The organism is Clostridium carboxidivorans P7 (assembly GCF_001038625.1).
Taxonomy (GTDB): domain Bacteria; phylum Bacillota; class Clostridia; order Clostridiales; family Clostridiaceae; genus Clostridium_AM; species Clostridium_AM carboxidivorans.
On sequence record NZ_CP011803.1, the window covers coordinates 2,595,219 to 2,710,561 of the forward strand.

General features: G+C 30.3%; 102 protein-coding genes, 2 pseudogenes and 8 riboswitches (2 of these 112 cut by a window edge). Of the genes and pseudogenes, 25 read left to right on the plus strand and 79 right to left on the minus strand.

Annotated features, from left to right (window positions below):
- Positions 1 to 838, plus strand: partial view of an ABC transporter ATP-binding protein gene (locus tag Ccar_RS11370; RefSeq protein WP_007061107.1) — the end only. It extends 890 nt beyond the left edge of the window; 838 of the gene's 1,728 nt are visible here — the last part of the coding sequence; its start codon lies beyond the left edge, outside the window; it ends in the stop codon at positions 836 to 838.
- Positions 838 to 2,664 (plus strand): ABC transporter ATP-binding protein, encoded by a 1,827-nt coding sequence (locus tag Ccar_RS11375; protein ID WP_007061106.1) that lies wholly within the window; start codon positions 838 to 840, stop codon positions 2,662 to 2,664. Before Ccar_RS11370 ends, Ccar_RS11375 begins: the two co-directional genes overlap by 1 nt.
- A 360-nt stretch (positions 2,665 to 3,024) precedes the next feature.
- Here Ccar_RS11375 and Ccar_RS11380 read toward each other — a convergent pair whose 3' ends face one another.
- Together Ccar_RS11380 and Ccar_RS11385 are read right to left on the minus strand one after the other, a co-directional pair.
- Entirely contained in the window at positions 3,025 to 4,353 is a 1,329-nt protein-coding gene (locus Ccar_RS11380; protein WP_007065015.1) for a sensor histidine kinase, read from the minus strand.
- Positions 4,346 to 5,035, minus strand: coding sequence for a response regulator transcription factor (locus Ccar_RS11385; protein WP_007061103.1), 690 nt, complete (start codon positions 5,033 to 5,035; stop codon positions 4,346 to 4,348). The genes Ccar_RS11380 and Ccar_RS11385 overlap by 8 nt, the downstream gene beginning before the upstream one ends.
- Before the next feature lie 161 nt (positions 5,036 to 5,196).
- On the opposite strand from Ccar_RS11385, the gene Ccar_RS11390 reads away from it, so the two are divergent.
- Together Ccar_RS11390 and pssA are read left to right on the plus strand one after the other, a co-directional pair.
- Positions 5,197 to 5,901 (plus strand): TVP38/TMEM64 family protein, encoded by a 705-nt coding sequence (locus tag Ccar_RS11390; RefSeq protein ID WP_007061102.1) that lies wholly within the window; start codon positions 5,197 to 5,199, stop codon positions 5,899 to 5,901.
- A gap of 11 nt (positions 5,902 to 5,912) precedes the next feature.
- Complete coding sequence (gene pssA / locus Ccar_RS11395) at positions 5,913 to 6,434, plus strand: CDP-diacylglycerol--serine O-phosphatidyltransferase (RefSeq protein ID WP_007065014.1); 522 nt, start codon at positions 5,913 to 5,915, stop codon at positions 6,432 to 6,434.
- Between the two features lie 211 nt (positions 6,435 to 6,645).
- On the opposite strand, the gene Ccar_RS11400 is transcribed toward pssA, so the two are convergent.
- From Ccar_RS11400 to Ccar_RS27720, 7 genes are all read right to left on the minus strand, one after another.
- Positions 6,646 to 7,443: a DUF5714 domain-containing protein gene (locus tag Ccar_RS11400; protein ID WP_416101072.1), complete on the minus strand. Its 798-nt coding sequence runs from the start codon at positions 7,441 to 7,443 to the stop codon at positions 6,646 to 6,648.
- 471 nt (positions 7,444 to 7,914) lie between these two features.
- Positions 7,915 to 9,057, minus strand: coding sequence for an acyl-CoA dehydrogenase (locus Ccar_RS11405; protein WP_007061099.1), 1,143 nt, complete (start codon positions 9,055 to 9,057; stop codon positions 7,915 to 7,917).
- A 97-nt stretch (positions 9,058 to 9,154) separates the two neighbouring features.
- Entirely contained in the window at positions 9,155 to 10,582 is a 1,428-nt protein-coding gene (locus Ccar_RS11410) for an FAD-binding oxidoreductase (protein WP_007061098.1), read from the minus strand.
- Positions 10,583 to 10,627: 45 nt separating this feature from the next.
- The gene (locus tag Ccar_RS11415) at positions 10,628 to 12,214 is read right to left on the minus strand and encodes an L-lactate permease (RefSeq protein ID WP_007061097.1); all 1,587 of its coding nucleotides are present in this window, start codon (positions 12,212 to 12,214) and stop codon (positions 10,628 to 10,630) included.
- Between the two features lie 160 nt (positions 12,215 to 12,374).
- Positions 12,375 to 13,319, minus strand: coding sequence for an electron transfer flavoprotein subunit alpha/FixB family protein (locus tag Ccar_RS11420; protein WP_007061096.1), 945 nt, complete (start codon positions 13,317 to 13,319; stop codon positions 12,375 to 12,377).
- Between the two features lie 21 nt (positions 13,320 to 13,340).
- Entirely contained in the window at positions 13,341 to 14,126 is a 786-nt protein-coding gene (locus tag Ccar_RS11425; protein WP_007065012.1) for an electron transfer flavoprotein subunit beta/FixA family protein, read from the minus strand.
- A 289-nt stretch (positions 14,127 to 14,415) separates the two neighbouring features.
- Complete coding sequence (locus tag Ccar_RS27720) at positions 14,416 to 14,463, minus strand: hypothetical protein (RefSeq protein WP_237737364.1); 48 nt, start codon at positions 14,461 to 14,463, stop codon at positions 14,416 to 14,418.
- A gap of 630 nt (positions 14,464 to 15,093) precedes the next feature.
- On the opposite strand from Ccar_RS27720, the gene Ccar_RS11430 reads away from it, so the two are divergent.
- Together Ccar_RS11430 and Ccar_RS11435 are read left to right on the plus strand one after the other, a co-directional pair.
- A complete protein-coding gene (locus Ccar_RS11430; protein WP_007061093.1) occupies positions 15,094 to 15,339 on the plus strand; it encodes a hypothetical protein in 246 nt (81 codons plus the stop codon).
- Between the two features lie 21 nt (positions 15,340 to 15,360).
- Positions 15,361 to 15,861 (plus strand): nitroreductase family protein, encoded by a 501-nt coding sequence (locus tag Ccar_RS11435; protein WP_007061092.1) that lies wholly within the window; start codon positions 15,361 to 15,363, stop codon positions 15,859 to 15,861.
- 336 nt (positions 15,862 to 16,197) lie between these two features.
- Here the strand turns inward: Ccar_RS11435 and Ccar_RS11440 are convergent, their stop codons facing one another.
- Positions 16,198 to 16,734, minus strand: a complete 537-nt coding sequence (locus Ccar_RS11440; protein WP_007061091.1) for a cysteine hydrolase family protein — start codon at positions 16,732 to 16,734, stop codon at positions 16,198 to 16,200.
- A gap of 180 nt (positions 16,735 to 16,914) precedes the next feature.
- Here Ccar_RS11440 and Ccar_RS11445 point away from each other — a divergent pair, with 180 nt between their 5' ends.
- Positions 16,915 to 17,835 (plus strand): tetratricopeptide repeat protein, encoded by a 921-nt coding sequence (locus Ccar_RS11445; protein ID WP_007061090.1) that lies wholly within the window; start codon positions 16,915 to 16,917, stop codon positions 17,833 to 17,835.
- Between the two features lie 53 nt (positions 17,836 to 17,888).
- Here Ccar_RS11445 and Ccar_RS11450 read toward each other — a convergent pair whose 3' ends face one another.
- Complete coding sequence (locus Ccar_RS11450; protein ID WP_007061089.1) at positions 17,889 to 18,578, minus strand: hypothetical protein; 690 nt, start codon at positions 18,576 to 18,578, stop codon at positions 17,889 to 17,891.
- Between the two features lie 123 nt (positions 18,579 to 18,701).
- A complete protein-coding gene (locus Ccar_RS11455; protein WP_007061088.1) occupies positions 18,702 to 20,150 on the minus strand; it encodes an MFS transporter in 1,449 nt (482 codons plus the stop codon).
- 219 nt (positions 20,151 to 20,369) lie between these two features.
- Here Ccar_RS11455 and Ccar_RS11460 point away from each other — a divergent pair, with 219 nt between their 5' ends.
- Both Ccar_RS11460 and Ccar_RS11465 read left to right on the plus strand, forming a co-directional pair.
- Positions 20,370 to 22,379, plus strand: coding sequence for a methyl-accepting chemotaxis protein (locus tag Ccar_RS11460; protein ID WP_007061087.1), 2,010 nt, complete (start codon positions 20,370 to 20,372; stop codon positions 22,377 to 22,379).
- A gap of 257 nt (positions 22,380 to 22,636) precedes the next feature.
- Positions 22,637 to 23,701, plus strand: coding sequence for an HD-GYP domain-containing protein (locus Ccar_RS11465; protein ID WP_007061086.1), 1,065 nt, complete (start codon positions 22,637 to 22,639; stop codon positions 23,699 to 23,701).
- 160 nt (positions 23,702 to 23,861) lie between these two features.
- Here the strand turns inward: Ccar_RS11465 and Ccar_RS11470 are convergent, their stop codons facing one another.
- Positions 23,862 to 24,275 (minus strand): CGGC domain-containing protein, encoded by a 414-nt coding sequence (locus Ccar_RS11470; RefSeq protein WP_007061085.1) that lies wholly within the window; start codon positions 24,273 to 24,275, stop codon positions 23,862 to 23,864.
- A 102-nt stretch (positions 24,276 to 24,377) separates the two neighbouring features.
- Between Ccar_RS11470 and pdxR (Ccar_RS11475) the strand changes: the two genes are divergently transcribed.
- Entirely contained in the window at positions 24,378 to 25,784 is a 1,407-nt protein-coding gene (gene pdxR, locus Ccar_RS11475) for a MocR-like pyridoxine biosynthesis transcription factor PdxR (RefSeq protein ID WP_007061084.1), read from the plus strand.
- 367 nt (positions 25,785 to 26,151) lie between these two features.
- Here pdxR (Ccar_RS11475) and Ccar_RS11480 read toward each other — a convergent pair whose 3' ends face one another.
- The 9 genes and pseudogenes from Ccar_RS11480 to Ccar_RS11515 all read right to left on the minus strand — a co-directional run bounded on the left by Ccar_RS11480 (position 26,152) and on the right by Ccar_RS11515 (position 34,018).
- Positions 26,152 to 27,498: a B12-binding domain-containing radical SAM protein gene (locus tag Ccar_RS11480; protein ID WP_007061083.1), complete on the minus strand. Its 1,347-nt coding sequence runs from the start codon at positions 27,496 to 27,498 to the stop codon at positions 26,152 to 26,154.
- 32 nt (positions 27,499 to 27,530) lie between these two features.
- Positions 27,531 to 27,986 (minus strand): DUF2975 domain-containing protein, encoded by a 456-nt coding sequence (locus Ccar_RS11485; RefSeq protein ID WP_007061082.1) that lies wholly within the window; start codon positions 27,984 to 27,986, stop codon positions 27,531 to 27,533.
- Between the two features lie 49 nt (positions 27,987 to 28,035).
- A complete protein-coding gene (locus Ccar_RS11490; RefSeq protein WP_007061081.1) occupies positions 28,036 to 28,245 on the minus strand; it encodes a helix-turn-helix domain-containing protein in 210 nt (69 codons plus the stop codon).
- A gap of 9 nt (positions 28,246 to 28,254) precedes the next feature.
- The gene (locus tag Ccar_RS11495; protein ID WP_007061080.1) at positions 28,255 to 28,707 is read right to left on the minus strand and encodes a DUF2975 domain-containing protein; all 453 of its coding nucleotides are present in this window, start codon (positions 28,705 to 28,707) and stop codon (positions 28,255 to 28,257) included.
- Between the two features lie 292 nt (positions 28,708 to 28,999).
- A pseudogene (locus tag Ccar_RS26355) lies at positions 29,000 to 29,173 on the minus strand (HTH domain-containing protein); the annotation flags it as partial.
- Positions 29,174 to 29,222: 49 nt separating this feature from the next.
- Positions 29,223 to 29,808 (minus strand): annotated as a pseudogene (locus tag Ccar_RS11500) (2-keto-3-deoxygluconate permease); the annotation flags it as partial.
- Positions 29,809 to 30,318: 510 nt separating this feature from the next.
- On the minus strand, positions 30,319 to 30,810 hold the full coding sequence (locus tag Ccar_RS11505) for a MarR family winged helix-turn-helix transcriptional regulator (RefSeq protein ID WP_007061077.1): 492 nt from the start codon (positions 30,808 to 30,810) through the stop codon (positions 30,319 to 30,321).
- Positions 30,811 to 30,964: 154 nt separating this feature from the next.
- Positions 30,965 to 32,557 (minus strand): MFS transporter, encoded by a 1,593-nt coding sequence (locus tag Ccar_RS11510; protein WP_007061076.1) that lies wholly within the window; start codon positions 32,555 to 32,557, stop codon positions 30,965 to 30,967.
- Positions 32,558 to 32,674: 117 nt separating this feature from the next.
- Positions 32,675 to 34,018: an FAD-dependent oxidoreductase gene (locus Ccar_RS11515; protein WP_007061075.1), complete on the minus strand. Its 1,344-nt coding sequence runs from the start codon at positions 34,016 to 34,018 to the stop codon at positions 32,675 to 32,677.
- Between the two features lie 349 nt (positions 34,019 to 34,367).
- Between Ccar_RS11515 and Ccar_RS11520 the strand changes: the two genes are divergently transcribed.
- Positions 34,368 to 34,718 carry a hypothetical protein gene (locus tag Ccar_RS11520; RefSeq protein WP_007064067.1) on the plus strand — a complete coding sequence of 117 codons (351 nt, stop codon included), beginning with the start codon at positions 34,368 to 34,370 and terminating at the stop codon, positions 34,716 to 34,718.
- A 35-nt stretch (positions 34,719 to 34,753) separates the two neighbouring features.
- Positions 34,754 to 35,572 (plus strand): diguanylate cyclase, encoded by an 819-nt coding sequence (locus tag Ccar_RS11525; RefSeq protein WP_237737359.1) that lies wholly within the window; start codon positions 34,754 to 34,756, stop codon positions 35,570 to 35,572.
- Positions 35,573 to 35,661: riboswitch (cyclic di-GMP riboswitch) on the plus strand.
- 151 nt (positions 35,662 to 35,812) lie between these two features.
- Here Ccar_RS11525 and Ccar_RS11530 read toward each other — a convergent pair.
- The 12 genes from Ccar_RS11530 to Ccar_RS11585 form a co-directional block, all read right to left on the minus strand.
- Entirely contained in the window at positions 35,813 to 36,880 is a 1,068-nt protein-coding gene (locus Ccar_RS11530; RefSeq protein WP_007064065.1) for a DMT family transporter, read from the minus strand.
- 342 nt (positions 36,881 to 37,222) lie between these two features.
- Positions 37,223 to 37,573: an energy-coupling factor ABC transporter substrate-binding protein gene (locus Ccar_RS11535; protein ID WP_007064064.1), complete on the minus strand. Its 351-nt coding sequence runs from the start codon at positions 37,571 to 37,573 to the stop codon at positions 37,223 to 37,225.
- Complete coding sequence (locus Ccar_RS11540) at positions 37,573 to 38,325, minus strand: energy-coupling factor ABC transporter permease (RefSeq protein WP_007064063.1); 753 nt, start codon at positions 38,323 to 38,325, stop codon at positions 37,573 to 37,575. Before Ccar_RS11540 ends, Ccar_RS11535 begins: the two co-directional genes overlap by 1 nt.
- Before the next feature lie 41 nt (positions 38,326 to 38,366).
- A complete protein-coding gene (locus tag Ccar_RS11545) occupies positions 38,367 to 39,221 on the minus strand; it encodes an energy-coupling factor ABC transporter ATP-binding protein (protein ID WP_007064062.1) in 855 nt (284 codons plus the stop codon).
- A gap of 12 nt (positions 39,222 to 39,233) precedes the next feature.
- Entirely contained in the window at positions 39,234 to 40,082 is an 849-nt protein-coding gene (gene cbiQ / locus Ccar_RS11550; protein ID WP_007064061.1) for a cobalt ECF transporter T component CbiQ, read from the minus strand.
- Between the two features lie 54 nt (positions 40,083 to 40,136).
- A complete protein-coding gene (gene cobK / locus Ccar_RS11555) occupies positions 40,137 to 40,916 on the minus strand; it encodes a precorrin-6A reductase (protein ID WP_007064060.1) in 780 nt (259 codons plus the stop codon).
- Positions 40,917 to 41,038: 122 nt separating this feature from the next.
- Positions 41,039 to 41,235, minus strand: a riboswitch (cobalamin riboswitch).
- A 559-nt stretch (positions 41,236 to 41,794) separates the two neighbouring features.
- Positions 41,795 to 42,868 (minus strand): hypothetical protein, encoded by a 1,074-nt coding sequence (locus tag Ccar_RS27225; RefSeq protein ID WP_007060306.1) that lies wholly within the window; start codon positions 42,866 to 42,868, stop codon positions 41,795 to 41,797.
- On the minus strand, positions 42,868 to 44,046 hold the full coding sequence (locus Ccar_RS27230) for a hypothetical protein (RefSeq protein ID WP_007060305.1): 1,179 nt from the start codon (positions 44,044 to 44,046) through the stop codon (positions 42,868 to 42,870). Before Ccar_RS27230 ends, Ccar_RS27225 begins: the two co-directional genes overlap by 1 nt.
- A gap of 11 nt (positions 44,047 to 44,057) precedes the next feature.
- Positions 44,058 to 44,813: a CRISPR-associated endoribonuclease Cas6 gene (gene cas6, locus Ccar_RS11570; RefSeq protein ID WP_007060304.1), complete on the minus strand. Its 756-nt coding sequence runs from the start codon at positions 44,811 to 44,813 to the stop codon at positions 44,058 to 44,060.
- Complete coding sequence (cas5, locus tag Ccar_RS11575; protein ID WP_007060303.1) at positions 44,788 to 45,450, minus strand: CRISPR-associated protein Cas5; 663 nt, start codon at positions 45,448 to 45,450, stop codon at positions 44,788 to 44,790. Before cas5 ends, cas6 begins: the two co-directional genes overlap by 26 nt.
- Positions 45,451 to 45,485: 35 nt before the next feature.
- Positions 45,486 to 47,147: an acetolactate synthase large subunit gene (locus Ccar_RS11580; protein WP_007060302.1), complete on the minus strand. Its 1,662-nt coding sequence runs from the start codon at positions 47,145 to 47,147 to the stop codon at positions 45,486 to 45,488.
- A gap of 176 nt (positions 47,148 to 47,323) precedes the next feature.
- Positions 47,324 to 47,522, minus strand: a riboswitch (cobalamin riboswitch).
- Between the two features lie 21 nt (positions 47,523 to 47,543).
- The gene (locus tag Ccar_RS11585) at positions 47,544 to 48,539 is read right to left on the minus strand and encodes a TIM barrel protein (protein WP_007060301.1); all 996 of its coding nucleotides are present in this window, start codon (positions 48,537 to 48,539) and stop codon (positions 47,544 to 47,546) included.
- A gap of 617 nt (positions 48,540 to 49,156) precedes the next feature.
- Positions 49,157 to 49,343, minus strand: a riboswitch (cobalamin riboswitch).
- Between the two features lie 141 nt (positions 49,344 to 49,484).
- Here Ccar_RS11585 and Ccar_RS11590 point away from each other — a divergent pair.
- On the plus strand, positions 49,485 to 50,057 hold the full coding sequence (locus Ccar_RS11590) for a Uma2 family endonuclease (protein WP_007060300.1): 573 nt from the start codon (positions 49,485 to 49,487) through the stop codon (positions 50,055 to 50,057).
- A 58-nt stretch (positions 50,058 to 50,115) separates the two neighbouring features.
- Here the strand turns inward: Ccar_RS11590 and Ccar_RS11595 are convergent, their stop codons facing one another.
- The 26 genes from Ccar_RS11595 to Ccar_RS11720 all read right to left on the minus strand — a co-directional run bounded on the left by Ccar_RS11595 (position 50,116) and on the right by Ccar_RS11720 (position 84,377).
- A complete protein-coding gene (locus Ccar_RS11595; protein ID WP_007060299.1) occupies positions 50,116 to 53,556 on the minus strand; it encodes an Ig-like domain-containing protein in 3,441 nt (1,146 codons plus the stop codon).
- Between the two features lie 28 nt (positions 53,557 to 53,584).
- Complete coding sequence (locus tag Ccar_RS11600) at positions 53,585 to 55,504, minus strand: hypothetical protein (RefSeq protein ID WP_007065006.1); 1,920 nt, start codon at positions 55,502 to 55,504, stop codon at positions 53,585 to 53,587.
- A gap of 208 nt (positions 55,505 to 55,712) precedes the next feature.
- On the minus strand, positions 55,713 to 56,555 hold the full coding sequence (locus Ccar_RS11605; protein WP_007060296.1) for a hypothetical protein: 843 nt from the start codon (positions 56,553 to 56,555) through the stop codon (positions 55,713 to 55,715).
- Between the two features lie 336 nt (positions 56,556 to 56,891).
- A riboswitch (cobalamin riboswitch) is annotated at positions 56,892 to 57,078 on the minus strand.
- 110 nt (positions 57,079 to 57,188) lie between these two features.
- On the minus strand, positions 57,189 to 57,941 hold the full coding sequence (locus Ccar_RS11610) for a DUF4430 domain-containing protein (RefSeq protein ID WP_007060295.1): 753 nt from the start codon (positions 57,939 to 57,941) through the stop codon (positions 57,189 to 57,191).
- A gap of 38 nt (positions 57,942 to 57,979) precedes the next feature.
- On the minus strand, positions 57,980 to 58,666 hold the full coding sequence (locus tag Ccar_RS11615) for an ECF transporter S component (protein WP_007060294.1): 687 nt from the start codon (positions 58,664 to 58,666) through the stop codon (positions 57,980 to 57,982).
- 43 nt (positions 58,667 to 58,709) lie between these two features.
- A complete protein-coding gene (locus Ccar_RS11620) occupies positions 58,710 to 59,939 on the minus strand; it encodes a prenyltransferase/squalene oxidase repeat-containing protein (protein WP_007060293.1) in 1,230 nt (409 codons plus the stop codon).
- A 30-nt stretch (positions 59,940 to 59,969) separates the two neighbouring features.
- The gene (locus tag Ccar_RS11625) at positions 59,970 to 60,719 is read right to left on the minus strand and encodes a DUF4430 domain-containing protein (protein ID WP_007060292.1); all 750 of its coding nucleotides are present in this window, start codon (positions 60,717 to 60,719) and stop codon (positions 59,970 to 59,972) included.
- Positions 60,712 to 61,431, minus strand: coding sequence for an ECF transporter S component (locus Ccar_RS11630; RefSeq protein ID WP_007060291.1), 720 nt, complete (start codon positions 61,429 to 61,431; stop codon positions 60,712 to 60,714). Before Ccar_RS11630 ends, Ccar_RS11625 begins: the two co-directional genes overlap by 8 nt.
- Positions 61,428 to 63,053, minus strand: coding sequence for an ABC transporter ATP-binding protein (locus tag Ccar_RS11635; RefSeq protein WP_007060290.1), 1,626 nt, complete (start codon positions 63,051 to 63,053; stop codon positions 61,428 to 61,430). The genes Ccar_RS11630 and Ccar_RS11635 overlap by 4 nt, the downstream gene beginning before the upstream one ends.
- Positions 63,034 to 63,948, minus strand: coding sequence for an energy-coupling factor transporter transmembrane component T (locus Ccar_RS11640; protein WP_007060289.1), 915 nt, complete (start codon positions 63,946 to 63,948; stop codon positions 63,034 to 63,036). Before Ccar_RS11640 ends, Ccar_RS11635 begins: the two co-directional genes overlap by 20 nt.
- A gap of 104 nt (positions 63,949 to 64,052) precedes the next feature.
- Positions 64,053 to 67,688 carry a cell wall-binding repeat-containing protein gene (locus tag Ccar_RS11645; RefSeq protein WP_007060288.1) on the minus strand — a complete coding sequence of 1,212 codons (3,636 nt, stop codon included), beginning with the start codon at positions 67,686 to 67,688 and terminating at the stop codon, positions 64,053 to 64,055.
- A gap of 228 nt (positions 67,689 to 67,916) precedes the next feature.
- A riboswitch (cobalamin riboswitch) is annotated at positions 67,917 to 68,106 on the minus strand.
- Positions 68,107 to 68,509: 403 nt separating this feature from the next.
- The gene (locus tag Ccar_RS11650) at positions 68,510 to 72,025 is read right to left on the minus strand and encodes a cell wall-binding repeat-containing protein (protein ID WP_007060287.1); all 3,516 of its coding nucleotides are present in this window, start codon (positions 72,023 to 72,025) and stop codon (positions 68,510 to 68,512) included.
- Positions 72,026 to 72,289: 264 nt separating this feature from the next.
- A riboswitch (cobalamin riboswitch) is annotated at positions 72,290 to 72,466 on the minus strand.
- Between the two features lie 73 nt (positions 72,467 to 72,539).
- Complete coding sequence (locus Ccar_RS11655) at positions 72,540 to 72,950, minus strand: response regulator (RefSeq protein WP_007060286.1); 411 nt, start codon at positions 72,948 to 72,950, stop codon at positions 72,540 to 72,542.
- A 117-nt stretch (positions 72,951 to 73,067) separates the two neighbouring features.
- Positions 73,068 to 73,547: a hypothetical protein gene (locus Ccar_RS11660; RefSeq protein ID WP_007060285.1), complete on the minus strand. Its 480-nt coding sequence runs from the start codon at positions 73,545 to 73,547 to the stop codon at positions 73,068 to 73,070.
- A gap of 138 nt (positions 73,548 to 73,685) precedes the next feature.
- A riboswitch (cobalamin riboswitch) is annotated at positions 73,686 to 73,868 on the minus strand.
- 73 nt (positions 73,869 to 73,941) lie between these two features.
- On the minus strand, positions 73,942 to 74,760 hold the full coding sequence (locus Ccar_RS11665) for a class I SAM-dependent methyltransferase (protein WP_007060284.1): 819 nt from the start codon (positions 74,758 to 74,760) through the stop codon (positions 73,942 to 73,944).
- Between the two features lie 20 nt (positions 74,761 to 74,780).
- The gene (locus tag Ccar_RS11670; RefSeq protein WP_007060283.1) at positions 74,781 to 75,164 is read right to left on the minus strand and encodes a 4Fe-4S dicluster domain-containing protein; all 384 of its coding nucleotides are present in this window, start codon (positions 75,162 to 75,164) and stop codon (positions 74,781 to 74,783) included.
- Positions 75,165 to 75,233: 69 nt separating this feature from the next.
- A complete protein-coding gene (locus Ccar_RS11675; protein ID WP_007060282.1) occupies positions 75,234 to 76,037 on the minus strand; it encodes an ABC transporter ATP-binding protein in 804 nt (267 codons plus the stop codon).
- On the minus strand, positions 76,031 to 76,834 hold the full coding sequence (locus Ccar_RS11680) for an ABC transporter ATP-binding protein (protein WP_007060281.1): 804 nt from the start codon (positions 76,832 to 76,834) through the stop codon (positions 76,031 to 76,033). Before Ccar_RS11680 ends, Ccar_RS11675 begins: the two co-directional genes overlap by 7 nt.
- A gap of 79 nt (positions 76,835 to 76,913) precedes the next feature.
- The gene (locus Ccar_RS11685; protein ID WP_007060280.1) at positions 76,914 to 77,447 is read right to left on the minus strand and encodes an ECF transporter S component; all 534 of its coding nucleotides are present in this window, start codon (positions 77,445 to 77,447) and stop codon (positions 76,914 to 76,916) included.
- Between the two features lie 88 nt (positions 77,448 to 77,535).
- Positions 77,536 to 78,294 (minus strand): class I SAM-dependent methyltransferase, encoded by a 759-nt coding sequence (locus Ccar_RS11690; RefSeq protein ID WP_007060279.1) that lies wholly within the window; start codon positions 78,292 to 78,294, stop codon positions 77,536 to 77,538.
- Positions 78,295 to 78,340: 46 nt separating this feature from the next.
- Positions 78,341 to 79,921 (minus strand): ABC transporter substrate-binding protein, encoded by a 1,581-nt coding sequence (locus Ccar_RS11695; protein ID WP_007060278.1) that lies wholly within the window; start codon positions 79,919 to 79,921, stop codon positions 78,341 to 78,343.
- 42 nt (positions 79,922 to 79,963) lie between these two features.
- Complete coding sequence (locus tag Ccar_RS11700; RefSeq protein WP_007060277.1) at positions 79,964 to 80,764, minus strand: ABC transporter permease; 801 nt, start codon at positions 80,762 to 80,764, stop codon at positions 79,964 to 79,966.
- Positions 80,764 to 81,729, minus strand: coding sequence for an ABC transporter permease (locus Ccar_RS11705; protein ID WP_007060276.1), 966 nt, complete (start codon positions 81,727 to 81,729; stop codon positions 80,764 to 80,766). The genes Ccar_RS11700 and Ccar_RS11705 overlap by 1 nt, the downstream gene beginning before the upstream one ends.
- A complete protein-coding gene (locus Ccar_RS11710) occupies positions 81,726 to 83,321 on the minus strand; it encodes an ABC transporter substrate-binding protein (RefSeq protein WP_007060275.1) in 1,596 nt (531 codons plus the stop codon). The genes Ccar_RS11705 and Ccar_RS11710 overlap by 4 nt, the downstream gene beginning before the upstream one ends.
- A gap of 493 nt (positions 83,322 to 83,814) precedes the next feature.
- Complete coding sequence (locus tag Ccar_RS11715) at positions 83,815 to 84,015, minus strand: hypothetical protein (RefSeq protein WP_007060274.1); 201 nt, start codon at positions 84,013 to 84,015, stop codon at positions 83,815 to 83,817.
- A 17-nt stretch (positions 84,016 to 84,032) separates the two neighbouring features.
- Positions 84,033 to 84,377 (minus strand): DUF8180 domain-containing protein, encoded by a 345-nt coding sequence (locus tag Ccar_RS11720; protein ID WP_007065000.1) that lies wholly within the window; start codon positions 84,375 to 84,377, stop codon positions 84,033 to 84,035.
- Positions 84,378 to 84,716: 339 nt separating this feature from the next.
- Here Ccar_RS11720 and Ccar_RS11725 point away from each other — a divergent pair, with 339 nt between their 5' ends.
- On the plus strand, positions 84,717 to 84,992 hold the full coding sequence (locus Ccar_RS11725; RefSeq protein WP_007060273.1) for a metal-sensing transcriptional repressor: 276 nt from the start codon (positions 84,717 to 84,719) through the stop codon (positions 84,990 to 84,992).
- 8 nt (positions 84,993 to 85,000) lie between these two features.
- Complete coding sequence (locus Ccar_RS11730; protein WP_007060272.1) at positions 85,001 to 86,866, plus strand: heavy metal translocating P-type ATPase; 1,866 nt, start codon at positions 85,001 to 85,003, stop codon at positions 86,864 to 86,866.
- Between the two features lie 129 nt (positions 86,867 to 86,995).
- Here the strand turns inward: Ccar_RS11730 and Ccar_RS11735 are convergent, their stop codons facing one another.
- The 12 genes from Ccar_RS11735 to Ccar_RS11790 all read right to left on the minus strand — a co-directional run bounded on the left by Ccar_RS11735 (position 86,996) and on the right by Ccar_RS11790 (position 99,500).
- Entirely contained in the window at positions 86,996 to 87,361 is a 366-nt protein-coding gene (locus Ccar_RS11735; RefSeq protein ID WP_007060271.1) for an ArsR/SmtB family transcription factor, read from the minus strand.
- Between the two features lie 179 nt (positions 87,362 to 87,540).
- Positions 87,541 to 89,406 carry a heavy metal translocating P-type ATPase gene (locus tag Ccar_RS11740; RefSeq protein WP_007064998.1) on the minus strand — a complete coding sequence of 622 codons (1,866 nt, stop codon included), beginning with the start codon at positions 89,404 to 89,406 and terminating at the stop codon, positions 87,541 to 87,543.
- A gap of 22 nt (positions 89,407 to 89,428) precedes the next feature.
- Positions 89,429 to 89,650 (minus strand): hypothetical protein, encoded by a 222-nt coding sequence (locus tag Ccar_RS11745; RefSeq protein WP_007060268.1) that lies wholly within the window; start codon positions 89,648 to 89,650, stop codon positions 89,429 to 89,431.
- A 649-nt stretch (positions 89,651 to 90,299) separates the two neighbouring features.
- Complete coding sequence (locus Ccar_RS11750) at positions 90,300 to 91,640, minus strand: MATE family efflux transporter (protein WP_007060267.1); 1,341 nt, start codon at positions 91,638 to 91,640, stop codon at positions 90,300 to 90,302.
- A complete protein-coding gene (locus tag Ccar_RS11755; protein ID WP_007060266.1) occupies positions 91,637 to 92,596 on the minus strand; it encodes a M14 family metallopeptidase in 960 nt (319 codons plus the stop codon). Before Ccar_RS11755 ends, Ccar_RS11750 begins: the two co-directional genes overlap by 4 nt.
- A 168-nt stretch (positions 92,597 to 92,764) precedes the next feature.
- Positions 92,765 to 93,736 carry an ABC transporter ATP-binding protein gene (locus Ccar_RS11760; protein WP_007060265.1) on the minus strand — a complete coding sequence of 324 codons (972 nt, stop codon included), beginning with the start codon at positions 93,734 to 93,736 and terminating at the stop codon, positions 92,765 to 92,767.
- Complete coding sequence (locus Ccar_RS11765; RefSeq protein WP_007060264.1) at positions 93,681 to 94,529, minus strand: ABC transporter ATP-binding protein; 849 nt, start codon at positions 94,527 to 94,529, stop codon at positions 93,681 to 93,683. Before Ccar_RS11765 ends, Ccar_RS11760 begins: the two co-directional genes overlap by 56 nt.
- Before the next feature lie 116 nt (positions 94,530 to 94,645).
- Positions 94,646 to 96,202 carry an ABC transporter substrate-binding protein gene (locus tag Ccar_RS11770; protein WP_007064996.1) on the minus strand — a complete coding sequence of 519 codons (1,557 nt, stop codon included), beginning with the start codon at positions 96,200 to 96,202 and terminating at the stop codon, positions 94,646 to 94,648.
- Between the two features lie 14 nt (positions 96,203 to 96,216).
- The gene (gene nikC / locus Ccar_RS11775) at positions 96,217 to 97,047 is read right to left on the minus strand and encodes a nickel transporter permease (protein ID WP_007060262.1); all 831 of its coding nucleotides are present in this window, start codon (positions 97,045 to 97,047) and stop codon (positions 96,217 to 96,219) included.
- Position 97,048: 1 nt separating this feature from the next.
- Positions 97,049 to 97,987, minus strand: coding sequence for a nickel ABC transporter permease (gene nikB, locus Ccar_RS11780; protein WP_007060261.1), 939 nt, complete (start codon positions 97,985 to 97,987; stop codon positions 97,049 to 97,051).
- A 220-nt stretch (positions 97,988 to 98,207) separates the two neighbouring features.
- Positions 98,208 to 98,966: a class I SAM-dependent methyltransferase gene (locus Ccar_RS11785; RefSeq protein ID WP_007060260.1), complete on the minus strand. Its 759-nt coding sequence runs from the start codon at positions 98,964 to 98,966 to the stop codon at positions 98,208 to 98,210.
- Positions 98,967 to 99,284: 318 nt separating this feature from the next.
- Positions 99,285 to 99,500 carry a hypothetical protein gene (locus Ccar_RS11790; RefSeq protein WP_007060259.1) on the minus strand — a complete coding sequence of 72 codons (216 nt, stop codon included), beginning with the start codon at positions 99,498 to 99,500 and terminating at the stop codon, positions 99,285 to 99,287.
- Positions 99,501 to 99,634: 134 nt separating this feature from the next.
- On the opposite strand from Ccar_RS11790, the gene Ccar_RS11795 reads away from it, so the two are divergent.
- Positions 99,635 to 100,561, plus strand: coding sequence for a TraB/GumN family protein (locus tag Ccar_RS11795; RefSeq protein ID WP_007060258.1), 927 nt, complete (start codon positions 99,635 to 99,637; stop codon positions 100,559 to 100,561).
- Positions 100,562 to 100,633: 72 nt separating this feature from the next.
- Here Ccar_RS11795 and pdxR (Ccar_RS11800) read toward each other — a convergent pair whose 3' ends face one another.
- A complete protein-coding gene (gene pdxR, locus Ccar_RS11800; RefSeq protein ID WP_007060257.1) occupies positions 100,634 to 102,061 on the minus strand; it encodes a MocR-like pyridoxine biosynthesis transcription factor PdxR in 1,428 nt (475 codons plus the stop codon).
- Between the two features lie 146 nt (positions 102,062 to 102,207).
- On the opposite strand from pdxR (Ccar_RS11800), the gene Ccar_RS11805 reads away from it, so the two are divergent.
- Entirely contained in the window at positions 102,208 to 102,813 is a 606-nt protein-coding gene (locus tag Ccar_RS11805; protein WP_007060256.1) for a DUF1847 domain-containing protein, read from the plus strand.
- A gap of 30 nt (positions 102,814 to 102,843) precedes the next feature.
- Here the strand turns inward: Ccar_RS11805 and Ccar_RS11810 are convergent, their stop codons facing one another.
- Positions 102,844 to 103,797 carry a S8/S53 family peptidase gene (locus Ccar_RS11810; protein ID WP_007060255.1) on the minus strand — a complete coding sequence of 318 codons (954 nt, stop codon included), beginning with the start codon at positions 103,795 to 103,797 and terminating at the stop codon, positions 102,844 to 102,846.
- A 293-nt stretch (positions 103,798 to 104,090) separates the two neighbouring features.
- On the opposite strand from Ccar_RS11810, the gene Ccar_RS11815 reads away from it, so the two are divergent.
- Positions 104,091 to 104,348 carry a hypothetical protein gene (locus Ccar_RS11815; protein WP_007064995.1) on the plus strand — a complete coding sequence of 86 codons (258 nt, stop codon included), beginning with the start codon at positions 104,091 to 104,093 and terminating at the stop codon, positions 104,346 to 104,348.
- A 108-nt stretch (positions 104,349 to 104,456) separates the two neighbouring features.
- Here the strand turns inward: Ccar_RS11815 and Ccar_RS11820 are convergent, their stop codons facing one another.
- Positions 104,457 to 105,023, minus strand: a complete 567-nt coding sequence (locus tag Ccar_RS11820) for a hypothetical protein (RefSeq protein ID WP_007060253.1) — start codon at positions 105,021 to 105,023, stop codon at positions 104,457 to 104,459.
- A 766-nt stretch (positions 105,024 to 105,789) separates the two neighbouring features.
- On the opposite strand from Ccar_RS11820, the gene Ccar_RS11825 reads away from it, so the two are divergent.
- The 6 genes from Ccar_RS11825 to Ccar_RS27035 all read left to right on the plus strand — a co-directional run bounded on the left by Ccar_RS11825 (position 105,790) and on the right by Ccar_RS27035 (position 110,619).
- Positions 105,790 to 106,224, plus strand: a complete 435-nt coding sequence (locus tag Ccar_RS11825) for a hypothetical protein (protein WP_007060252.1) — start codon at positions 105,790 to 105,792, stop codon at positions 106,222 to 106,224.
- 93 nt (positions 106,225 to 106,317) lie between these two features.
- Positions 106,318 to 107,910 carry a hypothetical protein gene (locus tag Ccar_RS11830; protein ID WP_007064994.1) on the plus strand — a complete coding sequence of 531 codons (1,593 nt, stop codon included), beginning with the start codon at positions 106,318 to 106,320 and terminating at the stop codon, positions 107,908 to 107,910.
- Positions 107,911 to 107,915: 5 nt separating this feature from the next.
- A complete protein-coding gene (locus Ccar_RS11835) occupies positions 107,916 to 108,806 on the plus strand; it encodes an ABC transporter ATP-binding protein (protein WP_007064993.1) in 891 nt (296 codons plus the stop codon).
- Positions 108,799 to 109,515 carry a hypothetical protein gene (locus Ccar_RS11840; protein ID WP_007060249.1) on the plus strand — a complete coding sequence of 239 codons (717 nt, stop codon included), beginning with the start codon at positions 108,799 to 108,801 and terminating at the stop codon, positions 109,513 to 109,515. The genes Ccar_RS11835 and Ccar_RS11840 overlap by 8 nt, the downstream gene beginning before the upstream one ends.
- Positions 109,516 to 109,912: 397 nt before the next feature.
- Positions 109,913 to 110,485 (plus strand): accessory gene regulator ArgB-like protein, encoded by a 573-nt coding sequence (locus Ccar_RS11845; RefSeq protein ID WP_007064992.1) that lies wholly within the window; start codon positions 109,913 to 109,915, stop codon positions 110,483 to 110,485.
- The gene (locus tag Ccar_RS27035; RefSeq protein ID WP_007064260.1) at positions 110,482 to 110,619 is read left to right on the plus strand and encodes a hypothetical protein; all 138 of its coding nucleotides are present in this window, start codon (positions 110,482 to 110,484) and stop codon (positions 110,617 to 110,619) included. Before Ccar_RS11845 ends, Ccar_RS27035 begins: the two co-directional genes overlap by 4 nt.
- Here the strand turns inward: Ccar_RS27035 and Ccar_RS11850 are convergent.
- The 4 genes from Ccar_RS11850 to Ccar_RS26085 form a co-directional block, all read right to left on the minus strand.
- Positions 110,611 to 111,885: a sensor histidine kinase gene (locus Ccar_RS11850; protein WP_007064259.1), complete on the minus strand. Its 1,275-nt coding sequence runs from the start codon at positions 111,883 to 111,885 to the stop codon at positions 110,611 to 110,613. The genes Ccar_RS27035 and Ccar_RS11850 overlap by 9 nt on opposite strands.
- Positions 111,886 to 111,894: 9 nt before the next feature.
- On the minus strand, positions 111,895 to 112,629 hold the full coding sequence (locus tag Ccar_RS11855) for a LytR/AlgR family response regulator transcription factor (RefSeq protein WP_007064258.1): 735 nt from the start codon (positions 112,627 to 112,629) through the stop codon (positions 111,895 to 111,897).
- A 254-nt stretch (positions 112,630 to 112,883) separates the two neighbouring features.
- Positions 112,884 to 114,263 carry an MATE family efflux transporter gene (locus Ccar_RS11860; RefSeq protein WP_007064991.1) on the minus strand — a complete coding sequence of 460 codons (1,380 nt, stop codon included), beginning with the start codon at positions 114,261 to 114,263 and terminating at the stop codon, positions 112,884 to 112,886.
- 186 nt (positions 114,264 to 114,449) lie between these two features.
- On the minus strand, positions 114,450 to 115,049 hold the full coding sequence (locus tag Ccar_RS26085) for a TetR/AcrR family transcriptional regulator (RefSeq protein ID WP_007063732.1): 600 nt from the start codon (positions 115,047 to 115,049) through the stop codon (positions 114,450 to 114,452).
- 238 nt (positions 115,050 to 115,287) lie between these two features.
- Between Ccar_RS26085 and Ccar_RS11870 the strand changes: the two genes are divergently transcribed.
- Positions 115,288 to 115,343 carry the 5' portion of a putative ABC transporter permease gene (locus Ccar_RS11870; RefSeq protein WP_007063731.1) on the plus strand. Its footprint extends 667 nt past the window's final position, so the window shows 56 of its 723 coding nt (coding positions 1-56); the start codon lies at positions 115,288 to 115,290; its stop codon lies off the right edge, out of view.

Consider the following 115,343-nt stretch of genomic DNA (forward strand, 5'->3'; position numbering starts at 1 on the left):
ACGTGCCAGTGCCTGCTCAAGACGTATATTAGAAGTATTAGAATATGAGCCTGAAATAGTAGATGAAAAAATAACTGAATTTATTTCAAGTGGTAAAAAAACTTTAGAATTTAGAAATGTTACCTTTTCCTATAGAGATGCTGAAAAACCTGTTTTAAAAGATCTTAATTTTATATGTGAAAGTGGTAAAACTACTGCCATCATAGGAGCTACTGGTTCGGGAAAAAGCACCATTGGTAAGTTAATACCAAGACTACATGAAATACAAGGCGGCGAAATTTTAATTAATGGTGTTAACATAAAGGATTTTTCTCAAAAAAATTTGAGAGATATAGTAAGTTTTTCACCTCAGAAGGCATTCCTCTTTAGCGGAACCATATCTGATAACATAAGGCATGGTAAAAAGGATGCCACTATAGATGAGATAAAAAGTGCTTCTAAAGCTGCTCAAGCAGATGAATTTATTTCAGAACTAAATCACGGCTATGATTCCTTGGTATCGCAAGGAGGCAGTAATTTCTCAGGTGGTCAAAGACAAAGGTTATGTATAGCAAGAACTTTAGTTAAAAAAAGTGATATATATGTATTTGATGACAGTTTTTCTGCTTTAGACTATAAAACAGATGCAAAGCTTAGAAAAGCTATAAAACCAAGATTAAAAGATGCAATTGTTATAACCATTGCTCAAAGAATAAGTACAATTATGGAAGCAGAGCAAATTATAGTCTTAGAAGAAGGAAAAATAGCAGGAATAGGAACCCATGAAGAGCTTCTTAAAAATTGCCCTATTTACATGCAAATAGCTGAGTCACAACTAAGTAAGGAGGAATTAGCATAATGTATGAAGAAAATACAAGCGACTCTATCTCTTTTGATACTGAAATGTCCATAGAAAAAGCAAAAGATACAAAGAAAACTGTGAAAAGATTAATAAAATTACTCCTTAATCAAAAATGGAAAATAATTATTGTAATATTCTTTGCTATTATCAGTTTAACCTTTACAATGGCTGCTCCATTGATTTTTAGTAAAGCTATTAATACTATTTATGAAGGAATAAAAAATATGTCTTCTACTGGTTCTTTCAATATAGATTTTCATATTATAAAAAAGCTTTCATTATTGCTGCTCTTCATTTATTTACTATCTTCATTAGCTAATTATATACAGCAGAATATAATGGCTGCAGTATCTCAAACACTAGTATTATCCATAAGGAAAGAGATAAGTGAAAAACTTTCAAAAATTCCTTTAAAATATTACGATACACACAATAAAGGTGAAATTTTAAGCAGAATATCAAATGACTTAGAAAAAGTATCTGATACCCTGCAGTCAGGAATGATGCAGTTTATTACAGCAGTACTTACAATCATAGGAGCTGTTATTCTCATGCTTTCAATAAATTGGATATTAACGCTAATTGCTATTTTTACTATTGCTATGGGAATTATTGCTACTTCTATAATTGGAAAGAAGAGCATAAATTATTTTGCAAACAGACAGGAATCTCTAGGTAAATTTAATGGACAAATAGAAGAGTATTTTACTGGTCAAATGGTGGTAAAGTCCTTTAACATGGAAGATGAAATAATAAGTAAAGTCCAAATATCCAATAATAAATTATATCTTGATGAAAAAAAAGCTCAATTTATTACCTATGCTATAAATCCTTTAATTCGTTTGATGAATCAAATAGGATATGTACTAATTGCATCTCTTGGTGCTATATTTGTCATTCAAGGAAGATTGTCAATAGGACTAATCCAAGCCTTCTTTCAATATGTAGATCAAGCATCAGAACCGTTAACTGAAGCTGCTTATATTTTGAATTCAATGCAGGCAGCTATTGCTTCGCTGGAGCGTGTTTTTGAGATTTTAGATGAAGAAGAGGAACAGGCAGATACTATAAATTATAAAACAATATCAAATACAAAAGGTAATATAATCTTTGAAGATGTAAAGTTTGGATACGGAAAAGACCTTATAATCACAGGAATAGACTTAGATATAAAATCAGGTGAAAAAGTTGCTATAGTTGGTCCAACTGGTGCAGGAAAGACTACCTTGATAAACCTGCTTATGAGGTTTTATGAATTAAATGATGGAAAAATTAAAATTGATGGCATAGATATAACTAAACTCAAAAGAAGTCATTTACGTTCTTTATTTGGAATGGTACTGCAGGATTCCTGGTTATTTGATGGAAGTATAAAAGAGAATATCTCATACAGCAGAGATATTGCAACAATTTCAGAAGTTAAAGAGGCTGCAAAGCTTGCCAGGGCTGATTATTTTATAAGAACTCTTCCTCATGGTTATAATACAGTTTTGAATGACGAAAACTCCTCAATATCACAAGGACAAAAGCAGCTTTTATGCATTGCCCGTGCTATTTTGGCAAATCCTTATATTTTAATACTTGATGAAGCAACTTCAAGTGTAGATACGCGTACAGAATTAGAAATACAAAATGCCATGGACAACCTGATGAAAGGAAGAACAAGCTTTATAATAGCACATAGATTATCTACAATTAAAAATGCAGATAAGATACTGGTTATGGACAAAGGAACTATTGTTGAACAAGGAAATCACGAGGAATTATTAGCTAAAGGAGGCTTGTATAGTGATATATACAATAGCCAATTTACTATCAAGTGATTCTTAGACTCAGGTGGAGTTTGCTTGTGAAGAATACCTCTTACCTGAGCAAAAGCTCGTAAAATGTCATTTAGACATTTTACCCATCTGAGTCTTAGAAGAACTTATCCAGGCGCGTAGCAGTGCTTGTCCCCCAGTTAAGTAGAGAGCCAAAATCTATGATTTTGTGCGAATCACTTACTCCTTCGACAATAGGAGAAGGAGTTTCATATAAAGAAATCAGGGGTATTAGCAATGGTAGCGATCGGATAAAAGCTTTTTAAAATGGATTGCCGCACTAAAGAATTTACATGCAATACATTGTACATAAATTCTTTAGTGCGGCAACTTAATTTTGATTAAACTTATAGATAAAACCAATCAGCTATTACTTAGTTTTATAGGTAGTTCAATTTGAATAAAAAAGGTATTCTTCTGTTTTCCAGTTTCAATTTTCCCATTGTGTCCTTCTATAATTTTTTTACATGTTCTTAGACCTATTCCTGTGCTATTTACTGTTTTTAAGTTATTATTTATCTCATTTTCAATATAAATAAATAATAACTTTTTTTGAATATAATACTTAACTTTAATTGACTTTGATTTATCCGCGTACTTAATAATATTAGAAAAGATATTATCAAAAACTCTACGTATGGAAATTAAACTTACCTCTATAAAAAAAGGTGTATTACAGGAATCAATTTCAAAATCAAATTCATTGTCTTCCAATATAAAACTTTGCTCTCCTAATAATTGTTCTAAAAGTTCATTTCCATCAAAAGTTTCCAATTCTAAATCATCATCATTAGTATTAAACACTATAAAATATTCAAATAATTTATCAGAAAGATATTTAATCTGATATGCTTTTTCTCTGCTGCTATGAATATATTGTTTCAAATTTTCATCTGTCTTATACTTTTTGTACTCAATTATATCTAAATATCCTACTAATGCTGTAAGGGGTGTTCTCAAATCATGTGACATTGCTGTAATCAGTTCGCTGTTAGCTAAATGAGCTTTATCCTCACTTTCCAATCTTTCAATAAATGACTTTCTCATCTCATTAATACCTTGCGCTAAAGAAGAAAGTTCATCGTTTCCTTTAATAGTAATTTCATGATTTAAATTACCACCTTCTAGTATCTTTATCTCATTTTCAAGTGTTCCTATGTATACTGTCTTTCTTTTTATTAAAATCAGCATAATTACTATAAAGCACAAAAATGCAACTGCAGCATCAAAAAAAACTATAATATAATAATATTTGTACTCAAAAAAACATTCCATATAGATTTTTGCATTTACATCATTAAATTTAATATCACTAAGCGCTTCATTTGAAAAAATTATTGGGCTTTCTTGTGATATATTGGAACCAGTATCAGGATTATTAATATTATAACTATAAATTAATCTATTTTCTTTATATACATAAATGTTTATGTACTTCTCTTTACGAACCCATTGTGTTATTTTATCATGGTCATTTATTGTCAAATTGTTATCTGATATATATTTTTTAAAATCGGATATAGCCTGTCTTTTTTGATTACTTACAAAAGAAATTTTATTAAAATAATTATCTAATATATTTTCACCTATTTGGGATAATAAAAAGAAGATACCAACAGCAATAACAAATGAAAGTATTAAGCATAGAATTAATTTAATTTCTAATTTTGTACATAAAAATCTCTTATTCAATCCTATACCCCTTTCCCCATACTGTTTTTATATATTTAGGATTTTGTGGTTCTCTTTCTAGCTTTCTTCTTAAATTTCTTATATGTACCATAATAGTATTATTACAAGAATAAAAATAAGGTTCTTTCCAAACACTTTCATACAAATTTTGTGCTGAAAATACCTTTTTTCGATTTTGTGCCATCAGCAATAATATTCTATATTCAGTTTCTGTAAGTATAATCTCTTTATTATCAATAAATACTTCATTTGAACTTATATTTATTGTTAATCCATCTATATTAATATCTTCATTCGAATTAACTTTCTCTTTTCCTTTATATACATAATACCTTCTAAGCAGTGCTTTAACTCTTGAAACAAGTTCTGTATATGAAAATGGTTTTGATAGATAATCATCACATCCAGAAGAAAATCCCATACATTTATCTGAATCCTGTGTTTTAGCAGTTAAAAATAAAATAGGAGCACTTGTCTTTTCACGAATCTCTACACATGCTTTAAATCCAGATTTTATAGGCATCATTATGTCAAGTATGATCAAATCTATATTCTTATCAACTTTAATTACAGCATCTTCACCATTTACAGCTTCCATCACATTGTAGCCTTCACTTTCTAATAAAACACGAACTATTTCTCTTATTTCTTCATTATCATCTGCAATCAAAATATTTTTCATATTATTCACCTTCCATTTAATTATTAGTATATAATGCATTCCACTTAAAATCTATATTATTTAGATGACTTAAGAATTATTAAGATTTACCATACAACAATCTTAAGATATTTCTAATAAAATATTAATTGTTATAGCATATAAGAAAGGATGAAACAATCATGAATAAATCTAAAAGAATTTTTAAAATGTTGATGTATCTATTAGGCGTTTGTACAGCTGTATTGGTATTAAAATATCTACCAAATATTCTTGAATTGACTATGTCTCTTGATAAATTTAGAAATTATATAGTTTCTTTAGGGAAGTTAGGAACTATTGTATTTATCTTTTTCCAGGTACTACAAACAGTAATTGCTCCAATTCCCGGAGAAGTAATTCAAGTTGCTGGTGGATATATTTATGGTGTATCTTTAGGCATAACTTACACAACAGTAGGTATGCTCTTAGGAGCTATTATAGCCTTTTATTTTACCAGATTCATAGGTGCTTCCTTTGTGGAAAAGCTAATGAATAAAAAAAATTCTAAATGGTTAAATAATGTTATGAATAATAAAAAATTTTCTATTATTTTATTCATTATTTTCTTTGTTCCTGGATTACCAAAAGATTTTTTAATATATGTTGCAGGATTAACTCCTATAAAACCTTTAAAATTTTTTGGTATCTTACTTGTTAGTAGATTTCCATGGCTTTTGGCATCTGTAAGTATTGGATCCAATCTTCATTATAGAAATTATATATCCACAGTAATAATATCTTCACTTGCTTTAATAGCCTTTATTTTGGGAATAATCTACAAAGACAAAATTATAAACAAGCTTTCATGTCACAAAAATTATAAAGAATCTTATAAAACTAGCTAAGGGGTGGTTATATGTTAAAAAATTCTATACCTAATTTACTTACACTTACTAATTTATCACTAGGTGTTATCTCAATAGTTGAAACTTTTAATAACAATTACTTTTATGCTGCTATATTAATAGTTCTGGCAGCTATTATAGATAGATATGATGGTAGAATTGCTAGGTTTTTAAATGTATCCAATAACCTTGGAAAAGAATTAGATTCCTTAGCAGATTTGGTTTCATTTGGAGTTGCACCAGCCCTTTTAATATTTGTTAAATATTACTTTTTCCACTTGGAGTATATGGGAATAGTTGGAATTGTAATTCCGCTATTATATACTATAAGCGGTTGCTATCGATTGGCAAAATACAATTTAAGTGAATTTGATGGTGTTTTTACTGGTATACCTATAACAATTTCAGGTGTAATTATTTCATTATTTACATTAATTGCACCTAATAATGACATTTTTATAACTTTATCACTTATGTTATTATCACTTTTTACTTTTCTTATGATATCAAAACTTAAAATAAAAAAAGTATAATAGCAAACACTAGTAATTTTAATATTTACAAAATCAAAGGTTATATAATGATAAAAAAACGAGTAGTGTAAATCCACTTGGGGTCTCACTACTCGTTTTTTTTATTCTGCAAAGTATGTATAAATCCACTGCAGCTTTTCAAATAAGATTATGAAATTTACTTCAATATATTTTGTTAATACCGTTATCCATTACTTTTCATATTAGGATCTTAACGTTTTTTATTGATATTGAAATATTGACATTTAGCTTCCCTGCAGCCATGAGGATGACGGGAACTGTAAGTACAGATAATTGCTTCACTATTTGAAGGCAAAGATACAGTTAGATATTCTTTTGCAGCTTTAATACTCTCATCAATTGCAGTCCTGACAAAGTTCTTACAACAGCAAGGACCAGTTTCATCAGCAATTCTATTAATAATTCTTGCCACTACTTTCATGGTCACAGCTGTTTCTTGATCTTTAGGACAAGCTGCACCTAGAATAACGCTAAAGCATGCACCAATTGCTGGTGCAATTCCACATACACCTGTTAGCCCACAATATCCTCCTACTGCTTGTCTCTTAGTCCTTCTTAAGGCTTCAACAATCTGTTCATCCGTAACTTTAACACTTCCATTGTTCTTTAGTGCTGCCATCAAAGCACCTGCTGCTATCCACGCATTTTCACATCCCAGCATTGGGACATTATCCTTATTCATTAGATATTCAGCAATTTCAAATGGATTCACTGCCTTACTTTTTAAAACATAGTCTTTTATACTATCAAAAAGGTCTTTACCATGACATTCATCGCAAACATAGTGTCCACTTTGGCAGGCAATGTTGCCAATCTCTTTTTTACCACATAGAACACAAGTTAATTCTCTTCCAGAACTGAAGTACTCTAATTGTCCTCCACAAATTTTACAATTTTCAGTGTTGGAGTTAGTGTGCTCACTAGCACCAGTATTATCTCCTCAACAACTAGACGCAGCTCTATTATTCTTCTTCTGAACTAAATCCACCTCAAAACCTCCTCATTCTTTAATAACTCTTGATAACGTATGCATTTTATATATAAATTTTATCACTAGACCCTTCACCTGTAAATGAATAACTCAACTTTCTCAACTTAACCACTGTGCCACGCACCTTAAACTACACATGAAAATTATTCTGAAAATATTGGAGGAGGCTTGATTATTTTTATGAATATAACAAAAATGGAAAGCACATATAAAAACTTTTTAATTATTCTTAGTTTAATATTTTAGAATAATTACAAATTTTTATATGTGCTGAGATTTGGCAATATGTGTCGGAGTATAAATTAAATATCCGTGGTGGATTGTACCCAAAACATAAAATTAACTCATACTCCTTTTATATAATAATCTAAATATATAGCAATTTAATATATGGTAATCCAATGAATTTTAGATCTACGCCCACTATCGGTGCACAGTCAAATATTCATTCTAAATAATGTTTGTTAACTATCTAACACCCATCCATCCAGAAATTACCATCATTTGAACTTCTGATGTTCCTTCATAAATTTCTGTTATTTTTGCATCACGCATCATTCTTTCAATTGGATAATCACTTGAATATCCATATCCACCGAATAATTGTAAGCAGCGTCTTGTTACATCACTAGCATTTCTAGAAGCAACTAATTTTGCCATAGCAGCTAAATGTGTATATGGTTCATTATTATCCTTTGCACATGCAGCTTGATATACTAAAAGCTTTGCAGCTTCTGTATTTGCACGCATTTGAGCAAGTTCAAATTGTGTATTTTGGAATTTTGAAATAGTACGTCCAAATTGAACACGTTCATTTACATATTTTATAGTTTCTTCTATTGCACCTTCTGCAATACCAAGAGCTTGTGCAGCAATACCAATACGGCCTCCATCAAGAGTTGCCATTGCAATTTTAAATCCTTTACCTTCTTCTCCTAAAAGATTTTCCTTTGGAACTATGCAATTATCAAAGAATAATTCACAAGTAGAAGATGCTCTTATTCCCATCTTTAATTCATGATTTCCAACAGAGAATCCTGGAAAATCTTTTTCAACGATAAATGCTGAAATACCTTTTGTACCCTTGCTCTTATCTGTCATAGCAAGAACAATATATACATCTGCAAATCCTGCATTAGTAATGAAAATTTTGCTACCATTTAATACATAATGGTCTCCTTCAAGTACTGCTGTTGACTTTTGCATAGCTGAATCAGTTCCAGCACAAGGTTCTGTTAATGCAAAGGCACCTAATTTTTCACCAGAAGCAAGTGGTTTTAAATATTTTTCCTTTTGTGCGTCAGTACCATATGCATAAATAGGTCCTGTACCAAGACTTGTATGTGCTGAAATGATGGTACTTGTTGTTGCACAACATTTAGCTAATTCTTCTACACATTGCATATAGCTTAATGTGTCCATGCCTGCTCCACCATATTCTTCAGGATATGGAATTCCAAGCAATCCCATTTCAGCCATTTTTGCTACATTTTCTTTTGGGAATCTCATAGTTTCATCTATTTCTTTTGCAATTGGTTTTACCTCTTTTTGTGCAAAATCGCGGTACATTTGTTGTAATTGTTCATGATTTTCATCTTGTTTAAAATTCATATTAATTTCCTACCTTTCTTTCCATATGTGCATATAATTTTGCTTTATTAATTATTATTAATTATTATTATTTATTATTATTTATTATTAATTACTATTATTTATCTAATGAATAGCATACCTTACCTGGATTCATAATATAGTTCGGATCAAAAGCTTTTTTAATACCTTTCATTAAATCCATATTTATGTTTCCAACACTATCTGCTAAATAGCTAATTTTTCCACTACCAATTCCATGTTCTCCTGAAACAAGACCACCACAGTCTGTTGCTTCTTTATAGATGATCTTAAAGAATTTATCAACTCTTGTTTTAAATTCTGACTCTTCTAAGTCATTACTGCATTGGTATATATGAAGATTTCCATCTCCTGCATGTCCAAAACTCTTAATAGTTAATCCACATTCTTCACCAGTTTTATTTACAAAAGTAAGATAAGAAGCAATCTTATTTACTGGAACTACAACGTCACATTCATCTAATAATTTTGTTTCTGCCATAATTGCATCTAAGAAGCTAGAACGTGCAGCCCATGCATCCTTCATTTTTGCAGGTGTATCTGCTACAAGAACATCAATTGCTCCTGCTTCTAAAACTATTTCACTTGCTTGTTCAATAAGATTATTTAATTCATCTTCACTACTTGCATCTAAAGTAACAAGTAAGTATGCATTTGCAGTTACTCCATCAACTACTTGTGGGAATACACTCTTTCCAACATATCTTTCACTAGCTAATACAATTTCTCTTTCCATAAATTCTAATGCCTGTGGATTCATGTGCTCCATTTTAAATTTAGGAACAGTAGCAATACAATCATCTAAATTTTCAAAAGGAATAATTAAACTTGCAGCTACCTTTGGTGCTGGCATAGTTTTCAAAGTAATCTCTGTAATGATTCCAAGAGTACCTTCTGAACCAATCATTAAATTCAAAAGACTGTAACCTGAACTTGTTTTTGATACTGAAGCTCCAAAGTTAGTAATTTCTCCTGATGGAAGTACAACTGTCATTGCACGTACATAATCACGAGTTGCACCGTATTTAACAGCTCTCATTCCACCAGCATTTGTTGAAACATTTCCGCCTAAACAAGCAGATTTTTCACCAGGATCTGGAGCATATAATAGTCCATGTTTTGCACAGTCCTCTGCAAGATCCTTTAATAAAACACCAGCTTGAACACGAACAACAAAGTTCTCCATGTCATAAGAAAGTATTTTATTCATCTTTGAAATATCAATCAGAACTCCTCCTAAAAGTGGAACTGCTCCTCCTGCAAGTCCTGTTCCTGCTCCTCTTGGAGTTACTGGTATTTTGTTTTCATTACATATTTTTACTACTGCAGCAACTTCTTCTGTAGAGTGTGCAACTAATACAACTTGTGGATCTTTTTTTCCATAAATAGGCATTTCATCATGACAATAATCTTTATTTATATCATCACCTAACAAAATATGTCCTGGAGCTGCCTCCTTAAGTTTTGAAATTAATTCTTCTGTCAATTCATTGTAATTAGCCATAGTAATCCTTCCCTTCTAATTTTTTCTTACCATATTATTAAAAGTTTATATTAATGTTCCTACAAAACATACGATGCCGGCAATAACTACATAGATCATAAAATATTTAAACACACTTCCTAAAACTTTACTTTCTGAACCAGATTTGTTAATTGCAGTTACACCAATTGCAATACTTTGAGGACAAATCATCTTTCCTATACCTGCTCCAAGAACATTGCCTGCTGCCATCCATGATGCAGAAAGTCCAAGACTTGTAGCTGTTTTTGCTTGTAATCCTCCGAATAAAACGCAAGTTGATGTACCTGAGCCTGTAACAAATGCTCCAATAGCTCCAATTAATGGGGAAATCAATGGATATGCTCTTCCTGTAACTACAACTAAAAGACCTGCAATATCTGCAATCATTCCACTATAGCCCATTACCTTTGCTACTGCCATAACTGCGCAAATTGTAGCCATCGCTTTCCAGTTTGCTTTTAATGTAGCAATCAATACGTCGAACATGGTTGATACTTTCGCACCTTGAATAATACCACCAATAATTGCAGCAATAAAGATGATAACACCTGGTGTATTGATCCAACTAAAAGTTAATTTACCTCCGCCTTTACCAGCATATACAACCGCAACGGTTTTGTATTTTGCAATTAAATGATTGATTGCTGGACATAAAGTTGATGTAATTATTAACATTACAAATATTAAAATAAACGGACTCCATGCTTGTAATGCTTTACCAAATGTTATAGTTTCTCCTTTATCTTGAGCTACTGCTGAAGCTGTTTCTTCTTTAGTTACTGAAGAAGCTGTTTCTTCCTTAGTTTCAATGCTGTACTCATCTTCAGGTTTTTTATTAAAGACTTTTGCTGCAATAACTGTACATGCCATGCAGCAAATAGAACCTACTATATTTGGTAATTCAGCTCCAACTGCTGTTGCTGTTATATACCAAGGTAGTACAAATGCTAATGCTGAAATTAACGTAATAAGAAATGCTCCTCTTAATGCCTTTATTCCACCACCTACAATACATACCATAATAAATGGACTAATAAAAGCAAGAATTACTTCAATCATTGCTGTATTTGCTGCTAATGTGTGAGATGCAATTCCTGTTACTGATGAGAGTGTTACTAGTGGTATTCCAACTGATCCAAATGCAGTTGGTGTACTATTAGCAACTAAACAAGCTACAACTGATGCAAATGGATTTAATCCAACACCAGCGAGCATAGATGCTGGAATAGCAACGGCTGTGCCAAACCCTGCCATACCTTCCATGAAATTACCGAATCCCCATCCAATAATTAACACTAAAACTCTCTTGTCAATAGAAACTCCAGCCAACATTTTCTTTATGGAATCCATTGCGCCTGTACGTAAAGTCAAATTATACGTAAACAAAGCTGCAACAATAACCAAACAAATTGGCCACAAAGCATTGAGTAATCCTTCTAATACTGCTGTTGCAGTATAAACAACATTTAATTTCCAAAAACCAATAGCTAAAATCACTGTAAGAACAAGTGCAATAGAGCAAGCTTTATGACCTGGCATTTTTAATTTACTTAATGCCACTATAAGCCAAAGAATTGGTAACATAGCTAATAAAAATTTAAAAAATAACATCGCTTTTTTCCCCTTATTCAAACTTTTATGGTACTACTTTCTTATTAATTAGTACTACCATCTATATTTTGATCATATAACGTTTCCCTTGATTATTTAACATTATTTCCCATAGATTGTATTTTTAATAATTCTTTTCTAGCCTAAGGAACATAAAATTTTATTTTGCTTCTTCTTTTACTTTCTTCATTTCTTCAATCATAACTGGAATAACTTCATTTACATTTCCAACAATACTTACATCTGCAATTTCAAAAATTGGAGCTTCTTCATCTTTATTAATTGCCACAATATAATTAGAACCTGACATACCAGATGTATGTTGAGTTGCTCCAGAAATTCCACATGCGATATAAAGCTTTGGTGATACAATCTTTCCTGATTGTCCAACTTGATGTGAACGACAAATCCATCCATCTTCAATTGGTGGTCTTGTGGCACCTACCACACCGCCAAGTACATTTGCTAATTCTTCAACAAGTTTGAAGTTTTCTGCATTTCCCATTCCACGACCGCCAGCAACAATAATTTCTGCTTCTTCCAAGTTAACAGCTTCGCAAATGTCCTTTACCTTATCAACAATTTTTACCTTAATAGCACCTGCTGGAATTTCCACTTTTTTCTCTGTAACGGCTGCCTTAGAACCTTCTTCAGATTTTGGAAAACTTCCGCTTCTAACTGTAACTACTGCTGTGCCTTCTACTTCAATATGTTCTAAAACTGTACCACCATAAGCTGGTCTAGTGTATATAACTTTACCATCATCTTTACTCATTCCTATTACATCACTTACACAGCCTAAACCCATACGTGCTGTAATACGTGGTGCAACATCCTTAGCCATTGATGTATTTGACAATAAAACAATATCTGGATTTTCTTTCTTAACCATTTGTGATAATACTTCTGTCAAAGTATCACAATCTGCAGCAGCATCTATAAAAATAACTGGAGTTCCCAAATTAGCTACTGTATCAGCTGCTACTCTGCTGCCTACTATAAGGGCTGTTCCCTCTGCATCTAATGCCTTTGCTGCACTAATTAATTCAAGGCTTCCACCTAAAACTTTTTCACCATCTGTTTCCATAAACAATAATGCTTTCATATCTTTATTTTCCCCCCTTAATTAGATTGCCTTATCCTTTTTCATTTGCTCTAAAGCAGTACTTACTGCTAGTGTTGCATCTTTTTCTTGAATTTTGATACCAGCTGCTCTCTTAGGAGGTTCAACATATTCAATACAACGTGCTTTTGCTTGTTTTACCTCTCCAATTTCTGCAGATGAATAAGTTGGAATAACTGCCTTACGACTTTTCATCTTAGTTTTAATGGTAGGATAACGCGGATCATAATTTGGTTTGCTTATTGTTATTACCGCTGGAGAGTCTAAAGAAACTACATTATATCCTTCTTCAGTTTCTTGATGAACGCTCATAGCATTCTCTTCTAAATTTATTTCAACTGCACTGCTGACAAAGCTTGTTCCCAATTCTTCAGCAAGCATTGCTCCTACTTGACCAGTAATTTCATCTGTAGATTCCTTTCCACAAAGAATCAAATCAAATTTTATATCTTTATCTTTTTCAATCTTATGAACAGCATCTGCCAAAACATGAGCTGTGCCAAGAGCATCTAAATCTGCATATAAGTCATCTTTTATAAAAAATGCTTCCTGTGCTCCTACTGCAAGACAATTTTTTAACGTATTCAAAGAATCCTCTGCTCCAACAGTTAATACACTAACATTTCCTCCATGCGCTTCCATAAAACGAACCGCTAATTCTAATGCATATGTGTCAAATGCATTGGCTACCGGAGTAACCCCATTTAAATTAGGTTTTTTTACCTTATTATCCAAATGAATTTCAACAGAATCATCTGGAACTTGTTTTACGCATACTAGAATCTGCATAACCTTCATCCCCTTTACCTTTTAGTATATACTTGCCATAAATATAAAAAAATTTATTACATAAAACTCATTTTATCTTTTAACTATTTTTTTCTATAAATGCTGTCATATTTTTCTTTTCATCATCATCAGCATCTAATTCTCTTAAAGTTCCTGAATTTAGTGCATTTAAGGCTTTAGTTCTTATTGCTCCTCACTAACCTGGTTTTTCATTTTTTACAAGAGTTATGTTTTTTAATTTCATATTCATCCCTCCTCTAAATATAAATGATTTGTTAGCAAAATCCCTTTAATTTAATATGCTTTTAGGATCAAATGCTAACTTAATATTTTTCATTAATTCTACATAGTCTTTTCCATATGTTTTTATATTAGCGTAGTGGTAATATAGTATTATGGTCCTACCACTAAGTTAGTATTTTTGAAAAATCCAATATAGTCAAAACTACAAAATATATAATTGCTTGTAAAAAACGTTTACAGTAACTATAAAGGACTTTATCAACATGTAATTAGCCTTATCCTTGCCAATTCAAAAACTTCAATGCTTCAATGCTTCAATTAAAAATTTGAAGCAAATTATTATAAGTAAAGCAGCAAACATACATCCATTTTTTTGAAAGTGGACGTATGGTATGACCACTTAACACTTTTAATGTTAGCACAATATTCACATAATTACCATAATAGTTATTTTTTTAACAATATCAGATGAGTTATGTAAATTCATGAAAACATTGTATGAATAACCTTTTAATTCCATTATTTCCTCTAATAAAAAAAATATTTTTTCTTATCAGATACTTCTGAAAAATTAATCGTTGTTATTTTTTTAACATTCTCATTTGATTGCCACACATAGTAAATATATTACCTATGTCATATATTTTTTCATAACTTAAGTAACTATTTTAGTTTATTATATATTAAAATTTATTCACAAGAAAAAGTTTAGAAGGTGAAGTATATGTCCAACTTACAATCAGTAAATTTGTTTGAAATATTGATAACTATTTTTCTTGCTTTAACAGGAATAGTATCTGGCATGGTAACAAAGGTATTTACTAGAGAATATGGGGTATTATATCAAAAGGTGGACTACCTGCTGCCATATTTTAAACACTATACTTTTCTATACTACGATACCAAAAAGTGCCTGCTTGATAGTGATAAATCTATTTTGTATAATAATAGAACAATTAAAAAATACTAGTAAATAAGGAGGAGTTATTATATGAATATAATATTAAATAGAAAAAGTATAAGAAAATATAAGGACATAAAAGTAAGTAGCGAAATAGTTGAAGATTTATTAAGAGCAGCTATGGCAGCACCTTCTGCAGGAAACGAACAACCTTGGGATTTCATAATTTTAAGAGATAAGGCAATCATGAAAAAAATCACTGAATTTCATCCTTATTCAAAACCACTATTAAATGCCGATGTTGCCATTGTAGTTTGTGGAGATAAGGCAAAGGAAAAATTTGAAGGATACTGGGTTCAAGATTGCTCAGCAGCTTCTGAAAATATATTATTAGCTGCTGAAGATAAAGGGTTAGGAGCTGTATGGCTAGGTGTCTACCCACTAGAAGATAGAATTATTCCATTAAAAGAGCTTCTCAATCTACCAGAGAGTGTAATTCCTTTATCAATAATTTCCATTGGATATCCTGACGAACAAAGAAAACCAGAAGATAGATTTAATAAGCAAAGAATACATTATGACAGATGGTAATCAGTAAGGCTAGAAGTATAACCATCAATTTATATATAGCTAACAAGCATTTTTTAGAGGACAAAGGACAGTGAAGGTAAGTTTTCCTCCTTACGTCGGAAAACTAGTTTATTTTTAAACTTATTTTGCTAACGCAAAGCAAGCTTCCAATTTATATAAGTCAGCAATGTTTCGCTTTAGGGAAACGAGTCATCAAAAACTTAATTGAAGATTTTTCGTAGCAAAGCGGAGAAAAATCATCCTTCACTGTCCTCTGTCAATTGTCCTCTGCCCTCTGAAAAAGTTGCGTCACATCGTGCTTATTATGTTAATTCAAAACTTGAAATGTGAGAAGGTCTACTTATTTATTAAAACCTTCATTACCTCATCAACTGGAATAACATTGGCAAAACGATTATTCCAAATCTTATAATTATAAAATTCATAAAGCTTCTCACCAGATAGATATTCATTGTCAAGAGTTGAGTTTGTTTCTTCTGGAATAATTATCTTGTATCCACAATCAAAGGCACTTTTACAAGTAGCATCAATACAATATTCTGTTTGAAGTCCCATTAATATAATGGTATCTATCTTCTTGCTCTCTAAATACTTCTTCAATTCAGTTTTATGAAAAGCACTATTATATTGTTTCTCGAAAATTAATTCATCACTGTTAGGTGCTATTTCATCATAAATCTGCCACCCATCTGTCCCCTTTTCAAGTTCAGTGCCCTTTCCATCATCATGACGTACATATATAACTTCTTTTTTATTATCTCTTGCAGTTGAAACAAGTTTTTTAATATTTTCAATTACTCCTTTTTCATTATAAGGATGTTTCTCAATTAATGCATTTTGAACATCTACAACCATCAAAATAATATTACTCATATAACTTCTTCCTTTCAAATATATCTTATTTATTACTCTCTTATTATAAAAAATAATGTATAATTTGTATAATGAATAATTTTGTTTATAGATTTTCGGATTTTCTACTTACGTTAACATGACATAATAAAAATGTTATAATTGAAGAACTAAATTAAAAATAATAGAAAGAGTGTATTTATGAAGGACGATGTACAAATTAATAAATATTTAGAAAAAGCAGAAGAAGCTTTTGAAGAAAACAAATTGATTAAGGCTCTAGATTTATATAATAAAGCTTATGAACTTTCAAATGGTGAAGATGTGGATACAATAATTAATTTAGCTTTAATATATGACTCTTTGGGAAAATCAGAGAAAGCTAAAGATTATTATAAAGAAGCTTTAAACATAGATGATTATGAAGAAAGAGCTTATTATGGTTTAGCTACAATACATGATGAAGAAGAAAATTATGAAGAAGCTATAAAGTTATATAATAAAGCTATTTATATAAATCCAAACTATCATAAGGCTTATTTTTTCTTAGCCAATGTTTATGATGTATCTGGAAAAAAAGATTTGGCAATAGAAACTTATGAAAAATTGTTAAATTTAAATCCTATGGATTTTTGGGCAAATTTAAATCTAGGATGTATTTATGAAGAACGAAATGAAAATGGTGCTGCCTATAAAAAGTTTTCAAAAGCTTTAAAAATAGATTCAAATAATCATTTAGCCTTGTTCAATATGGGGGTAATTTATTATAAGCTTAATATGATAGAAAAGGCAATTAACTTCTACGAAAGAGCAATTGAAAAAGATAAGAATTATGAATACAGTTATTTAAACTTAGCTGTAATCTATAAATATACAGATACAAAAAAAGGTATAGAAGTTTTATCCAGTGGAATTAATAATTGCAGCGAAACACATTTTTTATATTATAACAGGAGTTGTTTTTATGCCTTGATTGGTGAAGAAAATAAGGCTTGTGAAGATATAATTATGGCTTTAAAATTATATCCAAAGTTTTTAAAATATATTTTGGAAGACGAAGAATTGGAAAAGGTAATAAAATTAAGTTCATTTCAAGACTTTGTGGCTAAATACAGTTTATAAATTTAAAAGGCTCATACTTTTAAACAAGTATGAGTCTGCCATATTTAAAAAATCTATTTTATCCCAATTTTTTTCTTTCCATAATCACTAGATTTTTCTATTGCTACTATTGGTTTTAAACTTCTAAATTCATATTCCTCTAATGGCATATCTTTGAGAATATCTATAACTTCCTCAAAATTATCCTCCAAATTTAATTTTTTCTCAGCTAAAAATTCTTCAAGTGAAAAATTCTCCCACTCAATCCACTTAACATAGTTGGTGCGCTCATTTATATAATTTTTAAATTCATCATATTTTTGTACCTTTTTTACTACTTCAGCACAAATAAAAAAGTTGCACACATAGCTTCTATATTTTTCAGGCAGCATACATCCTATTCCTTGATTTACAAATGGACATGCTCTGAAAAAAATAGATTTATCCTTAACAGAAGTATCATATACATGCCTGGTTTTAATATATTTCCTATACCCTATTTCATCAAAATACCCCTTTGCGTGAATATAATAATTATAAACTTTTACTTTTGGAAGATTCACAATACTGTTTAATACTTTTAATCCATCTTTCTCTTTTGCCATTTTATGAATTTCATACAATGTAAATTTAGGAAAATACCAACAGCATCCTCTATTTTTTATAGAACATAAACTCTTTCCAAAAACACTTTGGCAATCACTACAAGAACTACAACTATACTGAGGACTGCCTTGATTAACTTTTAAATCAACTTTAACCATACTAGCCTCCTAATTTAGTCATAAAATAATATTTCTACTTTAAATGTTACCACTTTTTAATTACATAACCAAATTAAGTAACCAAATCAAGATATTTACTCATATCGAAAGTATCTGTATTATTTAATTTACCTTTTTAGTTGTACCTTTTATTAGCGATGTTATAATGGCAGCAAATGCTATTGCAGACCCTACTGTATATGCAAGATGAAGAGCTCCAGTAAAGGCTTGAACCTTTATTTCATTAGAACTTAATCCTTTTGTTGAAAGAGTTCTAAGCAAGTAATTTTGATGGGTACTAAAAATTGCACCAGATATTGCTATTCCCAGTACCATTCCTATATTTCTCATAGTAGCAAGTATACTTGAAGCAATACCTCTTCTATTGTTTGCAACACTACCCATTATAGCACTGTTGTTAGGAGTCTGGAATAAGCCAGTACCTAAGCCTGTAATCATAAGGGACATAGCAATATAGCTATGGGAGGATCCAATTTTTAAATTACTTAAAAGGTAGATACCAAAGGAGGCTATAGCCATACCTAATGCACTGATATATCTACTATCTATTCTATCAGAGACAGCACCACTTATAGGAGCTATAAACATGGTTGTAAGAGGCATAGGTATCATTAAAAATCCTGCCTTTGATGGTGGAAGCCCTCTTAATTGCTGTAGGTAAAAAGGCATAATTAATACTACCGAAAATTGTGCTATAAAACTTAGAAGTGCTGATAAATTACTCATAGAAAAGAGCTTGTTTTTAAACATGGTTAAATCCATCATAGGATATTGAGTTTTCTTTTCTACAAAAATAAAAAGACCAAGCAGCATTACTCCTCCAATAAGTGAGGTTATTATATAAGGATTCTCCCATCCGTAGGTTTCAGTATAGCTTAGAGGAAGAAGTATGGTAATTAATGATGCAAAAATTAGTACAGAGCCTTTTATATCAAAGGGCTGCTTATCAATAATTGTACTTTTAGGAATAACCTTTTCAGCAAAAAAACAACCAAATATTCCAATAGGTATATTAATATAGAAAATACTCTCCCATCCTAAAAGAGAAGTTAAAATACCTCCTATAACCGGACCTGTGGCAAGTGCAATTGAAACAGAAACAGCTATGATACCTAAAGATTTTCCACGTTCTTTTGGCGGTGTAATATTTGTAATAATAGCAGAACTCATGGACATAAGCATTCCTGCTCCTACTGCTTGAATAATACGTGAAATGATTAAAATAATTATATTTGGTGATATTCCACATAAAAAAGATCCTAAAGTAAAAATTATAAATCCTCTAACATAAACTTTTTTATGGCCATACATATCTCCCATTCTTCCATAGGTAATGAGAAGGCTGCTTATTATAAGGAGATAAGACATCACAACCCATTCAATAGTTGAGAGATTTGTATTAAAGTGAGCGCTTATATTAGGTAATGCTATGTTTACTACACTGGAATCTAATGCAGACATAAAAGTACCTAAAGCAACTGCAGCAACGGCAAGTTTTCTTTTAGATTTTGATAATTGAAAAGATGTTTTTTTATCAACAATTTTTCCCATATTGGGCACTTCCTCCTTGACGACTCAAGATTTCCTTTAAAAATTATATCATACCAAATACTTTGAAGATATAGTAAATTGTTAACAAATTGTTAACGTATCTCAAGGGTTGTTACAAAAATGTATCAAATATAGTAATATAATATTAATATTTTCGCAAATAAACCCATTAAAAAATATTAATTTCGTAAAAACATCAAATTTTGGGGGGCATGCTGTATGAATAGTATAAAAAATAGGATAACTTTTTCAATGCTGCTATTAATTGTTTTATTATTATTTTGTTCATCTGCCGGAAGTTATTTCATATCTAGAAACATACTTGTAAATCAATATAGTAATAAAATGAGTATATCATCCGAAAAGTATTCTGAAATTGTAAATGGATGGCTTGATAAGGAAACCATAAAATTTAAAGACATTGTGGATAATATGTATGACAACAACATAATAGGTGACAATAATAAATTAACAGACTATTTTAAGCAAAAGCTTAAAGCAAATCCTAACATTTCAGATTTATATATGGGATTTACAAATAAAACTCATATAGACGGATCAGGATGGATTCCGCCATCAGATTTTGATCCTACAAAAAGAGATTGGTACAAAAATGCCATTTCAAAAAATGGAATAGTCTATGTGCCTTATTATGATCTGGTAACTAAGAAAATGGTTGTATCAATATCTACCACTGTATCAAAAGATGGAGTATTACTAGGTGTAGTTTCTGAAGATATAAAAATGGATTCTATTACAAATGTAATAGAAAAAGCAAAACCAATTGAAAATAGCTATGGTTACTTAATTGATGATAGAAATAATGTATTAGTTCATCCCTATAAAGATTTAAAACCTGAAAAGGACAAGCTTAAAAGTTTATATGACTTTATGGGTGGAAAGTATAAAACTATTACAGAAAAAAATGGACAAATCATAAATATGGATGATTATGATGGAATAAACAAATACTTTTCAGCTTCTAAAGTAAATGCATCTAATTGGACTATTGGATTTGCAGTTCCTAAAAGCGAATTCACAAAAGATCTTCGCTCACTTATAGCATTAAACTTAATTATATTCATTATATGCATAGTTGCAGCTATTATATTTTCAAGATATGTTGCCATCATAATATCAAGACCTATAGATAATATAAGACATGTAATAGCACAAATAGGAAAATTGAATTTCAACTATAATGCAAATAAATTAGATAGTGTAATTAATAATCGAGATGAATTAGCAGATATAGCAGTGGATATACAATCACTTTCCAAAACTTTAACTTCTGTAGTTCAAGATATAAAAAACAGTTCTTATGATGTGCTTGAGTATTCAAATAGTATATTGCATGCATTAAATGAATCCTCAACATCAATAGAAGAAATATCAAAAACAGCCGAAGAAATGGCTAGTGACTCAGTTTTACAAGCAGGTGAAGCAAATAAAGGAAATGAAAAACTAAATGATTTATCTGATAAAATAAATAATATAGCAGGTAAAGCAAATAAATTCAAAGAACATTTTTCAAATGTAAAAAGTATAAACGATAATGGAATATTAGAAATAAAATCACTAAATTTAAAACTAAATGATAATAATAAAACCGTTTGGGAAGCAGCAAGGAATATGAATGATCTTGCTGAAAAATCCAAATCAATAGTTAAAATAGTAGATGAAATAGAGGCAGTATCAGAACAAACTAACTTACTTGCATTAAATGCAGCTATTGAGGCTGCAAGAGCAGGTGAAGCAGGAAAAGGATTTTCAGTAGTAGCAGGAGAGGTTCGATTGCTTTCAGAGGAAACCAAGAAATCTGTAACTAATATTTCCAAAGTAGTAAATGAAATAAGCGAAGAAATAAAAACAGTACTAAAAAATGTTGAAAGTGTAGCCAAAACTAATACCGAAGTCAATGAAAGCATGGAAAAATCCAATGAATCATTTAATACAATGAAAAAATCCATGGATGAAATTATTTTAAACATAGATGGCCTGTTTGAAAAAATTAATCAAGTAGATGCAGACAAGAATTTAGTTGTAAAATCCATAGAAAGTATATCCTCCATTTCAGAAAAATCCTCTGAAGGAAGTCAGGAGTTAGCAGCTTCAGTTGAAGAACAAAACAATTCAATAGAAAGCATAAATATGAGCATGAAAAAACTCAAGGGTATATCTGAAAAACTTGATGATATAGTTGGCAAGTTTAATCTAGAGGACAATTGACAAAGTACGGAGGACAGTGAAGGTTGATTTTTTGCTAACGGAGAAAAATCCTCCTTCACTGTCCTCTGTCCTCTCAAAAAAGTTGCTTTGTAATGATTTCAAAAGCTTTACTTCTTCAAATAACCATATATTGAAAAAATATACATTTAGTACTATAATAAACACTATGTAAGTAATTTTTAACCATATAAGTATAATTATTCAAACTAGGTATATCAAAAAACTTACGGCAAAAATTAAACATAGAGGTTAATGTTATGGAAAAACATAAAAAACTTTTGAATATTAACGACTTGAAAGTTGGAACGATATGTGCAAAAGAGATTAAATCACAAACAAGAATTCTTATAGAAAAAGGTGTACCTATTACTGAGTGTGCAATAAATAAGCTAAGAGATATTTATTTTTGTAATAAAATAGAAGTTTACTGTGAAGATGACAATGATATAGATAATAATTATGATAAAAGAATAAAAACTATAGAAAAAGTAGAAAAAAATTTTAGTAAACTTTCTTTGGATACTCAACAGATTTTTGAAGACATAGATCATTTACAGTCATCAGGTATATCAGAAGTGAGAAAGTTTGCCTCAAAAATTCAAAAAGAATTAGAACATACTAATGCAATTATAAAGGATATTGTGATTTATGGAAGCGGAAGCGATACAATATATAGACACGGTGTTAATGTGGCAGCTTTAAGCACTATTTTAGGAAAATGGATAGGTCTTAGTAAAAATGATTTAAATCTTCTTACCTACTCAGCAATTTTACATGACTTTGGGAAAACAAAAATAGATAAGAACATTCTTGATAAGCCAGGCCCTTTAACCTCAAAAGAATTTAATGTAATAAAGAATCATCCAGCTATCGGTTATAATTATATCAAACAAATTAAGTTTCTTGACAAATCTGTGAGCTTAGGTGTACTGATGCACCATGAAAAATCTGATGGTTCAGGTTATCCTCTTGGTTTAAAGGGAGACAAGATACATAAATTTGCAAAAATTATAGCTATTGCAGATGTGTTTGATGCAGTGAACTCAGACAGAATTTATAAGAAAAGTAAGAAACCTTTTGAGGCTCTGGAGCTGATTCAAAAAGAAAGCCTGGTAAGATTAGATTATGAGTACTGCAATATATTTCTCAATCATGTCATAAATTATTATATGGGTGAAAATGTACTGTTGAACAATGGAGCAGAATGTAAAATAATACAGGTTGATGTTAATAACATAAGAAGACCACTGCTACTTGACGATACTTCCTTTGTTGATTTAAAGAATGAAAAGGATTTATATATTGAAAAATTAATTTTATAATTACTTTGAGGCTATTAAAAAATAAAAAAGCATGGTTCATCGTAATTAATTCTACACTTATATATAGGCAAAAAAAACACAACAATGCTAATAAAGGTATTGTTGTGTTCTTTAATCATATCAAAGATGGAGATTTTTGTGTATAAATTATAAAAATACTCTACTCATAGCAATTGTATATACCTTCTTCTCTTTTCTTTTCGGCATTATTGCTTATATAGGACCCCTCAACTATATTTTTATAACCCTTCTTTATGACTATGTTTTTTATGTAATCTGCATGTGGACATCTATCATAGTGGTAATTCTCCGTTACCATGCAAGATGCCAAATGAACTACTACCTCATCTTTACTAATGTTATTCTTTTTATATGCCTTCTTGGAGAAATGTTCTAATTTGGAGGCAACTCCCTTTCCGCAGCATCCACCACAGGTAAAAGAAATATATCTTGTATCATCATCATAATCCTTAAAAACCTCATCCTTATTATAAAAAGCATTTGTACATGCAAATCCACTGCACCTTTTATGTGCAATATCGCATTGAATAATAACTACATATTTAGTACTCATAAATTACCCCTCCTTTTCTTTAAATTATAATTCCAATATGGTATCATCAAAAGTATCAGTTTTAATATATTTTATAGTATCAGTTATTGGAGGATATAAATAATGGTTGAAATTATGCCTATTTGGGATTACTCAAAAAACACTCCACTTTATGTGCAGTTATATGAATATATCAAACATGAAATACAGATTGGAACAATTAAACCAGAAACAAAATTGCCATCAAAGAGAAAGTTATCAACTTATCTAGGAATTAGCCAGAACACTATTCAAACTGCATATGAACAATTATGTGCAGAAGGATATGTAGAAAGTAGACCTCGTATAGGTATGTTTGTAACAAAAATAGAAGATAACTTATCATGTAATACACCACTTAGTAATAAGCCAGATAAAAGCATTAAATTAAATGAGGAATTTAAATACTTAATTGACTTTAGTTCAGGAAATGTTGATTTGGAGCATTTTCCATACTGTACATGGAGAAAATTAACAACCCAATGCTTATATTCGGATCAAAGCAATCTTTTATTAATAGGTGAATCTCAAGGGGAGGAATGTTTACGTAAAGAAATATCTAAATATCTTTTCCAATCAAGAAGTGTGAGATGCATTCCAGAACAAATTATTATTGGAGCAGGCATGCAATATTTAATGATATTATTATGTATGCTGTTAGGTAAAGACTATACATATGCAATTGAAAATCCTGGTTTTAATAAAGCAAGAAATGTTTTTATAGACCAAGGATTAGATGTCCATCCTATTTCAATAGATGAAGATGGCATTTGTGTAGAAGATTTAAGAAAAAGTTCTGCTAAAGTTGTCTATGTTACACCTTCTCACCAGTTTCCTTGTGGAATGGTTATGCCAGTTTCTCGAAGATTGGAATTGTTGAAATGGTGTGAAGAAAAAAATGGCTATATAATCGAAGACGATTACGACAGCGAATTTAGATATAGAGGTAAGCCAATTCCTTCTTTACAGGGATTAGATAGGAATGGTAAGGTTATTTATATGGGTACATTTTCAAAATCTCTAATTCCTTCAATCAGAATAAGTTATTTAGTTTTGCCTCAAAATTTGATTGAGAAATATCAAAAATATTTGAAAATATATAAACAAACCGTATCTAGACTCCATCAAAATACACTGTATAAATTTATGAAAGAAGGATATTTCTCAAGTCACATAAATAAGATGAGGACATTATATCGTAAAAAACATTCAATATTGCTTTCCTCAATTGATAAACATATGAAAGAAAAAACTGAGGTTATAGGTGCAAATTCTGGACTACACATTTTATTGAAAGTTAAAAATGGAATGACAGAGGAAGAATTAATTCAATGTGCTCATGATGTGAAAATAAAAATCTATCCAACTTCAATTCATTATAATCAGTGTCTAAGCAGTGAATTTCCTATGATTTTACTAGGTTTTGGTGGTTTAACAGAAAAGCAGATTGAAGATGGCATTAAGATATTAAAAAAAGCATGGCTTATTTAGTAAAGTAGTTTTGTATAACTTATTTTACATAAAAATCTACCAAAAAAGCTTCATGCCTTGATATAGATATAAAAGCTCTTGGAATCCTCTAGTTAAAATGTAAGTCAGTATAAAAAATTTTGTATCAAGAGTAAATTTACACTTTATAAATGGTAAATAAAAATCCCACTATCTACTTTATCCGATGGCTACCATCCGTAACACTTCCATCACACTCTGTGAAAGCGACTATCTCCAAATCATAGATTTGGGATATCTGCTTTTCTTAAGGTGGAAGATAACGGCTGACACGCCCCTGGATAAGTTCTTCTAAGACTCATATGTAGAGAGGTATTCCTCATAAGAAAACTCCATCTGAGTCTAAGAATCACTTGATAAAATAAGCCACCCATCTGAAAAATCTTCCTACATTTTTAAAAGAAACTATATTACACAATAATTCTGTCAGCTTACCAAACTTCCTATAAAATAAATTAAATGCTAGAAATGGAATCCACTGCTTTTTAGATTTTGGTAATCTTTTAACTATATTTTTAAAAGTATACATCTCTTTATATATCCATAAATAGCCCTTGTATAATTCTTCTGCTGTCATATTCTTGGGTTTATACACTACATGTGCAGTATTATAATTTGACAAATTAAAATCTACAATTCTATTTTCCTCCATTAATGATGAATACAACTTTGTACCAGGATATGGAGTAAGTATATGTGAAGTGACCGTTTCTATCTTATTTTTAACTATCCATTCTAATGTATTCTTAAATACAGAAACATCATCTTCATCTAATCCAAAAACAAAACTTGCATTTATCATTATTCCTCTTTCATGTATTTCCTCTACGAGCTTCTCATATCTCTTTACACTATTTTGTACCTTGTGAACACTATCTATTGACTTACTATTTATGCTTTCAAAACCTATAAACAGACTTTGACAACCAGCTGCCTTCATTTCATCTAATAATTCAGGCATGTCTACTATATTGGAGGTAACTGCTGCATTCCACTTTAGCTTAAGCGGTTTTATTTCCTTCAATAATTTTTTTGTCCATTTTGGATTTCCAATAAAATTATCATCAATAAACATTATATGGTTTGTTTTTAATGCATTTATATCTTTAATTACATCATCTATGGGTCTATTAATATAAGTTTTAAGTACACTTTTGCAACTATTGTAGCAAAAATCACATTCAAAAGGACATCCCCTGCTTGTACTAATTATATTAGTATATAAATACTTTTTATTATCAATACTGGAATAGTCAGGTGATACTATTTCTTCCCCAGCAATGTTTTCCATATCATAATATATCTTCTTAAGTGAATTATTTTTTTTATCTTCAAGGATTTTTACCCAAACTCTCTCAGCCATTCCTACAGATATTGCATCAAAACTATTGACAGCACTCTCTGGATCTGCTGTAATGTGTATGCCACCTGCAATTACTGTAACATTGCGACTTTGAAACTCCTTTGATATTTCCACCGCCCTATTCATAACATCTACAGTAACAGTTATTGCTACCAAATCTACAGGTTCATCAAAATCTATCTTTTCAACATTTTCATTCTCAATAATAACTTCATGCTCTTTCGGCGTAAGATTTGCTATTGTGAGTAATGCTAATGAAGGGGCCATCCTTGTTTTTAACTTTGTATCCATAGGTCTTGGAAACATTTTCGGTTGGATTAATTTAATCTTCATACCTTCCCTCCTTAAATAACTTTACTCAACATTTAACTGATTTTATTACTATTGCATCTTTTTTCAAAAACATTAGCAAAGACTGCACTTACACTAGTAGATAAAATGACTAATAATGCAAATAGTATGATTCCTGGGGCGTCATCTCCATCCGCCATGAGAAATAAGAGCGGCATAGCTATCACATATAAAACACTGACTGTAATTCCACAATATCTTGCGTTCTTTAAAGCATTTAAAGATTGTTCTGACACAGCATTATTCTTGTTAACATAGCTTAAGAATTTTATAGTCTGATACAGAGCAAATAAGAACGGCATCACCGCTCCATACAAGCCTATAAAACCGATATATTGCAAATAGGCTGACACTGGAATCACATGTGATAGTCCTGTTATTACCATAGGCAACAAAAATATAAACAAAGTAAGAATCGGACTTCCAATAAAAACAGCTACTTTTAAAAAAATTGTTGAACTTCGTTTCATAAAAAAACCTCCTGTATTCCTTATATTGTGCACAAAAGATTACTAATTTTTATATATCATTTCTGTATTCTAAAATATCACCTGGTTGGCATCCCAAAGCTTTACATATTCCTTCTAAAGTTGAAAATCGAATAGCTTTTGCCTTTCCATTCTTTAGTATAGAGAGATTTGCCATAGTTATTCCAACTTTCTCTGAAAGTTCCGTTACACTCATTTTTCTTTTAGCTAACATCACATCTACATTAATTATAATAGCCATTATATCACCTCAGACTGTTAAGTCATTTTCTGATTTTATATTTATGGCTTCTTTTAACAGCTTTTGAAGAACAGCAGCAAAAACTGCAATCACAATGGATGCAAAAGTAAAGATAATTGGAAATGCTACAAGACCTGGTGCATCGTCTGCATCTGCTATGGGAAATAAGAGTGGTATTAGTCCTACATATAAAATACTAATTGTAATTGCGCTGTATTTTATATACTTTAAAGCATTTACAGCTAAATCTGAGAAAGCTTTTTTATTGTCAATATAGCTTAAAAGTTTTAATGCCTGATACAGAGCAAAGAAAAACAATATTGCTGTGGTATACACACCTACTAAAATGGGATAAGACAAATAATTTACAAATCCAGGCAACCAAAATATGCACAAAGCAAGGACTGGACTTCCAATAAAAATAACAGCTATCTTTAATAAAATTGTTGATCCTAGTTTCATAAAAAGCACCTCATTTTTAATTCTTGTGTATAAGATAACATGCTTTTTATTGTTTTTCAATAAAAACTTATTGATTACCACTATGTATTTATTGTTGTATTTGAGATAACTAAACTATACATCAATTATTTTACAAATAAATTAAGAGCACTTCCAATTTATAACTTCTTCCCTTGTATAAATACTTTAAAAAATAAAAATTATTTACTACAAAAAGAACATATCACAATTTATGAATAAATGCTCTTTATAAATTTACATTTATGTATAATAAGACATCATACCCCTACCACTAAATTTTGTGATACTTATGCTGGGGTCTTCCAACTTTACCATACTCAACTAATTTATCTATTTTATTTTCCTTTTCCATATATTCAAGATATCTTCTAACAGTTACCCTTGCTATTCCTAATTTTTCTGCCAATTCCTCCGCTGTAAAATCCTCATAATTCCTTTTTTCTATCTATACCAGGACCTCCTGCTTTTGCAATAGTTGCAAGATTCATTCCTGCACCTAATGCAACAAGTGTAAAGAACGGACCATCTTTTAGAGATAACAAAGCATAAGCACCTACATCAGTTTCATCACCATACTGTGATGCAAGTGATGCATATAATCCACCATTACAATTTGTGAGTGCCGAAAGAATAGCTAATGGTGATAACCCACAATACTCCTGCAGGTCCAAAAACTTTTCCCACAAAATTAATTTCACCAAACACTGGAGCTATAAGTTTTACAGTTTTCACTATATCGTCAATATTCTTTGTATCTACGCATATTGGAAATGCATCAACATTTGCAAATTCTTTAAATAAAATTGCCTTACCTTCCATAACTGGTAGTCCAGCTTTAGGACCTATGTCTCCAAGTCCCAATACTGCTGTTCCATCTGTAACTACTGCAACTAGATTGCCTTTTGAAGTATACTTGTACACGTTTTCTTCATTCTCATGAATCTTTCTACATGGCTCTGCAACTCCAGGAGTATATGCTAAACTTAAATCATCTCTTGTCTCAACCTTAATCTTTGATACTACTTCAATTTTTCCTGTATTTTTTTCATGTAATTTTAAACTTTCTTCAAAATAATTCATTTTTAAATCTTCCCTTCATTTTTTATATCAATTTTTTGTAACCGTTTGCTATGAGTAGATAATATCATCAATATTTACTTATTAAAATATTTTGAACTTTTAAAATATATTTTGGTCATTAAAAATACTTTGTCTAATTTATAACAACTATTTATCCTCTTTAAAAAGTTAAGTTATAAAATATTTGTACATTGAACAAAATAGTAAAGTACTACTATGAGTAAACTTTTATACAAGGAGGGATAAATGATGGGTGAAAAACATTGTTGCTCTTGCACAAGCCAACAAGAAAAAGAAAAGAAAGAAAATAACACTAAAACTAAACATAATAAAAAAACGAATAAGAAGGATTGATAGTGTAAGGTTTATAGGGCTAGATTAAGCTGAACTAGCTCTATTTTATTTATCTAAAAAACAAAACTACTGAATTTACAGTAGTTTATTAATAAAATATGAAATTTGAATCCATATTTGCTTTCAACACAAGATTTTATTAATGAGAAAAAAATTTTAACTTTCCTCTGTATATCTTTTTTTTATTTCATCTTCTGTGTATTTTATAATTTTTGTTCTTATATCTAAATATTTTTCCATATCTTCACTGGTAAAATGTGATAATACACTGCTTTGTACACTAGACATTTCCTCTACTAATTTATTGGCAAGTTCTACACCTTCTGGTGTTAACTTTATATAAATACGCCTTCTATCCACAGGATGAGGCAATCTTTCTACCAGATATTTTTTTTGCAAGCCATCTACCATATTAGTTGTAGTCTGCCTTAAAATAGCTAGCTTATCAGCAATTACTGAAGGTTCAATTCCATTTTGATATTTTCTTAAAAGTCTAATTATACGATATTCAGAATAACTAACTCCATGATATGTCATCATCTCATTAAACCAAAAATTCATCTGAGTGTTGATGGATGATTGATTATCTAAGGTATCCAATACTTTTTTGCGGAATAAGTGCTCTGCTTCTATTTTTGAATCATTCATTGTTATTTTTCTCACTCCTAGTTTATCTAAATATTTAAAGCATGATTGATGCTGCATAACTATATTATATAATTAATTATTCATATGTAAAAGAGTGCAATATTTTTTAACCTTTTGCTATCATAATTAAACCTTATTTAAATTTATATATAAATTATTTTCTAAGTCTTCCTTTATATTCTACTTGATCTAAAGGTATCTCTTTTAAAAGTAGTGCAGAAATAACACCTATACATATGAAACAAGCTGCAGTTATAAATACTGAACGTAAAGAAGCCTGTAAAGTATTTCTTACAACTTGTACAACTGTATTATATTGAGAAGGATCAGTAAAAGTTGCTTGCAATTGCTTTAGTGAACCTTTATTTACCAATACACGTGCTGTAGATACCAGTGATACTTGTTTAGGATTTAAAGAAAGATTGGATATATTACTTACAATAAATTTGGCATAAACACTATTCAGTATAGATCCTAGTAGTGCTGGTGCAAGTGCATTTCCTAAAGCAGTAAAGAAGAATAGCGTACCATTACCAACTCCATAATCTTTAGGTTCAATATACGCCATAGCACTTAAAGTGTTGATAGAAGGCATCCATGAACCTCCTCCTACATTATAAATAGCTCTGGCAGCAATTATTGCAATTAAAGATATTGTTGCAGGCATTATTCCAAAGAACAGCATAATCATAACCGCACATGAAGGAGCCAGTACAAGCATCCATTTATAATGTTTAGTTTTATCCATCATAAATCCTGCAAAAGCACCCATAAAGATACCTATAAAGCTTGCTGGAATTTCAAGTGTTGCATAAATAGTTGCTGACTTTCCCATAACTCCCTGTACATAAAGACTTAAATAAGTAGCTACACAAGTAAGTCCAAATGTCATAGTTACAGATATAAGACAGCATGCTAAAAAGTTTCTGTTTTTCAGTAATTTAGTTGATATTATTGAATATTCTTGGATTCTTTCTTCGTGTTTCAAAAATAAAGCAAAAACTATTATTGACACAATCAGCATTATGATGATTGTTGGAGAATTCCATGCGAATCTGGATCCTCCCCATGACAAAGCTAATAAGAAATTAGAAACAGCAATTGTTAATCCTATAACACCTAAAATATCAATTCTTTTATCAGCATTTTCATTGATAACGTTAGGAACAGTAAACATTACGAATAAAAATGTTATAAGGAAAATTATTGCCGTAAGTACAAATACATATCTCCATGTCCAGTGTTCTGAAATCAGTGCCGCCAATGTAGGTAAAGTCAATTGGACTACACTCATTACTGAAAGTATGCTTCCACCTATTTTTCCACGTTCAGTTGGAGGAAACAGCTGACCTAAAAGTGCCATGTATGTGCCCTGCATAGCTCCAGCGCCGAATCCATTAACTGCATAACCTGCTATAAAAAACCAGATATTTGGAGCTGAAAAACATAGTACCTCCCCAGTTACCATAAGTCCTAATACAATTAATAGTATCTTTTTCTTACCATATATATCCCCCATCTTCCCCCAGAATGGAGCTGCAATAGCACCTGTTAAACTAAATACCATAGGTGCCCATGAATAATATGTAAGACCATTTAGTTCTCCTGAAATCATCGGAAGCAGAGCATTTGCCTTATATCTAGTAGACCAATATGCAAAACCGCAAATTAAAATGGCAATAGCGCAAAGAGTCTTTCTCTTAGATGACATTGTTTCAAGTTCATCAGTTTTTAGACCTCCTGGCATAACATTATCCCCCCATATTCTATTTTCTTTATAAGATAAACAGATTCCATAGTTATATTATCCCCTCAGTAAAATAATAAGCCAACTTTATTATTTTAAAATTCATATAAAGTATCTTTATCTTGGAATATAAACATTTTGATTTTTTAATATTCTTTGTACCTTCTTGATATCCACTTGACGTACATTTGTATTATCTTCTAATGATACTGCTGCTGCTACTCCAGCTGCTTGTCCTAAACTTGCACAGTGAGGAATCAAATTTGACCAATCATTAGCTTCATGAGTTGATGAGAAAGATCGTCCTGCAACTAAAAGGTTTTCAATTTTTTCTGGTACCATAACCCTATAAGGTATTTCTGTAGGTGTCTGACAAACATTAAAGTTGAATGGTGGAACTACTGCTATAATATCTTCATGTTCATAAGTGTTGTCTAAGTCCATTTTCGAAAGTGTGTATAATCCGTGGATCCTCCTGCTGCCGCGGGTGCCTGTTTGAGGTGCAATATCTATTAAATATGCATTTTTAAAACCTGGAACATTTTCCTTTAAATAATCTATTGCTTCAAGCATTGTACGGCGTACACCCATTTGTGTTTCTGTTAAGTCTTTAATATCCAGACAATATCTAGGAAGCCAGTTATTTATCCAACACTGATCATTACGTGGTGTGGCATGAGGAGACATTTTAAAGCCTGTAATTTTACTCATATTAGCCATATGCACACTATACCACTCTTGAAAATTATCTGCCTTCCATTCTGCAAATGTTCTAAAATCTACTCCACCTAAGCGATAAACAGATGCTGTGTTTGCACTTCTAAGTGATTGATTACGATCTTCATCAAAATCACCACCTGCAAATGAACATATATCAGCGTCGCCTGTGCAATCGATTACAACTTTTCCAAGAATCGCCTTACGGCCTTCTTTACTCTCAATAATTACACCTTTTATGGTATCGCCATCCATTATAGCTCCAACACTCCAGCATTCTAAGTAAGGAATAATCTTATTGCCTTCTTCTGTAATCATCTGGTCCAATACAATTTTTAGTTGATTTGGATCTAAATATGCACCATAATTAATACTTCCATTAAGCACAAATCCCCAATAACCAGCCCATTTTTTTAAAAGCATTGGATCTTTACTTCCTGCTTCTTCTTTCTTAGGTCCTAAAACACCATATGGAAGCTTACTCATGCGATCAATCCATTCCTGTTGTAATCCCATGATCATTCTTTTCTCACCAAATGATAAATGAGGAATTAAAATAACAAAACCTCCTGTAGCCATACCACCTAAATGTCCATAACGTTCTACAAGAATTACTTTCTTAGCCCCAGCACGTGCAGCTGCAACAGCTGCTGAATGTCCTGCAGGACCAGAACCAACAACCAGAACATCAGCTTCATCAAATACTGGAACTTCTCGTGATGATTCTACAACAATTTTACTCATATGTTACCTCCTAAAATAAAAAGTATTTTTCTAAATTTATAACAAATATAACAATTTAAATTAGTTGTATTTATTATTATAAAAAAAATTATAATAAAATTTTTTACTATAATTTTTTTTATAATACAATATTAGCATATTGTAAATACGATTGCAATAACATTTTCAGAATATTCAAATTGTAACAATTCATAGCCCGCAATATAATTTTAGTAGGCAAAAATAGTAGTAATTGCTTCTTATAAAAATGAAATTTCCTACTTTAACTTTACACAAACATGAAGCTGCCTATAATAGAAAAATTAGACAAAATATGATAAAATATAAGCTATAGAAAGGAGATGAAATAATGGAAACTAGATTAGAAGAAAAAAGAAGAGCAGAAATAAGTATGCACTTTTCAGAATTTGAAATGCCTCCAATGCAGGATATACTAATAGTTGGCAAAAGAGCACCAATTGGACCCGAAGCTGCTAAAAGAATGGTAGATATACTTTCTCCAGAACAATATGAAATAGTTAGAATTGATCATCCACAGATCGAAGCAATTGTAATAAGAAAGTTTTTACTAAGTATGATACCAAAGGATAAACTGATTTCAATAATACTGGAAGAAGGAGGGAAAGTTGCTAACGAGTCTATGATTATAAGATCACAGATTAACATATCTATTCATGTTAGCAAATCCATTGAGTTATGATACGAAAAGCTTTAAATATACTAGATAAAAATTTTATGAAAGTTAATATTTTAAATGGTGTCAGAAGGGTGCAAAATGCTTTTTATGAAAAAAATATTAATTGTTTTGCTGCCTATGACGATGAAAAGCTGGTTGGTGTAGTTACACAAAAAGAATTAATTGCTGCACATCCTAATAGAATAATTGCTGATGCTATGACAGATAAATATAGATGTATAGATTGTTCAACACCTACCTGGAAAATCAAAGAAATATTTGACTCCAATAAAGATATATGCGTAATATTTGTAGAAGAAAATAATGATCTTAAAGGTTTCTTAACAAGAACAATCTTAAATATAGAGTTAGCAAAACAATTTGATTTACTTACTGGGCTTTATAAAAGTGACTACATATTTTATAATACATATAAATTAATAAATAACGGAAATGAACTATCTTTAATTTTTATTGATTTAAATAATTTCGGAATCATTGATAAAAAATATGGTCATATAAATGGCGATCTAATATTAAAAAATGTAGCAAAAATATTAAAAGAAAATGTTACTAAAGATAGTTATTTATGCAGATACGCAGGAGATGAATTTGCAGTATTAACACCTTTTTGTATAGACAAATGTAAGCTATTCGCCGAAAAGTTGATAAATGCTATAAATTCATATAAATTTCCTAACAATATTCCTGTTTCAGCATCAATAGGCATTACAGGATATAAAAATCATAATAATAAAACAGCTGACACTATAAGTATTATAAATAAACTAATAAATATAGCAAGTTTAGCATCTACAAAGGCAAAAAAGAAGGTTGATACCTCAATTATTATTGAAAATGCACCTATACTTGCATAAAATTGAAAAAGGCAAACCCATTGAAAAGTGGGGACGCAAAGCCATGAGTCTAAAGCAATTTTAACTGCTATGACAGTCAGGTTGCCAATGAATTAAGAAATCACTCATGGCAGGCAACATCTATAGTGCCTGCCACTTTTATAAAATTTAATTCACATCATATGATAAACTTTCAAAATTAAAGTATATATCTTCTTTTCAATTATATCCCAACTTTATCATCATTTTTTGTTTTCAAAATTAATGCTCATGTCTATGATGAATATCTGGCGAATGTGGATGGGTATGTTCTATAGCCTTATGTGTATGCATATGTGAATGATATCCATTTATGATAACCTGATCAGGAGTATGTTCATGATTATGATGACCATCATTATGATCATGCCTATGTTCATGCTGTATAGCCTTATGAATATGAGGGTGATAGTGTTCTTCCTTTAATAAAAGAACTGTTCCTATAATCATAATAGGAAGTGATATAAAAAACATAGCACTTGGAGTGTCTTTCAATAAAATAAAAGATAAAATAACTCCAATAAATGGCGCTGTTCCATATAATGCACTTGTTCTTGTACTTCCTAAATCCCTCATGGCAAATACAAATAATACAATGCTTAGACCATAGCAAAAAAATCCTATAATCATAGCAGATATTGAAATTGTTAAGCTTGGTATTTGATTACCAAGTATCATAGCTAGAATGAATGAAAAAGAACCTGATATAATTCCTTTTATTGTTACAATGGAAAAAGGATTTTTTGCAGAAATATTTCTTGTAAAATTATTATCTATTCCCCAACAAAAACAAGCCAGTACAATTCCAAAAGAACCTATAGAAAATCCCCATTGATTTTTAAAATCCCAGGACAAGATAATACTTGCCATAGTAATTAATACTACAGCACTTAAAATTTGTTTTCCTGCATTTTCTTTAAAAAATACTATTGCAATTATGGTAGTTGCAACTCCTTCAAAATTTAACAACAGTGAAGCAGTTGAGGCAGGAGTTACTTTAAGACAATTTAACAAAATAATAGGCGCTATAATTCCTCCTGCAATACTTGCACCTAAAAGCCAGGGAAAATCCTTTTTCTTTAAAGGTGCTTCATTTAAAGCTTGTTTTTTAACAAGTGAAGTGACAATCTGGAAGATTAACAAGCCAACTCCACTGCCAAGATATAAAAATGCAGCAAGAGGAATAGGATCAATTTTACCTAAAAGCATCTTGGTTATAGGTGCACTGGCTCCAAATAAAATTGCAGATAATAATGCCATCATAATTGGATAAGCTTTTGATTTATTCATTATACTCTCCTCTCCTATATAGTTCATACAAATTTGACTTAATATAAGCATAATGCAAAGCAACTTTTTCAGAGGACAGAGGACAATTGACAGAGGACAGTGGAGGAAAACTCACCTTCATTGTCCTCTGTCCTCTGTCAATTGTCCTCTTTAAAAAGTTATGTAATTTAATTATACCAGTAATTATGAGTATAGTTACATCACCATTAAAAATATCACTATATAATTTTTCTCATAAAATTAAAACAATTTGAAGACAATATAACTTTTCGTTAAATTTTCTTCAAATTGTTTTATTTAATCTTTATGGAACAAGCTTTTTAAATAGTCTTGTATAAATTTCTAGCTAATTACTGATTCTGTATTTTGTTTTTCACTTTTAAGCTTCTCATTTTCTATTTTCTTTCTTTCTACTAATCTTCCCATTAAAAATGCTACAACACCAACTCCAATACCTGTTTGTAAACAGAATAATAAGCTTTCAATTTCACCTGGTAATTCTCCACCAATCCAAGTTTCCATAACAGGTGTAAACCAAGGCTGATACTCTTTACCTGTAATCTGTGAAACTACCTTACTTCCTGCATCATCTGATCCTCCAAATTCAGCACCTCTCAATGTGAATAATGGTATAAGCGCAATCAATGCAGCAATAACTAATAAACTAATAACCTTCTTTTTTGTCTTTGCCATTAATTTTCACCTCTCTTTAAAAATCCAATACCTGTTAATTCAGATTTTGCATATGTTTCAAGACCAATAACAATTACAACAGTAAGAATGCCTTCGATAATTGCAAGTGGAACTTGTGTTGGTGCAAATACTGCAAGAAACTTGGCTGCAGATGCCATAACTCCACCACTTTGAGAAGGGTATGCAAGTGCAAGCTGCATACTAGTTACACAATAAGTAAATAAGTCACCAATTGATGCTGCTATAAAAATACCTACATTTTTATTAACTTTCATATTCTGACATAATTTATAGATTCCATAAGAAACTAATGGACCTGCAATAGCCATAGAAAAAGTGTTAGCACCAAGAGTTGTAAGTCCACCATGAGCAAGTAAAACTGCCTGGAAAATCAAACAAATAATTCCTAGTATACTTACTGCAGATGGTCCAAATAAAATTGCAGCAAGTCCTGTACCTGTCATATGTGAACAGCTTCCTGTTACTGACGGAATTTTTAAAGATGAAAGTACAAAAATAAATGCACCTGACATAGCAAGAATGGTCATAGATTTACGGTTTTCAGATAATGTCTTTTTAATTGATAAATAACCCAATACTAAGAATGGAACACAAATGGCACCCCATGCAATACAAAATTTTGGTGGAAGATATCCTTCCATAATGTGCATTGCATTTGCTACTGGAACTACTCCAAAAGTCAATGCAAATACTGTGACAATAGTTATAATTTTCTTTTCTTTTTGGTTCATTTTATTTTTCCCCCTTGTGTTAATTTAAATTTATATTTAATCTAAGCCAATGCACCTAGAAAAGGTATCTGTTTTTCAAGCATTTTATTAAATTCTTCAGTATTCTTAGGATAAAACTTTGTATCTTCTATCAAGTGATTTTCTACAAGAGATTCATAAACCTCCAACATAGTTGGCTGCTTTAAATTCGCCTGTTTTAAAACTTCGTTGTTTTTGAAAATTTCCAATGGTGTTCCATCCGCTATAATTTTTCCATGGCAGAACACAATGGCTCTTTCGGCCCACCTGTATACAAAATCTACATCATGAGTGGAAATGAGCATTGTCTTCCCCTCTGAAGCAAGCTTCTCTAAAACTTCCTCTAACATCATGGCATTTAAAGGATCTAGTGCTGCTGTAGGTTCGTCAAAAATAACGATTTCTGACTTCATAGCAATAATATCTGCAATAGTAACTCTTTTCTTTTCTCCACCACTCAAATAATGAGGAGGTCGATCTTTGAAGTCAGAAATATTCATATATGCTAGAGCTTCATCAACTCTCTTTTTTACTTCTTCCTTTGGAAGCTTTAAATTCATAGGTCCAAATCCAACTTCTGCCATAACCGTAGATGCAATAATTTGATTATCTGCATCTTGAAATACAATTCCAATGTTCTTTCTAAGTTCCTTTAAGTTCTTCTTATTAACCACTGTATCCCGATAAATGATTTTTCCTTGTTCTGGTGTAAATACACCATTAATATTCAAAAAAAATGTAGATTTTCCAGATCCATTGGAGCCAATAACAGCAATTTTTTCACCTTCATGAATATCCACACTTACACCTTTCAATGCAGCTTTTCCATTTCCATAAACATAATGCAAATCTTCAACCTTTAATATTGTTTTTTCCATAATAGCTCCTCCCTATCTTGTAAAGCTCCATATTACAATTAAAAAAATTATGAATGCTGCTGCTGTAACAATATGTATTGTTTCCACCTTTTTATCTTCCTCATAAAATATGAATTCCCCATCATAACATCTAGCCTCCATAGCATCATAATAGGAGTTTGCTCTTTTCAGTGAAGTAACCAACATATTACTTGCAATGCCTCCAAATGTATAGCAGGAGGTTTTAAAATCACAGTACCCCTCTCGAGACTCTGCAGAATTTTTCATTTTACTATACACATCCATTAAAACAAAAATATAGCGATAAATCATATTCATAAGTTCTATAATAAGCTTTGGCACATGTGCCTTACGAAGTACATAGATAATCTCAGAAGATGGAGTTGATAATGTCATCATCTGCAGTGCACTAATAGCTGCAAAAACCTTTAATATCAAAAATACAGCTTCCTCAAGCTTTAAATTAGAAGTGAATACATAGGCAAAACCAAGATACAGATTATATTGTCCTAAGGGCTGCCTTGAAAAATCAATGGCAATAGTAAAAGTACCCAGTAGAATAAATGTCATGGGAATTGTCATTACTGACAAATATTCACGTAATGGAAGTTCCCCTTTTACAACTGTCACATAGGTCATTGCAATAATCACCATAATGGATACATATGGATTGTTAAGTACAATACAAAGAATCAATACTAAAACAGAAAGTGCTACTTTAAAAATAGGATTCCAGTGCCTTATTTTTGAACTATAAGAATAAAAATCAATAGAAAATCCTTCACCATGTTTATGACCAATTCTATGATGATGTTTCTCATTTTCATGATTATGATTTGACATATTTGCTGTTTTATCCATTTCGCACCTCCTTTCAATTTTTACCCATTCCAAAATAATAATTTTTTAGAATTACTACTTTTTTGTTTTGATACTTATTTCCTTTACAAAATCAATTATTCCTTCAATTGAAGTCGTTTTATTTTCATAATTTTCATCAGATCTTTCAATCATAATTATTTTAATTCCTAATTTTCTAGCTGCACTTATTTTTTCTATAACGCCCCCAGTATTACCACTATCTTTTGTCACTAAAACAGAAGCATTGCAATATTTAAATATTTCCTCATTTAACTTTTCACTGAATGGTCCCTTCATTGCTATTATATTTCTTGAATTGAATCCCAGTTCTTCACATTTCTTTAAGACCATCCAATCTGGAAGCACTCTAAGGTATACTCTGTTTCGATAGTCAGGAATCTTAGTGAAGGTTTCAATTTTTTTACTTCCTACCGTTAGTAAGATATTACCTTCATATTCCAGGATGCGTTCATATGCTTCTTTATAATTTTTTACCTTTATAACGTCATAATCCTCATATACTACCTTTTCTCTTAAAAACCTAATATATGGTACTTCAGTTGGCTCACAAGCACTTATTACATTTCGAGATATGTCTACTGAAAAAGGATTGGAAGCATCAATTATACACTTTGGCTGTACTTTGTCTATCATATCAATAATGCTAAGCTTATTGATCTTTCCTTGATAAATATCAATACTATCATCATGATCAATCAACTCACTACCTAACTTAGTGGTAACCATTACAGTGACCTTTTCACCAATTTTATAAAGCTTGTTTATTATTTGCTTAGCATCCATTGTTCCTGCAATAACTAATACGTCTGACATACTTACCTCCAAAAATATTAAAAATATCATGTATACTAAAAAAACTCATTGTCTCTCAAAAGACAATGAGTTAATACTAAAAATAGGCACACTGTATTAAACCTCCTCTATCTCTCGTAGAGCAACAGGTATTAAAACAGGCAGGTATTCTGGCTCAAGCATCATCATCACCTCTTGCCTTCCCGATCATTCAGTGGCATTCTCAGAGGGACTCCTCTCTTACAGCGGCGGGACCGCGTGGGACTTTCACCCATCTTCCCCTTTTCACCGATTTATAATACTTCTGATTACAATCGACACCTATTAAAATATTATATTGTTTAAAAATATACAAACTCTATTAAAAATCTAATCTTTATCACATTAAATTTTAATATAAAAATTACCATGTTATATGTATATAATATCTGTTAAATATATTTTTGTCAATATTTTATAAAAAATTGTTAATAAATTGGTATTTTTAAATAGAATTCATTGTAATCAACTGTTCCATAACTAATATTTAGTAAGCATTAAACATATCAACACCAAAAATACCTCTTTTTACGCCTTTTCCATTTATAACTAATATAGTAAGCATTAAACTTTTTGCTAATTGAAATTCCTGTCTATCTCTTTCATTTATAACTAATATAGTAAATATTAAACTAATACTTTTATTATTGCTACTCTCTTTGATGTACTATTTATAACTAACATAGTAAACATTAATATCTTTCTCTTTAAACTTAAACAAACCCATCTAAAATTTATAACTAATTATAGTAAATATTAAACTCTATTACCTGATACATAAACCAGGCCGGTTACAGAATTTATAACTAAGATAGTAACGATTAACTTATTGATATTGAATAAGCTGGTAATTTATTCAATCATTTCTCAAAGTCTAAACTATATTTTAAATATTCTAAATATCCATCAAAAGCTTGTTTGACTGTTCCTAAATGTATATACTCCATACCATTAAATTCGTTTTCTAATTTTTCTTTTAAAGTTTTATATTTTTCATTATCAATCCTTCTACTTACTCCAATCCAAATATCACTAATTCTAAATCTATCATTATCTTCCAATGATTCAGCTAAAGCTTGAATATCTACCCCACCTTTTTTAATTATGCCTTGGAAAACATTGTTTCCCCAACTATATTCAGCCAAAATTATAAATTTAGGTGTAGTATCTGTAAGATGATTATTTTGATTTCCTTGAATTGATAAATATTGAAGTCCTCTTAAACATGTTTCTATTCTATCAAGCTTAATTTTATTTGATATTTTTAATTCTTTTTCATTAACTATCTTATTATTAACCTCTGCATCTGAATAGTCTCTAAATTCGGCTTCATTGTTTGAAACAGTAAAATTACTAATATTATTTATATCAAGATTTGATATTCCTTCAAATATTCCTGAATATGTTTCTACACAATATGGCATTGAATCACCGGTTGTTGATGCTATATTCCACTCTAAATTGATCTTGCCATAATCTGTACATACAAGAGGACTCATCATAAATCTTGATTTTCTTTTCTTTGTAATATTTCTAACCCACTTTTTACCATCCTTTTTTAATGTTTTTTTCTCAAGCTCATCTAATTTTTCATACTGTTCTTCTGTTAACTCATCTTTATCTGCTCTCATAAAACCAAATATATCTTCATCAACATATTTATGTGGTAATGCCGATATTGATATTTTTTTGCCATTTTTAATTTTTTTGCTTATTTCAAGGCCATTACTCTCCATAAATCTTTTAATATTAAACTTCTGACAAGGTGCTGAAACTATTCCCCTGCCGCCGCTAATCTTTTTCACATAAGAAACATTATCAAACCCTGTTTTTCTATTGGTTTCTACCTGTTCTGAACTTCCATTTAATCTTCCTTCTATAATTTCAATAAAGTATGCCATATTTAAAAATCTATTTTCATTCAAAATTTTCATTATAACACTCCTTTATTTAATATCAATTCAAACATTATTTTATTTTTAATACTATAATAATTTTTTCTGTCTGTTATGATGTCAAATTCTTCTTGATTTTTTAACAAGCTTTCCTGCTTTTTATCACTATAAGATTCTTGCCAATTTAATATCAATTCAACAAATTTGTTATAGTTAGATACATTCTTTAATTGAATCAGGCAATCTTTGCATCCAATTTTACATATTTTTTTACATATACTCTGTATTATTTCATTCAATGACTTGTTCAATTTATTTAATTTCCCTTCTAACATAATTAATAATTTCTTTGAATACTTAATTTCGCATTTTTCAAAGTCTATAAGCTTATATAAATACGTTCTGTTCAAATTACCCTTTAGCATATTGTAAAATAATCCACTTTGATTAAATTCATAAATTAAACCCTCAGAATAAATTTCATAGAGCAATTGTATATACTCTGCACTTAAAAGTTCTTCATTATAAAATTCACCTTTACCATTATTAACTTTATAAACTTTTAAACTATCTTTTCCTTTTTCTTTAACTATTAAGTCAAGTATTTCATTTTGCAATTCAAGTGTGTTATCACCTTTTACTCCACTGCTGTTAAATTGCTTTTGACAAAATTCATTTTCTCTCCTTTGTGTCAAACCATACATAAAGTCGTTATTCATTGAATTAAATAAAACAATATACCCTGATTTTCTCATGTTGAGAGTTGAAAGCATACCTAACAGTATACATACAGGACAAATGTTAACAGTACTTAAATTATTACTATGATTATAAAAAGTATCAGCTACACAATTTATAATAAAAGCTCTATTAAGTTTTGTTAAAAAATTTTCAGGCTTACTAAATTCTATATTTTTATTGCCACATATGCAGCAATATTCATCTTCACCAACATTGTCCATAATTACACCAAACTGTTCTTGAATTTTTTCTTTTCTATTAGTTCTATATGCTGGTTGATCAAAAGCTGAATTATGAAAGCTCATACTACTTATTTTTTTATACCTGTCAGAAGTTGTGAATTTATATACTTTTTCACCAAACAGTTTAGTATTATTCTTTAAATCATTTATTGTAACATCCTCTACTTTTTTATCTAAAATATTCGCTGCAACAAACAACCCATTGTCTACAAAAACATTATAAGTTCTTTCCATAAACCTTCACCTTACTTACTTGTTAAATTTATCAAAACACCTGCACCCAAGGTGTTATTTTGTCCTATTCCACAATAATAAATTACTTTTTGCATTTTAACACTTGTATAAATCCATATATTGAAATTTCCATATCCCACTAAGTATCCATTATCTTTTATATTGTTTATTTTTTTCTTTTTCACAGTTAAAATATTTTCTATATCAAAAAATAATTCATCATCAAAATCTTCATTATAAATTAACTTGTATTTTCTTCTTAAGTTTTGCGCCAAAGCATTATAAAATTTATTATTATAAATGCTTAAATATTTTATTTTACCATTTTCATATATGCTTTCAATTACCATTGTCAGCACTTTATAAAGAATTGTTTTCTTATAATTAATTTTCTTTTTATCAGTAGAAACACCTTCTATAGTAAAATTACAATTATCAATAATGACCTTATGCATTTTAAGTAACCCTTTTACTATTTCATTGATTACATCTTCTACTCCCGAAAGCATTATTTTAACATTTTCACATTTCTTTAGTTCTATGCCTTCATTCAAAAAATTAGCATCTTCAAACATTAAACAAGTATTTATCAATTTAAACTTTTTATTATCAATGTTGAATCCTTCATCGTGAAAAATTTTAGCATTTGTTTGATTTTGAAATGAATAAGCACTATATAGCACTTGTAACAATTTATATTGATAGTTATAATTTAAAATACAATCTTCTTCACATTCAATATTAATAAATACTCTGTTTAAATTCACTAATTTCACCTCTTTTACTATACTGCCAAAGATAAATCATTTCATCATCATTATATCCTTCATAACTAAATTCATCATTTAATTTTACCAGCTTAGTATATATATCATAGTAACCCTTTTTACCATTATATTTAGTTTCTACTGCAATTCTTTCTGGGAAACCATTTCCTTGTACATTAGGTTCTGTCCACTGACCATAACCAACTCCATATCTTCTGCTTAACTCAACTACCTTATCACTTAATATTCTAGCCAGGCAATCGGTTTTACCTAAATTTAGACATTCATTAATTTTCAATTCATCTTCAATATCTGTATAAATAACCAATTTTGAGTTAACCAAGTAATGTATTTCACATACATCTGATGTCCAAACTCCATTTTTATTGTATCTTTCTCTTTCCTTCCTTGTATTAAAGTTAACTTCCTTATATATTTTCTGAATATCTTTAAAAATTTCATCATACTTAAAAGTAAATCCAAATACAAAATCACTGATGCCTTCATGGAACAAGTTTTGTATTATCCCAATTACAGTTGATATAGGTGGAATGGTATATGTAAACTGCTGTTTTGTTGCAAATGGCTTTTTAAAATGTGCAAAATCTGATACTATTTCTATTTTACGTAATTCCATAACATACCTCTTTACACTAATATTAAATAAATATTTTAAAGATTAGTTTCTTTAAGATGTTGAGTTAACTTTATATTTTCATTGTAATCAACAGAACAATCTATTATAGCTGGAACCTTCTGTTCTAGTGCTTCCTTAAGTATTGGAACTAAATCTTCAGCCTTATTAATTCTATACCCTTTAAGGCCCATAGCTTCAGCATACTTTACAAAATCCGGATTTGTGAAATTTATACAAGTAGATTCTCCAAAGCGCTCTTCCTGTTTCCATTTAATAAGTCCATAACTGCTATCATTAAATATTAAAGTGACAAAAGGAGTTCCTATTCTTACAGCAGTTTCAAGTTCCTGGCTGTTCATCATAAATCCACCATCTCCTGTTACTGCAACAATTTTTTTATCAGGGTTAACTAGTTTTGCAGCTACTGCACCTGGTATTGCTATACCCATAGATGCAAATCCATTGGATATTATGCAGGTGTTTGGCTTTAAGCAGTGATAATGACGAGCAACCCACATTTTATGTGCTCCTACATCTGAAATTACTATATCATCTTCTCCCATAACTTGCCTTAAATCATATAGTATTTTTTGAGGCTTCATAGGAAAACTTTTATCCTCTGCATAGCACTTATATTCCTTCACTAAACTTTGTTTTATTTTTAACGCATAACTTGAATTCTCTTGCCTGCTTGAACGTCTTGTTATTTCATATAATGAATCTGAAATATCTCCAATGACCTCAACTAAAGGAGTATAACACTTATTTATTTCCGCTTTTTCCTCACTGATGTGTACTACTTCAATGGTACTCTTTGGATTCCACTTCTTTGGATCATATTCAATTAAATCATAACCCACTGCAATAACTAAATCCGCTTTTTCAATAATTCTATTAACATAATCTCTTTGAGTAAGTCCTATGCTCCAAATTGAAAGAGAATGAGTATATGGTATTATTCCCTTTCCCATAAAAGTATTTGCAACTGGTATGTTTAATCTTTCCGCCATGTGTATCAATGCCGCACTGGCTTTATCACGAACAGCTCCATTTCCAGCCAATATAATTGGTTTTTTAGCCTTTGAAATAGCCACAGCTGCCTTTTCAATACTGCTATATGAAGCAAAACTTTTTTCTATTTCTCCATGTTTTATTGGTTCGCCTTCTGCGGGCATTGTAGCTATATTTTCAGGTAAATCTATATGAACAGCTCCTGGCTTTTCACTCATGGCCATTTTAAAGGCTTTTCTTACAATTTCAGGTGCTGTATCTGGTCTTACTACCTGCTTGTTCCATTTTGTCACCGGTGCAAACATTGCCACCAAATCCAAATACTGATGGGATTCTATATGCATTCTATCTGTACCAGCCTGCCCAGTGATTGCCACGACAGGTGCTCCATCAAGATTAGCATCAGCTACTCCAGTCATAAGATTAGTTGCCCCTGGCCCCAAGGTTGAAAGACATACACCAGATTTTCCTGTTAATCTTCCATAGACATCTGCCATGAAGGCTGCTCCTTGTTCATGTCGTGTTGTAATAAATTTTATTGAAGAATTCTTTAATACATTCATAAATGCAATGTTTTCTTCTCCTGGTATTCCAAAAATATATTCCACATTTTCATTTTCAAGACATTTAACTATTAATTCAGATGTGCTCTTTTGTTTGTTATTTTCAATAATTGTCTTATCCATTTTAATTCTCCTTCATTTTTAAATGCTAATAATAATTTAAAATAGAATTTTTAAATTGAATATCAAAAAACATGAAAAGAGAACCCTAGAGGTTCTCTTGAAAATAACAAAATAAAATGCTTATACATAACTAAACACCTATAACTTTGCAATTGTATACATCTCCCCCTCCGAAAGAATCAACAAGATACTAGGCAGGTTTCCTGGCTCAGATTCATTTTACTCCCTTGTCTTCCCAGATAAAATTATCCAGTGACTCACTTATGAATAAGGTTTCATCATCCTCACAGTAGCGGCGGGCTGCAGTGGCTTTTCCACTTTCCCTTTTAACTTCCATTTACAATTAATGGCAGCACCTAATACTATCAATATTAAATTTTCATTTTTAGTATATTATTAAATATGTAAAAAGTCAACATCTTTACCACAAGCACTATCTTGAATTTCAATATATTCTTCAAGCTGTTCTATAGAATCAGCAACCAATTCATATATAAGATATTTTGGATTAATAAAATCTATAACTTGCTGTATATTTTTATCCTTAAAAGGTTTGTGGCAATCTATTTTAAAAACATGCATAAATACTTCTTCACTCAATGGATTTAAATCAAATTCTTTATTCTCCTTCTCTTTCTTCCTTATTTGAGACCTTACATATTCTCCTGATAGTGATGAATTAAGATGTATACCTTTTATTAGATTTTTTAAATCTCCAAGTTTCTTTACAGTATTTATTATATATTGAACTGCTTCTTTTTCATCCTTAAGATATAAATTTGTATTCATTAAATGAGATATATCAAGGATAAATCCTTTATTTTTATATTCAACTTCATTGAGCAATCTTAATGCAACTTTTTTATCAAGCATGGTAAATCCAGGCCACCACATATTTTCAAATAAAAGTTCTATATCTGTGTCCACCCCTTCAAATGCCTGATTTATCAAATCAATTGCTGCATCTGCAATATCATTATCAGAATAAGTGAAATTATAATCGTAAGCATGCTCAACCTCCACATGAGCTACATGAAAAACCATGTACTTTACACCTATTTTAGCTGCAGCTTCAATTTCTTTTCTATAATGTTGTATCATAACTTTCCTACTATTACCTGAATAATATTGTTCTATAATATCTTCAGTTTTAAATTGCCTCAAAAGTTCATTTTTATCACTTTTCCAAAAATCCAACCATGTAGGATAATATTTTAAATGTACCCCTTTAACTATTCCTTTAGGAAGAATACTTTCTTCCCACATAATTGGATTTAAAAGTTCAACACCATCCATATTGTGTTTTTCCAAAAATTTTGTTATTTGGTCACTTTGAAAGTTAAATCTTTCAAGATCATAATTGTATGTAGACAAATTCATTAGCTTTAGCATTTACATATCCCCCATTAATTAAATTTTCTTATTAAAATATCAGCTTTAAAAACATATCAAACAATTTTTATATTTAAATAGACTACCTTATAGTATATTGTATTTAAAACATACTATAAGATAGCCCTATGGTAATTTTTTAAAGAGAGAACTTTGTTGCTTATCCATTCTAATCTAGAATAACGGGCTAATCAATTCACTAGCCCATTATTTTATTTTTAAAACTGCAGTTCATAATGTTAAGCTAGGTAAAAATTTTTAATGAAGCAAATGTGCGATTTCATGGTATTTTAAACATTAATATTCATACAAAAACTATAAATAGCTAATGTATAAACTCTACATTACAAATTACAGTTTTTTTAATAAGTATATGATTTTTATTTATATATTTTATGCTTGCCTTTACATATCGTATCTAGGGGGTATTAATGCACCTAATATTTTAAATATAAAGGCAAGTTTGACGGCTTATTGAACATTTTGATAATTTTTTATATAACAACATAAAAAAGACCTTCTTTCGAAGGTCTTTAAATATACGACACGAATACAGCTTTAGCTTAAAAAACTAAAATCATAATATCGCTCGATACTTATCTCTCCCTCCGAGAGCACTATATCCATAGAAACAGGTAGGTCTGCTGACTTAGAATCATCTTACTCCTCACACCTTCCCAAAGACTCATGCCTTCAGTGGTATATCGTGAGTTTCATCATCCTTACAGAAGCGGGGGCTGCAGCGGTTTTTCACCACTTTCCCTATTAATTTCCATTTAGGAAGCCTGCACTAAAATATTAATATTTTTGTAATTGTTTACACAACCATATTATATCTTTTTTCCTTATTTGTCAACAAGTGAAGATTTTATAAATGACTATTACTTATAAAACATGTTATAATAAACTCAAATAAAATTGTAATAAGAAGAAAGGTGGAGTTTAATGAGCGAGCCTATTTCTAATAAATTTTTAACTTATGAACAATTTATAGCAGTAGCAGAAAGTATTAAAGATAATACCGGTCATGTAACAGAATACTCAAAAGGTAAGATATATTATTTTAGTCCTAATGCAAGACATGGTAAAACAATAAGAAATTTATGTAATATTCTAGAATCTAAACTGCCAATGAGCTGCGTAGTTACAAATGAAATGCATATCAAATTTACAGAAAATGAATATAGAATACCTGATATATCAGTTTTCTGTGGTAAAAGCATAAGAGAAAAAGCCGAAAATGATTTATTATACTTAGAAACACCAAAGGTAGTATTTGAGGTATTCAGCGAATCTACAGAGGAAAATGATAGAGGCTATAAGATGAATTTGTATGCAGAAAAAGGAATAGAAGAATACTTAATTATTGATTATAAAAATAAATTAATAGAACAGTATTATTTGTATAACAGCTCTTACAAATTAAATAAGAAATATATGAATGATGATGTATGTATTTTGCTATTATATCCCGATGTTAAGTTTATTACCAGTGAAGTATTTAAGCTTTTTATATAGATGATTACTCAAATGAGCTAAGTATCTTTTCATACTTAGCTCATTTAATTTCTATTACTTATTTAATTGGTATGTCTATAGTATTAGAAATAGCCTTCATATTTTCCAAACTGTCACATGCAAAGGCTTTTAATGTGTACTTTCCTTCTGATGGAAGACTCATTCTTGCATCTAAAACTGAAAAATCTTCTTTTTTAATAGTCGTTTCACCACTTGCACATTTAATTAGATTACCACTTTCATCATACAATGCTACTACTAATACAGCATATTGGTCTTTATCAGAATTATTTACTGCTTTTATTGATACTTTTGCATCATTTCCCAATTTTACTGATGAATCAGGGTTTTCATTAGTTATTCCTATTAATTTAGTATCATCCTTTGGATCTACTGTAACTGTACACTGTGCCTTTATATCTTTGTTATCATCCGATACTGCCGTTATTGTAGCTGTTCCTGCTTTTACTGCTGTTACCTTACCATTTGAATCTACTGTTGCTATTGATGTATCGCTACTTGTCCAAATTAAATTTTTATTTGCTGCATCCGTTGGGGTTATAGTTGCTTTAAGTTCTACTGTCTCTCCTTCTTTCAAGCTTGCACTTGTTTTATCTAACTCCACTTTTGACACATCCACAAAAGATGCTGAATCTTTTACTGTTACAGTACAAAGTCCACTGCAGCTATCATCATCAGTTTTTGCATAAATATACGCAGTTCCCGGCTTAACTCCTGTTACTACACCGTCACTTGAAACTGCAGCCACATCATTATTTGTACTTCCCCATATAACCTTCTTGTCTGATGGAATTTTACTAGTAATGGTTTTAGTTCCACCTGCCTTTATTAATACTTCTTCAGGTGACAGCTGACCATCCTTGCCACAAAGCACAACTGTAGAATCAGGATAACCTACATTTTTGGTGTTATCTTTAGTAAAGATTGTATCTCTTAAATCTAGTATTGAAAGATTGGTGCAGCCTTTAAAGCACCCACTCCCTAAATTTTTTAAGTCTTTTATACTATTAGGAATTTTAACATATGACAGCGATGAACATCCTGAAAAGGCCAGATTTCCTATGCTTAAAATGGTACTTGGAATTTTTACATTAGTTAAGCTTTGGCAATTTGTAAAAGAAGATGACTGAATTTCTGTCATTCCTTCAGGTAAATTTATAGAAATCAAATTTATTTTTTTATTAGGCTTACTAGCAAATGCAAATTGAAGTATTTTAAATATGCTTGAACACCCGCTAAAATCCAAACTTTTTGGTATTGTCCAATCAAAATTTAATCCTTTAACTCCACTATATGTTATACCTTTGTTATTAGACAAATTTATAGCTGATACTCCTTTTAGATTTTTCATTAGTGTCATATCAGGATCTGTAATGTTCGAATTAGACAAATCAATTGTTCCTGTAATAGCTGCCAAATCATCTTCCGTTAAATCTCCTGTATAATCACTGCCTTTTCCTGCTGCTGCTGCAAGCTTGCTTTTTAATGTTGGATTTGTAATATCTAAAGAATTTGCAGCTCTAACAGTAACAGTACAATTAGCTTTTAAAACTTCATTATCCTCTGAAACTACTGTTATATCTGCTGTTCCTGCTTTTACTCCTTTTACCACTCCATCTTTATCTACGGTTGCTACTGTTTCATCACTACTTTTCCATGTTACATTTTTATTGGTTGCATTTTCTGGAACTACAGTTGCTTTAAGTTCTAATACACTTCCTGCCTTTATGCTTTCAATACTTTTATCTAAGCTTATTCCTGTTACAGATACTGTTTGTGGAACATCTTTTGCAGTTACAGTAACCGTACATTTAGCTGTTGCATTCTTATTATCCTCTGACATTACTGTTATATCTGCTGTCCCTGACTTTACTGCTGTTACTTTTCCATTTTCATCTACTGTTGCCATATCTTCATTACTGCTCTTCCATATTACATTTTTATTGGTTGCATTTTCTGGAGCTGCAGTTGCTTTAAGTTCTACCATATCTCCTTCCTTTAGGTCTGCACTAGTTTTATCTAAGCTTATTCCTGTTACAGCTATTGTTTGTGGATTATCCTTGGCAGTTACAGTAACATTACATATTCCACTGTAACTGTTATCCTCAGTTTTTGCATAAACATATGCAGTCCCTGGGTTAATCCCTGTTATCACACCTTCCTTTGAAACTGTAACTACATCAGTATTTGTGCTTCCCCATGTAACATTTTTTTCTGATGGGATTTCAGAAGTAATTGTTTGATTTCCCCCTGTTTTTATTGATGTTTCTTTAAGTGACAGCTTACCATCCTGACCACAAAGTAAAGCTACTGAATCAGAACATCCTACATTTTTAATTTTATCTGCCGTAAAACTTGTATCTCTTAAGTCTAGTACAGCAAGATTAGTGCATCCTGAAAAGCAATTATCTTCTAAGGTTTTTACATTATTAGGAATTCTAACATATGATAGTGATGTACAACCTTGAAAGGCAGTTTTTCTTATAGTTTCAACCGTATTTGGAATTTTTATATTAGTTAAAGCTGTACACTTCAAAAAACAGCCGATAGGAATAGTTTCTATTCCTTCTGGTAAACTTATAGAAGTCAAATTATTGCACTCTGCAAAAGCAAACATGCCATCTCTTGAAGCTGGTGTGAACTTTATTCCTGTACACCCACTAAAATCCAGACTCTTTGCTGTTGTCCAATCAAAATAGTCTTTTTTAAATCCATTATAGGTTATAGCTGTATTGTTGGATAAATTAATAGCTGATACTCCTTTTAGATAGTTCATTAATGTCATATCACTATCTGTAATATCTGAATTAGAAAGATCAATTGTTCCCTTAATAGCTTCTAAGTCACCTTCCGTTAAATCTCCTGTATAATCACTGCCTTTTCCTACCGCTGCTACAAGCTTGCTTTTTAATGTTGAATTTGTAATATGTAACGAATTTGCAGCTCCAATAGTAACGCTACATTTAGCTGATAAAGTTTTATTATCCTCTGAAGCTGCTGTTATATCTGCTGTCCCCGCCTTTACTGCTGTTACTTTTCCATTTTCATCTACTGTTGCTATAGATGTATCACTACTTGCCCATATTACCTTTGTATTAGTTGCATCCGTTGGAGTTACTGTTGCTTTAAGTTCTACTGTTTCTCCTTCTTTTAAACTTGCACTATTTTTATCCAAGCTTATTTCTGTTACATTTATAACAGCTTCTGTATCATTTTTTTCTACTGCATTTCCTCTATCCTGTGATGTTTGTGATTTATCATCAGTATCTTGTGACACTTGAACTTTCCCATTAGAATCTTCTGATGCTTGTACGCTTTTCTTATCCTCTTGCGATACTTGCATTTCATTTTTTGCAGGACTTGCTGATAATGCAGCTTCTGCAAATATATTGTTATCTCCTAATATTCCTATTCCTGTAAACTGCATAGTGCATACCATAGAAATACAAACTAAAATTTTTATTTTCTTATTTATCATCTTTTCCTCCCCTAACTATACTTGTATTTTACTTAACAGGCATATCTATTTCATTGAAAAGAGGACTCATATTTTCTAAACTATCCCATACAAATGCCTTTAAATTGTATGTTCCTTGTTCTGGAAGCTTTATAATACCATCTAAAATAGCTGATTGTGCTTTTTTTATAGTTTTATTACTGCATACGTATTTAATAAATTTATTACTTCCATCATATAATTCTACTATTAATGAAACCTCTTTATCTTTATCCGAATTATTTTCAACTTTTACAGATACTTTAGCATTGTCTCCTAATTTAAATTCCTTTTTATCTGTTAAATTAGAAATTTTTAATGCTTTATCAACATTGTTTAAAGCATCTTGTGCTGCAGCAAGTTTTGCCTTTGTGCTTTCCTTAAGAGAAGCTTTTTTTGCATCACTAAGAGAATCATATAATGCCTGAACTGCATCAACCTGATCTTTATTATCAGATGTAATTATAACTGGTAATGCTGATATAGCATCATTTACAGGTATTGTTGATTCCTTAACATCTGTACAATCAAAAATTGAATTTCTTCCTTCATAAGCTCTAATAAGTGAATCTATCCCCCTACATATCTGTGTAGGTTCATACCAACTGGATGTAACCTCAGGAACAACATCCAATACACCATCTATCACAGTTTTGCCACATTTAATGTATTTCTTATCAAAAATATTCACTTTAGCCATTCCAAGAGTCATATATACCTGAGCATTTGTCCACGCATTATTTATATACTCCTTTCCTCCCCAAAAAAAGCCTCCATACGTTTGTGCATTAGAAAATTCATCAAACACTATTTGCATAGCCTGTTTTACATCATAGTATTTATCTCCTTTTTCTGCATTTGGATCATAATAAGCAACCATTGGCTGAATTTGCATATAAGCTAAATCAGATATACTATTTATAATTTCTTTTCCAGAATTAGCTATTTTGTTTGCAGCACATCCTTGTACATAATTTTCTATATAAGCTCTATTAATATGATTTTCATCTTGAGACACAGAATCCATATAATCATTGCAAGTTAATGCCAAAATTCCATACTGAAGTGATAAATACTCTGGTGATGCTGCTTTATTAGCCTTGTTGGAAACTATCTCTATTAAGTCATATGACTTTATATCTCTAGCATCATAGCCTATTGCCGTAATAGCTAAAATTAATTTTTCCCATTCCGTTAATTTTACATCTCGTGCAGTTATGCCTTTATCTTTCATTTTTTGCAAACCATTTTGTATCATTTTAAACCAATCATCATAAAAACCCGCTCTTACGCCTGTATAACCGGAACGAGCAGAGGAAAATACTTCCCAAACATAATCATTCAGTTCAATCGTACCTTCTGCTTTTCCATCTATAGACCTGCTTCCACCCCAAGAAAATTCAGGTACGGTTCCTTTTCCAATCCCTAATTTACTATAGAGATCATCTTCTGCCTTTTTAGCTCTTTCAATTTGCTTTTTTTGTTCTTCTATTGTAGGTGTTGCTGCTCCATCATCAAAAACCTTAACACTTACAGGTAAAACTTTATTAAGTGTAAATTCATAATCATCATTTGGTGTATATGTAATTTTCAATTTACTATTATCAATTAATACAGGTACATCTCCAATAGTAGGACCATCAAGCTTTACTTCTCCCTCATAACTTCCATTAACTTTATATTTATCTATTAAAGCTGCATCTTTACCATTTTCAGAAACTACCTTTACACTTGTCACTGTTGTTTTAAAATTTTCATCTAAAGAAATTTTAGGATCATAAGTCTTATTAGCAGCTGTTATTTGCACATTCACAGATATTTTAACTGGTGTCTTCGAACCTCCTTCTGCCAGGACAGAATAAGGTTTAAATATCATTAAAAGGAACACCAATATCATTCCTAAGCTTAGTTTTTTCAAAGACTTTCTCATTTTAATTCTCCTTTTCAATGTAAAATAATGGGCTAATCAGTATATTAGCCCATTCTCATATTTTATAAAATTATTTTTCAAACTGGCAATTCGTAATATTAAACTAAGTAAAAATTTTTTAATGAAGCAACTGTACCATTTTAGGTTATTTTAACGATCAATATTTATATAATGTTATGTTATAAATCTAATTATAAAAATTTAAATGCTAAGATCTAGGAGTTACTAAATTACCACTTACATCCATGTCATCATTAACATCAGCTTGCTGAATTGTTAAATCTTTCAAATCTTTTAATGCATTAACATAAGCTGCATCTGCCTTATCGCTGTGATTAGCCATAGATCTTATTAAAGCTGTCTTATCTGCTCTTCCAGTAAAGAATGGAGCATCCTCTTTATTTTTCCAATTGTAATATCCATAACTAACTGTTCCATCTGGCAGATAATTTGACATTCCTAAATCGCATCCATCAGCTGCTGAAAATTCCCAACGTATTACAGCCCCATCTGGTACATCAGTTAAAGGTGTATCTGCAGTATACCAAGAATTGCTGCCATAAGTCATTTTGTCATTAACAGTAAACATCCATCCAGATATTCCATCAAATTCTTTTTCACTTAAATAATCTGGATCTGTTACAATTGGCTGACTATAAGCTGTTTTTGTATCAAAACAAATTGCTGGTATTTTATCTTTATATTTATAATTATTTGAAAATTCAGCTTGAGTATCTGAAGTATCAGAAAAAGCTTGTACATAAGTGCCTTTGTCGTCTAACCTTACATCTACATCTTGCTCATAAGCAGCCTTTACTGTAGCATATTTAATTTTTTCATTAACTTCATCACTAGTAATTTGAACCTTTACTGGTTTTACAATAGGTGCTTGCCCTAAAATATCCTTCTCAACATCCACATAAACAGTTTTTACTGTTGTAGTTTCAGCTGCTTGTACATTATTGAAAGTGGATGTAGCTGTTACAGCTCCTAAAGTTAATGCTGTCACACACAAAGTAGCAAATAATTTGTTTTTTAGTGTTCTAATCATTTTTTACACGCTCCCTTTATTTTTATTTTTTTCTTTGAATATTTGTTTTTTATTTTTGTGTACACATATTGTTTATTCAGCTATATAACTGTTATATTTTTATGCTTGCCTTTATATAGGGAAATAGGTAAGAAGACATTTTAAATTATTTGAGGGTATTTTTTAATATAAAGGCAAGCTTGCTGACTTATTTGACCATTTATATAAGCTTTATCTTTAGTTAAACATAAAAAAGACCTTCTTTCGAAGGTCTTCAATATACGACACGAATACAGCTTTAGCTTAAAAAACTAAAATCACAACATCGTTCGATACTTATCTCTCCCTCCGAGAGCACTATATCCATAGAAACAGGTAGGTCTACTGACTTAGAATCATTTTACTCCTCACACCTTCCCAAAAGCTCATGCCTTCAGTGGTATATTGTGAGTTTCATCATCCTTACAGAAGCGGGGGCTGCAGTGGCTTTTCACCACTTTCCCTATTAATTCCCATCAGGGAAGCCTGTACCAAATATTATTAAATTTGTAATTATCTACACCTTTACATTACATCATTTTTCCTTATTTGTCAACAAATTATCAAATTTTAATTAAATTATTATGAACTATGCTATTATGACAATTTAAATTGCTACATCCAGTCATCAGAATAACCATCGTGTATTCCATCGGCAAGATATTTCCAAACTATGATATCTCCTTTATGATATATCCACTGTCCACTTCCTATATTAGGCTTTTGAAACTTACTTTCTCCTTTTTTTCTTACATAGTAACACCAGCCAGACAACTTTCCTGCCTTTTTCTCCTCAAGTCCATTTATAGCAGCAAAATATAAGGTAGACGTTGAGCCTGTAGCTTTAAAACTTATTTTTGCTTCATCTAAAAGCTTTTCTGTTATGTAGCCTACAGTTTCTCCATCCATATTGTCAACATTCTTCTTTAAAAACACATTGTTTCCATTGACTGTATCAATAAACTGAAATGAATATTGTTCAACTGGATCATCTGGCTTTACTTTTATATTTTCACTAGCAGCTGAGTTAACCTTTGAATTTGCCTGTGTGTTACTTGTACTGGAACTGCTTGCGCCAGATGCATTAGCTGCCGCTGTGCTGCTTGTTTTTGTATTACTGCTTTCTTTATTCTTAGCAGCTTCTGCTTTAGTAGATCTGTCTTCCACTTTCTTATCTTCTTTTTTTACTTCTATACTTTTTTTAGCTTCATCTTTTCCAGTATCACTCTGTTTTTTTTGAGAAGTTGATTGTTCATTAGTAACATTGTTAGCGTACATTTTTTGTACTCTGACAGCTAAAATAAACAAAAGAAAACAGATAACAAAAGCTGATGCTGCTATTACATATTTCTTTTTATTTTTATCCATATTCCAACTCCCACCTAATTTTTACAAATTTATTGATTTCACTTGATATAGCTTATATCAAGCTTCATCTTATAACGCTTCAGCACTGGTAAAAAACTATCATAAAAAATTATGGAGAATATAAAGGAGCCTCCTCCATGCAAAATATCAAAGGTCAAGCCTGCTATATATGCTCCTATAATACTTTTAATACTTATTGGTTTTATAAAGGCAGATACATACCATATATTCATAATCCAATCAAACATAAAACCGAATACAAAACATACTATGGAAAATGTTATAGCAGAAACTCCTTTTCCCCTTTTTCCCCATACTCCTGATAAAATTCCCACAAGCCCCCAGGAAAACATTTGCCAGGGTGTCCAAGGCCCTTGTCCAAAAAATATATTGGATAAAAAGGCTGCAGTGCTGCCAATTAAAAAGCCTTCATAGGGACCAAATGCAAAACCTGAAATTGCTACAAGGAAGGTTACAGGTTTTACATTTGGAATAGGTGCAAAAACCATTCTTGAAACTGCTGCAAAAGCACTTAAAGTAGCTATTACAGCTATTTCCTTTGTACCTGAATTGGACTTTTCAAAGTAAAAATAACTCATAAAGAGTATAAAAAACACTCCCAAGGTAATAATTAATGAAATACCTGTCTGTGTATCCTTATTCAAAGTTATTAGCATAAGAAGTATGACAATAACTGCTGTAGAAACGATTATAAGCTTTTTCATATTGAGATTACCTCTCCTTTACATATTGCAGCTTTATAATAATTTACTTAAAAATGTATAAGCCTCCTTTTCCTTCTTTAAACATTTTATAAGCTTCAAGTGCTTCAAGTGCCTGATCTGTTCCCATGGTATTATATCCAGTTTCCTTTGTATGATAGAAGCCACCACCTTCTACCTGACATTGAAGTAGTGCATCTAAAGCATTTTTTCCATTTTTAGTGAATTTATCTCCTGTAGGGTCTACTCCATTAGCACAAAGAGCTATAATAACCTGAGAGCAGCTTTCACTATTAACTGTTCCCCAGGAAGAAAAACTACCATCTGCACTTTGTATAGCAGACAGTCTATTTACAGCTTCATCTATAGCAGATTTTACATCACTTTTATCCTTGTAAGGTGCTAAGGCTGTAAGTGCCATTCCAGTCATATCTGGATCTGCACTGTCTCCTCCATAAGACCATCCTTTATCTTCAGTTCTGCCATTCAATATTTTATTTATGAGCTTTTCCCTTGTCCAAATGGCGTTATCTGGTACATTAAACTTACCTGAGTCCAAAGCTATAAGTGCAAAAATATAGGCATTTATACCTTGATTTTGCATATCATCACTGTTGTATATTTTTTCTATTAAATTATATCCATTAAAATTAGTAGGATCTTTTCCTATAGCCATTAAAGCTAAGGTAGTTCTTTCATAATCTGTAGGCTGACCCATTATACCATTACAAGCTTTTAAATTACTTTCCAGATTGCTTAAATACTTCGCAGGAACTTCCTGTCCATATCTTGATAATATCAATGCTTCCCAATCATTTCCTGAACCATCTTTAAATTCTCCTAATATCTTATTCATTCCAAGCGATAATGCAGTATCCACTTTAGTTCCATAAATATCCTGAGCCCCATTTACTACAAAATTACACTGTATACTTTCCTTTAACGGCTTATTTTTTTTAGAACGAAGCTTATCACTTATATTTATTACATAGTGTTCTCCTACTTTATATCCTTCCTTAGGTGCATCCACTATTATAGTTTTACTATTTCCTAACCTTATATTAGTAACTAAAACATTTCCTTTACTATCTACTACGGTTATGTCACTTTTAGCTTCATCATTAAAATCTACATCCTGATTAAATTGTAAATTCCAGGATTTATGAACATCTGTAGTTTCCTTATTTATTTCTCTTGCCATAACAGAACTGCTGGTGAAAATTGTTGAAGCAATTATTGCTGCTATAAATACATATTTACTTTTTATCTTTAACATTTACATCCTCTCCCTTTAATTATTTCATTTTTAAAAACTACTCTTTCCCCAATCATCTTCATATCCATCATGTATTCCATCTGCGAGATATTTCCAAACCACCACATCTCCCTTGTGATATATCCACTGTCCGCTTCCTACATTAGGTTTGTGAAATTTTGTATCTCCTTTTTTCTTTACATAATAGCACCAACCAGATAAGTTTCCTGCCTTCTTTTCTTCAAGGCCGTCTATAGCAGCAAAATATAGAGTAGATGCAGAACCTGTAGCTTTATATTTTATCTTGGCAGCATCCAAAGTTCTTTCCATTATGTATCCCACTGTTTCACCATCCATGCTGCTAATGTCTTTCTGCAAAATAATTTTATTTCCATTTACTGTATCAATAATTTGTAGGTTCATCTGACTATCAGGATCATCTTGCTTTACCTTAACACTTGTACTAGCTGCTGGTTGTTGTGGTGAACTTGTTTGTGAAGCACTTGTACTACTTGAGTTGGAGTTTGAAGCAGCTTTTTTGCTTACATCTGTTTTTGCAGCTTCTTGAGCTGCTGCAGTAGTATTGCTTTTTGCATCTTGTGCTTTAGCATTTTCTTTTGCAGCTTTATCAGTATTTGATTTAGTATTAGCAGCTTTGTTCTCAGATTTTTGAGAAGCTTCTTGTCTATCTGTAAGATTTTGTGCATACATTCTCTGTGCTTTAATTGCAAATACAAACATAATAAAGCACACAACAAAAGCTGCCGATGCTATTAAGTACTTCTTTTTGTTCTTATTCATAACTAACTCCCCCCGATTTTTTATTATCCTTTAAATAACTTATATCAAGTTTTCTTTTATACCTTTGTAATACTGGAAGAAAGCTGTCATAAAAAATTATTGAAAATATAAAAGAGCCTCCTCCATGTAAAATATCAAAAGTTAAACCGGACATGTATGCTCCTATAATAGTCCACCTATTCATAGGTTTTACAAAACCAATTACATATTGTATATCCATAATCCAATCATACATAAAAGCAAGTAAGAAGCATACTATGGAAAATTTCAAAGCTGATACTTTTTTCTTTTTCTTTCCCCAAAAGCCTCCTATGATACCTACTAATCCCCAGGAAAACATCTGCCAGGGTGTCCATGGTCCTTGACCAAAGAACATATTAGATAAGAAAGCTGTGGTACTTCCAACTAAAAAACCTTCATAAGGTCCAAATACAAAACCAGTTAATGCTACAAGAAAGGTTACAGGCTTTACATTCGGAATGGGAGCAAAGGCCATTCTAGAAACTGAAGCAAAGGCACTTAAAGTAGCAATAACAGCTATTTCCTTGGTACCAGCACTAGACTTTTCAAAATAAAAGTAACTCATAAACAATATTAAAAACACACTTAGAGTGCAAATTAAAAATATTCCTGTTTGGAAATCACTTTTAGCAGTAAGTATCATTAACATAAGGGTTATAGCAGCAGTAAGAAGAATTATAAGCTTTTTCATATATCACACCTGCTCAAAGCTTCATCTAGAGTAAATATGCTTCTATCCTTATCCCTTACTAGCTTATTAATAGAAGTAGTATAAAATATACCCTGTCCTAAAATATCTTCTCTTCTTCCTTTTGCTATGATTCTGCCATTAAACATAATCACATACCCTGTACAAAATTTACTAGCAAAGTCTGTATCATGAGTTACAAGTATAATAGCTGTTCCCTGATCATTGAGCTTTTTTAATATATTACCTAATCTGTCTTTAAGATCACTTTCAAGTCCTCTTGTAGGTTCATCCAGTAATATTATTTCTGGTCTTAATACTAAAATAGATGCTATGGCAACTCTCTGTCTTTGTCCACCACTCAAATCTCTTGGATTTTTATCCTTAACATCATATATTTCCAAATCCTTTAAAACCTTTTCTATTACCGCGTCATCATATACACCATAGTTATCCATAGTAAATCTAACTTCATCATATACACTGTCTTTTGACAAATAATCATTAGGATTTTGAGAAACATATCCTATATGTTTAGCTATTTCTCTTATCTCCATATCTTTTACATTTTTATCATGAAGCTTTATAGTACCTTTATAATCCTTAATACCCATAATGGTTTTCAAAAGAGTACTTTTTCCAGCACCATTAGCCCCCATTATACTTATAAAATCACCTTTATTCACACTAAAATTCACATCTTTTAAAGCTTCTTTAGAATAATATTTACAACTCATTTTTTTTATTTTAAGTAAATTTTCAACATTTTCTTCTTTAGGTATGCTTTCTTCTTTTTCAAATTTTATATCACTATTTAAAAATTGTATTCTAGCATCCTTAAAACTTTTGGGCATAATTTTAAAATTTGCCTTTTTTAAAAATTTTAAATAATCTGGCATAAAAATATATTGTTCTTCACTGCAGTTATTGTAAAAATTTTCTTTATTTTCAAATAACTTTAGCCTTCCTTTATCCATAATAGCTATGGAGTCTGCTGCATCAAACCATCTGTTTACTCTGTGTTCAATGACTATTATAGTTATTCCTAATTCTTCATTTATCTTTTTTATTAAATTCATAACCTCTTCTGCTGCCGAAGGGTCCAGTTGTGAGGTAGGTTCATCTAAAATTATACACTTAGGCATATATACAAGAGCAGCTGCAACTGCTACCTTTTGTTTTTCTCCTCCTGATAAAGAGGTTATATCTCTTTCTGCAAGATGAAGTATTCCTAAAAATTGCAGTGCTTCATAAACCATTCTTTTTATGACCTTTTCGTCAGTCCCTACATTCTCTAATCCAAAGGCTACTTCTCTATGCACCTTATTCATCATAAGCTGCTTTTCTGGATCTTGAAAAACCATAGTTACTTCTTTTGCTCTTTCTTTATGCTTCATTTCCCTTAAAGACTTTCCAGCTATTTTTATTTCACCACCTATAGTCCCTCCATAAAAGTTAGGGACAGTTCCCACTATGGCCCTTGCAAGAGTAGATTTGCCTGACCCAGATTTTCCAGCTATGAGAAGAATGGAATTTTTCTCTAAGGATAAGTTTATATTTACAAGCGATTTCTTCTTTTCCATAGGATAAGTAAATTCTAAATTGTTAATCTCTATAAAAGCCATTTTTCTTCTCCTCACTATTAAAAATTACAAGTAGAGTAATACATACAACAAGTGCAAAAATTGCAGCTATGCCAATATTTATAAAATTTATAATGGTTACTCCATCGTATATATTGAATTGTACCCAATTTTTAAATTCTGCTATTACATAAAATATAATAAGAGCAATACTTAATGCTATTATTTGATAATCCCTGCTATAAAATTTCTGTCTTTCATATATACTTCTATTTCCACTTAAAAATCCTCTTACATAAGCTGCTTCTCCTATTGCAAAGGAACCTTCCATAGAATCCTCCAATAATATTGAAAGCACAGGAATATAACTGGCAGTCTTTTCTTTGGATTTTTTCTTGTTAAATCTTACTCCTCTAATTTCATATATTTCCTTTAAATTTTTAAATCTATCCCTCATACTTGGTATAAGTTTAAAGCTTATCATAAGCATTAATGTTGACTTAGGCATTACAGAAGAAAAGTAGGATACAGCTCTATCAGTATCAATCATAGTTTCAAATATTAAGAATATATAAATAGCCGCAAGAAATTTAAAAGAAAAAACTACAGCATACACCACTGCTTCTAATGTAAATCGCTTATGAAATAAGTAAAAAAGTGTGATGCTTCCCGAACTTACAAAAAACATATTAATCACTACTATCAAAACAGCAATTGGTATAAAATAGTAAAAACCTGTTTTAAACTTCTGCTTTTCTTTAGAGCAAATTATCATTGATACAATAAAAACATATACAGATGCTAATATTACAGGATTATCATTGGAAAATATCATAATTATCATAGATATAAAAATAAGAGCAGCTGTCAATACATGATATACCTTAAAATCTTTATAATATCTGCTTTTTTCTTTCTTATTGTGATTCATTTTCATTTTCACTTCCTGAATATATTATTGTAAAAAACCTTTAAAGAATGACTATTATGTGTTAAATAGCCATTCTTTATGAATATAGTGATAAATAATTAATTTTTAGCTTATTTCACATCAAAATCATCTATATTTACTATTTTTGTACTAGAAGCTTTTACATATCCATGATATTTTCCTACATCAAGCTTTGTAGAAAAATTCATAGCTCCTATTGCCTGATTAATATATTTTAAATTGTTATTTTGGTCATATAAAGTTATGGTAAGGATATCGCTAATGTTTTTACTACCGCCCTTTATATTTATAGTATTGTCTTTTGCTTGAGTTATATTTAAATTAATATCTCCAGTTACATTTATAAGAGTTGTATCTGTAATTACTGGTGTTGGTGTTAGACCATTTACTGTTATTGTTCTTTCTACGTAAGCACCCTCTTTTTCAGCTCTAATAGTATGAGTTCCTGCTTCATTTATAGTTATATTGGCATACCCATCTATATCTGTAGCTGCCACTTCATTTCCATCCACTTTTATCTTTACATTATAAACTCCTCTAAATACACATGTAGCTCTAAGATTTATAGTTTTTCCAGAATCAATTGAAGCCGGTATATCTTCTAAAGTTAAAGGCATTACTGTAGTTCCTGGTGATACTAAAGCATGCCAATCCCACTTATGATAATCAAAGCTTAAGGTATCTCCTGCCTTAGGATGTACACCTGTTGCTCCTACATCTGTAAGACTTCCATTTAAATATATAAACCAGTCAACACCATAGTATCCATTTTGTCTTTCACTAATTGGCATAGCCTTTAAAGGCACATATAATAATCCATCTATACCATTTATAAAACCTGGTCCCTGTAATTCCGCAACTGTGGATATACTCTTTAAATATTCCATTGCATTTTCATTTTTCTCGTCCTTATCTATTGTCATGGTTTGTTTTTTTAATGTTGCTGCTCCATTATCCTTTGTAACTAATAGAGTAAAAGTATCCTTTGAAGGCTGCTGCTTGGTTACAGTTATAACACAAGCTGCTGTTTTATTACCATCTTCTGTAGCAGCTGTTATAGTTGCTGTTCCTTCTTTTACTGCTGTTACTTTTCCATTTGAATCTACTACTGCTGCTGATGTATCACTACTTGACCAGGTTACATTTTTATTTGTTGCATTGTCTGGCTGAACTGCTGCTCTTAACTGTATTGTATCTCCTTCAGCAAGACTTGCTTCTGTTTTATCCAAAGTTATTCCTGATACAGAAACCGATTGTTTTTCTTTTGTTGGTATTGTTTTTATGTCCTTGTTGTCTTTATCTTTACACTTAACATTAACATCCTTTGCTTTCTCAATACTGCCTACACTTGACTTATCATCATTGAGCTTTATGGTAACATCTGCATCAGCAGCAACTTTTAATATTTGTGCATTATTTTCCTCTAAAGTTGCTTCTTTCAAAATACTAACATTCTCAAATTTACCTTGAAGTATTACATCTGGCTTTGAATCTGAATTCACCTTAACTTCTGGAATAGGAGCATTAGTTGAAGCAACTATTTTAACATTGGATTTTACCTCTATGTTATCTGCAAAATTTCCTCTTAACTCCAAAGTACCACAATCATTTTTATCATCATTTTCAGCAGTAACTTGTCCAAAATATGACTTAGAATCTGCTGTCTCCAATATGCAACTATTTTCTACCTGAGTATTTTTTATTTGAGTTTCATCTTTTCCTTCAATTCTTACATTGCTGCTGCTGTTAACTTCAATTAAATCTGATTTTACATTACTAAAATGAATACTATTTGCTCCTCCAGATTTTACAACAATCTTACTTGCAGTAACATTTGTAATGTTGCTGTTTCCATTTGCACCTGGATCTATTATAAGTTCTCCATCAACCTTTACATTTTGAAGTGAAATATTATTTGCAGAAATAATTGCATTTCCACTTATTTCACTTTTATTTCCACTGGCATTTCCATCATAAGTCTGACCTAAGGTTTTTAGTTCTAAATCATCTATATCTGGCTTGTCATGACCATTTACTATTACTGTTTTACTTTTTGATGCTCCATCCTTCTCTACTGTTACTGTATGTGTTCCTCCAGTATTTATGGCTATTGTAGCGTATCCATCTATATCTGTAACTGCTACTTGCTTTCCATCTACTTTTACTGCTACATTATAAACACCTCTAAATACACAACTAGCTCTAAGTTTTATGGATTCTCCTGACTTAGCTGAATCGGGCACATCTTCTAAGTTTAAAGGCATTGTTCCTTTATAATCTGGATCTACTAAAGAATGCCAATCCCATTCATGATAATCAAAATTTAAAGTATCTCCTTCTTTAGGATATACACTGGGTGCACCTACAGGTGTAAGTTTTCCATTTAAACGTATAAACCAATCAATTCCATAGTATCCTGCTTTTCTATCTGAAATTGGCAAGTCTTTTAAAGGTACATATAATAATCCATCTATACCATTTATAAAACCTGATCCCTGCAGCTCAGTTACCTTAGCTACACTCTTTAAATATTCCATTGCATTTTCATTTGCTTTATCTTTGTTTATGGTCATAGTAAAGGTTTTTATTGTACTAGCCCCATTATTTTTAGTAATTGTCATGGTGAAGGTTTTATCTCCTGAGGACCCACCTGAAGAACCTCCTGATGAACTGCCTCCAGCTGACGTTGTTGTCTGAGTTGGTGTTGTTGTAGGAACAGTTTTTCCACTAAATAAATCAATCAATCCACTTAATACACTATCTGCTACTACAGCCTCACCACCTAAAGCTATAAGCTGTGTCTTGTTAGACATCTTAGCTTTTATAAATTCTGCAGTCTTAGCTGGCATAGTTTTATAAATGAGAACTAAAGGTGAAGAACTTTGTGCTGCAAGAACTGCTCCTGAAAGTGCATCGGCAAATTCATTTCCAGATGCACCATCTCCCTCTGCTATAAATATTTTTTCAAATTTCAATTCATTTTGAAATTCATTCATTACAGCAAGGTTGGTTTCAAATCTATCTTGTCCACTTAATCTTTTAGCATTGGACAAATCATTTTGAATTTTTGTACCTATGACTCCAGTTCCACCAACTATGTAAACATTTTTTATATTTTTATCTTTTATATAGTTTTTTATCCCATCTGTAAGATCATTTTTATCTGAAAGCAATATGGGCATTCCCTTTTGAGCAGCAATAGGTGCTATGGATAAACTATCTGCATAACCATTTCCTGAAGTAACAACAGCACCATTTACTTCTCCTAAACTTTCAGCTATCTTTAAAGAAGTTTCATATCTATCCTTTCCCCATAATCTTTCAATATGATTTATTCCTAAACTTTTTAATTGATTTTCTACATTTGAGGATAAAGAGCCATTTCCTCCAATTATAAAAACGTTTTTAACCTTAAGTCTTTTTAACTCATTAATAGTTTCATTATTCAATCCACTTTTATCTGTAAGCAATAATGGAGCATTATACTTTTTAGAAAGTGGTGCTGCACAAAGTGCATCTGCATATCCATAGCCTTGAGCTATAACAGCTGTATCCGTACCATTCTGCCATCCATTTTCACTTATTTTTATAGAAGTTTCAACTCTGTCCTTTCCAAAAATTCTACTTTTACTTATAGCTTCATCAGCATGTACATTACCAATATTAGATAAAGTAATACTGAACATAAATAAAAGCAGTATTATCTTACTAATTATTTTTTTCATATTGTCCCCCCCTTATTAAGTTTTCTCAGTAAAGCATTAATTTTTAACAAAAATATTTAAGTAATTATATTTTTCATAACTGCTAACCCCTCCTTCTTTATTTGCATACTAAATAAATTTAGTAAAAATTGCATAAAAAAAATGAGCCCTTGAAAGAGCCCACCTGCATTCATGATAAACATTATCTATTACAGATAATGTTTCTTCGTATATATCTTTCCCTCCGAAAGAATCAACAAATATCAGGCAGGTTTCCTGGCTCGGATTCATTTTACTCCCTTGTCTTCCCAGATAAATTATCCAGTGGCATAATAAGGTTTCATCATCCTCACAGTAGCGGTGGGCTGCAGTGGTTCTTCCACTTTCCCTTTTAACTGCATTTTTAATAAATGGCAGCACCTAATACTATTATTATTCAATTTTAAATTTTACTTAACTTTCCTTTATTTCAGTATATTGCTATAATTGCAAAAAGTCAACATAATGTATTTATACAATTTAGTAATTTTAAAAAAATGCTAATCATTTTTTAGTGGACAATTGACAAAGGACAGAGGACAATGAAGGTGAGTTTTCCTCCTTACGTCAGAAAACTAATTTATTTTTAAAAACTGTTTTGCTAAAGCAAAATAATCTTTAGATTTATATTAGGCAGCAATGTTTCGCTTTAGCGAAACGAGTCATCAAAAATTTAATTAAAGATTTTTCGCAACAAAGCGGAGAAAAATCATCCTTCACTGTCCTCTGAAAAAATTCTGTCACATTGTGCTTATTTTACGAATTACAGTTAGTACTTTAACCAACCAAATGCAATACTATTATTAAAATGTAATAATTACACTTCTTTCTTTTATATCATCATTTGATGGAACATACTCAGAATAATTTCCAGCACCATCTTTTTGTGTTCTTATTGATGATGACAGTGTATTTTTAACTCTTACTCCAATTTTATTATTAAAAGCTGATGCATTATTAAAGGTGAATATAATAGTATTTCCACTTATTTTTGCTGAGTCAGCTTTTATATTTGTTCCATCATCACCTACAAATATAAAATCATCTGTATCTAAACCACTGTTTTCATCCAGTGCTGTATCAAATGTTATATAAACCTTTCCTGAATTGCCATCCCTTAATGCACTCCAGTAACGTGAAATAGTTTCTGGAGCTGTCTCATAATCATATATTGTATTTTGATTATTACCTGCCTTATCAGATAAACTAGCTATAGGCGCACCAGTTTCATCAGTTGTTTCAGCATCTGATTTTATTCCAAGATATGCTTTTTGCCCTTGAGCTTTTATCAAATCTATTTTAGTTGTATTTTTACTATTATTACTTTTTCCATTAGCAAAGCTTATCACTGGAGCTGCTTTTCTTTCATCATCAGCAGCCTCATATCCATCCTTAAATGTAAGAGTTACTTTGTCTCCTGAAAAATTTGCATCAGTTGGAGTTATCCCTCCTAATGTAAAATCACTGGCAGTTAAATTATCTATGCTCCTGCTGAATTGAATATCTGCTTTTAAGTCATCTCCATCATAATAAACCTTAATTGTTTTAGCTTTTACCTGTGCTCCATAGGTATTAATATATATTTTATCTGAATATGAGATCCCATTTAATACATTTCCAGCTTCATCCTTCACATTGAATACTAGTATTTTAATCACATCATTGCTCATACCAGTATTAATACTGCTGTCTACTGCAGTACCTATTTTAACCTTATAACTTGAAGGAAATTCTATTGTTACACTCTTGTTATCTCCACCTGCTGTTATACTTGCACTTTCTGGTAATATCTTACTATTTCCTTCTCCATTTAAGAATTTATAATTTTCCTTATTAGTAATGGTTTTTGAATTCATAGCTTCACTGAAGTATACAACTACTCCATCTTTTCCTTGAGACTTATTTTTTTTATAATATATTCCTATTACATTTGGTGCTGTATTGTCAGTACCTGTTAAGGTATCAGTATAATCTTCCATTGTATTTGAGGGGTTTTCTGTATCCACAATATGCTTAATTGTAAGATTATATTTTGAACCTGTTAATCTCCAATCATCCTTGGAATCCGATGGATTAAATTTTTTTAACTTAATGTCATAAACATCTGCGTTACTTTTAACAGCTTCATCTTTAGAATTGTATATTCTATCAATATGATCCGTTATATCTGTGCTTTTACTATCTTCTAATTCATAATTTGATATGCTCGTGGCATAAGAATAATTAACAATTTTACTAAATTGCACACGAATAGTTTCACTATCAATTGCAGTTACCTTTGTAACAGTTGGTTTTGTTGCATTTTTAGGATGCTCAAAGCTTATTCTAATATTATCATTTAGCTTATTTCCATAAGCATCATTAACATTACTGCTTATATAAACTATATTTGAACCAGCTTTTATTGTACCATCCGTTATATATTTAAGTTTTACTACAGTACCTCCACTGCAGGTGCTTATGCTGGCTCCATCTATATCAGATATTTTCTTACCGTTTATTTCATAATTTGATTTATCCTTAGCTGTTTTCGAATCCATGGATCTATCAAAGGTAATATCAACTTCTCCATTTTCAGCTTCCTTTATGGATTTAATTGATGGAACAGTATTATTACTGTCTATTGAGAAATCCTTACTTTCTTCTTTTACAGTAAATCCAGCGGCATCTTTTAATAAATCTTCATCTCCATCTAAAACTTCCAAGGTATGTTTTCCACTTTTAAGGGATGAATCAAAATAGAATACAATTTTTTCTGACCAATTTTTTTCTCCCATTATCATGGGATTCTTAATTTTAGTCAAATTCAAATCACTGTTCATTCCGTAACTTCCAATATTCAATCCATCTATTTTAAATTTATTTTTTACACTATTAATATCCTTCATATTAACTGCTTTTGAGAATTCCACAGTTATTTGATTATTTCCTCGTGCTGTTACCGATTTCAGTACAGGAGCTGTAATATCAGAAAACATTACATTTTGCTCAAAACCGGCTATATAATTTTTCTTATCTAAAGTTAATATTCCTTTATTTACTGAAACTTTTACATTATCCAGTTGTTTTCTTGGTTTTGCTAAGGTTATTAAAACCGTATTTCTATCTGGTGCTGTAGCCACAGCACTATTTTCATCTATTGCTTTTCCATAATCATCTGCAGATGTTAATTGAACTCCATCTATTTTATAATTCGTTACATTTTTACAAGAATCTTTATCAACTTCTGTATTAAAATGGACTGCAATTTGGTTAAGGCTAACTGCTTCTATTGACTGAACTGTAATTTCCCCTGTTGGAGCTTCACAAGCACTTAATGCTTTTTTTATATTATCTAATGTTGATTCTGAAACAGCATTTGTTCCACCTATAACAGTTAAATCAGTTTTTTTAGTTACAGAAGTTTTAATATATGCCATAGCATTAGTTGTTGCTGATATTCCTTGTTCATCTATTAACACTAATGGAGATGATGTTCTTCCAGCTAGAGAAGAAGCTACTAGTGCATCTGTATATTCATCACCACTTGCATTTGCCACATATAACTTATCCATTTTAATACTGTCTTTAAACAATTTTAAAACTTCCAAATTAGTATAAAATCTATTTTGTCCACCATCAATTCTTGTCCCAATAAAAGAATTTAAAATTTTATCATCTATAACACTTTTTGTTCCTATTACAGTAACTTTTGATTTATTATTCCTTATAAAATTAAGAACTGACTTCATTGAATCAGCATTATTGTTTCCTAACAGCAATATTTGTCCTTTGGCTGCTGCTATTGGAGCTACTGAAATAGCATCTGAAAAGCCTTCTCCCCCAACCATCATTACATTACTAACATCCACTCCAAGTTCAACTAATTTTTGTGCTACAGCAGCATTTGTTTCATATCTGTTCTCTCCACTTAGTTCTATAAGATTATAATTCTCCTTTAATTCACTTCTTATAGCTTGTGAAATTGAAGCGTTTCCTCCTACGATATATATGTTTTTAGCTTTTAATGTACTTATAGCATTTGCTGTACATGTATTTAATGTTCCTGCTGCAGTTAAAAGTACAGGTGCATCTAATTTCTTGGATAATGATGTTGCACTTATTGCATCTGCATATCCTTCACCAGAAACTAATATTATATTATCACTGTTTTTCCAATTTGTTGTAGCAGCCTTAGCTGCTGTTGCATATTTATCAGCTTCTCCTATCCTTGTAACTGACCCTGAAGCTGCACTAATTGGAATGGGCGATAAAGCTGTAATTAAAACTATTAACATAAATACAGCACCTGCTAATACTCTTCTGCCTATCCTATTCATTTTTAATATCCCCCTTGATTCATTGTGTATTTTTCAAACAAAAAAGGTACACTTACTAAAAAGTAAGTGTAAAGTAAGTTTTATAAAGGGATTAAATATATTTAAATTAACACTATATAATAAAAGAGGCTCCTTTCGAAGTCTCTAATAAACAATTATAAAATACATATTCTGCTGCATCTAATACTGCTAATTTTAAGTTAAACTCAAAATACAACGGTATTAAAATGACACTATTTATGCACTTTCTCTCCCTCCGAAAGACTATGACAAAAGCAATAGGTAGGTCTCCTGACTCACGGGTCTTCCTTATTCTTCCTTCCCAGAGATATCTCTCCAGTGGATATAGAACTTGTCTCCGTATACAGTAGCGGGGGCTGCAGTGGATTTTCACCACTTTCCCTTTTAATTAATAAATAAACCTAATACTTTATTATTTAATTTTACAATATTAATTGTATATCTATTTTTGAATTATGTCAATCTTTTTATAATTTAAAATATTTTATCAATCTTAACAATATACTCCTATAGCTTTATCAATAAAATATTCTCTATTAGGATACATATGTCTTCTTATTGTTTCTACTAATTGCTCAGTTCTATTAGATTTCAACAGATAATCCTTTGCTCCTATCTTTATGGCTTTTTGTACAAAATAAAAATCTTCACAAGCACTTACAAATATGATGATTTTATTTTCATCTCTATTTTTTATTAATTCTGCTGCACGTAATCCATCTAATATTGGCATTTTTATATCCATAAGAATAATATCAGGATTTAGTTTTTCATTCATTAGAATAGCTTCTTTTCCATTACAGGCTTCTCCAACAATATCAACCTGCTGCATTCCATTTAGTATAATCCTTTTAGAAACTTTTCTTTCAAAACATTCATCATCAACAATCAATATTTTACACATAATAACTCCCCTCCACTTTCCCTTTCAGCTCCTAATAACATAAAATCATAGAAGCACCTAGTATTTAAATATTAAAACTCTTAATTATATAAAGTTTTTAAATTCTGTTAATATCTTTTATGATCCAAAATTTTTTTTACATACACCATATACTTTAGGTTTATTTGAAAAAACATTAGAAAATATCTTTTTTTCATTTAAAATATCCAAATCATGCTTACTGCTAAAATAGCAAAGCAAAGTATTTTCATCAATTTTATGAATCCAATCCTCCATATATTCTTCAAATTCAAAATTCTCTTCAAATAGGGTATCATCCTCATATATGCTTACAATGTTATACAAATACATTTCAAGCTTTAAAATTTCATTAATATTTTCAAGATCTATTCCATCCTGTTCTACTATTTTTTTTACTTTTAAAGAATAAAGCTCATAATAATGTTCAAGCTTTTTATAGGCTCCTACTACTTTCTTTAGATATTTATAAAAATAAAGATTATTAATTTTCACTACTACTTTATTTCTTTTATTTAAATAAGTGATAAGCCCTGGCTTATACTCAGAAAATTGTGTCTGATAAAAATACCGTTTCATAAATAATCCTCCTCTTCAATAAAAATAAAAAATCCTTTTAACGAAAACGTTAAAAGGAAATAATACAACAAAGCTTGTTCAATCATAAAGAATCAACAAAAACATCATTATAACACGCCCCCCTATCGCTCGTAGAGATATTTGTGTAAAACATAGGCAGGTCTTCTGACTCAAGATTCATCATTTTAGCACGCCTTCCCAATATATAAGTGGCATAATGCACTAAAACTCATCTATTACAGCTACGGGATAGTTCAGGATTTTCACCTGATTCCCTTTTAATTAATCAAAATAGATTAAACCTATATTTTTTGTTTATTCAATTTAATTTTAATTTATACCTATTAGTCATTAATGTCAATACTACAATTAGAATATTATTATTTTTAAACTACTATTTTTTCCAGTAAAGCCATGCTATTTTGGCTCTTGTTTTTTCTTGTACCAGGCCATTCACAGCTTTGCTTTCTATATAATTTTTAATAATAGATTTATCTTCTTTTGTTAAAACTTTTGTCCTTTGAAAATAACTTAAAAATTCTAAATAAAGTTCATCTACTGGCTTTAATCTCTCCCAACTAGAATCTTTATAGGTTATTTTTGGATAGTACCCCATATTCCATAATATGTTGAATGTACAATATATTTTGTTTCCATGTGGATTATTATTGCTGGAGTTAAAAATAATCTTTAAAAGCTCATCCTTTAAATTATTTTTTCTTTCCACAAAACCACTTAAAAAATATAAATTTTTTCCACAATTAATCATTTTCATGAGATCCTCATAACTATCTATAGCTGGACTCATAGATGCAAAAACCAAATCAAATTTTTCATTGCAGCCAAACTCTTCTAAGCTCAATTCTGACCAAGGTTTTTTAACAAAAGCTATATTATCTATGTTTTTTTCCTTTGAATTATTTTCAGCATAAGTAATCATATTCTGAGAAATATCTGTAGCTATAACATACTCAGATATTTTGGAAAACTGTATAGAATAAAATCCTGTACCACAACCTATATCTAATACGTTTTCAAATCTAGCATCTTTTCCTGCTTCAATAAAGTCTAATATGCAGGAAAAATCTATCTTTTCTTCTCTTTGTATATCTTTTGTATTAAACTCTTCAGCTCTTTGATTCCAAAATTTTTCTTCCATGGTATAGTATTTTTTAGAATTATTCCATGACTGTGAAAAATACTTTATATCCATACATCTTCTCACCTTTTAATCTAATTTTCTTGAATTTCAAGAACTTCCATTGGACATGCTTTAACACAGATACCACAAGCAATACATTTGCTTGGATTAGGTTTATCTTCAGTTTTTACTATAATACCTTTAGGACAAACTTCAACACATTTAAAACAGCTAGTACATGTTTTTTTGTCTATCATATATATGCCCTTAGCATTTTGTTTAATAGCTCCTTCAGGACATTTTTTAGCACATAAACCACATTGATTACATGTTTTTATGTTTGGAGAATTATCCTTTTTCACATCAATTTTAATACAAGAATTACCATAAGTTTTGTAAAACGCTTCAGAACAAGCTATTTCACAACTTAAACAAGCCATACATAAAGAACTATCATTGACAACCAACTTTTTCATTTCACATTCCTCCAGATTATAAAAAATAGTTTTTTTACTTTAATGAAACAATATAATTAAAGTTTATTATTAAACTTTCACCCTCTTATTAGGATTATTTATAGGTATAGATGCTATTAATTTTTTGGTATAAGAATTTTTAATATTATATGCCTTATCTTCATTATCTATTTTTTCTACTATTGCCCCTTTATACATTACCATTATCCTGGAGCAAAGATATTTTACTGCACTTATATCATGAGAAATAAATAATACACCCATACTATTTACCTTTATTAACCTTTTTAACATATTTAAAATAGCTGCTTGAGTACAAACATCTAAGCTAGATATAATTTCATCACATATCAAGAATTCAGGTTCTAAAAGCAGTGCCCTGCATATGTTTATTCTCTGTCTCTCTCCACCACTAATATCTAATGGATATTTAGTTAATATTTCATTTTTTAAATTAGCAAAGGAGATTATATCTTCAATTTTTTTAATTTTTTCATTTTTAGAGATATTATAATGATTATTTAAAGGCTCAAGTAAAGAATCTAATACCTTCATGTTTGGATTAAGTGAAGTCATGGTATCCTGAAAAATTATTTGACAATTTTTCCTAAAGGATTTTATTTCTTCTCCTTTAAGACTCCAAATATCCCTGCCTCTAAAATTCACATAACCTTCAGTAGGTTTTTCTAATCTCATTATTAAACGTGAAAGAGTACTTTTTCCACATCCACTCTCTCCCACTAATCCAACTACTTCTCCAATATCTACATTAAAGGAGGCATCATTTACAGCCTTTATACTTTCATTATGAGATTTAATCAATGATAATTTAGTTTTATATACTTTAGATAGGTTATTTACTTCTATTAACATACTTCCAATACCTCTCTATCAAAGGTTGCCTTTATCAACGAAATTGTATAAGGATGCTTAGGATTGTTAAAAATCTCAAATACATTTCCTTTTTCAACTATAGAACCATCCTTCATGACAATTACTTCATCAGCCATTTCTGCTACTACTCCAAAATCATGTGTTATCATAAGTATTGTTGTATTGAATTTTTTTTGTATAAGCTTAAATTGTTTTAATATTTCCTTTTGTGTAGTTACATCTAACGCTGTTGTAGGCTCATCAGCTATTATTATTTCAGGCTCCATAAATATTGCTGCAGCAATCATCATTCTTTGAAGCATACCACCGCTTAATTGAAAGGGATATTGCTTCAAAATTACAGCTGGATCTTCTAAATTAAGCTTTTCCATTACACTGCAAATTTTATTTTCAAATTCTTTTCTATTTATAGTCATATTACTTGATATTAAATCATAAATCTGCGTTTCCATAGTTAATGATGGATTAAAACAATTTATAGGATTTTGAAATATAGAAAATATCTTTTTCCCTCTAACCTTTCTTATTTCTCCATCTGTCATTTTAATAAGGTCTTCGCCATTAAATAGTATACTTCCTCCTGAAATATAGCCACTTTTAGGAAGCATTTTTATAATAGACATAGCTGTCACACTTTTACCGCTGCCACTTTGTCCTACAATGCAGGTTATTTTACTCTTTTTTACTTCAAAATTTATTCCTTTAACTACTTCTTTAATTCCTTTTTCAGTTTTAAAAGCAGTATTCAATTCTTTAACTTCTAAAATATTTTCCAAAATCTCACCTCTTACTTCAAATTTAAATCCTTAAGATTCTACTTTCTTACCAATGCATATATAGTATTCATTGAAAAAGCTAGTAACTTGATGTACTGCTCTTTAAAGACTTTTCGAGAGCATATACAATAATAGGTATTAAAATAATTTGTATCACTATACCAGGTAAACCTTCAACAAAAAGTCCACTTGCTACTACACTCAATTTAAAAGGCTTGCTCATTATAATATGAAGTAATACAAAAGTTCCTAATATATTTACTAATCTGCCTAAAATCATACCTGAAATCAAGGAAGGATATACACTCATCTTAAATTTGTTATAAAATATTGAAATAAATAATCCATAAGAAGCAAGTTCAAAAATCATTATATAAACAAATGGGAATGGCGGCATTCCTGTAAATACATGACTAAGTAATGGAGTTAATATCCCTACACATAATGCATAATAAGGCTCTAAAACAAATGCTCCAATTAAAATTGGAATATGCATTGGCAAAAATATACTACCTGCATCTCTTACACCATGAAACAAAAAAGGAAGTATTAGCCCTAAAGCTATAAGCAAGGCTCCTCTTATCATTTGCTGTAAATTTGAAACTCTTTTCATATATAAAACCCCTCTCTATCTGACCTACCCTTTATATAAATTACTTATAGATGATTGCAGAATTCTGCAATCATCTATTTGAACAATTTTATTTTTTTATACCCATTATACAAATTCTCTTATATGGATTCATAAGTCTATTTTTTAGAGGCATAACTGCCTTTTCCACTCTATCCACTTCTTCCATGGGAATAACCTTTACATCACTCAACTCAGTATTTCTTACTAACTCCTGTACATTTCTTGCATTTTCGTCCTTAATCATAGGTAATTTTTCTTTAATACTATCACTGTAATCACCATCATTATTCCAGGGATTTCTAAATTCAGTTAAAGCTATAAGTATTTTTCCCAAAAACTTTTGTATTTCATAGCTGCTGTTTTTGTAGAACCAATCTCCATCTATTATTACAAGCTTTCCCCCAGGCTTCAAAACTCTTATCCATTCACTTAATGCCTTTTCTGGATGAGGAATAGTCCATAATAAGTGCCTATTTACAACAATATCATAGGTATTATCTTTACATGGAAGATTTTCTGCATCCCCCATACCAAAGTTTATATTTAGCTTTGCTTCTTTAGCCTTTTTTCTAGCAACCTCCATCATACCTTCTGATATATCAAGGCCAGTACAATTATGACCTAATTCAGCTAAAAGTAATGCTAAGAATCCTGTTCCAGTACCTACATCAAGTATTTTTTTACTTTCTTTTCCTATAACTTCACTTAAAAAGACTTTCCACTGAACTTTTTCTTCTTCACTTTTAAGACCATGAGAATATTGCTTATCATAACCTTTTGCCCAAATATTCCACTCTGATGCTATTTCTTTTTTAATATTATCCATTATAACCCTCCAAGCTTTTGGATATTACTCAGCTGTATAACTTAATCTAATTCACATTCCATTGTTCTACATTCCATAAGAAACCAGCTCCGTGATGTCCAAGCACTTTTTCCTTAACACCTGAAACTCGCTTGTTTACACCAAATAATGCTTTTAGATAAACTCCAAAATCATATGCAGGGTCTTCTGCTAATTCTTTTTGGAATTCTGCATAATATTTTTTTCTTTCATTTTCATCTGTTGTAGTTCTAGCTTTATATAGTGCTTCATCTACCTTTGGATTTGAGTATGATCCATTGTTATCTCCACCATTTATTTCACTTGAATGAAATAACCTAAAGGTGTGATCATCAGCATCAAAAGGACTTCCCCATCCAAGTAGAAAAGCATCGCATTTATCTATCTTTATTGCATCCCAATCAAGGGCATCTACTTTTACTTCTGCACCTATTTTTTTAAATTGAGAAGCAAAATATTCTGCCATCTTAACTCTAACTTCATCTGTTTTAGGAGCAGTTAAAGTAAATTCTAACTTTTTACCATCTTTTACTCTTATTCCATCACTGCCTTTTTTCCATCCAGCACTTTCTAAAAGACTATTAGATTTATCTAAATTGTAAGAATATTTTTCCACATCAGGATTGTTAAATTTATTTATCTGAAGTGGTGAATAAGCTTCTGATCCATAACCTAATAATATTCCATCTACCATTCCTTTTCTATCTAATGCATAGTTAAAGGCTTTTCTTACATTTACATCCTTCCATATGTCTTTTTTCATGTTATACATCATGCATCTATAATCTGCTGTATCAACTTTATATACCTTAACATTATTTAATTTTTCTATTTTGCTTACCTGGCTGGGTTCCAAATAAGCTACATCTATTTCTCCTGTCTGAAGCTGCATTGCTCTAACATTATAATCTGCTATAAATTTAACTACAAATTTCTCTATGTTACCTGTCTTTCCATAATAATCTTTAAATTTAGTTAAAGTTATATTGTTTCCTTTATCCCATTTAACAAATTTAAAAGGACCAGTACCTATAGGTTTTTGATTAAATTCAGCAGTATTTATATCTTTTCCATTAAAGCAGTGTTTAGGAATTATTCCTATAGTAAGCTTGTCTAATAATGGTGGAAATGCTTCTTTTAAAATGACTTTAACTTCATAATCATTTACAGCCTGAACATCTTTTATTTCACTGTATTCTGGCTTTAATGAAGAATTTACCTTTTCATCCAATATACTTTTTAGAGTAAAAACCACATCCTCTGCTTTAAGTTCTGTTTCATCATGGAATTTTATTCCTTTTTTTAATTTAAAATCATAAGTAAGTTTATCATCTGAAATAGTATATGAATCTGCTATTTCAGGTTTTGGAATGTTATTTTCATCAAATTTCATTAGGCCAGTAAAAATTTCTTCATTGGTATACTTGTCTTCCGTTAATATAGGATTTAATTTTTCATCTTCAAACTCCGCTCCATATACTAAAGTCTTACCACTATCTGAAGCTTTTTTAGTAGATGTAGCTTCTGATTTACTTCCACACCCTGTAAATACTACTGAAACAACTAACATGCAGCTCAATACAATACTTGTTATTTTTTTCTTGTTCATTCGTCCCCTCCTAATTTTAGCTATTAAATAGCTATTTTTAATCTATGCATAAGTAACCTTCTTCTTCAAATACTCACCAATAAAGTTAATACACAACATAGAAATTATTATGGTGATACCTGGAAAAACGACTACCCACCAAGCTCCTGATAAAATATCATTTTGTGCATTATTGAGCATGTTTCCCCAGGAAGGTGTGCCTTGAGGTACTCCTATTCCCAAGAAGCTCATAGATACCTCCATAAATATGGACTGAGCACAATTTAAAGTAGCTATTACCACAATGGCTGGCATACCATTTTTAAGAAGATGGTTGATTAATATCTTCCAGGTAGGTGTTCCAATGACAATAGCAGCTTTAACAAAATTCTTATCCCTAAGTTCTGCAAATTGTGATCTCACTATTCTTGCAGTAGCAAGCCATGATGTGCAGCCTATTACTAATATAATACTTACAAGACCACCTCTTATAATGGTTTGAAGTGCAAGCATTATTATTAGAGTAGGTATAGCAAGAAATGTATCCAAAAGTCTCATCATACAGTTATCTAATCTTCCTCCAAAATAACCGCTTATTCCTCCATATATTATTCCTATAGTAGTTGATATCATTACAGAAAAAATCCCAACACTAAGTGAAACTCTTCCTCCATATAGAATTCTTGAAAATATATCTCTTCCCATGGCATCAGTGCCCATTATGTTAGAATTACTTGGACCTTGAAGTACCTTTGATAAATTTACATCATAAGGACTATTATGAGCTATAAAAGGAGCAAAAATTGCTCCAAAAATTACGATTAAAAGTATAGTTATCCATACAACATGTGATTTATTTTTCATTATGCCACCTGCTTTCTCAAGGAAGGATTTATGGAAAGCTCTAATATGTCTGTTATAATTATACTTATAACTACCATTACTCCTGTTATAAATATAGTTCCCATTAGTAATGGATAATCACTAGAATTAGCAGCTTTGACACTTATCATACCTAAGCCCGGCCAGGAAAAAACCGTTTCAATCATAACTGACCCTCCAAAGAAACCAGGTATGGTTATACCAAGATAATTTATAAAAGGTACTAATGCATTCTTCACAATTCCCTTCATTATCTTTCTTTCTCCCATTCCATTTGCCCTACATGCAGTTACATAATGACTATTGCTCTCTTCCTTAACCTTTTCTTGAACAAATCTTGCATAGGCTCCCACATGTGCAATAACCATTACAGAAACAGGCATTACAAGATGTTTTGCAATATCAGCTATATTCCCATCTCCATCTACACTTCTGATTCCTGATGAAGGAAATATACCAAGCTGAACTGAAAAAAATATTATAAATAAAAGAGCTAACCAGAAGGAAGGAATAGAATAAAATATAACACTTAATGAGCTTATAAATTTATCCCAAAAGGAACCTTCATTAAAACCTGCCTTCAACCCCAATGTAAGCGATAAAATTAATATTAAAATTATTGAATTTGAAAATAACATTAAAGTATTTGGTATTCTTTCTTTTAATATATCTGTAACCTTTCTTCCTTCCAAATATGAAATTCCAAGATCTCCTTTTAACGTGCTTTTTACCCATTTTACATATCTTTCAGTTACTGGCCTATCAACTCCATAATTTTTATTTATTCTTGTTCTTTCTTCTGTGGTAAGTCTATCTGCTAATGGTCCATATAAAGCTGTAGCCGGATCACCCGGCGCAGCATTAATAATAGCAAAGCTTAATATACTTAGGAAAAATATTACGAGCAATCCTTGAAATATTCTCTTTACTACAAATCTTGAAATCATTGCATCTTCCACTCCTCAGTATTCCACAAGAAACCTTCTCCATGATGTCCTAAAACTCTCTTAGTTGTATATCCTGAAACCTTCTTATTCACTCCATATATTGCTGTTATATATGCATCCATACTAAAGGCAGGATTGTCTGCTACTTCCTTTTGGAAATCTGCATAATATTTCTTTCTTTCATTTTCATCACTGGTAGTTCTTGCTTTTTCTAGAGCTTCATCTACTTTAGGATCTGAATAGTAACCAAAGTTATTTCCACTTCCATGATCTGCTTGACTGGAATGGAATATCTTATAAGTGTTATCATCTGCATCAAATGGACTTCCCCATCCAATTACAAAGGCTTCTGTATCTTTTATTGGCATAGCTTTTGGATCTCTTGCATCAACTTTTATATCAAAACCAACTTTCTTACCTTGAGATGCTACATAATTGGCAATTTTAACTCTAGTATCATCATTATTTCTTGCAAACAATGTAAACTGAAGCTTTTGACCATCTTTTTCTCTTATACCATCTGCACCCTTCTTCCATCCAGCTTGCTCTAATAGTGCATTGGCCTTATCTAAGTTATATTCATATTTTTCTACATCAGGATCATTAAATTTATTAAGTTGAATTGGTGAATATGCTGCAAATCCATAGCCAAGAAGTATTCCTTTTACTATACCTTCTTTATCTGTGGCATAGTTTAAAGCTTTTCTAACATTTACATCCTTAAACATTGGTTTTGTCTTAAAGTTAAACATTATACCTCTATAATCTGCTGTAGGTATTTTATTTAAAGTAACTTTACTTTCTTTTTCCAAATTAGCAACCTGATTAGGGTCAATTAAAGTTGCATCTAGTTCTCCTGTTTTTAATTGCATAGCTCTAACATTAAAATCTGGTATGAATTTAAGCACAACCTTATCTATATTACCTACTTTATCTGGTCTTCCACCTTTATAATCTTTAAATCTTTCTACTGTCAAACTGCTTCCTTTATCCCATTTTACAAATTTATATGGTCCTGCTCCTATTGGTTTTTGATTAAATTCTGCTGTATTTATATCTTTTCCCTGCAAAGCATGCTTTGGAACTAATCCTACAGTCATTTTATCCAATAAAGCTGGAAAAGGTTTTTTTAATGTAACTTTAACTTCATAATCATTTACAGCCTGTACATCTTTTACTTCTTCAAATTGTGGCTTAACTTCTGAATTAACCTTATCATCTAATATACTTTTTACAGTAAAAACAACATCTTCAGCCTTAACTTCTGTATTATCATGAAATTTAACGCCCTTTTTCATTTTAAAATCATATGTCAGTTTATCGTCTGATATTTTATAAGATTCTGCTATTTCTGGTTTAGGTACATTGTTTTCATCAAATCTCATAAGTCCTCTAAAAATCAAATCACTGGCAAACGCATGTGATTCTATCAATATTGGATTTAATTTTTCATCCTCCATTTCTGCTCCATAAACTAAAGTTTTTCCTTTAGTTTCATTATTACTGTTTGCTGCCTGTTCTTTTCCACATCCAGTAAACATTGCTGTAATCACAAACAACATGCTTACTAAAATGCTAGTTATTTTTTTCATGTTTGTTCCCCCTCATAGTTTCTACATTTGTCATTTTATTGCCATATGCTTTTATAAAGCATTTTTTATGCCAATATTGTACTTTTTATCCTATCATTGTTATTGCCAACATATCATCTTCTATAAAAATAGAAATTCATTACAATATTTTATACATTTTTATCAAAAAGATACAAAATTTAGTTTCAAAATGATATTTTTATCATTTTGAAACAGCAAAAAAATACTTAAATACAAGAGGGATTGCATTTAAGTATTTTTGATTTAATTTAGGGTTAATTAGGTTTTGGGTTCTTAAATTTATATCAGACTGTACTTATTTACAAAAGCAATTCTTATGCCAATACCTTAACCCTTAATATTCATAGAATATACTTTAATATTTATCATTTTGAAATTATAATTAGTTTTAAAATGATAAAATGTATCAAATTGATTTCATATTGAAAATAAATTTTTATAGGAAACAATTTCAATATATTTTTTCTATCATTTACCATATGTTCAACATTAAATAATCTTTAACCATATCCTTATCTTCATACATGTCTAATGCAGCAGGAGTATTTTTTATATTTAATATATCTCTTTCTTTTGTTTTTACATCACTATCAGATTTTAACTGTACTTCCTTTATATAATTTCCTACTCTAGTACGTATTGATGAACTTAAATATTTTTTGGGAATATTCATAAAAAGACCCCCTTAGTTTACATATTTTCTTTAGCCTTTTTAAGCATATCATCTGCCTTTTGCATTGCCTCTACAGCTTTTTGTATAAATTCCGCAGTTTCTAATTTACCCATTAATTTTGCTTTTTGAACCCATTCTTTAAATCCTTCTTCATGTGACTCATTATGTTCAACCCAATGGCCTAATAATAATTTTAAAGTTTCTTCTTCCTTATTAAGATCTAATTTACAATCACAATCTGCTGATACTTCATGCGTATGACTATGTCCACCATGAACATGTTCATGTGTGTGTTGACCTTCATCATGGCTATGTTCCTCACCATGGTGATATTTGTATTCATTTTTTTCATTGTAAATCATAAGTATACCTCTTCTCTTTATATTTTTTATCTGATCACTACCATTGCTAATACTACTATTTTTTGCAAAAGTAGTTCATCATTATAAGTAAACTGAATCTGAACCTAAGAATCACTTGATATCAGATTGTACTTATTTAAATGAGCAATTCTTATGCCAATGTCTTAATGACTTAATATCCATAGAATAAATTATATAATATTTGTTTCATTTCGAAATAAGCTCTATATACATAACTCTTCTATAATTTTATTGACATTGGTACTTTTTCACATTAGCATATACATATACCCCCTATGGGTATATATCAAATTTAATTATATTGAGGAGGATAAAAATATGCGTCAATGTATGGATATTCCAAAACTTCAAACAAGAATAAAAAAAATTGAAGGTCAACTTAGAGGTATTTCAGAAATGATAGATAAAGACATTCCCTGTGAAGATGTCTTAATCCAAATTAATGCTGCCAAAAGTGCACTACATAAAGTTGGCCAAATAGTGTTAGAGGGACATTTACAACACTGCGTTCGTGATGGTATAGAACATGGGGATGCTGACAAAACAATTGCTGAATTTGCTAAAGCAATTGAGCATTTTTCAAGAATGGGTTAGGTGGCGAAATGAAAAGATTAATAGACTTTTTCAAAAACGAAGAAAAACGTACTGTATTTTTTCTAATAATTTCAGCAGTATCATTACTTATCAGCTTTTTACATATTGGAAATTTGAAAATTGATACAGCATGGTTAGCAATTATTTTATGTGGTATTCCTATTATCAAAGGTGCCATTGAAGGACTTATTCGAGAATTTGATATTAAGGCAGACGTTTTGGTTTCAATTGCACTCATTGCTTCTGTTTTAATCGGCCAAATACTTGCAGCAGGTGAAGTTTCACTAATTATGACCTTAGGCGCATTATTAGAAGAACATACCGTTGCAAAAGCACGTGCTGGCATTGAAAAGTTAGTACATCTTACCCCTCGCACTGCCAGATTTGTCGATAATGGAGTAGAAAGTATAATACCTGCTGAGCAAGTTCAAGTTGGTGATATACTACGTGTACTTGCAGGCGAAACTATTGCCGTTGATGGCATTATTATTTCTGGACAAACTTCCATTGATCAATCAGTAATGACTGGTGAATCTCTTCCAGTTGATAAAGGTATTGATGATGAAGTCTTTAGTGGTACAGTAAATCAATTTGGTACTTTTGATATGAAAGCTACTAAGGTTGGTGAAAACAGTTCACTTCAAAGAATGATTAAACTTGTGGAATCTGCTGATGCAAACAAAGCTAAAATTGTTGGAATGGCAGATAGATGGGCTACCTGGATAGTTATAATTGCTCTTGTATCTGCAGTTGGTACATGGTTTGTTACAGGAGAAATAATTCGTTCAGTCACTATTCTCGTAGTGTTCTGTCCATGCGCTTTAGTACTTGCAACTCCAACTGCAATTATGGCTGCTATTGGTAATGCCACTAAATATGGTATTCTTGTCCGTGAAGGAGATGCACTAGAAAGATTGTCAAAAGTAACTAAAATTGCCTTTGATAAAACCGGAACTCTAACTTATGGAAAACCTGATGTAATAGCAGTTGAAAGTTTTACTGATGACATAAGCTCTGAAAGCCTATTAACATTAACAGCTTCTGCTGAATTACGTTCTGAACATCCACTAGGCAAAGCTGTTGTTTCTAATTTTAAAAACAAATTTAGTACAAATTTAGAAGAACCACAAGAATTTGCAATGATTGCAGGGCGTGGTGTCAAAGCAATAGTTTCTGGAAATACAATTTTAGCAGGAAATATAGAATTATTAGCTGAAAATTCAATAGAAATTTCTAAGAATATATTGAACAAAGCATATAAATACAAAGAGGATGGATGCACAATTATCTATATTGCAGTAAACGGCTGCGAAACTGGTTTTATAGCCCTATCTGATACCTTACGTAAGGATTCTACAAAAATAATTAGCAAGCTTAAATCTATCAATGTAGAAAGCATATTACTAACTGGAGACAACCCACAAGCAGCTTCTCATATTGCTAAAAGTATTGGTATTAGCAACTTTCACTCAAAATGTTTACCAGAAGATAAAATGTCTGCAATTGAGCAATATCAAAATAATAACGAAATGGTTTGCATGATTGGTGATGGTATTAATGATGCACCTGCTCTTAAAAAAGCATATGTTGGTATTGCCATGGGTGATATTGGTAGTGACATTGCCGTTGATGCAGCAGATATTGCTCTTATCAGCGATGATATAAAATCTATTCCTCACCTATTAAGTTTATCACAAAAAACCATGACCACAATTAGATGGAATTTAACTCTTTCTATGCTTTTAAATTTTACAGCTATCATATTAGCTATGACAGGTATTTTAGACCCAATACTTGGTGCATTAGTACATAATCTTGGATCAGTTGCTGTTATTATAAATTCTGCACTATTACTAAATTTTAAAAATAAATAGAACCTTACTCTAATAGTAAATTATTTGATTAAAAGTATATAGCGGGGCTATAATCCTGTAGAATAAAGCCTATATCTTAATGTACATGATTATTAAAGATATAGGCTGGTTTTTATTATTTATCGTTGTTTATACTTTTGTTGGGCAAGATATTTCAAACATAGCATCAATAGCATGATGCAACAGACTTGACTTCTCATTATCTGCCAATGTATAATAAACTTCTTTTCCCTCTCGCCTACTGACAATCAAACCGCTGTTTCTCAAGACACGCAAATGATGGGATACAGCCGGATCACTCATCTCCATGGCTGCAGCAATGTTGCAGACACATTCTTCGCTATGGCATAAAAACCAAAGAATACGCAATCTTGTACTATCACCAAGCTGTTGGAAAGAAGTAGCTACTTCTTGAAATTTTTCTACTTGAGGCATATTTTCTAATATTTTGTCTATATTCTGCCCATGATCATGCGGTAAATTATAATGTGGCATAGCTTTTTCCCTTCCTTTGATAATTCTTTTTCTTAATGATAGTTCAGAGATTAAAGTTTGTCAAACAGAATAGTCTACATATTATGACTCAAATAAAAAGAAAGTCAGATACAATATACTTTAGTAACCGACTTTCCCTATTTTTTTAATTGCTCTTTTGTTCTATCTTTTAATAAGAATTATTTTTTTACAATCAAAGCTCGTGCAGCATTTAATACAGCTATAATCATGACACCAACATCGGCAAAAATTGCGAACCACATATTAGCAATTCCAATGGCTCCAAGTACAAGACATACAGCTTTTATTGTAAGTGCCAATACAATATTCTGATGTACAATACCAATGGTCTTTCTTGAAATTTTCATCGCAAGAGAAATCTTTGAAGGATCATCATCCATTAGCACGATATCTGCTGCTTCAATAGCTGCATCTGAACCAAGTGCCCCCATAGCAATACCTACATCTGCTCTAGAGAGCACTGGTGCATCATTAATACCATCTCCCACAAAAGCAAGTTTTTCTTTGGTCCTTTTTTTTGTAAGAAGTTCTTCTACCTGGGATACCTTGTCTGCAGGTAAAAGCTCACTTCTCACTTCATCCACACCAAGTTCTTTTGCAACTGAATCGGCTACTTTTTTAGCATCTCCTGTTAGCATGATTGTTTTTTTCACACCATAATCTTTCAATCTACTAATTGCTATCTTAGCATTTGGCTTAATAACATCTGAAATCAAAATATAGCCAACATATTTACCATCAATTGCCACATGAACAACAGTACCTACCTTTTTAGGTTCCTCATAAGAAAGTTTCAGTTTCTTCATAAGTTTTTCATTTCCTACAGCAACCTTTTTAATATCTACTTTTGCTGTAACACCATGTCCACCAATCTCCTCCACGTCAGAAACTCTAGTTGCATCCAATTCCTTTTTGTAGGCTTCTTTTAGACTTTTGCTGATAGGATGATTAGAATAACTTTCTGCATAGGCTGCATATTCCAATAAAACCTCTTTTGATATATTAACTGGATGTGTATCAATTACTTCAAATACACCTTTTGTAAGAGTTCCAGTTTTATCAAATACAACATATTTTGTTTCTGCCAAAGCCTCTAGATAATTAGAACCCTTTACTAATACACCACATGAAGAGGCACCTCCGATACCACCGAAGAAACTAAGTGGTATAGAAATAACAAGGGCACATGGACAGCTTATAACAAGAAATATCAATGCTCGCGTAATCCAGTCTGCCCACATAGGATTAAGTTCCATGAGAGACATTCGTATAATTGGTGGTATACTGGCTAACAACAATGCACCTATACATACAATCGGAGTATAGTATCTGGCAAATCTGGTAATGAAATTCTCTGACCTGGATTTCTTCATACTTGAGTTCTCTACCAACTCTAAAATTTTAGATACAGTAGATTCTCCAAACTCCTTGGTTGTACTAATTTTAAGAACACCAGACATGTTAATGCATCCACTGATAACAGCATCACCCACGCCTACTTCTTTTGGTAAGCTTTCACCTGTCAATGCACTAGTATTTAAAGAGGATGTTCCTTCCTTAATAATGCCATCAATTGGAATTTTTTCACCTGGTTGTACAACAATTAACGTTCCTATAACTACTTCATCTGGATCTACTTGTACAAGCTTACCATGTTCTTCAATATTAGCATAGTCTGGACGTATATCCATTAAGTCAGTTATATTTTTACGACTTTTTCCTACTGCATAGCTTTGGAAAAGTTCACCAATCTGATAGAAGAGCATAACAGCAACACCTTCTGAGTGTTCACCAAGAATAATTGCTCCAACTGTTGCAACTGCCATAAGAAAGTTTTCGTCAAAAATTTTACCATGAAAAATACCAAGTACTGCTTTTCTTAATATATCATATCCAATAATCAGATAAGGAATCAAATATAATACTAATTGTGTCCAACCTGATGTATGGATGAAATTTAACGCTACCATTAGAATGGCTGAAATAATAATACGCCATAAAGTAGCTTTTTGTTTTTTATTCATAACTATCTCCCCGATAAGCTGTCTATTTTACAAATATCTCACAATCTGGTTCTACCTTTTTGCACGCTTTTGTTACTTCTTTCATGACAGCTTCAACATTAGCTCCATCTTCAAATTCCACTATCATTTTTTGTGTCATAAATCCTACTGCTGCATCCTTAATTCCATCTATCTTTTTTGTTGCATCTTCCATCTTTAATGAGCACGCTGCACAGTCTACTTCAATCTTATAATTTTTTTTCATTTTAAACTCCTACCTTTCGTTGTTTTATTATTCTTCTACATCTTTCATGTTTATGTTTATTACTATTCTCACATGGACATTATCCAACGAGTAAAATATGTTTTTTCCTTCTAGCTGGAATTTTACCAATTTTAAGTGTTTCAATATTTTTAACTGGTAGCTAATGAATGACTTAAATTTAATATCTTTTTATCAGATCCTTCATGTGTTGCTAAATAATCACTTGTTTTCTCCGCGGATATGCTCTTTGGCTGCACATTTTATTCTTCCTTAATATTGTCAAATATTCACTAGCTTATATGAACAATTAAACATATGTTTAATTGAAAGTCAAGTACATTTTTTTAAATTTAAAAATACTTAAGTGCAGGAGGGCTGCTCTTAAGTATTTTTATTTTAGGGTTTAAGGCATAATGTATAAATTTGTTTTAAACTGTATTCACTTATTTATAAAGCAATTTACATACCAATGCTGTAGTCCTTAATATTACGTAGTAAATATTTCAATTGTATCAATTTGAAAATATATCGTTCTTAATTTGATAAAATATTGCAAATCAGTTCTATTTTGATACTATTCAAATAGCTTATTCTCCTTTAACTACCAGCTAGTATCCAACTCAATTCGTATTATACATATTCCTCTACATTAGTAGTTGAGACTCTTCGTCCAATTGCCTTTTAAATAATAAACAAGCATACATAATGCTGTTGTAGCCCAAGTTATAGGATATGTAATTGCTACTCCTCTAACATCATGATAGGAAGCCATTATAACAAAAAGCAATACAATTCTAAGTATGCATATATTTGATAATATAATCACCATAGGAGGATTTGCTTTTCCTGCACCTCTTATGGTATCACCTAACACTTCCAAAATAACATAAATCCAATAGAAGGGAAATGAAGTTCTGATTATTCTAATTCCATAATCAATTACCACTCTATCATGATTAAATATTCCAAAAGCTTGACGCCCAAATATCAACAAAAGCGTACTTGATACTATGGTTATACCTATTCCCATTAATATACATACCTTGGCTCCCTTTTTTACCCTTTCAATATTTCCTGCACCCATATTCTGCCCGGAAAACGTTGTAATTGCTTGTCCAAGCGCTACAATTGGAAGATAAATAGGCAATTCTACTTTAAAATATGCTGTAAATGCAACAATAGCTTCTACACCAAGACTATTAATATGGTATTGTGCAAAAACGTTAGATAATGTTATTACAATACTTTGAAGACCTGCTGGTATTCCAATCTTAAGAATAGGTAACAATACCTCTTTATGTATTCGTATTTTTTTAAATTTCAATCTATATTCACTCTCTGTATGTTTTAAATAATATAATATCAGCAAAGCATTGATAGTCTGCGATAAAAACGTTGCCCATGCAACTCCATTAACACCATTTTCAAAAATAACTATAAACAGTGCATCCATTAATACATGAACAATTCCTCCGATAAGTTGTATATACATTGGTGTTTTCGAATTGCCCATGGCACGTATAATACCAGAACCCATGTTATAGGTAATAACGGAAATAAGACTAAAAAAATAGATTCTTATATAAGAAACAGCAGATTTCAGTATTTCTTGCGGAACATCCATCCACTTTAAAAAATAAGGTGCACCTATATAACCAATAATAAAAAGCAATATTCCTCCAAGAAAACTCAATCCTATTGCTGTATGTATTGCATCTTTTACCTTTCCTTTTTTCCCTGAACCAAAAATATTAGCAATGACAACGCTTGATCCTACTGACATACCTGTAAAAAATCCTACCAGGCAGGTAACTATCAAAGAACTAGCTCCAACTGCTGCCGCAGCTTCTTTGCCAAGATAATTCCCAACAAAAATCAAATCCACTGTATTATATAATTGTTGAATAATGCTTGCTGCAATCAGTGGCAGCGCAAAAAACAACACTTGTTTCCATATAATGCCCTCTGTTAAATTAATATTCTTCTTCAAATTGTATTTTCTCCATAAGCCACCATGGAGTCACCCTTAATAATGGATAAACTACCAACTTGATGAAGTAGTATTCCGTCCCTCTCAGCAGCGCAGGTTTCCAAAACATTGCCAAAGTAATCCTTAATGTACCCTAATATTTCTCCCTTTTTAAAGGTATCTCCTACTCTTTTTGTTGGATACCAGCAGCCAGTATGTTCGGCATTTTTGCAGACCACATTTCCCACATCAACAGGATGATAAGTTCTTTCAGAAACGTCTCCCTCTAATACTCCCAAATAGCGCAAGACATTTCTAACATCCTCTTTTCCTAGTTTCACTTCCTCTTTCGACCAGATACCCATGGCTCCTCTCTCAATCAAAATACTAGGAATTCCACAGGAACCAGCATAATTATAAGAACCTCCACTACCACAAGGAGACTGAACCAAATAAGGGACATTTACTAGTTCAGCCATACCTCTTGCTGCTTTAACAACTTCTGGAGCAGCCACTCCTACACAATATACATAGGGTGTTAGCTCTTCATACCCATCTCCACAGTGAAGATCAATATAATAATCTGCATTTTTTTGAAATTCTGTTACAACCGTATGGCAGATTCTATCTGCAGTTGTTCCCTGTGCATTTCCAGGAAACTCTCTATTTAAATTTTTACCATCCTCATATACCATACTCATAGTCCGATGTTCGAATCCCGTTCTATTCATCAAATGTAATATAATAATATTTCCTGTTAACTGTGATGGTAGAATCTCATTAGCTATTTCAATTGCTGTTTGAATCCCCACATATTCTGCATTGTGCACTCCTCCAGAAATAAATACTGTTTTTCCTTGCTTCTCCCCACAAATAATGGTAACTGGAAGTTCTATATCCGTTCCCTTTACTTGTACATAACCTGATACTTTTTCTCCAGTTTTGGCACACATATTTCCTACTTTTATTGTTTGCATCAATCATTACCTCCTCGTATAATAAGTTTATAGCCAGTTAAATCACTGCTATTCATGGTATAAACTGAGTTCTTGGCATCAGATGGAGTTTTGACTCTACCTGATGCTTAGAAATCGTTATCTAGGGACGTAGCTACTCTAATACTCCCACTTAGAGAGGTGGGAGTATTAGAGCAGGTAGTTATCGGATAAATGACAGGCCACTAAATGACCTTTTTCTATTTCTTTTAATTCAGGTTTTTCCTTAAAGCATATATCTCTGTATTTTGTACATCTAGAATTAAAACTGCAGCCTGGCTGTATATCAGAAGGACTTGGCAAATCACCTTCTATTGTTTTTATTTCAGTATTTTTTCTTTTTTCAACAGAAAATACCGATGCTAAAAGAGCCTTTGTATATGGATGAACTGCAGCTGTAGTAAGCTTTTCACTATAAATTACTTCAACAATGCCTCCAAGATACATTACGAGAATTCTATCACTTATACTTCTAACTACTGCTAAGTCATGACAGATAAAAATATATGATAAACCCTTTTCTTTTTGTAAATCCATAAGAAGCTTGAGCACCTGTTCTTGAACAGAAACATCTAAAGCAGAAGTAGCTTCATCACATATTATAATTTCAGGTGATAAAGATAAAGCTCTTGCTATCGCAACTCTTTGCTTTTGTCCTCCACTCAACTCATGAGGGTATCTACTGATAAATTCTTCATTTAGCCCAACCATTTGCAAAAGTTTTTTTGTTTCCAATGTAGCTTCTGCTCTATTCATAAGCTTAAAATTTAGAAGCGGCTCGCTTACAATTTCTAAAACTCTCATGCGTGAATTAAAAGATTCTGAAGGATCTTGAAATATCATCTGTAATTTTCTTCGGTTTTGTCTAAGCTTTTCTCCACTTAGATTAGAAATATCTTCATTATTATAAATAATATTTCCTGAGGTCAAAGTTTCTAAATTGGTAATCATATTTGCTAAAGTACTTTTACCACAGCCACTTTCACCAACTATGCTCAGGCACTCTCCTGAATATAATTCAAAACTTAAATTGTCAACTGCAGTTAACTTTTTTCCATCTTGTAGATCAAACTGCTTCGTAACATTCTTTATTTTCAATATTGGTTCTTTCTCTTGAGACAAGATTGCATTCCTCCAATTCAGGTACAGCTGTTAACAGCTTTTTAGTATATTCACATCGAGGATTATCTATAACCTGATTTTTAGTTCCCCACTCAACTAATTCACCCTTTTGCATTACTCCTATTTTGTCACACATATAAGCTGCTACTCCCATATTATGTGTAACTATTATTATACTTGTATTAAAATTGTCTCTAAGCTCCATCATCTGCTTAACCACCTGTGCTTGTACCGTTACATCAAGAGCACTAGTTGGCTCATCTGCTAATAATATTTCTGGTTCCATAGTCATTGCCATGGCTATACCTACTCTCTGCTTCATGCCCCCACTTAATTCAAATGGATAGGAATTCATTATGCGCTTTGTATCAGGTAGTCTCATTTTCTCAAGCATATCAACTGCTTTATCATATGCATCAGTTTTTGAAATGTTAAAATGACTTCTTATACTTTCAATAAATTGATTACCAATCTTTTTAATAGGAGTTAATGATCCTCCTGCATTCTGAAAAACAATAGCCATTCTATTTCCACGTATTTCTTGCCATTCTTTCTTAGAATATTGAAGAATATTTTTATCTTTTAAAATTATATCTCCTGAACATATAGAAGCTCCTTTAGGCAAAAGTCCTAGTACAGCACGTATAAGTGTTGATTTTCCACTGCCGCTTTCACCAACTATTCCTATTATCTCCTTGCTTCCAATTGATATGCTTATATTTTTTACAACAGGTTCTTGGTTACCGTATTTTATAGATAAATTATTTATACTTAAAATCTTTTCATTAATCATTTTATCCTCACCTTATTATCAAAATAAAAATCACTACTTATGAATTCGTTGTATCATAAGTAGTGATTAGCTGTTTGGATCTTATGAATGCAAAAATTCACATTGACCTATTTTTGTTATTTGATACTTACATTACTATCTAATAAATAGTAATCAACAGGATACATTGTTAATCCACTAACTGTATTTTTACTAACTAAATTAAGCATTGGGGTAACAAGAAATAAATTAGAATTATCCTCCAATAATTTCTGCTGTACATTTGTAGCAATATTGCTTCTTTCTTTAGTATCTTTTTCAGTTTTAAGTTTATCAATAAGAGAATCTACCTCTGCATTACTATATTTTCCATAGTTTGCATTTCCACCTGTTCTAAAATATAGTTCCAAGAAGGACTGTGGATCTCCTGAAGTTGCAGTGTTTACACTATACAAACCCAAATCAAAATTTCCGCTTTTTAGTGCTTGATCAACAACCTCATAGGATTGCAATTTAGTTCCTATCCCAATTTCTTTAAGATTTGACTGCATTGCTTGTGCAATTATAGGAAGCTCAGAGCGAGTTGTGTAGAAGGCTAAATTTAACTCTAGCTTCTTGCCATTTTTCTCTAATATGCCATCCCCATCTGTATCTTTATATCCTGCATCACTTAAAAGCTTAGCTGCTGCTGCTTTATCATACTTATATCCTGTAAGATTCTTATTTCCATAAGGTAATGATCCTGGAAAAGGTCCAATTGCAGGTACCGCACTATTTTTAAGAAGTGTTTTAGCATAAGTATCTTTATCAACTCCTAAGGAGATAGCTTTACGTACTGCTGGATCTTTTAAAAACTCATTATTTAAATTTTCATAAGACATTATTATTCTCAAACTAGTTATCTTATCTATATTGTACTTAGATTTATCTTGAAATAAAGACATGTTATTACTTGGGATGTTTTGTGCTACATCAATTTCTCCTGATTGCAGTGCCATAGCACGGGTATTATCATCTTTAATATATTTAAAAGTTGCCTCATCTACCTTAGCTTTACTTCCCCAGTAATCTTTATTTTTTTCTACAACTACATTTGAATTTGCAGTATATGATTTAACCTTAAAAGGACCTGTACACACTGGAGCTTTAGCAAAGGTATCTGCTGAAGCACTAGCATCTACTATTATTGCTGAAGAATCTGCCATATTTGATAAGAATGCTTCAATTGAACTTTTAGTTTTTATAGTTATATCTTGTCCATCTGCAGTCATAGAATCAATAAGTAATATTTCTTTTGTTCTTGGATTCATTTTCAATGTTCTTTCAAGGGATGCTTTTACAGCCTGAGCAGTAACTGCTTTGCCATTATCAAATTTAGCTCCTTCCCTAATGTGAAATTTCCAGGTTAAGTCATCTACTCTTTTCCAGGAATCAGAAAGTAACGGCTCTATTTGCATATTCTTATTAAGCTTTACTAAAGTTTCTCCTGCACCAAACATAGAAACAAACCAACCGTTCCATTCAGAAGCTGGGTCCAAATTAGTTGGAAACTGATTTGTTCCAATTACAATACTTTTTGATTTTTGGCTATCAGTCTTATTAGAAGCCCCGCTGCTTTTACATCCAATAAAGCTTGTACATATTAGAGCTGTTGTAATTATTAATGCCAATTTTCTTTTTAACTTAAATTTCATTTGTGTATTCTCCTTTAATATTCTTTATTGGGATCTAATATATCCCTTATACTGTCTCCTAGTAAGTTAAATATCATCACAGTTATAAATATTGCAGCACCTGGATATATCATAAGCCCCGGTGAAGTCTGCATATAGTTTCTACCTTCATTAAGCATATATCCCCATTCAGGAGTAGGCGGCTGAGCTCCAAGTCCTAAAAATGAAAGAGAAGATATTTCAAGCATCATAGTTCCAATGTCCATGGTAGCCATTACAATAAGTGATGGTATTATATTAGGTAATATGTATTTTAAAATTATTTGATATTCTTTAGCACCTCCCATTTTAGCTCCTTTAATATAGTCTTTTTTTCTTACAGACATTACTAAACTTCGGCTTACTCTTGCATATTTAACCCAATTGACTACAGCTAAAGCTAAAACAGTATTCATTGAACTGGGCCCAAGTACTCCTGCTATGGCTATAGCAAAAATGATACCTGGAAATGCAAGAAAAACATCAGAAAATCTCATTATAATTGTGTCAATAATACCGCCAAAATATGCTGCTATTGTACCCACTGTTGTTCCAACTATAAATACTATTACAACTAGACAAAAAGTCATTTTTAGCGAAGTAGATGCACCATATAACACTCTTGAAAGCAAACATCTTCCGAGATTATCTGTGCCTAGTGGAAAATCATTACTTCTACCTTGAAGTGAATTTGTCATATTTGTTTTAAGTGGATCATGAGGGGCTATGAATGGCGCAAATAAACTTATTGAAATTAAGATCAATATTAATATGCACATAAATGTAAATAACTTATTCTTTTTCATAGTTATCATAAAGTTTTCCATATCAAGCCCTCTTTTCTAATCGAATCCTTGGATCTAGAAAATAATAAGAAATGTCTACAATGAGATTTATCAATACATATATAACTGTCATCCATACAACATATCCTTGTATTAAAGGATAATCTCTGCTAAATATAGCCTCCACAGCTAGTTTTCCAACTCCAGGCCAAGAAAAAATAGTCTCAACTATAGCTGTTCCTCCAAGTAGTGATCCCAAAGACAACCCTAATAAGGTTACAATTGATAAAAGCGAACTTTGCATGACATGTCCAAATAGTATTGCTCTTTCTTTAATTCCTCTAGCTCTAGCACCAATTACATAATCTTGTGAAATTTCTTCCAGTACGGCCGCTCTAAGCTGTCTTGTGTATTTTGATGCCATTGCAATAGTTAAAGTAACCATAGGCAATATAATGCTTTTCCACCCTGTGTCTCCCATAACCGGTAAAATTTTTAGTTTAATTGAGAAGATATACATTAATAATAATCCAACCCAAAATCCAGGCATGGATATTCCAAAAAATGATACAACTCTGATTATGTAATCCAAAACTTTATTTCTATGTAGTGCAGACATAATACCTAAAGGCAGCGCTATAAGCATCATTGCAATAAGTGATGTACCTGCAAGCTTAAAGGTAGCTGGAAGAGCTTCCAATATTAAATCCAACACTGGTTTACTGTATTTATAAGAATTCCCAAAATTGCCCTTAAATACGCTCATTAACCAATGGAAATATTGAACTAAAAAAGGGTTATTCAGCCCTAATTCTTCTCTAACTTTTTGTACAAGCTCTGGAGAAGGACTTACACCTGTTGCGCTGAGCATTAGCACAGCAGGATCGCCCGGTGAAAAATATGTGATGGCAAAGGTTAAAAAAGTAATTCCAAATAAAACAGGAATTAAGTGTATTAATCTTTTTATTATATACTTCCGCAACTTGTTTTTATCATCCTTTCTATAATTTTTTCTTTAAGTATTATTTTAGAATATTTTACATATTTTACTTAAATGCAATATATAAATTAACACTTTTTTAAAATTTTGTCAACAAAAAAACTACAATAAAATTTATATTTTTACAATTTAATCCATTTTGTATAGTTTGCTTACTATTTTTGCACTTTTTTCTCCAGTAGTTAACTGCAAAATTTAATAATTATTTTTCCCCAGCAACCATAAACATAGGCATAGAACCATAATTAGTTTTTTCAACTTCATCCCATACTCTATTTCCTATTTCCACATCTACCATTACCTTTTTAAATCCAATATTAAGTAGTTCTTTCACATCCCATTCTGGCCTGTGTATTTTGCTTAGAGGCAGCTTCCTTGCTATATCCTCCATTATATTTGAATTAGGACAAATGTATTGATCCTCATAACCTTTTTTTACAGTATTTATTCTATCCTGTTCATATCCTTTTCTTTTTTCATCATCGTATAAGTATAAGTACCAATTAGCATCAAAATTTAGTAATCTGCCGCCTTTATTCAATACTCTATACCAATCTCTATATGCTTCATCAGGTTTTTCAAGATCCCAGGTAAGATTACGAGTAATTATTAAATCAAAGGTGTTATCTTCAAATTCTAAATTATGTGCATCCATTCTTTTGAAGTCAATACTATCTGCATACATTCCAGCATTATTTTTAGCTTTTTCAAGCATAGCATCTGTATAATCCACAGCAGTAACCTTATATCCGCAGCTGGCCATTATTATAGAAAAAAATCCGGGGCCTGCACCTATATCCAATACCTTTAATTTTCTTCCAGACACTTTTGGCGCATACTCATTTATTAAGTCTATCCACGCTTCTCTTTTGAAACTGTTCAGTTCTTGCAAATTTATTTTACAATAACCATCTGATCTCTTACTCCAATATTTTTCTACTTTTTCTAAAACTACTTCCATTTGATTAATCCTCCATTCCTATACTTGAATACCATGTATTAAAACAAGCAATTTTCATACCACGTGTAAAACGTTTAAATTAGGTTATATTTTTGTTATTTTGTACCATAATGATAATTTTTTGGTTTCAAAATGATAATATACAGTTTTTTTATCGTTTTGAGACATATTTTTTAACCAAGCTTGCCATTTTTTGAGATACTGTTGAACACAATTATAAAAGAGCTGTCGCATATCAGAATAAATGCTGCAATATACTGTTGTTTAAAATAATATATTGTATGCAAATTTCTTAATACGGCAGCCCATTTATATTTACTAAAGATACCTAATAATTATGGTTGTTATATCCTTAAACCGTTTAATGGCACATGGTATATTATCTAAAACAGCTGGAAATGCAGGCAGCAATACATTAAAGAAATGATAAATCATATTTTGATTTTCTACTTTTAGGATAGCCTTACTATGAAGTTCTTGTAGTGTTTGTAATTTGCTAAATTTAGATGGTTCACACATCACATAAATTTTCACAAAAATACCTCCTAATTTCTAAATTGATCTACTTATAGATTCTATGTTTAAAATCTATCTATATTCATTAATAATGAATAATATATGATTTAGTACAATATATTACTATGTAAATAATTTTTTAAGAGGCTCTTATGTCTAGTTATACATTTATCAATATAAAAAAACTAAAATTAAGACCTTTATTAAATAAAACCAACAAATTAAAGAATAAAAGAGTTTATGATGGTATTTTTTATAAATTAGAAAATAAGGAAAGGTATTTTTATATTGGTGGCTCAATACATCTTGGAACTAATAAAAAGGTATGTTTTAATAATGCAGTTGAAGAAGCTTATATGAATAGTACAAAGCTTGCTGTAGAATTGGATATCACTAAATTTAAAAATAAAATAGATTACTTTAAATGTTTAGCCAACACCCCTACTGTGAAAATTCATATAAATAATGAAAACTTTGAGCCTGATTTCTTACAAGGTGAAAATAGCTTTAAATATAAAAAACTATGCAAAGAATTAGATTTAGATTTTGAAAAATGCTCTAAATATCCACCTAAAACTTTTTATTCTATACTACATCAAAGACTTATGAAAAAGTATGGATATAAATCTACTTATGGAATAGATCTTATGTTTATTAATAGAGCAAAACATGATAAAAAAGAAGTAGTTTCACTGGAAACTACTTGCACTCAAGTCAATGCACTAATAGCAGCTGCAAATATGTCCCCAGAATGCTTAGGTAATAGCAGCATAAAAAATTTAAAAGACTTGGAAACTTCAATGAAGCTATTATCAAAAATGCATAATGCAGTTTTTGAAGGTGATGCTTTAACTCTTGTAAATGATATATTCACATATAAACCATTAAATGAATCAGATAAAAACAATCTTAATACACTACTTTTTGAAAGAAATGAAAATATGGCAAATAAAATAGAAAACCTTATAAAATTACAGGAGATTTACTTTGTAATAGTTGGAGCCTCCCATGTAATCGGCAAAGGTGGATTATTAAAATTATTTAAAGATAAGGGGTATAAAATCTCTAGATTAAAATAAGAGTAGGCTAAACCTACTCTACAACTAAGTCTTTTGTATTTAATGAATTTAAGGATTGCTTGAACTTATTATTTAATTATCATTAAACCAAATATCATTTAATAACTTAATTACAGGCTCTATATCTTCTATAGGTATTCCCTTATATGAAATCAACACTCTAACCTTTCCATTTCCATCATAATTATTTTTATCTATATAGTACTTAGAAATTGGTGTAATCTTTATGCCAGCATTCTTTGTAATGTTAACAATTTCTTCTTCTCCGCGGCTTGTTTCAAGCTCTAAAATAGCTCTCATACCAGTATTACTACTTATTAAATTGACCTTACCACCCATAAAAGTATGGATTGCCTTAGTAATAACCTTATATTTTTTTTCATAATGTCTTCTCGCTTTTCTAATATGACTCTGCAAATAGCCCTTATTCATAAAACGTGCTAATGCAATTTGCTCCAGCTTGGAAGTTGTTTGTCCATTCATTTTGTATTTATCCAAATATAAATCTAACAGCCAATTTGGTAGTACCATGAAACTTATGCGAATACTTGGAATAAAAATTTTAGAAAATGTACCTAAATATATTACTCTATCAAAATTATCTAAACTTTTTAATGCAGGAATGGGTTTATTGGAAAATCTCATTTCGCTGTCATAGTCATCTTCTATAATAATTCCATCATTGTTTTGAGCCCAATTTAAAAGTTGAAGTCTATTTTTAACAGACATGATTACACCTTTGGGAAACTGATGAGATGGAGTTACAAATGTAATTTTACATCTACTATTTTCAAGTTTCCTTACATCTAATCCATTCGCATTCACATCAATAGGTTCAATATTAAATTGATTTCTTTCAAAAACATATCGTATATAGCTGCTTCCTGGTTCCTCCATACCGATACTATCAAAATTTCCCCTAAGAATTTGGCAAATCAAATTTAAACAATACTGTGTGCCTGCACCTACTACAATTTGATTAGGCTTACACTGAACACCCCTATTTTCATATACATATTTTGCAATTTCAAAGCGTAGTTCATACTCTCCTTGTGAATCACCATAGCTTAGAAGACTTTCAAATTCATCATTTATAACTGAATTAATTATATTTTTCCACGTTTTTATTGTATAGCAATCTTTATCCATATATTGTGGTGCTAAATCATATTTTAATTTTTTTATATTCTCAGTATCTTCATTCTTAAAATTTAAAGAATTAGAAATATGTGATGCCTTTAATAAATCAGAATCTATATTTTCAACTATATAACCAACTTTAGGAATTCTTTTGATATATCCTTCAGCATAAAGTTGATCATATGCAGCTTCAATGGTATTTTTACTCAATTGAAGATTCTTTGATAAATTCCTTAGTGATGGTAATTTTTCATCACCTTTAATATTTCCATAGATAATTTCTTTCTTTATACATTCATATAGTTGATAATATATTGGCTTATTTATTGTATTATCCAAAAGTGGAGTAAATGAAAACATTAATTCCATCTCCTTCTGTACCCCTCAATTAGTAAAATCTGTCCCTTTTAAATATGACAAATTACTATTATATTATAGATGCCACCACATTTTATAACAATTACTATTTTTTAAAGAATAAAATCAAAATAAAGGAGAAGATTATTATGTATAATTGTGCCCTATGTTCTGTACATGCCTGCAGTAGTGGTACTTTAAGTGCTGCGCCTAAAAATTGTCCATGTATAAGTAAAGAAATGAATGCTATAAAAACATTATATAAGGATGAAGAAAACTATAAAATTGCTCAAGCTTCAGCATTAATTGTAAGTGAAAGTTATGGTGAGAAGACAAGATTAGAAGAGACTATTGCTTTTGCAAAAAAATGCAATTATAAAAAAATAGGATTAGCCTTTTGTATTGGATTAGCAAGTGAAAGCAAAATAGTAAGTAAAATACTTTCTTATAATGGCTTTGAAGTAAGTTCTGTTATTTGTAAAAACGGCCATATTTCTAGGGAGTTAATTGATATAAATAATACAAAAGTAGCTATGTGTAATCCAATTGGCCAGGCAGTATTTTTAAATGAAACAAAAACAGACCTTAATATTATTTTAGGTCTGTGTGTTGGACATGATTCTTTATTCATAAAATATTCAGAAGCACCAGCAACAGTTTTTGCAGTAAAAGATAGAGTTTTATGCCATAATCCTTTAGCTGTAGTTTATCAAGCTGAAGCCTATTATAAAGATAAATTGTTCCCACAAAAATAGATATATGTTATTAAAACATAGTCTAAAGTTTTAATAATTTTCCTTAATATACGCAGCAGCTTTTCCTATATCTACAACATTTGAACATTCCGCTTTTTTTAATGTAAATGGGTCTGTAAAGGTAGTTTTATAGACTGTCTTTTTCAAAATTTGTCTATATTCATCTGGTGTAAGTTTATTGTTTATACTTTTTAATATAGCTATAAAGCCTGCTGTAACCGGTGAAGTAGAGGAAACTAAGTAATATGGAATATCATCACCGTTAGAAATATTGCTCTTTAATTTTTTGTACTTTTCATATGTTTCTGTTCTCAAAGTATTATAGTCATACTGTAAAATACTAAAATCCGGTTCTCTATTTCCTTTTTCCATATGCTTAAGGTCAACCATTTGCCCAGGCCAGATATTATTAGGATTATCATAATGAATAAAAGTAGTTATAATATTATTTTTTACTGCCTTATTTACAGCCTCATCAAACCTTTTACGATTTTTATCTGATATAGGCCTTTGAGAATAGGTTAAAATGTCAATGTGATTTTTTATTGCCCAATCTATTGCATTTATCATAGCAGTAACTCTTTTATCTTCATCTATGCTAGCTGCAGTATTTAACGCATATACTTCACATTCTGGAGCAATTTCTTTTAAAGTATCAGCCATCCAATAGCCGTGTTCATTGGATTTGTTTAAAGCATCAGGCTTATTTAGGAAATCAACACCACCACTGTACAAATCTTTGTGAGATTCATACCCAAAACAATGATCTAAAATTCCTACCTTAATCCCTTTTCCTTTACTTATACTTTGAGCTTGTTTTACATTGTGTATTGTAAAATAAGTATCCCTTGAATTTGCATTTGCAAAAGCAATATTCCAGGTCTGATTGTTAAATTTTGATATTAAAAGTACATTATATGTTATAGAAACTATCATAACAAATATACTTATAGCTATTAAAACTTTTTTTAATTTACTTTTCATATTTTAAGCCCCCCATTGTAAATAAAACTTTTCTTAACTAACATTTACAATTATGGGCCTAACTTCTTAAAAAAAGCTGATGGAAATCTTAATAATTTCTTATTTTTTTAGCTTTACTTCCTTTGGAGTTGTATTGGTTTTTCTAATATGTGAAAATAGATATTGTAAAGATTAATTAATCTTGAAATTTAAGTAAATTATTAATACAACTAGAAATGCCTGAATAACTTAATTACATAAAATACAAATTAAATAATACTGCTTAAAAAACTATGTAAGAGGAGGATGAAATAATGAAGATTAAATATCCATTAGTAACAATAGCCACATTTATATTTGGAGTAATAACATTCATATTATGTATAGGTATACTATTTGGTTTTATTAATCAAAAAATGCTGCCTTATACAATTGGGTGCTTGGGAATTCACATGTTTTTTAATGGTTTAAGGTTTTATAAAAAAGGTAAAAGAATTGAACCTATATTGTTAGCTTTAGTTAGTATATTTTGCTTATTTGTTATGTTTAGCGCAAAATCATCATTCCACTAAATAAAAAAGTTCAAGATAAGGGTTAATGTTAACTTTTATTTACTGGAGTGACAACAAGAATAGGTACAACCAATTAAAAGAAAAAATCACCAAATCAATCTAATTAATTTATATCACCTCAAACTCTTCAATTGTAGGTAATTGAATTTGAGGTGATATTATAATCATATTTTCATTTTTTAGACACCAACCATTAGAAGGAATATCATAAACCACTTGTAAATAAAATTTATTAGTTTTAAATTTTGAATTCTTTATTTTACTAAGATTAATTAATTTATTGTAATAGTCTTCTACAAGACAATCAGAAAAGAAAGTAGTACACATTCTATACCCAGTTCCCCAATACCAAGATCTAAATGATCTCTTTACACTTTTATATAATTCAACTCCAATAGAAGTATCTTTAAATAATTTATCAAATGAAAATTTGTTATTAGACCAATAATCTATATCATATTCATATAAATTATCAGAATTAAAAATCATTGACCATACTTGCCTTGCTTTAATTTGAAAGTCATTAATATTTAGTAAGCCCTCTTTATTCAATGGCAACCAAGGAAATTTATCAATAGTTTCGTCAGATTTATTATAATTTTCATATAAATTTTGAATGTAAATAACAAAATTTAAATTAATTGAAGCAGCATTGGCTAAATAGAAATCATCCATCAAACAATTCACCTCTTATCACATAATCTTTTTAACATGTCCTTGTCATTTTAACTTTTATTTATAAATAATTTTGTTATCCCCAAAACTTGCTTAATCATAATAAGTAATCATATTATCATACAAAGTTAAAAACGTAAACAATTATGGTGCAAAAAGTAAGAAAAATGTCCTTAAAAGAACATTTATGTGCTAAAATTCTTTTTATACCATTTTTTTACGTTTTCATTCCTTTAAGGTTGTATTTATTTTTTTAGCATGTAAAATAGGCATTGTAAAGATTTCTTAATCTTGAATTCAAGTAAATGATTTTTACAATTATTAATACAGCTGTATTTTTTCTCTGAAATTTACATTTTCAAAACAAATAAAAGACCACATGATGTAATAACAAGAGAGCATAAAAATAAATTTGTAATTTACTCTATAAGAGGTAATGTATAATCTATATTCTAAGTATAAACTTTTTTACACAAGCTATTAATGGTTAAATGTAAGACTTCTTATATCGTAGCTGTCTATTTCAGCCTACATCACTTGTTTTGTAATAAACTTAATCTTTGTTTATCATTGCAAAAAAACAGTCTTAGAAATTCTAAAGCTCTCTTGTCCTGATAATTAATAATTTTCACTATGCTTAGTGGCATCATAAGCAACGATCTCACCATTATCCTTGTGAAGCTTGCAACTTCAATAAAGTAGTACCGTTAACATATTCATTAGGATTATGAATATCAATAAACAAATTATACGAGGAGGAATTATAATGAACAAGAAAAAGAAAGCATTAATTTTATCATTAGCATTAGGTGTATTGACTATAGGTGCAACTGTAAGTGCTACTACACTAGTACGCTCTGAAAACGTAACGATTTATTTCAATTCACCTGATTCCAAATCTTCAGCTGTAGCTGGAACTGCTAAAACAGGTACAATGTCTACACAAAGTGGTACTTATTACGAAAATCATTTTGCAACTGACGCTAGATATCTAGCTGGAACATTTTATGCCCAATTAGTAAGTGTAAAACCTTGGTATAAACCAAATGAAGTTAAAGATACAAGCTACACAGTTGGAACTTTTGCTAACAAAGGATATAATTCAGGATATTTTGATGCAAATGAAACATTAAGAACTGATATGTGTGCATATGGATATAATGGATATACAATGAACGAAGAGTGTCACATAGAAAGATAATAAATTAAAATGGGACTGTTGCATTAAGAATAAATATTATAATATATTATATTTAAATTTCTTAGTGCGACACCCCTTAGATAGGAGAAGTTTATGCGAAAGATTAAGGCAATAATAAAATATGAATTTTTAAATTTATACAAAAATTTTATCATAATTATAATGATGCTATTATTCCTATTTGGTTTGCAGCAACAATTATGGACCGCAAGGATATATGGAGAATTTCGCTTGAATCTTGTTACTTTTTTAAAAACCTTTTGGCTACCAATAAATTTAATATATATACCAATTTTGATAATAAACGAAATAATAGGTAGCCGTAATCAAGATATATTTGAGATTCTTAATATTTCTAAAAAGGAAAGATTTTCAGGAAAATTTTTCACAAGTGTAATTATAAATCTAATTATAATAATTATTAATACTGCAATAGTAGTTGGAGTAGCAATTATATCAAAAGCACCATTTAAATATTCAGTATATCTTATTTCTATGTATTTATTAAATATATGTACTGGGCTTTTTTGTTATAGCTCTGTTGGGCTTTTAATTGGTGAAACAGTATCAAGATTTAAATATAGAATTTTTTCTTATATACTAATGATTTTATTTTTTTTAGCCACAAATAATTTCTACAGTGAGCCTACAATGTTTATACCAATTATGAAAGTAGACCCATTACCAAGCACCTTTGAGTTGTTTTCTTTAGACAAACTAACCTTCTACCACTTTATTTTCTGGAATTTGATAAGTCTATTAATATTGTATTTGTTATATAAAATTAAAGATTTACAATTTCTAAGATTAAAAAACAAAATAATATTATTTTCTTTAGCAGTTGCTATTTTTACATCCTTTTTTTTAGGTTCAAAATATAATCCTGAAAAGTACTGGATTGAGAAAGATAACATTAATGAAAACTATGAGAAACAATCTAAGTTAAATAGTGGATTTACAATTGAAAATTATAATATGAAGTTACAATTAGGAGATATATTTTCTAATGATTGTACTATGAACATTATAATCAATAAAGGAAAACTAAATAAATTAGATTTAAATTTATATCATACTTTGAAAATATCAAGTATAAAAATAAATGAAAAAGACGTTAAATTCTCAGCTAAAGATGATAAGATAACCTTATTATTATCAGACAAATATAAAGAAGGGGAAAAAATAAAGATTTCTATAAAATACTCAGGAATAATTAATACTGTAGATCAGCAAGGGAAAAAAAGATTTTTTGTAAATAACAATTCATTATTTTTAGCAGATTATTTTCCTTGGTATCCAAAATCAGAGTGGATGGGAAATATAAAAAAATACGAAGTTAAAATAGAAAATAATAATAAAGAGATATATTCAAGCCTTAATAAAAAAAATAATAACACTTTTGAAGGAGAAGGAAAAGAGATATTTTTCGTTAAAAGTAACTTACTTTCAAAACATTCCTATAAGGGGATAGAATTTATAGGAAATACTGAACAAATAGAAACGGATAGTCAATGTGAAGAATTAATCAATACAGTTAAATCTATTACTAAGGGTAATGTAAATGATTATAAAAAATTAATTATAACACCTAATAGAGATAGGGAGTACCTTCTTTATAATTTATATAAAAAACAGATTATATTTGGACTAAAAGATTACCAGTCAGTTTTACAGTATAGGAGGTAGAAAAAATGAGTAAAATAATTGTAGAAAATTTATCTTATAAATATAAAAAAACTGAAGCACTAAGAAAAGTTACCTTTGAGGTAACTGATGGATTAATTGGTGTTCTTGGAGCTAATGGTGCTGGTAAAAGCACTCTTATGAAATTAATAGCTACTTTACTAAAAGTTAAGGATGGAGATATCAGCATTGATGGTACAAGCTATAAAAAAGGATTAGATAAAATTAGAGGGCAGTTAGGTTATTTGCCACAGGATTTTGTAGTTTATGAATCATTAACAGGAAGACAATTGTTAGATGTTTTAGCTACTATTAAAACAAATTATAATAAGGCAGAAAAAATTTCACATTTAGAAGAGATAATTAAAAATTTTGATATGCAGGATTATATAGATAGAAAAATAAAAGAGTACTCAGGAGGTATGAAACAAAAGCTAGGTTTTGCTCAGGCAATAATTGGCGATCCAAAGGTTATTATAATGGATGAGCCTACTGTTGGATTAGATCCAGAACAGAGAAATATAATAAGGGATTTGTTTCCAGTTATGTCTAGAGGGAGAATAGTTTTTGTTACTACTCATATTGTAGAAGATATAGAGAATTATTGTAATTATTTATTAGTATTAAATAAGGGCAGCTTAATTTTTAAAGGAAGTAAAGATAACTTTATTAAAGAAGTAAAAGGATATCTATGGGAAGAGTTGCTGAATATAAATGATATTAAAGTACTAAAAAAACAAGTTAAAATAATTAATTCAATACCAAGTGGAGATAAGTTAAGAGTAAGGTACATATCCAAAAAAAAGTTAAGAGATAATGCTACTCTTATAGATATATCATTACAAGATGCTTACATAATTCATTGCGCTATATATGATGAGGAGTTAAAAAATGCTTAATTATTATAAAAAACATATTAACAATATATATAATTTTAACTTTTTTAATGCTTTGTTTATTCTAACAGCTATTCTTAATGGAATATTACTATTGGCAGCCAAAACTAATCATATAAATTTTGGACATAATTCACCAGTGAATAATTTATTCTCAATTTGTGACTTTTATTTATTGATAATATATGTGATTTTGATTATATTTACCATAGGTATGGATTTTAAAAATAGCATGAGTCATATTAGCCTTTCTGCAAGCAAAAGTAAAAGTAATGACTATATAATAAAAAAAATAATAACTATAATAAGTCAGTATAGCATATGTTATGTTATAACATTAATAAATATAATTTATTGTTACAATAAATTTATAAAGGAAGATAATGAAATAAAACACTACTTATTAATGCTAGTAATAAGTTCTGCTATAACAACTATTTTTGTTACTAGTATAACCTTATTTTTCATTGTTTTAATAAAGGATATTCCTAAAACCATTATAGTTGTAACTTCATTGTATTTTGTTGAAGAATATCTATGGAGAGGAAAAATAATGCAAAAATATGGAATATTGGCTCATAGATTTTATTGGAACTTAAAAGAAACAGGATTTAATCTCAAGGTGAAGTTAGTATATTTAGTTATATCTATAGTACTTATTATATTCTCTTACTTTTGGCTAGGAAGAGGATCAAAAAGTAATCATAATTGATTATGATTGAATTTTTCACATAACCTATATCTTTTTTTGCAGTTTGCGAGTCTTCCTTTAAATTAAAGTCTACTTTAAAGGGTTTTCTATACTCAGGATTATTTACTGCATAAATATTGTATATATTTATACCTTTAAATACCTCTTGTGATATATGATTGGATAATTCATCAGAATTTCTATGTAAGTACTTATATTAATTATTACCATACTATATAATTACTATTATACTATATTTTTACATCAAATCAATATTTATGACATTAATATATCATATTTTAGTATAAAAATATGATATATAAAAAAATTACTATTTTTATTCCGTTTTTTGCACTTTTTAGGACAAATATATTTACTTTATATAAACTAAAATTTACAATTTAAATTGGTGGTAAATATGATAATAGAATCAATATCAAATATAATAGGAAATTATATTATTTCAAATTGTTCAATTGATGAATCAAATAAAGAAAATGTTATTTACGCATTAGAAGCTATATTGGGAGAGCTTTTTAAAATAATAGTATTGTTGCTTATATTCTTAATTCTACATAAAAGTAAATTTTTTATTTTTTCACTACTAATATTAATATCTATCAGAATTTTTTCGGGTGGAATTCATCTTAAAACTTTTAATCAATGTCTGCTATTTTCTGCATTTGTATTTATACTAACAGCTTTAATTTCACCATCAATCCCCAAAATGAATAGTGGAATTTACTATGGAATTGCCATTTTTGATATTCTATCAATTTCCATAAAATCACCTTGTCCAAATAAAAAAAGACCTATTAAAAATTTTAATAGGTTTATATACTTAAAAATTTTATCCATATTCTTTACCATTTTATGGATTTGGACTTTGTTTTTTTATATTACTGATGATTCTTTATTTAATTGCGGCTTAGCCACAATTACTGTTCAATCTATTCAACTAGTTTTATCAAAGAAGGAGGTGTTAATATGAAACGTCCATCAAGTAAAAATAAAATTTGCTTATTCTTAGCATTAATGTTAGTCAGTGCTTCTAAACTTATTGCTTTTCATGGTTCTTTTGCTTTATGGGGAGAACCAGAACCACCAAAAGATCTTTTAAAATAGAGCTCTAAATATTATATTTTTATCTTTAAAATATATTTGGAGTTTACCTCCATTGTTTTCTAATAATTTTTTTACATTGTATACCCCATACCCTCGACCTTTACCTTTTGTTGAAAAGCCTTTTTTAACCATTAAAGAAATATCAATTTCACTTGTTGGAACATAATAATTTGATACTTCTATGAAATTTGAATTTTCTTTTATACCAACTTTTACATAGACAAGCGTTTCCTCAACATTATTGAGTTCTACATACTCAAAAGCATTATTAAGCAAATTAGATAATATTTCTACTAATTCATACTCTTTTAATTTTATATTATCTAATTTGCTTTCCACTGAATATGAAAATTTTATTTTTTTAGCCTGAGCTTCACAAACTTTACTATATATAACTGCAGCTACTACCTTATTCTCAATACCAATTAGCCTATCTACAACTATCATTGATGAATTTACTGATTTAACATAATTAGTTATATTATCTTTTATATGTTTTTCATCAATAGTATAGCAAATACCATATATGGCATTTAAATGATTTTTAAATTCATGTTGTTTTCGTCTTATTTCAGAAATCATTTCTTCAACAAAACCAGAATACATAGAACTTAGTTTAACAGATTTTTTCTCCTCTGTTAACTTAATAATTTGATTGGCTAATATAAAATTAGCTATATTGGATGATATAAAAACTAACGTAAAGATTATAATATAATTTAATACTAAATGTTTGTTATATTCCCACAACAATTTAAAACATATAATATATATAATTGAGTTAAATATCAGCATCTTAACTGTATATTGATCAATTATAGATTTATACTTACTGTAGTACTTTTCAATAAATGTTAATTTATAATAAATAAGTAAAGAACTAAGTACCAAAAACAAATCAACAGTTATACCATTTTTAAATGTATATCGTACTTGTATCAATGGTGTTAATTTTAATATTGTAGTAAAAAATAGCTCTAATATTATTATTAAAACCAATGAAATACAAAATTCTAAAGTAATTTCACAAATATTATGTTTATCATCATATATAAAAGCTACAAGAATTATAACAATAATATAATTTACAAAATCACCTGCATTAGTAAAAAAAACATTTGTCAATACAACAGAAATTGATGTAATTGAGATTACAATAAGATTTTTAAAAATTAGTTTTTCTTGTGTTTTATTGAATATAGAAAATATAATCATAAAAGAACTTATTTCAAAAAATGTAACTACAAATAGTTCATAATTATTCATTCAAACCTTCTAAATTACACGCTTAGCTAACGCATTCTTTATAATTTGCTTATACTTCAATCCAATAATTGCACAAGAATCATAATCTTTAAAGTAAACATTCCATGACGTTACTGAATACTTCTCAATCTTAGTTATATAATTAATATTTATAGCAAAAGATCTATGTGATTTTATAATAAAAGGTTCTTCTATCATTTCTAAAGCCTTTTTTAAAGCTAGCCTATTTATTTCAAACTTCCCAATTCTCGTATGAATAATACAATTTTTAATATTAACTTCTAGAAAAATTATATCAGATGTAGCTATAATAATATCTATCCCCTTACTATTAAATGCTACACTCTTTTCTTTATTTAGTTCACATTCTCTATGAATATTTTTTAAAATTGTATTAGTTATCTCAATTATTTTCTCTGGATCATATGGTTTTAATATGTAGTCATAGCAATGAACTTCCTTAAAAGCTTTAATCATATAATTCATATATGTAGTTAAAAATATAATCCATGTAAGTTTATATTTTTCAATATTTCTAAGTTTTAAGGCAAAATCTAATCCAGAAGACTCATTTAAAGCTATATCAACAAAAAATAAATTTATATCAACATCCTCACAAATTTTTAATGAATCAGCTGTATTATCAGACTCAAATATTTTCAAATTCAATCCTGTTTGTAATAATATCTTAACTAAGCTCCTTCGTTGAATTTCACAATCTTCAAGTACCAATATATTAAACATAATCCCCCCCATAATACAATAAACAGTAAAAAATCCCATTTTTTTCATAACAATAACAAAGTTTACCTTATTTCTTCTTTTAATTTCATTTATAGTATTGTTATGTTTATTTTTTACTTTAGTTGCTATTATGTCTTATTTTATTTCCTCATATGGTATATTATAACATAGAAATTAATAACATAGGAAAAAAGCACCCATTTATAATTAGTGCTTTACTTTCTTAAATTTAATTTCTATTCATTTTATACATCTCATACTCCCAACTTTGAATATTTTCTAAGTTCTGAAGTAATAAGAATAATAGTCACTACAACTGATAATATTTCTGCACATGGTCCTGCATACAATACTCCTAAAACTCCCATAAACTTAGGTAAAATTATCATAAGAGGAACTATAAAGAAGGTCTGCTTACATAGCGTAAGCAGCATTGCTTTTCCAGGTTTACCTACAGCCTGAAAGAAAACACAACTTGTAAGTTCAAAACCTATAAACATACAGAGCATCAAAAATATCTTAAAGGATTTTAAGGCAAATTCATTATACAGTGCATTATTTTGACCAAATAGATTTATTATACCCTGTGTAAAAAACTGAAATATGATGAAACCTATTATTGATACAACAGTTGCTATTTTTATAAGCATAACATAAGTATCCTTCACACGTTTGAAATTTTTAGCACCATAATTGTATCCAAGTATTGGCTGACCTCCTATAGCTATACCTATCACCACTCCTAATAAAAGTTCATTCACTTTCATTACAATACCTATTGCTGATATGGGAATATCACTACCATAAATTGATTGTGCTCCATAAGTTTTAAGCATATTATTGCTCACTATTATTATTACTGTTACTGCTACTTGTGTAATTAAACTGGATATTCCTAAAAGCATTACTGACTTACTCACCTTTACATCAAGCTTCAAATATTCTCTTTTAAACTTTATATTTTTAAACTTTTTAAGGTAACTTAGAGAAATTGTGCAGGATAAAATTTGTCCTATTATTGTTGCTATGGCGGAACCTTTAACCCCCATACCAAAATGAAATATGAATATAGGATTCAAAACAATATTTATAACTGCTCCTACTATCATGGCAAACATTGAATATTCTGGGCTGCCATCTGCGCGTATTATTGAATTTAGGCCTGCTGCCAAAATCATGAAAGGAAATCCTATTAAAATTATTCTCATATAATCCAGTGCTATAGAAATGTTAGTACTTGTAGCTCCAAAGCTCCACAGCAACTTTTCCATAAAAACATATCCAACTGCTAAAAATATCAAACCTAAAATCACCATCAAAACAATTGCATTACCTATTGCTTTAGCGCCCTCTTCTTTGTTTTTCTCTCCTAATTTTATACTGTAAAAAGCAGCTGCTCCATCTCCTAAAAGTAATGAAAAACCTAAGGCTAAAACTACAAGTGGAAATGTTATATTTGTAGCTGCATTACCAATATAGCCTACTCCCTGACCAATGAAAATCTGGTCCACAATACTGTAAAGAGCATTCACCACCATTGCAAGCACGCAGGGAATTGAAAACTTCATAATAAGCTTGCCAAGCTTTTCATTTTCAATATAGCTTTCATTAATTTTTATACTCTTTTCGCTCAACTAATATACACCTCTTTCAAATTTCATATAGATATCCACTAAAAAGTTATTGAACTTACAGCTTTCTGGTGTGAATATCTACAATTGAAAGAATACTGCATACAGTAACAGGAGAGTCAACACTTATTTTAATTATTAGCTCTATTAAATAATAATATTGGAATTATACATATGTATTCTATAATATTAAGAATCAGCTTTTTGTTTTGCAAATATAGAATTAATTCCATTAAATGCAATGTTACCGGCTGCTTTTGCTAAGTCTTCTAAGGAGAGTTTTGACTTCGTTCTGAACCATTCAACATACATGGACATAAGTCCAGAGGAAGTGAATTCAGCATATAGATTTAACGTTTCTTTATTAATCTCAATTTTTTCATGAAATTTTTCTATCAGTGTATCTTTTAATATTTTCTTTACTTTAGTAAAAAGACGAATATAAGAATTTGTACAAATTAATTTTTCATAGAAATCATAATCTTCATTAATCACATTATTTAAGCTAGTAAAAAAAGCACATCCATCAAATTGTGCTTGAAAAAAATCATATTTTTCTAAAATGATCAAAAGTTTTTCAATAATTTCATTCTCTATTTTATCAAAGATATCATCTATACTTGAATAATGCATATAAAAAGTCTTACGGTTTATATTTGCTCTTTCTGCTAGCTCTTTTATAGTAATCTCGGAAACATCTTTCTCTGCAAGTAGATTGACTAGAGCATCTCGTATACTTTTTTGAGTTTTGCCAATTCGTCTGTCTTTAGTTTCTGATTTTCTTTCCATAATATCCTCCTAAAGTAACACTTTATCTAAATATGAGTATTAAGCAACATTATTTTGCTTTTTTGACCATTGTTTAATAAATATACTTTAATTATAATACCTATATGAGTAATAATCAACACGTGTTACATTTTGAAAATAAAAAGAAAAATAAGTATGAAAAATGCTATGGATATGAAGAGAAGTGGAAAAACGTTTCACAAAAATTAAGGAATATAAAAGAAAGGAGAGCAAGGATATGGGATACTTTAATGATTTACTACTACTTTTCACAATATACTCATTTTTAGGATG

Coding starts and splice junctions, on each gene's coding strand:
- Ccar_RS11375 (WP_007061106.1), top strand. CDS start 838: ATGTATGAAGAAAATACAAGCGACTCTATCTCTTTTGATACTGAAATG.
- Ccar_RS11385 (WP_007061103.1), bottom strand. CDS start 5,035: ATGAAAAATATTTTGATTGCAGATGATAATGAAGAAATAAGAGAAATA.
- Ccar_RS11390 (WP_007061102.1), top strand. CDS start 5,197: ATGAATAAATCTAAAAGAATTTTTAAAATGTTGATGTATCTATTAGGC.
- pssA (WP_007065014.1), top strand. CDS start 5,913: ATGTTAAAAAATTCTATACCTAATTTACTTACACTTACTAATTTATCA.
- Ccar_RS11405 (WP_007061099.1), bottom strand. CDS start 9,057: ATGAATTTTAAACAAGATGAAAATCATGAACAATTACAACAAATGTAC.
- Ccar_RS11410 (WP_007061098.1), bottom strand. CDS start 10,582: ATGGCTAATTACAATGAATTGACAGAAGAATTAATTTCAAAACTTAAG.
- Ccar_RS11415 (WP_007061097.1), bottom strand. CDS start 12,214: ATGTTATTTTTTAAATTTTTATTAGCTATGTTACCAATTCTTTGGCTT.
- Ccar_RS11420 (WP_007061096.1), bottom strand. CDS start 13,319: ATGAAAGCATTATTGTTTATGGAAACAGATGGTGAAAAAGTTTTAGGT.
- Ccar_RS11425 (WP_007065012.1), bottom strand. CDS start 14,126: ATGCAGATTCTAGTATGCGTAAAACAAGTTCCAGATGATTCTGTTGAA.
- Ccar_RS11430 (WP_007061093.1), top strand. CDS start 15,094: ATGTCCAACTTACAATCAGTAAATTTGTTTGAAATATTGATAACTATT.
- Ccar_RS11435 (WP_007061092.1), top strand. CDS start 15,361: ATGAATATAATATTAAATAGAAAAAGTATAAGAAAATATAAGGACATA.
- Ccar_RS11440 (WP_007061091.1), bottom strand. CDS start 16,734: ATGAGTAATATTATTTTGATGGTTGTAGATGTTCAAAATGCATTAATT.
- Ccar_RS11445 (WP_007061090.1), top strand. CDS start 16,915: ATGAAGGACGATGTACAAATTAATAAATATTTAGAAAAAGCAGAAGAA.
- Ccar_RS11450 (WP_007061089.1), bottom strand. CDS start 18,578: ATGGTTAAAGTTGATTTAAAAGTTAATCAAGGCAGTCCTCAGTATAGT.
- Ccar_RS11455 (WP_007061088.1), bottom strand. CDS start 20,150: ATGGGAAAAATTGTTGATAAAAAAACATCTTTTCAATTATCAAAATCT.
- Ccar_RS11460 (WP_007061087.1), top strand. CDS start 20,370: ATGAATAGTATAAAAAATAGGATAACTTTTTCAATGCTGCTATTAATT.
- Ccar_RS11465 (WP_007061086.1), top strand. CDS start 22,637: ATGGAAAAACATAAAAAACTTTTGAATATTAACGACTTGAAAGTTGGA.
- Ccar_RS11470 (WP_007061085.1), bottom strand. CDS start 24,275: ATGAGTACTAAATATGTAGTTATTATTCAATGCGATATTGCACATAAA.
- pdxR (WP_007061084.1), top strand. CDS start 24,378: ATGGTTGAAATTATGCCTATTTGGGATTACTCAAAAAACACTCCACTT.
- Ccar_RS11480 (WP_007061083.1), bottom strand. CDS start 27,498: ATGAAGATTAAATTAATCCAACCGAAAATGTTTCCAAGACCTATGGAT.
- Ccar_RS11485 (WP_007061082.1), bottom strand. CDS start 27,986: ATGAAACGAAGTTCAACAATTTTTTTAAAAGTAGCTGTTTTTATTGGA.
- Ccar_RS11490 (WP_007061081.1), bottom strand. CDS start 28,245: ATGGCTATTATAATTAATGTAGATGTGATGTTAGCTAAAAGAAAAATG.
- Ccar_RS11495 (WP_007061080.1), bottom strand. CDS start 28,707: ATGAAACTAGGATCAACAATTTTATTAAAGATAGCTGTTATTTTTATT.
- Ccar_RS11505 (WP_007061077.1), bottom strand. CDS start 30,810: ATGAATGATTCAAAAATAGAAGCAGAGCACTTATTCCGCAAAAAAGTA.
- Ccar_RS11510 (WP_007061076.1), bottom strand. CDS start 32,557: ATGCCAGGAGGTCTAAAAACTGATGAACTTGAAACAATGTCATCTAAG.
- Ccar_RS11515 (WP_007061075.1), bottom strand. CDS start 34,018: ATGAGTAAAATTGTTGTAGAATCATCACGAGAAGTTCCAGTATTTGAT.
- Ccar_RS11520 (WP_007064067.1), top strand. CDS start 34,368: ATGGAAACTAGATTAGAAGAAAAAAGAAGAGCAGAAATAAGTATGCAC.
- Ccar_RS11525 (WP_237737359.1), top strand. CDS start 34,754: ATGAAAGTTAATATTTTAAATGGTGTCAGAAGGGTGCAAAATGCTTTT.
- Ccar_RS11530 (WP_007064065.1), bottom strand. CDS start 36,880: ATGAATAAATCAAAAGCTTATCCAATTATGATGGCATTATTATCTGCA.
- Ccar_RS11535 (WP_007064064.1), bottom strand. CDS start 37,573: ATGGCAAAGACAAAAAAGAAGGTTATTAGTTTATTAGTTATTGCTGCA.
- Ccar_RS11540 (WP_007064063.1), bottom strand. CDS start 38,325: ATGAACCAAAAAGAAAAGAAAATTATAACTATTGTCACAGTATTTGCA.
- Ccar_RS11545 (WP_007064062.1), bottom strand. CDS start 39,221: ATGGAAAAAACAATATTAAAGGTTGAAGATTTGCATTATGTTTATGGA.
- cbiQ (WP_007064061.1), bottom strand. CDS start 40,082: ATGGATAAAACAGCAAATATGTCAAATCATAATCATGAAAATGAGAAA.
- cobK (WP_007064060.1), bottom strand. CDS start 40,916: ATGTCAGACGTATTAGTTATTGCAGGAACAATGGATGCTAAGCAAATA.
- Ccar_RS27225 (WP_007060306.1), bottom strand. CDS start 42,868: ATGAAAATTTTGAATGAAAATAGATTTTTAAATATGGCATACTTTATT.
- Ccar_RS27230 (WP_007060305.1), bottom strand. CDS start 44,046: ATGGAAAGAACTTATAATGTTTTTGTAGACAATGGGTTGTTTGTTGCA.
- cas5 (WP_007060303.1), bottom strand. CDS start 45,450: ATGGAATTACGTAAAATAGAAATAGTATCAGATTTTGCACATTTTAAA.
- Ccar_RS11580 (WP_007060302.1), bottom strand. CDS start 47,147: ATGGATAAGACAATTATTGAAAATAACAAACAAAAGAGCACATCTGAA.
- Ccar_RS11585 (WP_007060301.1), bottom strand. CDS start 48,539: ATGCTAAAGCTAATGAATTTGTCTACATACAATTATGATCTTGAAAGA.
- Ccar_RS11590 (WP_007060300.1), top strand. CDS start 49,485: ATGAGCGAGCCTATTTCTAATAAATTTTTAACTTATGAACAATTTATA.
- Ccar_RS11595 (WP_007060299.1), bottom strand. CDS start 53,556: ATGATAAATAAGAAAATAAAAATTTTAGTTTGTATTTCTATGGTATGC.
- Ccar_RS11600 (WP_007065006.1), bottom strand. CDS start 55,504: ATGAGAAAGTCTTTGAAAAAACTAAGCTTAGGAATGATATTGGTGTTC.
- Ccar_RS11605 (WP_007060296.1), bottom strand. CDS start 56,555: ATGATTAGAACACTAAAAAACAAATTATTTGCTACTTTGTGTGTGACA.
- Ccar_RS11610 (WP_007060295.1), bottom strand. CDS start 57,941: ATGGATAAAAATAAAAAGAAATATGTAATAGCAGCATCAGCTTTTGTT.
- Ccar_RS11615 (WP_007060294.1), bottom strand. CDS start 58,666: ATGAAAAAGCTTATAATCGTTTCTACAGCAGTTATTGTCATACTTCTT.
- Ccar_RS11620 (WP_007060293.1), bottom strand. CDS start 59,939: ATGTTAAAGATAAAAAGTAAATATGTATTTATAGCAGCAATAATTGCT.
- Ccar_RS11625 (WP_007060292.1), bottom strand. CDS start 60,719: ATGAATAAGAACAAAAAGAAGTACTTAATAGCATCGGCAGCTTTTGTT.
- Ccar_RS11630 (WP_007060291.1), bottom strand. CDS start 61,431: ATGAAAAAGCTTATAATTCTTCTTACTGCTGCTATAACCCTTATGTTA.
- Ccar_RS11635 (WP_007060290.1), bottom strand. CDS start 63,053: ATGGCTTTTATAGAGATTAACAATTTAGAATTTACTTATCCTATGGAA.
- Ccar_RS11640 (WP_007060289.1), bottom strand. CDS start 63,948: ATGAAAATGAATCACAATAAGAAAGAAAAAAGCAGATATTATAAAGAT.
- Ccar_RS11645 (WP_007060288.1), bottom strand. CDS start 67,688: ATGAAAAAAATAATTAGTAAGATAATACTGCTTTTATTTATGTTCAGT.
- Ccar_RS11650 (WP_007060287.1), bottom strand. CDS start 72,025: ATGAATAGGATAGGCAGAAGAGTATTAGCAGGTGCTGTATTTATGTTA.
- Ccar_RS11655 (WP_007060286.1), bottom strand. CDS start 72,950: ATGTGTAAAATATTGATTGTTGATGATGAATGTTTTGAAAGAAAAGTT.
- Ccar_RS11660 (WP_007060285.1), bottom strand. CDS start 73,547: ATGAAACGGTATTTTTATCAGACACAATTTTCTGAGTATAAGCCAGGG.
- Ccar_RS11665 (WP_007060284.1), bottom strand. CDS start 74,760: ATGGATATAAAGTATTTTTCACAGTCATGGAATAATTCTAAAAAATAC.
- Ccar_RS11670 (WP_007060283.1), bottom strand. CDS start 75,164: ATGAAAAAGTTGGTTGTCAATGATAGTTCTTTATGTATGGCTTGTTTA.
- Ccar_RS11675 (WP_007060282.1), bottom strand. CDS start 76,037: ATGTTAATAGAAGTAAATAACCTATCTAAAGTATATAAAACTAAATTA.
- Ccar_RS11685 (WP_007060280.1), bottom strand. CDS start 77,447: ATGAAAAGAGTTTCAAATTTACAGCAAATGATAAGAGGAGCCTTGCTT.
- Ccar_RS11690 (WP_007060279.1), bottom strand. CDS start 78,294: ATGGATAATATTAAAAAAGAAATAGCATCAGAGTGGAATATTTGGGCA.
- Ccar_RS11695 (WP_007060278.1), bottom strand. CDS start 79,921: ATGAACAAGAAAAAAATAACAAGTATTGTATTGAGCTGCATGTTAGTT.
- Ccar_RS11700 (WP_007060277.1), bottom strand. CDS start 80,764: ATGAAAAATAAATCACATGTTGTATGGATAACTATACTTTTAATCGTA.
- Ccar_RS11705 (WP_007060276.1), bottom strand. CDS start 81,729: ATGATTTCAAGATTTGTAGTAAAGAGAATATTTCAAGGATTGCTCGTA.
- Ccar_RS11710 (WP_007060275.1), bottom strand. CDS start 83,321: ATGAAAAAAATAACTAGCATTTTAGTAAGCATGTTGTTTGTGATTACA.
- Ccar_RS11715 (WP_007060274.1), bottom strand. CDS start 84,015: ATGAATATTCCCAAAAAATATTTAAGTTCATCAATACGTACTAGAGTA.
- Ccar_RS11720 (WP_007065000.1), bottom strand. CDS start 84,377: ATGATTTACAATGAAAAAAATGAATACAAATATCACCATGGTGAGGAA.
- Ccar_RS11725 (WP_007060273.1), top strand. CDS start 84,717: ATGCGTCAATGTATGGATATTCCAAAACTTCAAACAAGAATAAAAAAA.
- Ccar_RS11730 (WP_007060272.1), top strand. CDS start 85,001: ATGAAAAGATTAATAGACTTTTTCAAAAACGAAGAAAAACGTACTGTA.
- Ccar_RS11735 (WP_007060271.1), bottom strand. CDS start 87,361: ATGCCACATTATAATTTACCGCATGATCATGGGCAGAATATAGACAAA.
- Ccar_RS11740 (WP_007064998.1), bottom strand. CDS start 89,406: ATGAATAAAAAACAAAAAGCTACTTTATGGCGTATTATTATTTCAGCC.
- Ccar_RS11745 (WP_007060268.1), bottom strand. CDS start 89,650: ATGAAAAAAAATTATAAGATTGAAGTAGACTGTGCAGCGTGCTCATTA.
- Ccar_RS11755 (WP_007060266.1), bottom strand. CDS start 92,596: ATGCAAACAATAAAAGTAGGAAATATGTGTGCCAAAACTGGAGAAAAA.
- Ccar_RS11765 (WP_007060264.1), bottom strand. CDS start 94,529: ATGATTAATGAAAAGATTTTAAGTATAAATAATTTATCTATAAAATAC.
- Ccar_RS11770 (WP_007064996.1), bottom strand. CDS start 96,202: ATGAAATTTAAGTTAAAAAGAAAATTGGCATTAATAATTACAACAGCT.
- nikC (WP_007060262.1), bottom strand. CDS start 97,047: ATGGAAAACTTTATGATAACTATGAAAAAGAATAAGTTATTTACATTT.
- Ccar_RS11785 (WP_007060260.1), bottom strand. CDS start 98,966: ATGGAAGTAGTTTTAGAAAAAGTAGAAAAATATTGGAGTAAGAGATCA.
- Ccar_RS11795 (WP_007060258.1), top strand. CDS start 99,635: ATGTCTAGTTATACATTTATCAATATAAAAAAACTAAAATTAAGACCT.
- pdxR (WP_007060257.1), bottom strand. CDS start 102,061: ATGTTTTCATTTACTCCACTTTTGGATAATACAATAAATAAGCCAATA.
- Ccar_RS11805 (WP_007060256.1), top strand. CDS start 102,208: ATGTATAATTGTGCCCTATGTTCTGTACATGCCTGCAGTAGTGGTACT.
- Ccar_RS11810 (WP_007060255.1), bottom strand. CDS start 103,797: ATGAAAAGTAAATTAAAAAAAGTTTTAATAGCTATAAGTATATTTGTT.
- Ccar_RS11815 (WP_007064995.1), top strand. CDS start 104,091: ATGAAGATTAAATATCCATTAGTAACAATAGCCACATTTATATTTGGA.
- Ccar_RS11820 (WP_007060253.1), bottom strand. CDS start 105,023: ATGGATGATTTCTATTTAGCCAATGCTGCTTCAATTAATTTAAATTTT.
- Ccar_RS11825 (WP_007060252.1), top strand. CDS start 105,790: ATGAACAAGAAAAAGAAAGCATTAATTTTATCATTAGCATTAGGTGTA.
- Ccar_RS11830 (WP_007064994.1), top strand. CDS start 106,318: ATGCGAAAGATTAAGGCAATAATAAAATATGAATTTTTAAATTTATAC.
- Ccar_RS11835 (WP_007064993.1), top strand. CDS start 107,916: ATGAGTAAAATAATTGTAGAAAATTTATCTTATAAATATAAAAAAACT.
- Ccar_RS11840 (WP_007060249.1), top strand. CDS start 108,799: ATGCTTAATTATTATAAAAAACATATTAACAATATATATAATTTTAAC.
- Ccar_RS11845 (WP_007064992.1), top strand. CDS start 109,913: ATGATAATAGAATCAATATCAAATATAATAGGAAATTATATTATTTCA.
- Ccar_RS27035 (WP_007064260.1), top strand. CDS start 110,482: ATGAAACGTCCATCAAGTAAAAATAAAATTTGCTTATTCTTAGCATTA.
- Ccar_RS11850 (WP_007064259.1), bottom strand. CDS start 111,885: ATGAATAATTATGAACTATTTGTAGTTACATTTTTTGAAATAAGTTCT.
- Ccar_RS11855 (WP_007064258.1), bottom strand. CDS start 112,629: ATGTTTAATATATTGGTACTTGAAGATTGTGAAATTCAACGAAGGAGC.
- Ccar_RS26085 (WP_007063732.1), bottom strand. CDS start 115,049: ATGGAAAGAAAATCAGAAACTAAAGACAGACGAATTGGCAAAACTCAA.